Below are 115,343 nucleotides of genomic sequence, written 5' to 3'. Positions count from 1 at the left end.
CTGCCCCCAGGTCAAATGCCCGATCCGGGTGTGGCCGAGGGAAAACAGATACCGGGTTGCAAGGCAAGCCCCAAACTGGTTGCCCGGAGACACCGTGTCGACCCGCATGCTCGGGTCTTGCCCCGACAGTACGACGATCTCCGGCCCGAGTTCATGCAGCCTGTCAATCAGCACGGGACGATCGTCCTGCATGACGGCGATGCCATTCGGATTATGTTTGGCGATGGCCGTCGCCACATTTTCCGGGTCAATCTCCGAACCCGGTTCGATATGCGGAATGATCCGGATACCCCGTGCCCTGCATTCGTTGCGAAAAGCATTGATCATGGTCCACGCGACAAGATTGCGGTCGGACTTGGGCAAGGTCGCATCACAGGCAACGAGCAGAACGGTCGGCAGTAGTGAAATCGACGCCTTTCGCTTTCGCTTAGCCAGATATCCGGTGTCGCGCGCGACGGAGAGCACGCGTTCCTGAACACCCTCACTGATCGGTGCAGTTCCGTTCAGAACATGGGAAACCGTGCTGATGGAAACGTTGGCCCGTTCCGCAATAAGCTTGATACCAGACGACATGTAGGCCCTGACGGTTGCAAATCTCTCCAGAGCATACGCACCACGGCGGCAATCTTCCAAGACCATTCATGAAAATATTTTCATATATTCAAGCATCCAATTTTTCCAAATAGGTCTACCGTTCTCTCAATTCTTATTCCGGCCCGCCTCATCCGAACCTTCGATATCTGGCTCGAAGCGGCGGCTTGAGTGGCGTCGGAGATACGATCGGGAGAGACAGGATGCAGATTGACGTTCGCCATGCGATTGCACCGGACCATGCCGAGCGGATGAACACCGCAGAGTTACGAAATAATTTTCACGTGCCTGACATCTTCAGGCCAGGTCAGATTTCCATGACTTATTGTCACGACGATCGCTTGATCCTCGGCGGCATAGCCCCTGGCGTCGAACCTCTGACTTTTCCCTCCGACGTCGCTCAAATCACCGGCACTGAAACCTTTCTCCAGCGCCGGGAACTTGGCCTGATCAATGTCGGCGGGCCCGGGAAAGTGGTTGCTTCAGGCGAACGAATTGAGATTGCGCATCAAGAGGGGCTTTATGTCGGCATGGGCACCGCGGAGATTTCGTTTACGAGCGAGGACGCGTCGAACCCGGCCAAGTTCTATTTCTGCTCCGCGCCGGCCCATCAGGCCTATCCGAACAAAAAAGTCACGCTGGAAGAAGCTTCACCCCAACCCATGGGGGAAGCTTCCTCTTCCAACAAACGCGTAATCTACAAGTACGTGCACCCTGACGTGATGCCGACGTGCCAACTGCTGATGGGCCTGACACGTCTAGAGGAAGGCAGTGTCTGGAACACGATGCCGTGCCATACCCATGACCGGCGTATGGAAGCCTATTTCTATTTTGACATGGCACCGGAAAGCGCGGTGGTGCACCTGATGGGAAAACCGGATGAAACCCGCCACCTGATCGTGCGCAATGAAGAAGCGGTGATCTCACCCAGCTGGTCGATCCATTCCGGCGCCGGTATTGGCCGTTACGGTTTCATCTGGGCAATGGCCGGTGAAAACCAGTCATTCGCGGATATGGATTTCGTTCCGATGCCGGAGTTGAGATAGTCATGAGTGACTTGTTCGATCTCAATGGCAAATGGGCGCTTGTCACCGGGGCACGCACCGGCCTTGGCCGCGCTCTCGCATTGACGCTTGCAGAGGCAGGCGCAGACATTGTCGGGCTGGGCTCCACCGAGCTTGACGACGTCGGTGATACCATTCGGCAAAAGGGCCGGAAATTCCTCCCCCTCATTTGCGACCTGACTACGCGTCAGGACTTTGAAACGCTGCTGTACCCGGTTCAGCAAGAAACCGGCGGCCTTGACATTCTGGTCAACAACGCCGGCATCATTCGGCGCAACGACCTCATGTCCTTTCCGGACGAGGATTGGGACGAGGTGGTCGAGATCAACATGACCGCTGCCTTTCGCATGAGCCGAACGATAGCGCGCACCATGGCCGAAAGACAAATCAAGGGCCGCATCATCAATGTGGCTTCCCTGCTCTCGTTTCAGGGCGGCATTCGCGTCGCGTCATATACAGCAAGCAAACACGGGATCCTCGGCATCACCCGTGCCATGGCCAACGAACTGGCGCCACACGGCATAACGGTCAACGCCATTGCGCCCGGTTACATGGAAACGGACAATACCGAAGCGCTCAGAAATGATCCCGACCGAAGTCGGCAAATTCTGGAAAGGATTCCGGCAGGACGATGGGGCGAACCGGAAGACCTTGCCACTGCCGTGCTGTTTCTGGCCTCACAATCTTCAGGTTACATCACCGGAACTATGATCCCGGTCGATGGCGGCTGGTCCGCCCGTTAATCTTTGATTTTGCGTAGAAAAACTTGACCTCAACCCGCAAAAACACCTGAAGACTACTTATGCGGGAGCCGCAACAAGAACACATGAAGATCAAGCCGCAATAATGAAAATATTTTCATAGATGTCGCTTGTTTCCGACTGCCTCGCTTGTCACTGTCGAACTGCAAAACAAAGCACAGACCTTGCAAAATTGATCGAAACCACTGCGCGAAGGCATCTGCGAGATCAATTTAGTCGTGAAAAAAATTTAACGACGAAGGCCTGGAATGCTGCCCGGGAGGAATGGGAAACGGGCAGCGTAGATGGAGGAAAACATGCGCAAAGTCGCGTTTACATCATTAACTGCCCTGACTGCTTCGCTGATGGCGAGTGCGGCCCTGGCCTATACCGAAGCGCCGATGCTCGCCGAACAGGTGAAGGCAGGCACCTTGCCATCCGTTGATGAGCGGTTGCCGGAAAATCCTCGCGTGATCCCGGTCTACGGTGAAATCGGACAGTATGGCGGCACCTGGAGCCGCGCCTTCAAAGGGCCCAGCGACCGGTGGGGGCCGACCAAGCTCATGGAAGAGCGTGTGGTGGAAAGCTACATGGACGATGAGCAGCAAATCTCGCTCGTTCCGGGCTGGGTCGGCGACTATTCGGTCAGCGACGATGCCCGTGAGTTCACATTCAAGATCCGCAAGGGACTGAAATGGTCCGACGGAGCGCCGGTCACCACCCGCGACATCCGCTTCTGGTACGAGGACGTCTTTCTCAACGAGGAACTGACCCCGAGCATCAAGGCGCTTTACACATCGGACGGCAAACCGATGGAACTCAGCTTTGAAGACGACTACACATTCAAGGTAAGTTTCGCCAAGCCGTACCCGCTCTTCCTGACCATTCTGGCCAAGGAAAGCACAGGACGCCCAGGCCTTGACCGGCCGGGTTTCATCGAACCGTTTCACTACCTCAAGGACTATCATCCCAAATATGCCGAAGAAGCGAAGCTGAAGGCTGCGATCGAGGAACACGGTGCCAAGAGCTGGACCGATCTGTGGGACTCCAAAGGACAGATTCAGGCCTGGTGGTTCAACCCGGACATGCCCGTTCTGACGGCCTGGCGCGTGGTAACGCCGCCCCCGGCGGAAATCGTGGTGATGGAACGAAACCCCTACTATTATGGCGTCGACCCGGAAGGCAATCAGCTGCCCTATATCGACCGGATCGAGCATCGCCTGTTCCAGGACCCGGAAAGCCTGAACCTGATGGCGATCCAGGGTGAGATCGACCTGCAGAACCGGCACCTTAACGTCGCCGACTTCACGCTCTTCAAGGAAAACGAGGACAAGGGCGGCTATGTGCTCGACACATGGACCAAGGCACTGACCTGGACCTTGATGCCCAATCTCAACGTCAAGGACGATGTGCTCCGTGATCTCTACGAAGACAAGCGTTTCCGTGAAGCGCTGAACATTGCGGTCGACCGCGAGACCATCAATGAACTCGCGTTTTCCGGCCTGGGCGAGGCCCGTCAGGCAAGCCCGGTATCAGGCTCTCCCTTCTTCGACGAAGAAGCCGAAACGCGCTGGACGCAATACGATCCGGATCGCGCCAATGCGCTGCTGGACGAAATTGGCCTGGACAAGCGCGACGGCGATGGTTTCCGCCTGCGCCCTGACGGTGAACGGCTGAGCATCGTTGTTGAAACCCGCTGGGACACTCAATCGGAAACGCTCGAACTGGTGCGGACCTTCTGGGAAGACGTCGGCGTTGAGGCGATCATTCGTATCATTGACCGCACCCTCTTCACCCAGCATGTGGAGACTTCCGAATATGACATGGTGCTGGATACCTTTGACCGTGCATCGATGATCACGGCGGACCCGGCCAGGTTCCTCGGCCGCTATGGGTTTGCCCATGGCTACTACAATTGGTGGGACAGTCGAGGAGAAACCGGCTTCGAACCGCCGGAAGACCATCCGATCCGGGATTTGTGGAAAGCATGGGAAGCTGCGCAGGGCGCCTCTTCCCTGGAAGAAGCCAACAAGTTCGCACAGGAAATGGTTTCCATTCACAAGGAAAACGGCTGGCAAATCGGTCTGGTGGGTGAACCGCCTGCAATCTACGTACGCAACACCGACCTGAAGAACTTCCCGACCGGATTCATTCATGATGATGCGCTGCGCGGCATCGGGCTCGCCTATCCGCAGCAGCTCTACTTCTCCCAGGACTGACTTCGTCAGCCCTAAAGGAGCGGGGTGCCTGTCTGCAAAGGCATCCCGCTCCTGCAGCTAATTGCCGGATGCGGCGGGAGGATGAACAACGCACCTCCCTCCGCTTCGCCTCTTTCGGAAGGCATGGCCTTCCGTAACGAAAAAACGACGGAACCAGATCATGGTCGGCTACATTATAAATCGGGTCTTGTGGTCAATTCCCACATTGCTCGTGATCACGGTCGCGACCTTTGTCATTATCCAGTTGCCCCCCGGCGACTATGTCACTGCCTACATTGCGGAGCTGATCCAGACCGGTGAAACGGTGGATGATGCGACAGCGGCTCAGATCCGAAAGGAGTTCGGTCTCGACCGGCCCTATTACGAGCAGTTTTTCTCCTGGATCGGCGGCATTGTCCTTCACGGTGACTTCGGCCTGTCACTGGACTGGAAACTGCCAGTATCGGACTTGATCTGGGGCCGCCTCGGACTGACTCTCCTGATTTCCACATTGTCGCTGTTGCTGACCTGGGCCATCGCGATCCCCATCGGCGTTTACTCCGCAACCCGGCAGTATTCGATCTTCGATTACCTTTTCACCGTGCTTGGCTTTCTGGGCCGCGGCATCCCCGACTTCCTGCTGGCACTCATCCTGATGTGGATGGGATTTGTCTATTTCAACTTCCATGTTGGCGGACTGTTTTCACCCGAATACGTGACCGCTCCGTGGTCGATGGCCAAGTTCTGGGACATGCTTGCTCATTTGTGGGTACCGGTCGTCGTTCTGGCCACCGGTGGTGCTGCCGGTCTCCTGCGCATTATGCGCGCCAACATGCTGGAAGAACTCGGCAAGCCCTATGTCGAAACCGCCTATGCGCAAGGACTGAGCGAGCGTCGCGTCGTTTGGGGATACCCGGTGCGCGTTGCACTCAATCCTTTCATCAGCACCGTTGGCTGGGCGCTCCCTGCCCTCATTTCCGGTGACGTCATCACGGCTGTCGTCCTGAACCTGCCGACAACCGGCCCCCTTTTGCTGCGAGCCCTGCAGAACCAGGACATGTATCTTGCCGGTGGCTTCATCCTCATTCTCAGCGTCTTTACGATCATCGGCACGTTGCTGTCCGATATCCTTCTGGTGCTGACCGACCCACGCATTCGTTATTCGTGAGGCCTGCCATGTCAGAACAAACCATGGCCCAGACCGATACCACGGTCACAAAGTCAGAACCCGGCGACACGGTTTACACCGCATCTCCCGTCAAACTGATGTGGTGGCGCTTTCGCAGGCACAAGCTTGCCGTCTGGTCGCTGGCGATCATCATCGCGCTTTATCTGGTGGCGGCCTTTGCCGAGTTCATCGCGCCCTACGATCCGTTCAAGCACAACCGTCTCAATCCGTTCACGCCACCTCAGAGCATTCACCTGTTTCATGACGGCGAATTCGTTGGGCCTTTCGTTTACGGGCTGAAGCGCAAGCGCGATCCGGAAACGGCACGTCTCACCTTCACGGAGGACACGTCGAAGGTTCTTCCCGTTCGCTTCTTTGTCGAAGGCGATCCTTACAGGTTCTGGGGACTTTTCGAGGCAAAACGTCATCTGTTCGGGGTAGAAGGCAAGCGCAACAGGATCTATTTGCTCGGCACTGACAAGCTTGGTCGTGACCTGTTCTCCAGACTTGTCTATGGCGCGCGGGTGACGCTTTCCGTCGGTCTCATAGGTGTCTTCTTCAGTTTCATCATCGGCATTACCCTGGGCAGCCTTGCGGGCCTGATCGGAGGCACGATCGACACGGTGATCCAGCGCCTGGCCGAAATCGTGCGCTCGATCCCGACCATTCCGCTTTGGCTTGGCCTTGCCGCTGCCTTGCCGGTCAATTGGGATCCGATCCTCGTTTATCTTCTGATCACCGTCATTCTCGCTCTCATCGGCTGGACCAATCTTGCACGGGTGGTGCGCGGGCACTTCATGACAATTCGTCATCAGGATTTCGTGCTGGCGGCCCGTTTGTCGGGGGCTTCCAAAACGCGGATTGTGACACGGCACATGCTGCCTTCCATGACGTCTTACGTCATTGCCGCCATTACACTTGCGATCCCTGAAATGATCCTGGGGGAGACTGCCCTGAGCTTCCTCGGCCTGGGTCTGCGCCCACCGGTGATCAGCTGGGGTGTGTTGTTGCAGGACGCTCAGAACCTGCGATCAATCGCGCTGGCCCCCTGGCTGCTTTTCCCGGGCGTTGCCATCGTGGTCACGATCCTCGCCTTCAACTTTCTCGGCGATGGTCTTCGCGACGCCGCTGACCCCTATCAGAAATAAGGAGACGGGTCATGCAGACTGAAAACATTCTCGAAATCGAAGACCTCAAGATTTCCTTCAACTTGCGCGACGGCACCGTCAACGCCGTCAATGGCGTCTCATTTTCGGTCAGGCCGGGAGAGGTTCTGGGAGTTGTCGGAGAAAGCGGCTCGGGCAAGTCCCTGACGGCCCGCGCGATCATGAACCTGTTGCCAAGGGCGGCCGATGTCACGGGTGGGCGGGTTCGTTTTCGAAAGGGCGATGGTACCGTTCTCGACATTTTGAAGGAAAAACGGGAAAGCGCGACCATGCGCGCCCTGCGCGGTGGCTCCATCGGCATGATTTTTCAGGAACCGATGACCGCGCTCAGCCCGGTTCATTCCATCGGCAAGCAGATCATGACAACGCTCAATCTGCACACGGATCTGTCCAAGAAGGCCCAGGTAGACCGCGCTGCCGAGCTTCTGGACCTCGTCCAGATGCCGAAGCCGATGGAAATGCTGAAGAAATATCCGCACCAGCTTTCCGGCGGGATGCGCCAACGGGCGATGATTGCCATGGCGCTGTCCTGCAATCCCAGCCTGCTTCTGGCAGACGAGCCGACAACCGCTCTCGATGTCACAACGGAAGCGCAGATCCTCGACCTCATCATGTCCTTGCAGGACAAGATGAACATGGCGGTACTGTTCATCACTCACAATTTCGGTGTGGTGGCGGAAATCGCAGATCGCGTGACAGTCATGTATCTGGGCAACGATGTCGAAACCGCATCGGTTGACGACATCTTCTATGCCCCCAAGCACCCCTACACACGGGCACTCCTGAAGTCGATTCCAAGACTTGATGGCCAGAAAAAGCACCGGCTGCAAACGATTGAGGGCATGGTTCCCGATCCCTTCAATCTGCCTTCGGGTTGCGTCTTCCACACAAGATGTACCGAAGCGTTGAGCGGACGGTGCGAGATCTCAGCCCCGGAACCCACCCATTTCGACAACGCCCAGATGGCCCGTTGCCACCTGCATCAGGATCAGCCCGGACCGGTCGCATGAACACATATAACCTTCCCGACGACGCTCTTGTGAGCGTCGAGAACCTGCAAATGCACTTTCCGATCCACAAAGGCTGGCTCGGAGGAAAGACGGGCGCCGTCAAGGCGGTGGACGATGTCACGTTCCATATCCGCCAGGGTGAAACCCTTGGCATCGTGGGCGAAAGCGGATCAGGCAAGTCTACGACAGCCCGCGCCATCCTGCGCGCTCTTGAGCCGACAGGTGGCACCATTCGTTTCAAGGGGCCGGACGGCAACTGGAACGACATCACGCATAAGAGCGACGACGAGCTGCGTGAACTCCGCCGTTACATGCAGATGATCTTTCAGGACCCTTATTCCTCGCTCAATCCGCGCATGACGCTTGAACAGCTCGTCGGTGAGCCGATGGTCAATCACGGCATCACCAACAAGGCCGAGATCCGGGACCGGGTGGCCTATCTGCTGCGGCAGGTCGGATTGCGTCCCGAGACCATGAGCCGTTATCCGCATGCGTTTTCCGGTGGTCAGCGCCAGCGCATCGGCATCGCTCGCGCGCTCGCGCTCAATCCCACCTTCGTGGCCGCTGATGAATCCGTTTCAGCACTCGACGTGTCCGTCGCGGCTCAAACGATCAACCTGTTGCAGGATCTCCAGGACGAACTGGACCTGACCTATCTCTTCATCACCCACGACCTGTCCATGGTGGAACATATTAGCGACCGGATCGGGGTGATGTATGCGGGACGTCTGGTGGAACTCGCGGATACGGACAGCTTTTTCCAGCGGCCGCGCCACCCCTATTCCGAAGCCCTGTTGTCCGCCATTCCAATCCCGGACCCGCGCCGTGCCAGGGAAAAGAAACGTAACGTCGTAAAGGGGGAAGTGGCGGACCCGGCAAATCTGCCGAAGGGGTGCGCGTTTGCCGGCAGGTGCCCTTATGCGACCGCGCTTTGTACCGAGCAGCAACCGGAGCTTAGAAAAGTCGGAGAAGGACGTTTTGCCCGCTGCCATCACGCGGATGAACTGGAATTGAAAGGAACGACGGCATGACGATGACACCAGGCACCATTGCCGCGTTGCGCAGCACTGCCGGGCAAGATAACGGGATGCTCACCGCCCGCGTCCACGCCCCCGTTCTGAGACTGGACCGGCACGAACCGTGGCGGCCGACGGCCATCGGCTTTTCGATTTTTGACGAACCGTCCAGGTCGCCATCAAGCAAATTCGAGATCGTGCCGAAGTCTCACCGCGTCATCGAATATGCGATCTTCTGGGATTACGACATTCAGCATCTCTACGATCTGGAACATGTCTGGATTCACGTTGATGCGAATGACCGCGTTGAACACGTTGAAGCCAGCCAGCACGGTCGGCGTATCGAAATGGTCCGTGAAGGCGGACTTCCACTTGAAAACGGGCGGGTAACGCTTTGGGCTGAACCCGGCAAGCACGCACTGTTTCCCGGCCGCGACCAGATGATGTCGCGAGAAAGCGCAACACGGCACGAATGCAACCTGGGCGCGGGTCACACCGGCGTTCATCTTGGCAACCCCTTCTCCGGCCGGTTCGGCGAAATCGGAGCCTATGAACACCGACTGGCGCGGCTGCAGATGCGCCGCTTTGCCTTCCAACCCGCCTTTGGTGAAACGCAACGTTGGGATTGCAGAGAAGGCGATCTCCTGCCGTGGCCATCGGTGGAGCGCTGGATACCGGAGCGGGTTAACTACCTGATCGACGATCTGAAACAGAACCTGCCCCATCTGAAAGCAATCTTTCTGGATTGCGGCGATACGCTTGTCGATGAAGGAACCGAGGAAAAGGAACCGGGCACCGACGTTGCTGTGCGGGCTGAACTTCTGCCTTACGCCCGCGAGATGATGGATAATCTGCGCAAGGACGGATACCGGCTCGCCCTCGTCGCCGACGGTCCGCGCGCCACTTTCGAGAACCTTCTTGGACAGCACAGACTGTGGGACCATTTCGAGAGCCACACGATTTCAGGCGACGTGGGCGTCCTGAAACCGGATGCCCGTATGTTTGCCACCGCAATGAACTCGCTATGCCTGGAAAGCGCCGACTCCGGCCGGATCGTCATGGTCGGCAACAATCTCGAGCGCGATATCAAGGGTGCGAATTCTGCAGGACATATCAGCGTTTTCTTCAAATGGTCGGATCGACGCCCGGTTATTCCGATCGATGAAAGCGAAGAGCCTGATGTCACGATCTACTCGCTAAAAGATCTCGTTCCGGCAATTGAAAAAATTGAACTTTCACTGGTCTGACCCTACTGGCGACCGCCCCATTCGATGGAGCAGTTTTTTGCAAGTTACGAAGTTTCCGATCCGTGTCGCCCAGCATCAGGCACTGACCTTCTGGGATGTGGGCCCCTTGAAGGAAACATTGTTTGCCGGAGAGGCGGCGACGATGACCGACAGGGTGAATTACGTCTATATCAACGGTTTTACCGATGTTGGAGACCTGCCCTGCCGCACGGCCTTCCTGAACACGATGAAGGGACGGAAGCTCCCTTGTCCTGAACTTGACGAGATCGATGAAACGCTCTTCTTCAGCGATCAGACCAAGATTGATTTCAGTGGTTTCTGGCACCGCCCGACCCATCTGCAACGAGAACTGCAATGCCGGATAAGGGTTGAGCGGAAGGGATATTACCTATTCACGCTGACGACCTGCGGCGGCATTCGCATCTGGGTCAACGGAATGCAGGCCCATCAGTTTGAGCCGATGACGCGCAATGCGCCGGCAACCGACGAAGTCTGGCTGCCGCTTGAAGCGGGTGAAAACTCCATTGTCGTGCATGCCGAGGATCTGGCGGAGCGCGACACGCAGTTCTTTTTCGAATTGATCTATCGCGGAGAGCCTGAACTGCACGTGGGATTGTCGAGCGTCTATGATGCGGAAAGCCTCGGGGCTGCCGAAAAACTGCTGTCTTCGGTTCAACCTGACAAGCTCTACTATGACAATGGCCATGTGAGCCTGATCTTTTCCTCATCGTTCGAGGAGGACCTTGAATTCGATATCGCGGTGCAGGGCCTGTTCAATGGACTTTCGGAGAATTCAAGCCGCAAAGCTCTCCTTAGGTCCGGACAGAAGGTTCTCGAAGGACCACCCGTCACAGCGTTGTCTTCAGGCAGCAACCGCATCAGGACCACCCTTCACTATCAGGGCATGGCCTTCACTCGGGAAGTTGGCGTCGTGTCCCTGCAAGGCCTGAAAAAGGGCGCAGGCAGAACCTACCGGGACCGATGCCAGGAGCTGCTGTTGGCCGCCGCTCAAGACGGCAACAGCCATATTTCTCATGCGTTGGCCAAGCTCCATACCGGCCTGGAGCAAGCAGATGCCTTCGCCTTGATAGAGCGATACCTGACAAAGGTTTCAAACCGCGAAGATTGTTCTGATTTCGCCTTTCTGCCGCTTCTCTGGATCTGGCGCGATCACGCCTACAAGATCGGAGAGCCCCGGCTTTGGGATCGTTTGAAGTCGACCTTTCTCGGATACCGTTACTGGATCGATGAACCCGGCAACGATGCCATGTGGTTCTGGAGCGAAAACCACACCCTGTGTTTCCACGCATCGCAATACCTGGCCGGTTTTCTGTTCCCACGAGAAACCTTTATCGCTTCTGGCCGCGCTGGCCTCGAACAACGGCAACTTGGCCACCGGCGCCTGCTGAAATGGTTTGACGCCGTGGAGCGGGATGGTCTGGCAGAATGGAATTCCATTCCCTATTACCCCATCGACTTTATCGGCCTTGCGACCCTGTTCGCTCTTGCGCCAGACGAAGATATTCGCGAGCGCGCGCAAACCGTCATGAACCGTATTTTCGAGATGATGGCCCTGCACACGCTTGATGGACAGCCGGCAGGGACCATGGGGCGCGTCTACGACAAGGACAACTTCGCAGGCCCGGCGTGCGAACTCGCGACGCTCAGCTATTGCGCCTGGGGTCGGGGATATCTGACAGCCGGCGGATATGCGACAACCCTTGTTGCACTGTCAGGCTTTGAACCTTCTGATCGGAACGCAGGCCTTGCCGTTATCCCGGCCGGACAGGCAATCAGCGCCTGCTATACACAGGGTCATGGCCACGCCGGCAAACTGAAGCTGTTCAAGACCCGGGACGCGCAACTTTCCACCGTCGTGGATCACAAGAGCGGCCAACCCGGTCACCAGCAACACGTTCAGGACGTAAAGCTGTCCGGCAACCCTTACGCCCGCTTCTGGATCAACCATCCGGGAGAAGAGCGCGTCTGGGGCAATGGCCGTCCGTCCTATTGGTCCGGTCACGGTGTGCTCCCGCGAGCCGAACAGCATGGCGCCGTCGGTCTTTTGATGTTCGACACTCCAGAAGAGGAAAAGTTTTCAAGCTTCACTCATCTTTTCGTCCCCGCGCCCGCATGCGACGAGATCCTCCAGGATGGAAACTGGCTGTTTGTGCGCAACGGGTCGGGTCTTGCCGCCTTCCATGCGGTAAACGGGATGACACGACTTGAAACGGGCTGTTTTGCGGGTCTTGAGTACCGCAGTCCTGGGTGGCGAAACGCCTGGGTGTCCGTGATCGGATCTGCGCAAACCGAAAGCTTCGACGCGTTTTGTACCAGGCTTGGAAAGAGCGACATCTGTTTCGATCCTGATCGGTTGACGCTGGACGTGTCCATTCCTGACCAAGACCCGCTAAGCCTCCACTGGACCGGCGAGTTCCGCGTTTCCGGCCAGCAACAGGAATTCAGCAATCTCACGCCCGAACCCGATATCCGGCACCAGCGGCTGGCCGCTTTGCCCCAGGCACTGGAGGTCGCCCATGTTTGAAAAGACTGATGTTCTGTACGCACTTGAGCGAACCGCACTCGGATTTCGTACCCTCAAGGGTATCGACAGCGTTGTCATCGACCAGGCTCCCGCACAATCGATCGCCTATGAGGAATGGGACTGGGAAGTCGGGGTCGGGCTCTACGGGTTTTACAAGCAGGCCTGCCTGACCGGCGACCACGGCATGAAAGATGCCCTGACCGATTGGTACGACCGGCAGATCGCACAGGGTCTGCCAAGGCGGCAGATCAATTCGACCGCTCCATTGCTTTGCATGGCCCTGCTTGCGCGCGAAACCGGCAACGAGGCCTGGCGCAGCGTCATCGAAGACTGGGCGAAATGGCTGGTCAATGAAATGCCGAAGACCAAGGAAGGCGGCTTTCAGCACCTGGTCAAGGAACGTGACAATGATGGCCAGCTTTGGGACGACACGCTGTTCATGGCAGCCTTGTTTATCGGTGTTGCCGGCGACTGGCTGGAGCGGCCGGAATGGATAGAAGAGGCTTACTACCAGTTTCTCGTTCACGGCCGGTTTCTGGGCGATCCGAAGTCGGGCCTCTGGTATCACGGCTGGACATTTGAAGGGCACCACAATTACGCCAAGGCTTTCTGGGCCAGGGGCAATGCCTGGATTACAATCGCCATTCCCGAGCTCTTCGAACTTGTCGGCAGGCGATATGGTCCGGCTGCCCGGCACCTGAGCATGCTGTTCAAGCGGCAGGTGGAAGCGCTCATCCCTTGCCAGCTGGAAACAGGCATGTGGCCGACGCTTCTGGACCAGCCGGATTCTCCGCCCGAAACCTCGGCAACGGCGGGCATTGCCTACGGCCTGCTTTGCGGCATCCGAACCGGCCAGCTCTCCGAAAGCATCCGCCCGGTGGCCGTCAAGGCAGCGCAAGCCGTGATGGCGCGCATTGGCGAGGACGGCTTGGTCCGGGAAGTATCGGACGGAACCCCGATGGGTCACGATTTCGAGTTTTACCGCAACATTCCGAACGTCCCGACGCCTTACGGCCAGGCCTTGGCAAGCCTTCTTCTGATCGAGCTTCTTTCGCACGAGACCTCAATTCACAATGCAGCTTAATTCTTCCTACGTTTCCGCCCCGGATGTGGGTTCCGACATTACCGACCTGCTCCAGGCAGCCATCGACACCGTACATGCGTCCGGAGGCGGTCAGGTCATCGTTCCGCAGGGTCGATGGGTCTCGCGCGCCATCCGGTTGAAATCACGTGTCGATTTGCATCTGCCAAATGGTTGCGAACTGGCCTGCAGCCAGGACTATGACGACTTTGCCGACGGAACGGTTGCCGTGATTGCCGAAGATTCCGATCGCGCGTTTATTGTGGCCAGAGACGCAGACACGATCTCAATTTCCGGCTCCGGAACCATTCACGGAGGCGGTTCTGTCTGGTGTGCCCGCCCAGGCCTTTATGAAGGCACCTTGTGGCCGAAACAGAAGCGGCCACGCATGGTCGTTTTCGAGAACTGCACGAACGTTTCATTATCGGGGGTCACGTTTCGCGAAGCTCCCATGTGGACCGTGCATCTGGTCGCCTGCCGGCATGTCCGCATTGACAGTTTGAACATTCTCAACGACATGTCGATGCCCAACACGGACGGGATCAACCTCGACAGCTGTTCCGATGCCATGATCCGCAACACCACAATCGAGGCCGCAGATGATGCAATCTGCGTCAAAACCTGCCGCAAGGAAGATGACAGTCTCAACGCGCCGGCCGAGCGGATCCTCGTCAGCAACTGCATTCTGTCTTCACGCTCCTGCGCGCTGAAGATAGGCACGGAAACCTATCAGGACATTCGGGACGTCGTTTTCACCTCCTGCACCATCACCCGCACCAACAGGGCCTTCGGCATCTTTTCGCGCGATGGCGGGACTATAGAGCGGATCCGGTTTTCGAACTGCGTCGTTCATTGTCAGCAGACACCGGACGGCTTCTGGGGCTCGGGCGAACCGGTCACGATCAACGCCTTGCCCCGCCGCCCCGGTGAGGTTCCGGGGAAGGTTCGCGACATTGCAGCTGAAGGCATAACAGGCCGCGTCGAGGGGGCGATCAATATCGTCGGCTGTCCGGATCAGCCCATCGAAAACGTTCTTCTGGCCAATATCCAACTCGCTCTTGAAGAAGGCTCACGTCCTGAAGCCCTTTATCTCGACCTCCGGCCAACGGCTGCGGATGTCAACGGCCTGGACAGCCCGGAAGAAGGCCGCCGCAATGCCTGGGTCCGTCGTCCCGACGGAGGTATCGAGGGCCTCTTGGCCTATCCATACGGTTTCCCAGGTGTCTGGATCGAAGAGGCCACGGTCGTCTCCTGCTCCGGCGTCCAGATTTCCCGCCCGGACCCACTGCCCGAAACCTGGTCAGCGCAGACTATCGTTCGGGCATGCGAAGCGACCTGATCGTTTGCAAGTCCGTTTGCGACAGCCATTCGGCAGACAGAGATATGCAGGATTCGAGGGGGCTGACATTTAGGAATGCCGAAAAACCGTTGTCATTCAAGATAGGAAGGCCCCCGAGCCCGAAGACGGAAACCATCAGCGCGCTGAGAATGATCGATCTTACCGAATACGACACTTTTTTGGCGTTTCTGCAGATCGAGACTGCTCAACCTAGCGAGTACTCAAGCACTATTGTGAGTGGTTGAGCTATCTGTCTTGCAATGGAAACCATGACCATCGAATAGAGCCCATTTGACAATGACTTATCGAAACTTGTCTGGCACTAGCTTTACGCCGCAATTCGAGAATTCTCGCTAAACGTTGGTATTGAGAAGGCAGAAGAATCTCTCGCTTTCGAGAAACGGAGATTTGATCCGCGTTTCGGGGGTTCGAGTCGCCCCTCCGCTACCATCGATCCTCCCGATCCTTTTATTCCGTTTGGAAAGTGCCGCTCTCCAAGTAGTGCCCACGAGCGTCCTTTAACTTCGATTTCCACCGCGCCGGGTGGTGATGTGTCGCGGAGGACTGTGACTGTCTCAACAAGTTCACGCATGGCTTGTGCGCATTCGTTGTCGCCTGAACGGATCCCTGCCGCTAGAGCTTGTTGAAGCGTTTCGAGTTGCTGCTCATATCGTTTCAAAATCGCGGGATGCAAAGATACGACCTCGAAAACGGGAGATGCTTCGGAGAGCTGCACCAGAATGTCCTCGCGCTCATAGTGAAGCTCTGTGGACCGCGAACCGATCACTTGCGGGTCACCAACCCCATTGGCCAAGTGATCCACCAAGCGACCAGTTTCACGCTTTAGCTGAGCGGCGCGGCGTTCCAGCCGTTCTCCTGTTGCATCAGCTTCGGCTGACAAACGCTTGCGTTCCTCATGGTACGTTCTCACGTGTTCAGCAATAACCCTGGGCGCTCTCGTTTCGGCCCTTAGCCCCGCTAGTACCGCCTCTTCCACTGTGTCCAGACAGAAGGTCCTAGGTGCGGATTCCAAGAACAAGGGCGCTCCGGGAGCGCCCAGGGTTTCAACGCTGGAAGCCGGCCGGTTATTTTGAACCGCCCCAGGGTTCCGGGTAGCTCTCCATCTCTTCACATCCGCACATGGCGTAGTGCAGCGGCGGCATCGCCGGATTGATGTAGGCGTTGAGATTTGCCTTTGTGATTGCGGGCTGTGGAAGAACCCATTCCGGCCCAGGCACTGGTTCGCCGGCCAGGATTCGGGACGCCGCGATGATCGGGGTGCGCCATTGGTAAGTAGGATATGTTGGCGCAATCGCGGTCATTTCGAGGTCGTTCCAGATTTGCAGGAAATCCTGCTGATCTTCACCGACAAAAACAGGGATATCGTAACCGCCATCCTGGAATGCTTCGACAGCCGCAACCGCGGTCGCACCGGCATCCATCCAGACCGCATCGATCCGGCCACGCTGCAGATAGTCCTCGACTATCGACTTTGTTTTCGCGTTGTCGCCATCGGTGAATTCGGCACCAACGATGTTAAGGCCGGCTTCCTCGAGAACCCGGCGTCCGGCGGAGTAGCGGGTTTCCAGCACATCGACGCCTGGAAGAATACGCAACATCAATACGTTGGCGCCTTTTTCGACATTCTGGGCAATGAATTGAGCACCTTGAATACCAAACGCATATCCGCCGATCGGATGAATGAAGGTTACCGGGCACGTCGTCTCGACACCGCGGTCGAAGACAATGACCGGGAGTTGCTTGCATGCTTCCTCGACGGCCGGGGTCAGTGCAGCGGTGGTGTTCGGTGACACGATGAGAATGTCGCATTGCCCCCCTGCCAGAAGATCCTGGATGTCCGCGATTTGCTTGTCATCCGAACCTTCCGCATCCACATGAATGAATTCACCAATTTCCTCATGCAGGGCCACTTCCTCGGTCATGTTGGTGTAGCCGACAACACGCCAGGGATTGTTGACACCAGCATTCGAGAAACACACCGTATGCGGAGTCCCGGATTTGTACTGACCGGTATCCACCATCGACGCATCCAGATACTGCTCCCAGGGTTTTCCTTCGGGCCCTTCTGGCTCCAGCAAAACCTGCTCCCATTGACGGTCGAACTCTGCCGGATCGTTGAAGTTTTGCCCGTTGGCAATGACGGGACCAGTGAACACCATGGCTAGCGCCAAAGCATGACCTGAGATTTGCTTCATTTCATTTACCTCCCTTTCAATGATGATTTGCAGCGGGCTACTGCCCATTTCGATTGCGGCGGAACATGGTGAATGCCACCGCAAAGATTAGAATCGTGCCTTGCACCACCTGCCGCACCGGCTGCGGCAGTCCGAGAAAGTTGAGCAGTGTGAAAATAGCGGCGAGCGTCAGCGCACCGGCGATTGTCGCCGGAACCGAGCCACGCCCTCCCAGAAGCTGAGCGCCCCCCAGAACCGCTGCCGTAATTGCCTGCAGCTCGTAACCGCTGCCGACATCGGTCGAGACGCCGGCATATCCGCCGAGCAGAATTCCGGTCACAACAGCACTCAGCGACGAAATCACGAAGGCAATGATCCGCACGCGATTGATCGGGACGCCCGCGAGTTGCGCCGCACGCGGATTATCTCCAACCGCATGAATCATGCGTCCGAGATTGGTGCGGTGCATGAGCCAGTACAAAAGAAGGCCGACGACGACGAGGACGATCAACGCAATCGGCAGCATCCGGATGACCGGGATGTCCATAATGCTGACACGACCGAAAAACCGAAATGTATCGGGCAGGTATCCCCGCGGGGCGCCGCCCGACCACATGAAGACGAAACCGTTCAGCGTGATCATCATGCCCAGGGTCGCAATCAGCGAAGGTACCTTGAGATAGCAGACGACCAGTCCGTTGATGAGCCCGACCGCGATCCCGATGCCCAACATAACGGTGATGACCCACCAGGTCGAAGCCGGGTCGTTGTTGGAGAGCATCGAGGATCCCACCACCACCAGCGTAATGAGCGATCCAACCGACAGATCGAAGCCACCCGAAACGATCACGTAAAGCTGCCCCGCCGCCAGGATGGCCAGGGGTGCTGCGCGTTTCAGAAAGTTCATGTAACCCGTCGGCTCAACGAAGCTCGGGTTGTTGAGGATGATTGCCGCGATCAGCGCTGCAAGAATGAAGTAAACCGGAGAAATCTTCGGAAACTTACGCATACGCGGTTCCGATACAGCTTGAACACTCATGCGACGATCCTCCTTGAACGCGCTGCATAAAAGCCGACTGCCGCCACGATAATCATGCCGCGCAGGACCTGCTTGGCGAACGCGTCTACCCCGAGGACATTGAAGATCGAGTCGATAAGCGAGAAGATCACGACACCTCCGACGGTCCCCCAGATTCCCCCCCGGCCACCGGCAAGTATCGTGCCGCCGATGACGACGACGGCGATCGATTCCAGGTCGTAAACGCCGTCCGAACCGATCCAGGGGGCTCCTGACCGCAAACGGCTGGCGAGATAGAGTCCGGCAACCGTCGCGCACAATGAGCAGATGACGTGCGCTCCGACGATGACCCTGCTCGTGGAAATGCCCGCGAACCTGGCAGCATCGCGATTGCCGCCCACGGAATAGATATTCGAGCCGAATTTGGTGAAGCGCAGTGTGAGAAAGGCCAGCAGGGAAAGCGCAAGGAAGAACAGAACCGCAAACGGTAATCCTGCGACATTACCATACGCGAAGAATTGAAACTCTTCAGGAACGGAACCTGCAAAGTTTGAAACGAAGGCCGACAGGCATCCCTGAATGATCAGGCTCATTCCGAGCGTTGCAATGAGCGGATTGACATCGAGGCGTGTGATGATGACCCCGTTGACAAGTCCCACGATTGCCCCAAGCGTCAGTGCCGCTGCAATGGCGAGAGGGATCATCGCGGGATTGCCGTCCATCAATACCGATGCCAAGACCGCCGTGGCCGAAATCAGGCTGGCGACGGACAGGTCAATCGAGGCCACGAGGATGGCAAATGTCTGCCCGACGGCGGTTATTCCCAGTGCAATCGACCTGCCAAGAACGGCAAGCAGATTGCTCCATGTCAGGTACTGCGTTTGCCCGGTCAGGACACACGCTAACACATAAATGACCACGGCGCAGATCAATAGAAGCGCCGGTGCCCAATACTCAAATCGGAAGCCTGATGGGCGCGCCGGCGCGGGCTGTGCTGTCACCTCGCTCATGCCGCAGCCCCCGCTTCTCCGGTCGCATCAAGCATGATTTCCGTTTCACCCACACCACGGCGATGTTCGGCAACAATCCGGCCCTCCCGCATCACGAGAACGCGGTCGGCGGCACCGACAATTTCAGGCAGATCAGAAGAAATCATGATGATGCCAGTGCCCCGGCGCGCGAGATCACGCATCAGGTGGTAAATCGCGGCCTTGGCCTTCACATCGATTCCACGCGTCGGCTCAACGAAGATCAGAACCTTGGGCTTGAGCGCCAACCAGCGAGCCACAATGACTTTTTGCTGATTGCCTCCCGAAAGAAACCTGATGTCCTGCTCGTAGGAGGCAGACTTGACTTCCATTCCGTCCAGCAACCTGTCCATTTGCGACTGATTGGTGAATTTGTTCGAATTCCGGCTGGAAAACAGATCGGCAAACGCCCGGGGGCTGAGCATGCCATTGTCACGCACCGACTGCATGAGCACCAGGCCTTCCCCTTTCCGGTCGCCCGGCACCAGCCCAATTCCCGCCCGGATCGCTTCACGGGGATGCGTAACATGCACCTCTGCCCCCTGAAGGTTCACTGTGCCCGCGGTAAACGGCCGGTCCCCGAAGATCGCCATCGCCAATGCCACGCGGCCTGCCCCCTGAACACCGGCGATCCCGAGGATTTCGCCCGCGTGCAAGTCAAGATCGATATTGTGGAGGACATCATTTTCGCCCGCGCTAATGGAAAGCACCGGTGCACCGATTTCTTCCGGCGTGGCGGCCGGCGCATAGAAAGTCTCAATGTCGCGTCCCACCATCGCCTTAACGACCTCGCCCGGATCGGGCAAACTGTCGAAACTGGCAGCGACCTTGCCGTCCTTGAGCACCGTTATCCGGTCTGCCAATCGAGCAACCTCGCGCATGCGATGGGTTATGTAGATCACCGCCGTTCCATGATCGCGCAGCGCGTCAACTGTCTCAAAGAGTTCGTCGCATTCGGCATCATTGAGAGCCGCTGTCGGCTCATCCATCACCAGCACCTTGGCGCCGAGTGCGATGGCTTTGGCAATCTCGACCATCTGCTGAGAAGCAACATCGAGGTCCGCGACGAGTGAATCGGGATCAATCCGACGGCCCGCCTTGAACAAATCAAGCGCCCTGCGCGTTTCGCTGCGCATCGCCGCATTGTCGAGAAACCCTGCCCGGGTCATTTCACGGCCCAGAAAGATGTTCTGAGTAACCGTGCGATCCGGCAAAAGCGAGAATTCCTGATAGATAACGGATATGCCTGCTTTCAGCGCTTCAAGCGGATGCCGGAATTCCGCCGGTTCGCCATGCAGCAGGATTGTCCCGCTGTCTGGCCGGTAGACGCCCGCCAGGATCTTGATCAGCGTGGATTTACCCGCCCCGTTTTCCCCCACAAGCGCATGAACCTCACCGCCGCGGCAAGTAAAGCTGACGCCATCAAGCGCCGTCACCCCCGGAAAACGCTTACCTATGCTGCTCATTTCGATAATGGAATTTTCATTCACGCTGCTAACTCCCATTGGCCGCGAATGAACTCTATCGATTCTGAAAACAGCGTGTCGTAATCGGGAAACAGTGGACGCCAGACCCGTGTTGCGGCTGCCAGTTCGGGCACACCGCCCCCGAACGCTTCAAGAGTTACCCAGCCGTCAAATCCCGTTTTACGCACAGCCTCGAAGATTTCCCCGAAGGCAATATGGCCGCGGCCCGGAATCCCGCGATCATTCTCGGAGATGTGCAAAACACCCATGTGTCCGGCAATCGTGGCGATGGCATCGGCTTGCTTCTGTTCTTCAATATTTGCGTGAAACGTGTCGTACATGATCGCAAACGCCGGGTGATCGACTGCCGCGACATATGCTTTTGCCTGCTCCATCGTATTGAGGAAATGCGTCTCGAAACGATTGAGGTGCTCAAGGCTGAGATAGATGCCGTTTGCCTGGGCCTTTTCAGCCATTCGATTGTGAGCCTCGGCGCCGTACCGGATTTCGTCCTCGCTTGGACCCGTGCCTGTGAAGCAGCCAATCGGGGCATGGAACGGGCCTCCCACGCTCTCGGACCCCAGCGCCAGCGCGCAATCGATCACCCAATCCAGGTGATCGACGCCACTCTTGCGTATGTCTGGGTCGGAGCTCAGCGGATTGGCGTTTGGAGAGGGGACGATTGACGTGGATGTTCTGCGCAATCCTAGCGCGTCAAGTTCTTTTGCCAGCCATTCGTAATGCCTGGGATCGCCACTCAAAATAGGTACTTCGACACCTTGATAGTCGAGTTCCTTTATCCGTCGAATTAGTGGCAAATGCGCCTCGGTGATAAAACCAGCAAGACACAATAGATTGATGCCAATCTGCATATTCCTCCCTCAAACGGTGTTCCCGCCCGTCCCTTGAAAACGTATAAATATTTCTATCGGTTCTTGATTGTAGATTTTGAACAAAACCCACCGTCGAGCAACGGCAAACATCAAGTTGCCTTACCAGGCTTCGCCCCTTGTCTAAAACCTCTGTTTTCTTGACTCTTTTGATTAAGTCATTCTAGCAGTGTTAACCTGATGCCAACTTGTGAAATATCCAACATCGAGTTCACCTTTGCGTTCACATTCTACAACTGGTAAAAAATGAACATGACACATTCGGCATTGAACAGTCACGACAAGGCAAAAGCGATTGCGCGGCCAGCGGTATTCCGCGAACCGGGCGCGCTTCTCTACGCCGGGAACTGCAAGGACCTGCTCGACGCCTCGCTGGAAGGAGAAGTCACCCTGAGCGCCTGGGCTCGCCGCGGCTATCCGGGCCGCGATCTGGGCAACACCCTGCCCCAGGTCTGTTCAGTCGGCGGCTGGAACGCAACCCGCCCTCAAAACTGGGGTCTGAGGGAGCACTGCAACGAGGGTGTCAAGATTGCCTATCTTGCGCATGGCACGCTGACACTGACCCTCGATGGCGAAGTGTACAATCTGCAGGAAGGCCAGATGTTCGTTGTCCGGCCCTGGCAGCTTCATGCATTTGGCGACCCCAACGTCGCCCCGAGCCAGATCGTCTGGGTGCTGTTCGACATGGGTGTGCGCCGTCCGCATGAACAATGGCTGTGGCCCGACTGGATCGGCTGGCCCGAGCGAGACCAGAAGCGGCTGACCGAACTGTTGTCGAAAAACGAGCAACCCTGGTATTGCGCTTCCCGCGAAGTGGTCAACACATTCACGCAGATTGCCGAAGTCGTCGCCTCCAACGATATCGAAGGGGGAGAAACCCGGCTCAGGCTTCTGATTTCGTGGATGCTGCTGCAATTCAAGAACCAGCTTGAAGCCCAGCATCCAGCTCTAGACCACTCGCTCGCGGCGTCACGGCGGACAGTCGACATTTTCCTGCGCCGCCTCTGGCACGCTCTCGATGATGACTGGACGCTGGAGAACATGGCAGCCGAGTGCAATCTCTCGCGCACCCAGTTTTCCAAGCATTGCATCTCGATTACCAACATGACCCCGTCGCGCTATCTTCAGACACTCCGCCTGAAAGCCGCGTACAAGATGTTGCTGGAGGAAGACAAGCTATCGGTGACCGAAGTCGCGCTCGATTGCGGCTTCTCTTCAAGCCAGTATTTTGCAACCTGCTTTCGAAAGCTCTACGGCGTCTCTCCGAGCAATCTGCGCCAGATCACGGACGAGCCAACAGCTATCTTGGCTCGAACACCAGCAATGCGATAATGCTTTCACTTCAAGGTCAAACACCAAACCTAGATGATAACCCGGTCGCCGAACATTGATGCCGCTATGAATTTCAGAAGCTTTTTCCCCTGTGACGTTACAACATCAATAAGCGATTTATTCTCGATGGTTAGCAACGACTAAGTCCATAGCGTTTGCAGGTAAAGGTTGCAAAATACGACATTTTTCCTTCCCCGCCAACGAACCAGATTCCTCCCGGGTATTCACGTTGCGCTATTTCTTGCGGTTAATTCGCTCGAAGAGTAACCAGCCGCTCATCTAATTCCAGAGGCTTGAAGGAGTTCGTTCTGTAGTTGGGAATCAATCCCACCCATGCCGTAGTAGCGTAATGCCCTGGGTCAATTCGATCAGATTCATCGCACCCGTAGCCTCAGTTAAGACCCGTATGACCAATCGTTGAATATGTGGTCAGCTGACTGCCAGGTCCTTTGAGTTTTTTCGGATCGAAGTCTGCGATCAGAACTACTTCTGCTCGGCGCCTGGTAAGTTCAGTCGCAGTCGTTATTCAGCTATATTTCACCTTTCAAGATCAGGGTCTGAATTTTCTTCGATGGGCTTCCACTCACTCGGATGAATATTGAACGATGCCGTTCACGATTGACATCTGAACCTTGACCTCCAACAGCAGCGCGGGGTCAATATTCAGGATATTGTCGGATATCACAGTCAAGTCAGCCAGTTTGCCGGCTTCGATCGATCCGACCAGATGATCCTGAAAACCGGCCTCGGCAGCCCTGATGGTGTGGGCCTTCAGGGCTTCCTCGATTGTCAGAGCTTGGTCCGCATGCCAACCGCCTTGCGGCTCTCCCGCTTCATTTTTTCGCGTGACAGCACGATACATTGTCTCAAAAGGATTGATGGATTCGGTTGGGAAATCGGAGCTGATGATCAATTGCGCGCCTGTATCGATGAAATCCCGGAACCGGTAGGCATACTGAACCCGTTCCGGACCCACCCGGTCTTCCGTCCATGCCATATCCGAAATCGCCGAGCCGGGTTGGACACTGACGATGACACCAAGCTCCGCAAACCGGCCGATATCACCCTTGTCGATGATCTGGGCATGTTCGAGACGCAGCCGGTGATCGGTCTTCCCCGTGACCTCAAGTGCTCGTTCATAGGCGTTTAAAGTGGAATGGACCGCTTCGTCTCCGATCGCGTGGGTAATGACCTGCAGTCCCCCCTTCAGCGCGACTTTTGACACCGTCAGTACATGCTGTTCGGATGCAACGCTGAGACCCCGGTTGCCGGGATCATCGCTATAAGGCGCCATTAGCAAAGCGCTTCGCGAGCCCAACGTACCATCGCGAAACAATTTAATACCGTTGAGCGTAAAGAGACTGTCCGCGTCTCCGGGAACCACATTGTCTTCAAAGAAGCTCGCGTAATCGGCTTCCGTCTCCAGTTCCGGGTCATCGAAAAAGCCGACGACGCGAAAGTTCAGCTCACCGGCTATATCCATAGCCTTGTAGACATCCAGTTCCTGCGGCGACACACCGAGTTCATGTGAACTCGTCACTCCCTTGGCAAGCAGGGCATTCGCCGTCAGGCGGAACCGATCCCGGATCAGGTCGTCAGTCATGGGTTCATATTGCCGGATCAGGTCCTCGGCAAGCTCAACGAAAATACCCGTAGCGTGGCCCTGCGCATCGCGCACGATCCGGCCACCGATTGGATCGGGTGTCTCATCCCTGATTCCGGCCAGATCCATGGCACACCGGTTCACAAGAATGGCATGCCCGTCACTGCGATTGAGAATGACCGGATTGTCTGGCGCTACCGCGCTCAATGCATGGTGAGTCGGAAAGGTCTTGTCAGCCCAGTTGTTCTGGTCCCAGCCCTGTCCGATGATCCAATCACCAGGTCGGGTTGATCGCACTCGCTCCGCGACCAAGTCTACGATGTCTTGATAGCTTGTGGTGCGATTCAGGTCCAGGTTCTGCAAAAGACGCCCATAGGAATGGATGTGCCCATGAGGATCGATAATGCCGGGCAGCACGGTTTTGCCCGCTAGGTCAATCACCTGTGTCTCTTCATCCGCAAGAGCGCGGATATTGATATCCGTTCCCACTGCTATAATTCGCTTGCCGGCAACTGCCACGGCAGAATGGACGGAGAACGCGCCATCGACAGTAATCACATTTCCGCCGATCAGTACCAGATCGGCCGATTCGATATCTCTGGTGTGTCCAGTGCGATCGTTCTCTTTCTTTGCGACTGACATGTCTTCCTGCGAATGCGAGACTCTATCGATCATTGAACTTTTCCTCCCTTAGCTGGCGCATATAGGTGTGATCAGACGCCGTTTGCTCGCTCCGCCGGTTGAACCTGCGGATAGCAACTGAGCAGGCTGTTCACGGATGAAGTGGACCAGCGCTCGGAAAAGGGGATGTCAAACGAGACATAACGTTCCGCTTCACAGGGAAGGCCTTCCGAGACATACATGCGGGCCCTGCCCCGGACCACATGCAGAACATAGGAGAAAACCGTCCGCCTCCCCTCGAGATGGTTGCAGATGCCGGTTCCCCCAGCGTCGTGAGATTTCAGAAGACCGAAGACATCATCGAGACCGCGCGCTTGTGCGAGACGCGTCGTGGCGGATACAAGGCGGCCGCAGCTGCTTTCCGACGCAGGTTCGCTTTGGGTCGGAAACGTCTCGTGGTGGTTGGTCTTGACGGCGCAGAACTCCGAGTATTGCGCATGAATCAGTGCGCCTCTGGCCTCTACGCTGGCCACAACCCTTCCGTCAGTAAGCACCAGATTTCCGGCCCAGACCGGCGTCTGCCCGACAAAGGCTTCAAGGCTGGCGATTGCGGAGGGGACATCCTGCCCTTCATTTAGTGCGACTTCCACCAGACGGTCATAGTTCACCCCGTTTTCAGGTTGAAAGTCGACATGAGCATCGCAGCACAGAAGGCCGTGAGCATTCATGCCCAACGACAGGCCGGAATAGACGATTTCCTCGGCATCAAGACGGGCAAAAGTCTCAACACCCGCAATACCGAAAAGCTGTGGAGTCGAGGTGATTTTCTCTTCAAGCCCGAGCTGGCCGAAATCCTTGTTCTTGTATAGCAGGTATTCGTCCGGGCCAAGAATGATTGCGCCGATGGTACACATAGCGACCGTCCGTGAGAGTGAATGAAACGTTAAGATGAAGCACTAAAGGACCTCCTCTAGTGCGCGACAGCTTTGCTGAAATGACGCTCGAGGCGAGACTGAACCAACTCCAGCATGATAGACAGGATCCAGTAGATGAGCGCCGCGGTAATCAGCATTTCCAGAATCCGGAAATCGGCACGCCCCTGAGCGCGAGCGACATACATGAGATCCCAGACGCCGACGACGGAAACAAGCGAGCTGTCCTTGAGCATGGCGATGAAACTGTTGCCGGTCGGCGGGATGATGATCTTGAACGCCTGAGGCAGAACGACCTTTCGAAAGGCCAGAGCTTTTTGCAACCCGAGCGCTGCGGCCGCCTCCCATTGCCCTTTTTCGATGCTTTGCATGCCGGCGCGAAAGATCTCCGTCATATAAGCGCCGTAACACAGGCTCAGCGCGGCAATACCGGCTGGAACCGGATCAACGATGATGCCGATTTGTGGCAGACCGAGATAGATGAGAAACAGCTGGGCAAGCAGCGGCACTCCCCGAAAGAAGGAGGTGTAGAATGAGGCAATACCCATCGCGATGCCGTTATCGGATAATTTCGAGATTGAACCGATTAGCGCAAGTGTAAAGGCTACAACAATCGATATCAGAGAGACATAGAGCGTGGTTGTCACGCCTCTGGTCAGAAGAAACGGCAGTTTCTCCAGAATGAACGAAATCTCCAGGTCGAACGAATAGAAAAACAGCAGAAACAGAACCAGCAGCTCGGCCCAGACAATCATCATCTGGTGCTTCACCTTGCAACTGAGAAGCAGCAGAATGTTGCCCCCCACCAGCAGACCGAGCACGAGGGAGGGTATCAGACTATCCCGCAGTTCAGGGGATGATGATCCGGTTTCTGGGGCGCTGAACGCATCTGTCAGAAATTCTGCTGTAAAGCCTGCGAAATAGGCCATAAGGAAAACGAATATACCGATGATGAGCGCAGTCACGGCATTGCGACGCAACGACTTCGGAGCGGATGGATACGCAGAAAGTTTCATGAAAGGCCTGACCGCAGGATTGTGGAAGGCGTCTCGTGATCAGGCAGGTTCGACCACGAGACAATAGTTCTTACTTCGTTGAAGTATAGTCGACGCCGTACCACTTTTCGGACAGAGCCTTGAATGTTCCGTCCTCGCGCAACTCTTCGATGACCGATGCAATCTGCAGATTGAAATCATCGTCACCCTTGTCCACCGCAATGGCCAGCGGCTCATAGAAGACCGGCTCGCCGAGTTGGCGGATCGGCATGCCCTTCTCAATTGCCGAAAGGACGGTTGGGAGCGATTGCAGAATACCGTCGAGACGCTTGCCGTTTCCGAGCCGCAAGTCGTCGAACTCGCTGAGGCCGGCGCCATAAGTGCGGATTTCTGACGGTGTGACCTGATACTCGAACGACGGAACGCCCTTGGCGTCTATCTTCAGCTCATGCTGCAGGTAGAGGTGATATGTCGAGGAGGGCGTGACGCCGATCGTCTTGTCATTCAGATCGGTAACCTTGTCGCCGGTGAAATCGTTGTGAACCGCAAAGACTGCAGGCGTATAATAGTAGACACCGGGAAAATCGAGGACTTCCGCACGCTTCGCGGTCGGCGTCATCGAGCCGACAACAATATCCCATCGGCCGCTCCAGCGGCCGGCGGTCATGACTTCCCAGCCCGGAGTGACAAAGGTCACATCAACGCCGAGACGCTTGGCAATTGCGCGGGCGACATCGACATCAAATCCGTCCATCTCGTTTTCACTGTTCAGAAACGCCTGAGGCGCCCAGTCCGAATTGGTACCGACCGTCAGCACTCCCTTGTTTTTGATCCGGTCAAGCGTTTCCCCGGCCTGACTGATCGAGGCCGCTGAAATCGACAGGAAGCTGACAGCAGCGATTCCGAGTAATTTGCGTAGCATGTGGTTCCCCTTCTCTTTTCAAGTTGATAGCGCATTGGTGAGTATTGAATATTTTATAAAACCACCATCCGTAACGGAGTTTCCCAACAGTCGAAGAGTGCATTGTTTTCAATAAGGAAACTAAACTTGCCGATTTGTTGCAAATAGAAATCAGAATTTCTATTATAGAAAAATTAAATAGGAAAATTTGCCCCTATGCTGAACTATTCCATCGACTCTCTTGTCGCCTTTGAAGCGACATGCAGGTTGCAGTCGTTTTCCCATGCCGCATCCGAACTGGGGCTGACGCAGCCCACCATCTCCTATCGGGTCAAAAAGCTTGAAGAGGTGATGCAGACTGTCCTCTTTGAGCGCAAAGGCGGCAGCTGCGAGCCGTCACCGGCTGGAAGCCGCCTGCATGCCAAACTGTTACCTCTGTTGCAGTCTCTCAATCAGGCGATCGAAAGCGAAGCGAATATCGGCAGGAAGGACCGCATCACGATCACCACATCACCGGCTTTCGCATCAATCTGGCTACTTCCCAGGTTGAGCAGATTTCAGGATGAATATCCGAACATAGAAGTTGACGTTCTGGGGACGGACCGGGTTCTTGACCTCTCCCATGAAGCCGATCTCGCAATCAGGCCCAACACACACACCTCATTGCAGGCGACATCGAACCTGCTCGTCTTCGATCTGTTTGCCGACCAGCAATTTGCCGTGTGCAGCCCGTCATTGCTCAGCGACAATATGGACGTGCTCGACGGGGTGGACGCATTGAAGGCGGTCAAGCGGCCTATGCTGATTCATGATGAGAACGTCGCCTTCTGGGAGAATTATCTGAAGGCCACAGGATGCAGCAATGACGGGCTGCGCGACGGCCCTGTACTCAGCAATGCCGATCTGACATTGCGTGCCGCAATCTCGGGAATGGGCATCGCGCTGATGCGCACATCCTATGCCGCCAATTATCTGTCCACCCAGGTGCTGGTCAAACTCCCCCTCCCCGAAATGCCCGCCGAATTCAACAATGTCGCCGTGTGCAAACGCGCCTCTTATCAAAACAAGTCGCTACGACGTTTCATTGACTGGATCCAGGCCGAGGCCGAATTATCCGCGGGATAATGAGCCGACGGATGCGCCGTTCGGCTAAGGGACATCGGTTGCCTCTTAGGCAACTGGGTGGTTTCCAACAAACGTCTAAGTGAGGAAGCACAGAACGGAAGAAAAAAGGATCTTACTGGAGCAACTAAGACCGCAATTGATCCACGATTTCGAGTGCAATTTCACCCTGAAAAAGCAAGATAGCCGCGCAGAATACCTACAGACATACGCTGTTAGTATCTGGAGGATACGAAGCACCGATAAGCACCATTATCGAAAAGCGCGAGCAGCATTTTGCGCATATGCGGGATCCAAAGCCAGCAAAGAGGAAGAGCATATCCTGAGACTGAATTGTGTCCTCAAAACTCTGGAATGGGTTCAGGATCATCAGGAAAAATTGCGCAAGTTTGCCAGGGACATAAAGGTTCCGAACGGTCTAACGGCCGGTAACAGTTAGAGAACTGGAATACTGAACGACTGCCTTGCCCTGCAAATCTGGCAGCTCAAAGCTTGGCCAGAATCCAAGCTTCGGGCCGACAGAGCGATTGTAGGAAAGTCGGATGACGGCCGAAGAAAATCGCAGTCTCACACCGCTGATTAATGCACACGTCAATCCGTTGGTGACTGCTAAAAGCTCATGTTCAGCCTTGCATTGAAGCCGTGAACGGCCGTGTCGTCGCCGTACTGGCCGTTGTAGGACACGCCCATCGTCACATTGTCGGCCACTGCGCCTTCCAGCCCCAGTTCCGTCACCAGCGCATCCTCGGCAAGCGGCGCACCGGTCACCGTGAACGGGCTGCTGCCGGAAAGCGTGAAGGTCGCCGCCGGATCAGTGTCGCCGAAGGCATGCCGCCAGCCGAACATGGTGTTGATGCTGATCATGCTGGTGGCCGCAAAATCGTGCCGGACACCCAAAGTGGTGTAGGTCGCACTTTGCGTCTCCGCCGAGGCGCTCAGCGCCGCCGCGCCTCCTCTTTCGGTAAAGCCGTCCGTGTCGAGGCCGACATGGGAAATGCCGGCAAAGGGCGTGAATGTCCGCCCGGCAAGTTCGACATCGTAACCCGCCTCGCCGAAGAGCTGCCAGCTCCGAGCGTCATAGCTTGCTGTCAGCGTATCGGTGAACCCGGTGAAGCTGACGGTACGGCTCGACGATATGCTGTGCCAGTTGTAGAGACCGCCGAAATTGAAATGCGCCGCGCCTTCCTGTGTGCCGGCATAGACACCGAGCGACCAGGTGCTGGCATCGGCAGACGATAACAGCGCGTCCTGGCTGACATCGGTGCGGCCATAACCGGCGATGAGGCCGGCAAGCCAGTTGTTGCCGAACCGCCGGTCATAGCCGAGGATCACGCCGCCGAAATCGTTGTCCAGTTCCGCCGTGTTGCCGGTGGCATCGGTTCCGCCCCAGGAGCCGTAGCCGGTCTTCCAGAAGCCGCTCTTTCCGTCGGCGAGCGGCGACGGGTCGCCGAAGGTCGAAACGGACACAACCGTGCCGTCATCGGCAAAGCCACCGTTCAGGCGGTCGTTGATGGCATCGACGCGGCGCTGGCCATTGTCCATCAGCGCGCCCCTGAGCGAGGCGTGCACCTCGCCCGACAAGGCGTCGTAAGCGGTCTGCGCTTCAGCTGCCGTATTGAGAGCCAGAAGGGCCTGGACCACCTCATTGCCGACCGACAGGCTGTCGAGGCCGGTACAGGCCACGGCCATCTGATTGGAAGTTCCGGCAAATTCGCAGAAGGATTGGACGATGTTGCTTGTCAGATAGACATTGTTGGCGTCAGACTCGAGCACATTATCGACGAACAGGGTGTCGGCTACGTCGTCAAACATACCGATTACGCCGTTGTCGGCCGTCAGTATGGTATAGGTATTGCCGTATCCGAGAGAACCGGACACGGTAACGGTGCCACCATCCAGCGTGGCCATGCCGGTGATGTCGAGATGGTCGTTCGGCACGAGCGCGGACTCGTCGATGGTGAAGGTAAACGAGCCGTCGCCCGTATTGACAAAATCGCCGGTCAGCACGGTTGTCTCAACGCTCCCCGTACCACCGGGCGAGAAATCGCCCTCATTGGTAAAGAGATTGCCGTCTCCCAGATACACGGTGGAGCCGGAATTGAAGGTCGCGCCTTCCATATTGTTGAAGGCGTTCGAACCGTCCTCCAGATCGATGATGCCGAGGGCGGTCAAGGTGCCGTAATTGTTAATCGTTTCGTCGCCAGAGTCGCCAGCTATGTCGCCGAAGCCACCGGAAACCGTCACCGTGTTATGAACCGTCAGGGTGTTGGTGCCGCCGTCGGAAAACTCGATGCCGACCGAATATTCGCTGACGATGGTGCTGTTGCTCAACGTTATGCCCATGTCGGTCGTCGTAGTGTCATCATAGGCAAAAACGTGGATGCCACGGGCATTGGAACCATTCGTAGTGATGTTGCCCGAGTGCGTTACACTCACTTCACCGCCGTCATAGGAATAGGCATATATGCCGTGGCTGTCGTCACCGTGCGTGGTGATGGTGCCCGTTTGCGTTAGGTTCACATCGCCGCCGCCGCGGGAATAGGCATAAATGCCATGGCTGTCCTCATCCAACGTGGTGATGGTGCCCGTCTGATCGATGTCAATAGCGCCGTCGCCGAGGGAATAGCCATATATGCCGTGGCTTTCCTCACCCGACGTGGTGATGGTGCCTGTTTGCGTTACGTCCACATCGGCGCTGCCGGAAGAATAGCCATGTATGCCGTCGCTGTACGATCCCGACGTGGTGATGTTTCCCGTCTGATCGATGTCAACAGCGCCGTCTATCGACGATCCGAGAATGCCGTGGCTCTCATCGCCGTCGGTCTCGATGTCGCCAATCTGGGTGGCCGTGGCGGTGTTATAGAGAGATGACGCCTGGAGACCCCGGGCCCGATCTCCGCTCGTTTCGATGTTGCCCGTCTGCGTAACCGTAACAACGCCATCTTCGGAAAAACCCAAAACGCCGATGGCATCATTCCCGTGTGTCGTGACGGTGCCGGTCTGATCGACGTCCACGGAATTGTAGAAGGAATAGGCAATGATTCCATGACCTTCAACGTCCATGGTTTCGATATTGCCGGTCTGGGTGATCGTTATCTTGCCGCCCGAGCGTGCCCATATTCCCCTGGAATACAGTCCGGAGGCGGATATGTCGCCTTCCTGGATGACCGTCAGATCACCGTAGGTGGTCTGTGCGAAAATGCCGGTTGCCGCCTCTCCCGAAGTGGTTATGTCGCCGGTTTGCCTGACCGTCAAACTGCCATCATACCGCGCTGCCGCAATGATCCCGAAACCCTGTTCGCCGTTGGTTTTGATATTGCCGATCTGCGTAATTTCCACATCGCCGCCGAAGGAATCCACAAATATCCCTGCTGCCCTATACCCGGACGTTGAAATGTCCCCGGTCTGCATGATCGTCACATGACCGTCGCTATAAGACCGTGTTTCTATGGCGCGCCCATAGATGCCGGCGGTCGAAAGGTTGCCGGTCTGCGTTATGTTGATCGAACCAGCGGTCGAGGCCTGGATGGCACGGGCGTAGTTGCCGTCGACACCAATATCGCCTTCCTGGGTAATCTCCACGTCGCCAGTCGGGGAAAATGCGACGATGCCGTGGCCGCCCTGGCCGCTATTGTTGATGTTGCCCGTCTGATCGACCGTCACCTTGCCGGCGCCGTTGGAAAAGGCATAAATCCCCTGGGCATAAATGCCCATAGTGCCGTCGCTCGTCGTGGTGATGTTTCCGGTATGAGTGATCGTCACCGCATTGCCGTCAGAATAGGCGTGAACGCCGGAGGCCAAATCGGTTTCGATCTCGAAACTGCCGGTGTCGCTCGTAATGGTGACGTCACCAACGGAGATGAATTCGATGCCGTTCGTGCCGGAAGCCGGATCGATATTGGTTGTCAGCGTATTGACGTTGAGCGTGTCATAGGTGCCGGCGCCGCCATCGACCGCGACACCACCGGACAGATCGCCCGTACAGGTCACCGTCGCGCCGGTGATCGTGCATTGGGGCTGCGGCGACACCGATTGCGCCCGCACCGTGCGCCCGTAGCCGAGAAACATCGCCCCGGCGGCGGCCGACATCAGCAGCGCCTGGCGTAGCGGGCGGAATTGCGAAACCCTTGAAGAACCATCCTTCGTCTTGTTGTTGTTTTTAGACGCGCCGCTGGTTGCGCAAGTTCCTCGTTGCATGGCCGGTTAGTCCCCCGTAGTTGCCCCGCATGGCGACGGCCGGCGATGGCGTGCCGACCATGGTTCGGGTCGGTCTACCATCGCGTACATTGGAGATTTACTGCCAGCGATCAGAAATGCACACTGAGCGTCCTATTCGGTACGCGTTGTGACATTTCCCGTTCCTTGTTGCATGTCTTTCGGGCTAGAAGCGGCTTCTGCAGGGCAGATTGTTGTTCCTGCCTCCATTTCACCGGTAAGCGGCCACCGGCCGACTCAAATCTCTTCAGGAAAGAGCATCCATGTCAGACGTCGAGCACAAGGCCGAAACCGAGGCCAGCGGGCTTGTCGCAAATAATCGGGCAGATCGCGTTTATCCCGTGAGCGACAGCTTTTTCGAGCTGGATGTCCCGGAGCCTAACGCCGCGGGACCGGGATATGCTGGTGATGCGGGCATCCGATGCCCTTGACGGCTACGTGATTGCTCAACCCACCTCGCGGCTGCGAAAACCAAGTGATCGAAGCATTCGACAGCCGCGTCAGACTGGAATGCCTCAACACCACATGGTTCCTGTCGATGGTCGACGCCCGTCAACGAGCTTGGCCAAAAGTCAGCTTTCGGATTGACCTTCACCGTCAGTTTGATTGCCTCAAAGCGATCAAAGGTAGTCTTTTGCGAACGCGCGAAAAGACCTGGCCGGTTCGCTGCCAAAGGTTCGGTTTTCTACAAAAGTCATACCAGTTTTTTCCGCAACGCGGATGGATGCGAAATTTTCTGGGTGAATGTCTGCCACGACGTAATCCAGTTTCAGGCTGCAAAAGGCATGGTCGAGCACCGCCGAGGCAGCTTCCGTCGCGTATCCATGGCCCCAGCTCCGTCTACTAAATCTCCATCCGATTTCGATTTCGTCACTGACCGCCTCATAGGGCAGAAGCAGAATCCAGCCCAGAAAAATTTCCGGTTCGTCTTTCCTCACAACCGACCAATAACCGAGGCCGTCCGGGTACTGTTGGTCCATGCGGTTGAGCACAAAAGCTCGATGTTTGTCCGGCTCTGACCAGGGGCCGGGAATAAACTGTGTCACCAAGGGATCCCGGTCCATCGATAGGCACTGATCAAGGTCTGCGTGCGACCGTGGACGTACCCGAAGCCTGCGAGTATCGAATGTCGGGAGCATATATCCTCACTCTAAGTGCCGCCGATCGTTTTCCAGAGCGCATTCCGCCATGCCACCGCACTGATCGGGTCAAGATTGATTTCCTTGTTTCGTCGGTCGATCAGCCAATTGGCCCTGGTCGTACAATTGGTATCGCCCTCACCGACGCATCAAGGATAAAGCACTTCTCAGTCGCTTTGAATTATCTTCGGAAGGAATGTTGAAGCGCCCCTTTTAACCCACTTAAGTTGCGCAGGTAGCATTTCTATTCGACGGACTGACGGCTCTGCACCAGCAGAAACAGTCCGCTGGAGGCGATGATGACAAACCCGGGCAATACGACCGGATCCGGCCGTGCTTCGAAGAACACATAGCCGAACAGGACACCCCAGAATATCGAGGTGTATTGAAACGGAGACACCATCACGGCCGCAGCATCCTTGAACGCCTTTGCCATGAGCAGCTGGCCGATCCCGCCCAAAATTCCAAGTGTGATCAGGAGCGCGGTGCCGTATAAGTCTGGCGTGATCCAGACCCAGGGCAGAAACACCGACGATGCGATCGCTCCGATAACAGCAAAGTAGAATGCCGTTACGCCCTCCGTTTCCGTCCGGCCGAGTATCCGCACGACAATCATCGTGATCGAGAACAGGACGGTTCCGGCAAGTGCCAGAAACCCGCCCGCGTTAAACACTTCGCCGCTTGGCTGAAAGATGTAGAGAACGCCACCGAAGCCTGCCGCAACGGCCACGCCTTGCGACAAGTTGATTTTTTCCGCGAGCAGCACGGTTCCCATCAGGACGATCAGCAGTGGCGCCGAGTACGAGATCACATAGAACTCAGCCAATGAGATTCTCGGCAAAGCAAGAAAATTGCAAACCAGGAACGCCATCATGAGGAACGACCCCAGCACATGTATGGGCCAGTACCTGGTTTTCAGACGGCGGCTGCTGCCTTCGGCTCTGAGCGCGACAGCGGCAGGTAATATTGCAAACAGACTTCTGAAGAAAAAAATCTGCATCGCGCTGTATTGTTCGTCAAGCAGCTTAACGATCACGTCAACCATCGAAAAAATGAAGACCGACGCGATCATTGACGCCATTGCAAGTGTCGTTCGCGGCAAGCCTGTCCCGAGGCGCGCACCCGGATTTTTTGCTGGCGAATCCACTTAAGCAGTCTCAAGAACACCGGCATTCGTCAAAGCGACTGCGCGAGAGATGATCTCGGAAATCCTGGCCAGATGCCGGTCCCTTGCATCAAGCAGCTGATCAGCAATAATTGCATGGGGTGAAAGGCCAGCGCCGGGGTTCACAACGCCGGCGATTACGGCATATTCCATACCGACCTGCTTCGACATGGTGCATTCGGGAATGATCGTCATACCGATTATGTCACCACCGAGCTGAGCATACATGCGCACTTCCGCCGCGGTTTCGAATCTCGGCCCGTCCACGCCGACATAACAACCTCTGCGCCGTAACGAATGACCAAGCTCTTTCGCCGCCGAAGCGATGGTCCCGCGCAGGTAGTCCGAAAACGGATTGGTGAAATCAAAATCGCGGAATTTTTGATCTTCGAAGAAATCGACGGTTGTCCTCTTGGAGAAGTCGAGGAATTGATCCGCGAGAACGAGGTCGCTGCGGCCAAGACCGGTATGCAGCGAGCCAACCATGGCCGACCCTATGATATGCGTGACCCCGATTTGCTTCAGCGCAGCGATATTCGCCCTGTGGTTGATGGCGTGAGCCGCCAGGTTCGATTTTCCTCTAGAGATCTGGAAGAATTCCGAACCGGCAATCCGGCACTCGGCTACATCCACTTCACCATATTCAGTCTTCACTCGGTCTCGCGAAACTATGCGAGACGTGGTTTTGGACGCGTTTTGAAAACTGCCGATGAATGCAATCGTTGGCTTCACAATTTCCTCCGTCTGTTCGACATGCCGCAATCGATCAATCTATGATTGCAAAAAGGACTTGATCTTGTCGCCAAGTTTCACCACACTTCGCTACAGCTGTAACAAGTTGTGACGAGATGCCATATACCGGGTCGATTGAGCAGAAAACGCGTTTGACAGACGCGTTGCGTCAACTCAAGGAAAAGCGGATTTCCGACCGAAAAGTCGTCGAGTCGATCTCCCGGTGGAAGGCCTACCTGGCGGCGTCGACAGCGCGTCACGAAACCGGCGGGTTGAGCAGCGTTCCGCTTTCCGAATCCGCCTACAGCAGCTACCGGCGCGGGCAAAGAAGACCGGATTTTGATCGGGCAAAACTGATTTACGAGTTTCTGGAATCAGGTTTCGATCCCGATATCCGGATAGACACGATAAATCGCTTCGGTATCGATGTTTCGTCTGCCGGTGGCGCACTCGCCCAGAAGATCCTCGGCTTCATCGGTACGGATGACAGTCATTACCGCTACAAGGACATCGATAGCCTATGCGGCACATACAGCATGTATCGCCGCAACTGGATCAGGAGTTCGGAGGACTACATCCTCCGATCGATCTTTCATATTGGCAAGGTCGGCGGCGTCTACCAAATGTCCGAAACCCAGCAGTACAAGTTCCGCAACAAGACAATCGACGAACACGACCAAGGGTATGTCTTTCCTTATTCAACCAATTTTTTCGCGTTGTCGAATTCAAGCTCCTGTCTCAAGTTCTATACTTTTCACGAGATGTATCCTCCACTGAGACGCGGCACCTTGGTGGAAGAACTGATGGGAACGGTGACGGGAATGGCGACGACCGGGCCTCATCCGAGTTTCAAGTTCGTGTGCAAAAGATCGGCTGACCGCCCGAAAACGGGTGTCTTCAATCTGAATGACATGAAATCCAGCAGCGAGTTTGAGGATATTCTGACCTATTTGATGACCTGAAATTTACGCAGCGCCGTATTGCTTACGACACAATCAGCTGAAAACAGACATCACGTACATGCTGCGTTGTCGGCTTTGATAACTCCGACAACGGCCAAGATTGTAACTGCTTCACGATTACAAGTCCCTTGCCTCTCAATGCGGGCTATTTTCACAGTACTGATGCAAGTTTCTGATAAGCGGGAACGGATCAAATGCGAAGGCTTGATCCGAGTGCCGGCAATCGCCCGTGTTTTGCAAATGCCCTCCGCTTGTCAGGCCAGCCTGGCATCCATTTCGAACACATGCGTTGCATTCCTGTTGGCGGCCAGATGGACGGTCTCCCCGCTGCGCAAATCCAACCGTTCGGAAGACGTGATCGTGAAATCCTGCCCCGCTTTGCGAAGCACCACTTCGGTAATGCTTCCCGTCGGTTCGACAACGACGACTTCGGCGGAAATCGTATCGTCGGCCGATTGCGAAACCAGCTTCAGGTCTTCCGGGCGAATGCCTGCTTGAACACGGCCACGATGTGAAGCCGGGCGGGGCAAGGCAAAGCTGTCTCCGTCAGGCAGATGGACCGTTTGTGTGTCCTCGTCCTTGATGATCCCGTCAAACAAGTTCATCGACGGAGATCCCAAAAACGTCCCGACAAATGCGTTGGCGGGTTTGTCGTAAAGATCGAGCGGAGCCCCCATCTGTTCGACCACGCCATCGCGCAGGACAACGATCCTGTCCGCGAGGGTCATCGCCTCCACCTGATCATGGGTAACGTAGATCGTCGTTGTATTGAGTTTCTGATGCAGCTCTTTCAGCTCCGCGCGCATCTTGACGCGCAACTTTGCATCGAGATTGGAAAGCGGCTCATCGAACAGAAAGACCGAGGGTTCACGGACGATTGCCCGTCCCATGGCGACGCGCTGCCGCTGCCCTCCCGAGAGTTGTCTCGGCAACCGGTTCAGGTAGGTCGACAGACCCAGAATGCCTGCCGCGTGCTGCACTTTCTCCTTTCGCTCGGTTTCCGGGACACCGGAGATTTTCAGCGAAAACGAGATATTCGCCTCGCTTGTCATATGCGGATAGAGCGCATAGGACTGAAACACCATGGAAATGCCGCGCTCACGCGGCGGCGCTTCATTCATGCGTTTGCCATCGATCTGCAATTCGCCGGACGAGATGTCCTCCAGGCCGGCGATCATTCGCAGAAGTGTCGACTTTCCGCAGCCAGACGGCCCGATCAGGACAACAAACTCGCCTTCTTCGATATCGAGGCTGATATCCTTGATAACGTCGAGCTTGCCGAAGGATTTGTTGACGCCTCTAAGCGATACCGTTGCCATTGAGTGTTCCTTTGTCAGCCAGGGAGCCCTCCGTGGGGCCGGAAAAATCGATTTGCAGCCTTGTTGACCAAACACTTCCGGGCGCAAGTTTCATGCCCGGTCCGCTGGTGCCATCTGCATTGCGATCGCAATTTGCCGGTTCAATCGCCAGCACGTTTCGCCGTGGGCGGGGGTCGCGCCAGAACTGCAGGAAGGGAAGAGACGCAGCATCGCCGGAGATTGCGATGTTTATGCCCGGCCAGGGACCGGAAGGGTCCCTGCCAAGTTCAACTTCGAAACGCCCGCCTTCGCCGCCGGATTTTCTGCAATCCGGCTCCAGATCTTGGGAAGAGACGGGCGAAGCCGATGGTGCCTTGAAGGGGACCGGATTTTTGTTCAAGGCGACCTGTGTCCCGGAAGCGATCACCGGGAAGCCGAAATTCATGTGATAGAGGATCATGAGTTCGGCTTCCGCGGGCCCGATATTTTCCACCCAGTCGCTGATGATCAAACTTGATCCTGCAATCGGCGCCGCGATCCGCCGGCGCATCCGGAAGCAGGTCTTGCCGAGATGCGCGGAAACGATTTCGCCTTCGGCAACAAGGCTGGGGCTGGGCAAAGACCAGTCCTCGGTGCAGGTTATCAGCCGACCGGGCGTAAACGGCAACGACCCGTGGAGAGGATGCCCGGCCCGCGGCTGCCGGACATTGTCCAGGCCGCACGTCACCAGAAATCCACCCATTGCCCGCTGAATGCCACTGCCTGCATCGCTGTAGGGCGACCGTAGAGCCGGGTCCGAAAATCCGTCCGGATGCTGCCAGGCGACCGGCAATCCGCGCCAGCTGAGCAGTCCGATATCGAAACTGCGCTCCTGAAGCACCCAGAAATCGAGCCCGCCGCCGGTGGAGAAGACAAGAGCTCTCACGCCCCGCTCAGCGCCGTCACGAAGTTCAACCTGGCGCACGGACGCAAGCTGTCTTCTGTTGCCGACCAGAGCTTCCAGTCTGGTCCGTTCACAATTGGGCCAGCTCAAGGTCATTCGGCCGCGCTCTTCACACGGTTCAGCGACAATCGCTCAAAAGCTTCAGGTGGCGCATTGAATTCGGCCATCAGGTGCGCCATCGCCTCGGCAAGACGCGCTTCGACGGCCTTGTCCTCCAGCGGCGTTTCCTGCCCCGGGTCGGTCAGCAGATCGTAGAGGCGGGTATCGTCCTCGATAAAGCAGTCCGGACCGTAGGCACCGGACATCGCCGTGCCCGGTTTGACGGGCACACGCAGCAGGGGAGCTCCCTTGGTGAACACAAACGGCTCCGCCAGGGTCGCTTCTTGCAGTTCCTTGATTGCGAACGGCTCATAAATATGCGTCGGCATCAACGTGTACTGGTAGATTTCCTGCGTCTTCAGATCCGGCGGATACCGGTGATAGGTGTAGCGCCCGTCGGTGATGTTCACGGCGCCGCCGAAGTAGCCGTAAAGGATGGCGTCATAGGCAGACGGCGCTCCGTCCAGCATGGGCAGCAAGGATTGCGCGCAGACTTCCTCCGGGACACTTGCTCCGTAGGCATCCAGAAACGTTGCCGCGATATCACTGGTCTGAGTCAGGCCGTCGATCCGCGTTCCGTGACTTTCAGGCTTGCGCGGATCATGCACGAACAGCGGGATGTGGGCGATCTCTTCATAGATGTTCATGCGGTTCTTGGACCAGAAATCATGTTCGCCGAGCAGGAACCCGTGATCGGTCGTCACCACCAACAGCGTGTCTTCCCAGAGGTTGTCGCGGTCGAACCGGTCGAGAAGCCGGCCCAGCAGGGCGTCGCAGAGCGAGACTGTGGCGTAGTAGTTGGCGCGCAGCTCTTCACATTCTTCCGGTAATTCATCGACGCGGCCATACCGGGGCCAGTCGCGAATGGGCCCGCTCCAGCCGGTTTCGAACGGTTTCTTGTAGGCTTCCGGCGCATGGAAAGGCTCGTGAGGATCAAAGGTCTCGATCTGCAACAGCCAGTCATCGGCGTCCTTGTTCCGCTCGATGAAGTCCATTCCCGTTTCAAAGACCTGGACGGAGGGAAAGTCCTTCTCCTCACGGATGAATTCTCGGTTGATGATGTTCTGTGCCTTGTAACTGCGCCGGTTCGTCGAAAACTGCGCTTCGGCGTATTTTTCCCGCAGGCGCTCCCAATGAGGCTGCACCATTGCCTTCCAGCGGTCCCCTTCCTGACCGCGGACAAAATCGTAGCTGTCATATTTGGTGTGGTAGGTTGCGCCGCCGTCTTCAAAATAGTGGAAATGATCTGTCACCAGATGGCTGTAGACGCCCTTTTCGGCTGCCAGGATTTCCGGAAAGGAATTGTCGAACGGCTCCATCGGCCCCCAGCTTCTGTGGAGGAAACTGAGGCGGCCGGTGAGCAGGTCCCGCCGGGCGGGCATGCAGGGCATCGAGCCGACATAGTGCTTTTCAAAGGTCGCGGCCCGGGCAGCGAGACGGTCGAAATTCGGCGTCGGGATCCGGGTTCCGCCATAGGGCGACAGCAGGTGCCGGTTCAGGGAATCGAAGAGAACAAAAACCGTTTTCATGAGTATCACCTATTTCACGGCGCCGGACACAAGTCCGCGGACAATCAGTTTCTGGGCGAAGACCAGCAGGATCAGGGCCGGCACGATCGACAGGGTCGAAGCGGCCGCCATTTCGGTAAAGGCGATGGTGTTTTCCTGGGCGTATTTGCCGATACCGAGCGGTACCGTTGCGGTCTGCCGCTGGCTGAGCACGAGCGCCACGGGAAACTCGTTCCAGCTGAAGACAAAGGTCAGGATGCTTGTTGCCGCGATACCCGGACGCACGATCGGCAGGACCACATTCCAGAGGATGCCGGGGATGCTCGCGCCATCAATCTGCGCGGCTTCGACCAGCTCCTTCGGAACATCGCGGATGAAGACACCCATCATCCACAGAGCCATCGGCAGGTTCAGCGTGGCATGGGCAAGGATGAGACCGGTATAGGTGTTGTCCAGTCCGACGGACCGCATCATCGTGTACCAGGCCCCGGCCAGTGTGATAGGCGGTACCATGTGAAAGATGACCGACCAGCCGAGCAGCGAGTGCAGCACCCAGGTCGGCCACTGCAGACGGTACAGCGAGAACGCCGCGAGCGTTGCAACAACGAGCACAAGCACCGTGCTGCCGATACCGATCACCATCGAGTTCATGAAGTTTCTGGCAAAGTCCGATGTCTTGTCGAAAATGACGTCGATGAACCCGGAAACATTCGGCTGAAAGAAGATCCGCCCCATCAGCAGATCGATCTGCGTCTTGAAGGCCGCCATGACGATCCACGCGAACGGGAACAATACGATCAGGGCAAATACGAGCAGAACCGCATGGTGCAAGGTTGCGGAAGATTGCGTATGGCCGTTCATGCCTTGCCTCCCCTGCCCGCAGTTGCACGGGTTGCGAAGATGATCATTGCTGCGATGACCGCGATGACTGCTATGGACATGGCTGCGCCATAACCGGTCTGGTCCTCGGTGAAGAAACGACGGTAGATCGTGAAACTGATCACTTCGGTCGAGGTGCCCGGCCCGCCGCCGGTCAGCAGGTAAATCTCATCGAATACCTTGAAGGCCAGGATCATGCGGAAGACGAAGGTCACGATGATCGCGGGCATCATCAGGGGCAGCGTGATGTCACGGAGGATCTGCCAACCGGTCGCACCGTCGATGCGGGCGGCTTCAAATATGTCATCCGGCAGGGACTCCAGCCCGGCCAGCAAAAGCAGGAAGCAGAACGGTGTCCAGTGCCAGACATCGACGATGATGACCGAGAGCAGTGCAAGGTTCGGGTTGCCGAGCCAATCGACCGGACCCAGTCCAAATACATCCAGGACCTGGTTCAGCACACCGAAATCATAGGAATACATCAGCTTCCAGATTGCACCGATGATGATACCGGGAACCAGAATCGGCAGAATGAACACCGTGCGGTAGAAACTGCGGCCCCGGGTGACCTGAGAGCTGAGCAGAGCCAGAACAAATCCAATGAGCATCTGGAGCGCCACGGCGGCAACCGCGAAGATCACCGTATTCAGGAGCCCCGCCCGCAGCAGGTTGTCCTTGGGGAGTTTCAGGTAGTTTTCGATCCCGACCCATTCCCAGACTGCCTGTCTGTTCAGCCACTCCACGTCATTCAGACTGAGCACCAGAAGGTTTGCCAGCGGCAAGATCGTCAGTGCTACGAAAAGAAGGATGGCTGGCGACAGCGTCACGTAGCGCCATAGCCTGTCTGCACTCATGGTTCGATTCCAGCAATTTCGGGGATAAAAAAGGGCTGCCCGCAAGCAGACAGCCCCGCAAGTTGCGGAGGAACCGCAATCAGTTCAGATCATCGAGTTTCTGATATGTGTATTCCGCGCCCTCGAGAACCGTGGCGATTTCTTCTGCCGCGGCATTCAGGGCTTCGTTCAGGGGCATTTCGTCGCCGATCGCCTGATTGAAGCGCAGTTCCGTGACTGCCAGAACCTGGCTCGCCTCCGGAATGGTGAAAGTCAGGCGCGCATTCGGCAAAGCCGCCGCCAGGGCCTTCATCCAACGATACTCGTCGGTGTCCGCCATTTCCGATGTCAGCACGGCACGGCTGACCGGCGCTGAACCGGCTTCGGCATAGGCCCGCTGTGCTTCATCGGTCTGGAACCAGTCGAGGAATGCGAGCGCAGCCTTCTTCCTGCCGTCGGGGACATTTTTCGGAATACCACCAAGCCAATGGCCAAGAGGCGTCGCAAAGTCATGGTCGGCGGACCCGGGAGGCGGAGCGTAATCGATCATTCCGACCACCGCGGACTTGTGCGGGTCGTCGAACAGCCCGGGAGCAAGGACAGAATCGATATGCGCGGCCCGGCCAGTCGACATGTTCTGTATGACATTGGTCTGCGTCTGCCCCGCAGTGGACGGATGTCCGACTTCCTTCGCGAGCTTGAGATACATCTCCATGCCCGCCTTTGTTTCCGGGCTGTTTATGGAAATGCGGTAGCTACCGTCTTCCTGCTGGTCGAGAATGCCGCCACCATAGGCCCAGATATACGGGAAGACGTCATAGGTAACGTCGAATGCACCGCGCTGTCCGCGCTGTGATATGCCGTACATCTTCCTGCCGTTCAGGACCTTGGCATTTTCATAAAGGTCTTCCCAGGTCGCGGGCACGGAAAGATCGTGTTCCTTATAGAGATCTGAACGGTAATGCAGGATGAGGATATTCGGGTTGACCGGCACCGAAAGCAGGTCACCGGTCTGGCAGGTGATGCGGCTGGCTTCTGCGTCCCAGCAGACGCTGTCGTCGAATGTGTAGATGTCTTCGCCAAGCTTGAAGGCCGGGTCAATTGCCGTCAGCGGCTCCATGAAACCTCCGGTATAGAACTCGGTGAAAAACCCGGCATTCATGATGAGAATGTCATAAGGGCTTTCGTCCGATCTCACGGCAGTACGCTGTTTCTCCAGACTTCCGGCAAACGGGTTGACGTCGAGTTCAACCGTATTGCCGGTTTCCTCCTCGTACTTTTCGACAACAGCCTGGAAGCCTGCAAACCATGGAGACTGGTTGATCACGATCGTGATCGCCTCCTGATCGGCGGCCACGGACGGGGTCATGGCAAAACCGGTAAGAGCTGCAAGAGCGACGGTTGACTGCAAGACGCCCTTAGCGAACTTGTTGCGAACTAACATTCCTTGTTCCTCCCATGATCTGACCGGCATTGTCTCCGTCCAGATTGCTCTCAACACTAGCGCCTGAGTTTTCGATGAAAAAATGATAATATTGGCCAGCGCCATAGCCATTGGCTATGGCATGAACGGTCCATGTTGCTCTCGTTCTCATTCCCGGAGCTTGAACTCAATTGAAGGGATCTTGCCTGCAGGCTTCCCTCAGGCGCTCTGCAAGCAATGCTGCGGCAGGAGACAGAAGGCGGGGCTCGCGATAGATGATCCCCGCCTCACGGCTCGTGATTAGCTGCGGGACATCCAGCTCGACCAAGCCTTTGGCTTCCGGCGACTTGAGCTGCGTTCGCGTTGTGTAAAGCAGCAGGTCGGAGAGGTGAGCAACACTCATGAGAAAGGCCTGAGACGAGGATACAACCGCCGGCCTTGGCGGTGAGAGACCAAGAGTCGTCGCGCCGCCATCCAGCTTCCTGCGAGCAAGATTATTGGCGGGGGGAAGTGCCCAGTTGCATGACAGCGCTTCCGCGGCCGGGATATTGCTCTTGCCGACCAATGGATGTTCTGGCCGGCTGACGACGACGAGATTGTCTGACGTCAACTTGTCGACCCCCTTGCCTTCAACGCCGGCAAGCGGAAGTTCCGCAACGATGAAGTCCAGTTCTCCGGCTTCCAGGCGTTCTGTCAGAATGTCCTCAAATCCACCGACGATTTCCACGTTGATGTTGCGGCGCTCTTCGAGAAGCTCGGCAACGATCTCCGGAAGGAACCGCCTCACCCAGGAAGGCCCTGCGCCAACCCGAACTTCTCCCGAACCACCGGTTCGCAGCTGCTCGACTTCATCCAGCGCCTTGCCCACCTGCGCAAGGACAATGGTCGCATGCTGCTGCAGCCTCTCGCCGATCGGGGTCAGAGTGACGCCGTGAACGTGACGCGTCAGCACTTCAGTGCCGATTTGATGTTCCAGGAGTTTCAGGGCTTTGGACAGGGTCGGCTGGGCAATATTCAACTCATCGGCCGCCCGGGTAATATTGCCGCTCACAGCAACTGTGTGGAAATAGGTCAGAAGTCGAAGATCAATTCGCTTTTTTTTGAAGTTCATCGCCTCTCTCGAATCCAGTGAATTGTCAATCATAAGAGCGACGCACGGCTTCGCAAGGACCGATAAGCGGAAGGCCTAGCTGCTCCGCTTTGTTTGCACACCGTCAAGTTGATGTTAGGAAAGGCGGCATTGCCAACTTACTTTGATCAGATTGCAGGGCGCTCTTTTTGACAGAATTCAGGCCTTCGTTTCGGCGGCGCACTCAGCCCGCAGGCTGAATGCGACTGCTCTTGCACGCCGGCATGAGGGAGCCGAAAGCTTGTACCGGCGCGGCCGGAAGATGGTGTTGATCTGATCGTGAAAAGCGAAAGCCTTTCAGGCGGGCGAAATCGAGAGCGTGCATCATAGCCATGCTCTACAACTTTCACACCGAGCAACAAGTTAAGTTGGCAATGCCATTGCGGTTCTTTGGGAACCTGTTTGTCCTCCAGCGCGGGTTCCTTGGGGAGCGAGATTGGAGGTCTGACGAGCTTGCCCGATTACACGACTACCTGATCTGTGCCGTTCGCATATTCGTAGGAACGCTTGACGATGGTTTTCACCGTCTCCAGCTCCGCGTCGTCGCGCGGCGAGAACACCATCACAAGACCCTTTGGGTATTGTCCCAGAGTGACCATGTAATGATCTTCGCCCCAGCCTTTCTCAACGACTTCCGAGGCGTCTTCGGCACGCAGCTTCACATGCATGCTGCCATTGTCGGGATGCGGGTGAATATGCGCAAACTCCCGGCCAATCATGAAGGCTTCATGGTTGCAGGATGCGCTGTCGTGCATGACCAGGGCCCGGGCACCGGGGACAGAAATGCCGCTGTGCTGGTTTTCGACACTGGGCAACGAAAAGCACCATTCATGCAACTTGTAGATGACTTCATCAGGTCCGTGTTGTGTCAGCTGGGAATGCGGCAGTCTGCTGGTGGTCTTTGGTTTCGAGCCAGCGCGCTGTGCGAGATTCAATTTTTTGGTCATGGTGTGTCTCCAATTCATTGCTGGAACACAATATAGTTTGATGGTCTGCGCACTATCATTCGCCACAAGCGCAAATGAGGCTTGCACAAATGCACAGACAATTGACTGAAGCGAAGAGCCTTTGTGCGAGCCGTGTGTGAGACAGGCGGCAGGTCCAGCACCGCATACGTGCGGAGTCAAGACCGGGTGTCAGTCTGTTCGAGCGTTAAGTCATGGCTATGTCATGGTGCCCGACGCGGAGTATTTCTTATGAAACGGACTGCAGCTCCACAATGGCGCGAACAGCATCCAGCGTGAACTGGGCTGGAAGGATCTGCGCTTGCCGCAACCTCCCCCGGTGGCATTGGCCGTTCCGCGCTTTCGCGCGCTCAAGTGACAACATGGCCGAACTGGGTGCGGTTACAATTCCTGGATTTACGGCCATCTCCGGAACCTTCGATAAGAAGGGAGGCTGACATCCAAAGCCGCGGTCGGTACTGTTAAGGACCTGATTCACCACTTGGTTGCCGCTGCCTAAGCTCATACTGAACTGTCTCGCGATACGACTGCAGCGGACCCCGCCACATGAGAAGCGGCACAGTCCTCAGCCGGGACTGAAACGACGTTTCAGTTGACCGATGTGAGCTTCCACGTAATCGATGAAGCTGGTAACCTTGGGCGTAAGTTGGCGGCTTTGCGGATACACGGCGTATAATCCGGCATTGCTGTAAATCTGATTTTCAAGCACTGATACGAGCTTCTTGTTGTGCAGCTGCTCAAGAACAAAGAAACGTGGCAGAAGTGTCAATCCCAGACCGGAAACGGCCAGGTTCCGAGCTATGTCGCCTTTGTTTACAGTGGCGTTTCCCTTTACGGCGACCGACTGCCGCTTTGAACCAAATTTCATCGGCCAGCGATTTTTGTAAGAAGCAGCCGTATCCACGATACAGTTGTGATGTTTAAGGTCGGCCGGTGTTTCTGGCACTCCACGCTTGGAGAGATACTCCGGACTTGCGACGACAACCAAATCGATGTCCATCAGCTTTCTCGATACCAGGGACGAGCTTGAAATCTCACCAATTCTAAGGGCGAGATCGAAACCCTCCTCAACCAGGTCAACGAAGCGGTCGACCGCGTTGATCGTCACGTTAACTTCCGGGTAGGCGTGCAAATAGGCCGGCAACAAATCCTGAAGGCAGTCCCTGGCTAGAAACACAGGGGCAGTCAGCCTTAGATTACCTCTCGGCGCGGCAAGCGTTTCACTTGCCATGTTCCTGATACTCTCCACCTCATCAATAACGTTCTGGCACCGGTCCAGATATCGTTTGCCTTCATCCGTGAGCGAGAGCTTTCGAGTGGTACGCTGAAACAGCTCGACACCAAGCCATTGTTCCAACTCAATTACATGGCGGCTAACGGCAGACGTAGACAGCGACATGGATCGGGCAGCTGGTGCAAATCCACCCTGCTTTGCGACTTCCGAGAAAACGGTCATCGATCTGAACACGTTCATTTATTGTCCTGTTTTTCGGGATGGTAAGTGAAGTATTATACATATTATCAATTATTTTGGAATGAATTACTATTCCGGTTCCACCACGAGTTAGGAGGCACCAACGGGCTTGGTCATGGTGTTCCCGCCGCGTGGCGAGGCGGAATTGGAAACGGTCAAGAAGGTCGCCAGCTGGTCATGCGACCAGGTCACGGCCAAGCGCTTCGCCGCCAGATCCGGAGAACATTGCCGAATTGCACTCCATGACGTTTTCGCACTGCGGTCAATGGTCGCCCAGGCTGCCGCCTAAGTCCAGGAAAGACAGATCCACCGTTAAGGAGATGAAAAATGAAATACCTGAAAATTCTGGGCGTTGCCGCGCTTTGCGTCGCCATGGCAACCCCATCGTTCGCAGAAGGCACAGACCAGGGAGAAGACCGGAATGCAGCTATTGCCGCAGCCCTGATGGAACTTGCACGGCGTCAGGCTGAAGACGAACGAATTGATACAAACCTCGAGACCTTCCGGGCGCTGGATCTCGAGATCTTTTCGCACCAGGAATGGGATCGTATTCATGAAAGCCATACTGATGATGTGGTCGTCTACATGCCAGACGGGCGAGTGATCAAGGGGCTGGACGCGCACATAGACGACATGAAGTGGTTCTTCGTCTGGGCGCCGGATACCTATATCGAGCGGCACATCGTCCGATTTGGCCAGGGAGAGTGGTCAGGGGCGGTCGGTGTTCTGAAAGGAACCTTTACAGAGCCCATGCCCATGGCTGATGGAACAACCATCGAGCCGACCGGAAATGCCTACGAAATCACCTTCACAACAATCGCTCACTGGACCGATGAAGGTAAGATGGATGAAGAATACCTTTTCTGGGATAATGCTTTCTTCTTCAAGCAGCTCGGTTTGGGCGGATAGAAATCAGGAACCTTCAAAGGGCGCTAGCGCCCTTGAGGGGCTCCGATCATGGCCCCCTTCCATACCCACAACTACCTGTGCTTTCTGTTTGCGTCCGAAACCCATGATCCGATCTGACAAAGCAACCAGCTACGACGCTTTCGATATTCTGACTGCGCACCGCAATCGACACCAAACTGTGTTGCGCGAGCAAATCCTTCCATTGGACGTGAAACACGGCATCGGCCTCTGACGCCCATGAACGCACGGACTTACAATCGTTCACCGGAACAGATGATATCGATGGGAACTCGCTATGAACACACTTTATCTCTGGGATACTCCCAACGGTCATAAACCTGCAATAATGCTCGAGGAACTCGGCGAACCATGGAACCTGGTCCCCGTCGACATTTCAAAAGGAACCCAATTCAGCGCCGATTTTGTCAAGATCAATCCCAATAGCAAAATTCCCGCCTTTGTGGACGACGACGTCGTTTTGTTTGAATCGGGTGCCATTCTTCAATATCTGGCCGAGAAACATCGACGTTTTCTCGCGCCGAGTGGTCAGGAACGAGCAACGGCTTTGTCTTGGTGCTACTGGCAAGCGGGCGGCCTTGGACCAATGCTTGGCCAATGGGGGCATTTCGTGTTCATCGATGAAAGGCACCCTTACGCGATTGAACGTTATCTCACCGAGACCATCCGTCTTTACGAGGTACTGGAGCAACGGCTCAGTGAGGTGCCGTACCTGGCTGGCGATGAATACAGCATCGCGGACATGATGTCGTTCCCCTGGGTAAAAAGCGGCAATTCGTACCTTAAGAATGAAAAATACCAAGCAGCAGATCGTTTGCCGCATCTGCCGAACCTGGACCGCTGGATCGACAAGATAGATTCACGACCGGCCGTCAAAGCCGCCCTTGAACGCGTAACCAATGAAACAGGGTCTGCTTCCGGCGATGGTTGATCTGAAAACGGAACAACCGCGCGCCCCCGGACGCGTGCCGAATAATTTCCAGGCCAATTCCCTTCATGATTTTGGCTTCTTCAAGGTCTCTCGACGAGCAGACCAAGCCCCCCAAGATCACCGTGATCGAACCGCGGATGATCCTCATCATCATCCTTTGTGCAAAATCTCAGCAACCAGTGTTTGGTCAACATTGAGGTACCAACTTCCATCCGCATGCAAATGAGCGAACTCTTTATTGCCCTGCGGCGGCAATCCGCTATCGGATGGTTTGTGATCGTTTGGTACGCGGTGGATGACGCCGTTCGAGTGTCTCAGCGTGATGACTTCTGCCGGTCGAACGCAGGTGGTCGAGATAGGCCGGCAATTCCCCGCGGCAGTGATAGGGACCTCCTTCGCGCATAACCGTTGCGAACGGGTCGACATCACTGTCGCTTCTGGCCATGGTTTCGGACCGCCAGTCTTCCAGCAGGCGCGAAGCGAGACTTACAACGTCAGGCCGCCGGCTGGACAGGTCGGTCTGTTCATGCGGGTCTTCGGTCAGATTGAAGAGTGTGACCGGCTCGAAATCCTTGTAGCCGTCATGATAGGTGCGCAGCATCAACCAGTCCGAGCCGTCATGTTTGAACCGGACACCCCGCTGAACCGCCCAGGCACCCTGGCTCAGCACCAAGAAGTCGCGGCCGCCATCCTCACCCTGGTTAATGGCTTGCGAAATCGGGCGGCCGTCCCAGACGGAAGGTACATTGCCACCGAGCCGGTCGATCAAGGTCGCGGGCCAATCGAAATGATAGTGGAGACCATGGTTGACGCCCCGCATGGCACTGTCGCCGGGCCAGCGGATGATAAGGGGAACGTTGCAGGTGTATTCATCAGCAGTCTGGTGATCTCCCCAGACGTTCAGTTCCCCCAGGTTTTCCCCGTGATCGGCTCCGATCACAATGATGGTCTCGTCGTAAAGGCCCATGTTTTTCAGTGCTTCGACGAGTTTTCCGATATAGAAATCGGCGAAATTCACACCGGCATCGTAGCCGTTGAACCAGGCAGCCACCCGATCCATCGTGTCAATCGGCACCGGCGCCCGGTGGTAGGCGGCATGCGGGTTGTAAGCGGAATAACCGTTCGGCTCCAGGGGGCTGTGCGGGCCGAAGCCGGTCAGGCATTTTTGATGAACCTCTTCGCTCATCCATGACGGCAATGGCGTTCCTGCAAACGGATCGCCATAGGCGTCCGGTACACGGTATGGCGTATGCGGATCCCAGACGTTGACATGCAAAAAGAACGGTTGGTCGCGGCCCTTGCGTTCGATCCAGTCGATCGCCTGCGGGATGATCTCGTCAGCATTTTCCATACCGCCCTTGCCGCAGTTCATGACCTCGTTGAAACCTGCGTACCAGTGCCAGCAGCCGTGGCGTTCGCCGAAGCTTGAAATGGTCGCCGTGCGGTATCCCAGATCGCGCAGGCATTTCATCCAGCCTTCCTCGAAGAACGTGCCTGCCCAGGCCCGGTCAGCGCCTTCGCGGAACGGTTCACAGGCGGTGCCGCCGTGCCCCACGACACCAGTGCGAAGCCCATGCCTGCCGCTCCAAAGGGCCGTGCGGGAGGGATGGCAGGGAACATCGGAAACATAGACATTCTCGAACCGCATACCCTCGGCTGCAATCGCGTCGATATTGGGCGAGGTGTTGCGGTGATAGCCATAGCAACCCAGATGGTCGCGGCGCAGACTGTCGATGTCGATATAGAGGATGTTCATTGAAATTCTCGTCAGAAGCCGGAACGGATGAGGCCTCCACCCCGAGCTGGAGGAGCCTGAGGGTGGAGACATCGTGGAGGTGGGGGATGTGTCAGGAAGCGTTGAAGAGCTCGCCGAGATAATATTCCTTCGGATCGAGCGGTTCCTCGATCTTGCCGAAAGTGGCGTACATGTTGGCCAGATTGGCCAGCCACGCATCGACGAAGCCATCCTTGGTAAGCTGTTCAAGCTCGGCGCTGGTCAGCAGTTTTCCCTTGCCGGCTTCTACAGCGAGCGGGTCGACCGGTACTCCGAGGAACTTGGCCGTTATCTCCACGGCCTGGTCCGGATTGGCGTGACGGAAGTCGAGTGCTTCCTTGATCACCGCATTGACCTTCATGACCGTGTCTTCGTTGCCTGCAAATTCATTGCGGACCACGAAAACGCTGGGGAACGAGATTTCAGGGAAAAATTCATCGTTGCCGGCAAGTTCCACCAGATCAGGCACCTGCTTGCGAACGATCTCAACGAATGGGTACCAGATGCCCGCAGCATCGATCTGCTTCGACGCCATCGCTGCAACGACGGTGCTTGGGTCCATTTTGACTGCTTCGATGTCGTCGATGCTGAGCCCTGCCTTGTCAAGCGCGAGCCGAAGCAGCATGTCTCCGGATGTGCCTTCGGGCACACCGACTTTCTTTCCCTTCAATTCCGCCACAGAAGAAATGCCGCTTTGGCTGATTACCCGGTCCGACAGACCAAGAGCGTTGACGGCTATGACCTTTGCCTTGCCCGTGGCCGGAAGCCACAAGGCACCGGCGCCGAGATATGCAAAGTCCAGACTGCCCGCGCCAAGTGCCTGCACCTGGATGGGCCCATTGGTGAAGACCTTCAGTTCCGCATCGATACCGTGCTTCTCCCAGAGCCCGTTTTCAGTCGCAATGGCGGCAATGCTGGTACCGAAATAGTCCGCGATATAGCCCATGCGGATCTTGGCGTTTTCCGCCAGGCTCGATCCAGTCGCCGACACCACCATGGCGGCGGCGGTCGCAGCCACCATCGCTCGTCTTGTCATTGTCATTTCCGTTTCCTCCCAATTGAATTCAGCCCACCCTTGCGGCCGGCTCCTGGTGATAAACCGCGTGCCAGACACGGTTGCGAATGCTTGCGAATTCCGGAGACAGCCTGATGCTCTCAGTTCTGGGATAAGGCAGGTCGACGGGAATGATTTCCTTCAGACGGCCCGGTCTGGCGGCCATGACGATGACCCGGTTGGCCAGATAAACGGCTTCATCGACGTCATGGGTGATAAACATCACCGTGCGCCGTTCGCGGCCCCATGTATCCAGTAACTGGTCCTGCATCGTGACCCGCGTCAGCGCGTCGAGGGCTCCGAAGGGTTCGTCCATCAGCAGGATTTTCGGATTGACCGCGTAGGCCCGAGCAATGGCGCAGCGCTGTTTCATGCCACCGGAGAGCATCTTCGGAAGTGCTTCAGCGAAGTCCGACAGACCGACTAGATCCATGTAGTGCGCGGCAATTTCGCGACGTTCCCGTCTGGTCAGCTTCTGGATCTTCAAGCCGAACTCGACATTCTCGCGTACGGTGAGCCAGGGAAACAGCGCATATTGCTGAAAGATCATGCCTCGCTCGGGTCCAGGACCATCTACCGGGCTGCCGTCGACAAGAACCGTTCCGTCCGAAGGCTTAAGGAGACCAGCGGCAATGTTCATCGCGGTGGATTTGCCGCAGCCAGAGGGACCGACGACCGTTACGAACTCACCGTCCCCGATCTGAAGGTTCAGCCGGTCGAGCGCAAGGAAGGATCCGGAGCCGGCACCGAAATGACGGCTCACATTCTGAAAGTCGATCTTGGTGGTCATACGCGTTCCTGCCAGATGGTGAGCCGTTGCTCGAGCGCCATCACAACCCGGTCCATGGCAAGGCCCAGAAGGCCGATCGCCACGAGACTGACGAAAATGGTGGGAAGGTCGTAATAGAGCTGCGCCTGTTGCATTCTGAAGCCGAGGCCCGACTGCGCAGCGATCAGTTCCGCCGCGACAACGGTTGCCCATGCAGCTCCAAGACCGATCCTGAATCCCACGAGAATGAATGGCAGGGATGCCGGTACGATAACCTTCGCGAAAATGACACCGTCCCTTGCACCAAGAACCCTGGCGGCATTGACCAGTGTCTTGTCGACGCTGATAACGCCCTGGTAGGTGGCAACGACGGATGTCAGGAAAGCTGCGAGGAAGATCACGAAAATCTTCGGCGTTTCGTCAATCCCCATCGTAACGATGGCAAGCGGAATGATTGCCAGCGGCGGAACCATTCGGAAGAATTGCACATAAGGTTCGATGAGGTTCCGGGCTATCTTGTACCACCCCATCAGGAAACCGACCGGGATCGCAACGAACGTGCCGAGCAGAAAACCCGTCAGGACCCGGCGCACGCTGGTGGCAGTGTCACTTATCAGTTGACCGTTCAGCAGCAATTCCCAGGCGCGGCTTGCCACGTCCGCCGGACCGGGCAATCCGACCACGCCATAAGAGGTGACGAGTGCCCAGAGTCCGATACCGGCTGCAAAGGCCACCAAGTTCAATCCGATGCCGGAAAAGTCCCGGCTCTTGAATGCCAGGCTCATTCTGCGAGAGGCTCCTTCACTGAGCGTTTGTTGACTGCCTGTCATTGGAAGGCTCCGGAATAGAAAAACTGATCGAGCGCCACGCTTGCACCTCCGATCGCGCTTCCGCCGTAGCCCAGGCTGCTGCGTTCGATGCACAATGCTTCACGCATGTGAGGCAGAATTTGTCCCGGAACAGTCGATCGCAGATGTTCCAGAAAACTGTCGGGAGCCTCGGCAAAATGCCCACCGAGAACGATCCTGTCCGGGCTGAGCAGATTGATGGCGCTTGAGAGGGCGCCGGTAAAATGATGAAGCACGGTTTGCCAGGCTTCATTGTTCTTCTCGACCGCTGCCAGCAGGTTCGACGTATCTCCGTCTTCTCTTCCGGCGGCCTGCATCAGGGCACGCTCTGAGAGAAAGGTTTCGAGGCAACCGGTAGCGCCGCAGGAGCATGTTTCACCCTGCTCGACCACACGGATATGTCCGAGTTCCACCGCTCCGTGCCCGCCGGGACGAAAGGGAATGCCGTCGACGACCAGGCCGGCGCCCAGACCGCTGCGCAGATAGACATAGAGGAGCGCTGAGGACTTGCGGCCGATGCCGTAGCGCGCTTCGGCTAGCGCCATCGCACTCACGTTGTGCTCGATCGTGACCGGCAGGTTCAGGCGCCGCTCCAGTTCGTCGGCAAACGGGACATCGGTCCAATCGGCATTGATCGACAGAATGTTGCGACGCCCTGCCCTGTCGACGGGACCGGGCACGCCGACGCCGATGCCCAGGATCTGTGATCGAAACACATCGCTCAGTCCGATCAACTCTTCGGTTTTCGCCGCAATCCGATCGATCACATCGGTGACGCTCGTTTGCCCGGAGTCGAACCGGAAGGAGGTTCTGTGCAAGGGCTTGCCTGCCAGGTTGGTCAGGGCGATATGCACTTCGGCAGCACCCACGTGAATACCGATCACCTGGAACGCATCGAAGACAATCTCGATATTGGTCGGCGGTCTGCCGACCTGCGTGCTCGGCTCCAATTTGGTCTCCACCACACAACCCCGCTCCAGCATGACTGACGTCATCTTTGTAAGCGCGGTTGCAGAAAGCATGGTGCGACGCGCCAGCTCTGCCCGCGACAGCGGCCCCTCATCGCGCAACATGCTCAATATCTGACCGAGGTGAATCCCCATCAATCGCCTCCGAACTAATTATTTTCTCAAGTTTAGTAATTAATTATTGGATGTCAATATGTCGCGGAAAGCTTGCTTGGAAATGGCAAGGTCACCCCTCTACACATCTGTTTTTGTTATGTTTTTCGAAAGCAAGCACATCGCTTCCGACGTGCCAGTCTCGATCCGGCACACATCCAAGGCACCCTACAAAACGATCACAGCGTCATAAGATTCCGAGACGGAATCGCTGAAATCGCTTGATCCGAACCGCTTGTCGATGAATGCGCTGAAATGTTCCTAAATCCAGAAACTGAATTTAATCAATACGGCATCGAATATCGGCCCCACTTTCTGAAAACAGCGCCTGTTGCCAAAAATTGCATTCTGATTTCCTATTGATGAACAGTTTCGGCGTGGTTTGGGGGCAGCTGAAAAATTCGATGATTGATTGTCTTGCTGAGCTTTATTCAACAATAAATGCGCCAGATAGAATGACCGATGCTTTGGATCGCGCGGCAAGTATCACCAAAGCAAGAGGTGTTATTCAATTCAGCTACAACGAAACGGGATTTCAGTATCTCTCGCGAGACGGAAGTAGCCTCTACATCGACAAGGGGCCGTTTTTGGAACAATACGCCGAGAAACATGGAGCATATGATGCTGAAGCCAACAACAAGCTGATGCTGATGCCGAATTCAACCCCCTTGTTTGATTGCGACATCTGGCCTGATCATCCAAATCTTCTTGAAAGAGAGGACTATGCCAGCGCCTTTGAGGCACTGGGTATATTTAGGAAGGTAGGGTTCAATCTGTCTCCTGACGTGGGATGGAAGGCCGGGGTGATTTTTCAATACGGTATTGAGTGGGACTTCGCCCCGTCAGCAGGTGTCGCGATGGCGCAATCACTCACGCCACACTTGAGCAAGGTTATTGAATTGGGACGATTTGTGTCTCAACTTCACCAGAAGTACCAAGCGGTTCTTTCGGTTCTTGACCATCTGAACCTGGGAGTTTGCATTACCGACGAAACTGGAAATTTGCTCGTAAGCAATTTGGCGGCAACCCGGATTTTCAAGGAAAATGACGGTCTGAGACATGCGCAGGACCGCGTCAGGTTTTCCGATGGTGATCTGCAGGGTGAATACGACAAAGCGTTGAAAAATGTCGCTAGCACCGCGGCCGGCTCAGGACAGACGATCGAACATCACATGGTTGTCAAACGGCGGTCTCTGAGGCTCCCCTATCTGCTGACGATGTCTCCCATCGCGGACGGATCCCAGGAGTTGGAAAAAGGTTTTGCCGGAGCAGTTATCATGGTGTTCGATACCGAAGATCCGCCAAATATTGACGTAGGACCAATGGCTGCTCTTTCAGGCTTGACAGTGACCGAGAAGGAAATCGTGAAGTTACTGTTTGAAGGGTACAGCGATCGTCAGGTTGCCGATATTCGCTCCGTCAGCCTGGAGACGACCCGTGGCCAGATCAAGCAGATACTGCGCAAGGCAGGTGTCAATAACAGAGTTTCATTGCTCCGGCGCGCAGCACTTATTGCGCCGTCGATCTCCTAGCAGAACAGGCAAAGTTTAGTTTCAGAATTATGGGGACCTTTGCACACGTGTGGAGGTTCAGTGTCTTGGGTCATCTTCCCCCATTTTTAGGAGGGTGCGCAGGATCGGTTCACCCAACAGCTTTGTTTGGCGACCTTTTGGTTGTTGGTGAGATGCACGTTTCGATTTCTTGGACGAAACAATGTTATTGAAGCCGTGAAAACCACACCTCACCTCATCTTTTGCCTCGTCGCCGCATCTTGGGAAACTCCGATATTCGCCCAGTGCTTTATTGGCACGACCCTGGATAAAGACAGATCCATGGCGGTGGACCGTTGATCTCTGATGCTCTTGATCCTTTTTAAGGATACCGGCGCTGTTCAGTTTGATAGTTTTCCAGATGACGATGATGATTGCTTAAGACACCGACTTGCCAGAGAAGAAGCATTCAATCTTTCGGCCAATTAAACTGCTGAAATGAATGCCTGAAGTCTGTCAAAACGAGCACCCTTCAATCCAGTCAAGACAAGTTGGCAATGCCGGCCAGACGAGGCTTTCTGGAAAACGGCGATTAGGTCGAATGATGCTTCACAACACATTCAAGACCGTCGGCACTTCAGCAATTTGGATTACCTACCGCCAAGACCACTGTCCAAGAAACTCATTGTATCTTAGTCAAGGTTGACATTGGCCTTTGCTGCAGCGAGCACCGAAATCATCTGAGCAGTGTGATTTATTGTAAATTCCGAACCGTAAATCGTTTCATCCGGGGCTTCGGTGATGATCGTCACCGGAAACAGACCATGCGCGAATTCATTCGACACATAGGGAACATTGGAACGCACGAAGAAAGGCGGTGTTTCAGTGTATTGCCGATAACGCTGCAGCTGCTCGGAATTGAGGTCTATGATCGGCTGATAACCCGCCAGCTCGTCGATGATGGCATGAAGGATCCTTTCCCCCTGCTCCTTCCAGCCTTTCCAGTAACGCAGGATCAAAAAAAATCCTTTCGGGATCGTCCACATTTCCACCCCACGCGGCACATAGCCGGAATAGGGCCGGGTCCATTCATGTGACGGGTACCCGTGAAGGTTCAAATGCAGCCAGGACTTCGTTTTTTCCCGGCCAATGTGATGCGCTTCGTTCTCGAAGCCGCGACTGGTGTATTCCAGGTCGCATCCGGCAGCCGTGTATCGCGCCGCATGGTTCATATGTTCCGGATATGCACCACACAGTTCCCGGAACAAGGCAAATCCATCAGGATTGACGAGTGGAGAAACGAAGAAACCGTTCTTGCCGCTTTTCGCCATTTCCTGCGCCGCGCGAAGCGCCCCGACAGGCCCGGTTGTTTCATTGGCATGCTGGCCGGCTGTGATCACGACTTGCGGCCCCGGTCCGTCTACGTAAGAGCTCCAGATGGGACGGCCGCGGCGGGAATCCGTCTCGATAAACTCCCCGCCGACGCGCTCAAGATGCGCCTTGACGGCGGACGGTCTGAGCCAGTGTTCGACGTCCTCAAGCCGTTCAGGCACCGCCGGTTCTGCCGGAAATGCCGGCTCGCGGCCGGCCGCCGCCGACAAGCGCACGCGCAAGGGCCCCTCCTGCGGTACGATCTGGGGCACGAGCTGCCCCGGCGTCAGTGTGCGATCCTCAAGATCGAGCCCCTCGCATTTCCTGAAGACCTCGAGCGCGGAAAAATAGAGGTCTTCGTGCATTGCCTCGGCCGTACTGAGCCGCTCGTTGCCGTCATTCAATCTATCGTCGTAGAACGGCGCCTCGACGCGCATGTTGAGGCGGTCGAAATACGGCCCGCCACCCGACCAGTTCTGCCCGGACAGGGCATCCATGGCTGCCTTGAATGCGAATTCCTGATCGGTGCGGAAGGGTTCATCGCGGTCAAAGTGTTCGTCTCCGGGAAACCGGACCCGGATCCATCCGGCCGCCGAGTAAATACTGCATCCGATGTGATCGGCACGGAACACGTTCGGCGCTCCGACCTCCAGAAGCTCCCTGGATCCGTCCGAACGCACAACATCGAGCTGATAGTGAATGAGCTGATGCCCGTCGACCGGCTTCCTCGGCTCGAAATTCAACCGCACATCCTTGAACAGGATATCGACGGGATAACATTCAAGCAGAAACCGGGTCTTCGAAATGCCTTCGACCACCGGGTATCGGATGGTGACACTATCGATATCGCTGCGATCCAGCTCTTCGTTTACGGCATGAACCAGTGGTTTGTAGGCCGCATGGACCCTGGCCCGGACGCCGCGCGTGTTAAGGACCTCCGCGGCCCGACTGCGCCGCTCAAGACCGTCGAACACCCAAAGCTCAACGAATGCACCGCGAAAACCGGGCGATGAGAATGTCTCCACGAGTTTCTCAAGGCTGGTCTCTATTTGAACATCACACAGAACAGTTTCCGCTTGGAGCATTCAAAAATCTTCCTGATACGATCTTGCCGGGCAACAACACTTTCGCACATAGGGCGCGAAGATCCGGTACCCAAACCGATAAAGTCGGTGGAGTTGGAGCAAAGGTGGCAATTGGACGACCGCCAACGGATTGGCGGTCGCTGCTTCATATTTGTGCCTAGTCCACGGTTACGGACGTATAGCGCACACGAATGTCGGGTGCCGGGACGAAGCCTTTGACGCGTTTGTTCACACCGTAGAGTGTTGCAAAGTTAAAAAGCGGAACATCCAGCGCGTTTTCGTGCGCGAACTCGGCAACTTCACGCAACACCTTCTGACGGACCTGGCCGTCATAGGTTTGACGCTGACTTTCCAGAAGAGCGTCAAGCTTCTCGTCCTGAATATAGGGGTTCCAGCGCTCGCCTGAGTGGTAAAGCAGGTACGCCGTGTTGTCGAAATCGAACGTCCAGCCGCCCCAGCCGAACTGGAACAGTTCGCCGGTCGCCCCGTTCGGGATGATTTCACCGAAATATACGCCGGTTTCGTGCGACTTCAGCTTGACCTTCAGACCAACAGCACCAAGGTAGCTGCTGATGACCTGGGCAACTTCCCGGAAAGTGTCGTCATTGTTGCGGATATCCATGACGATTTCGGTGCCGTTCTTGACCCCGGCTTCTGCCAGCAGTGCCTTGGCTCCAGCCGGATCATAGGGATAGGCTTCCAGCTCGGGATCATAACCGAAAGACATGGCGCCCTGCAGGCTGGAGATTTCACTCCCGTGTCCTTTCAGCAAGGCGTCGATGATGGCCTTACGATCAATTGCCTTGATGATTGCCTGGCGCACGCGTTTGTCTTCGGTAACCGCGTCCGTGGTCTTGATGCGCAGGAACTCCACCCTGGGTCCCGGAACGGCCAGAAGATCGATGGCGTCGCTGTTTTCGACGGTGTCGACCGCCGTTGTCGGGATGTTCAGCGAGATATCAACGCCTCCCGACAGTAGCTCCGCCATACGTGTGGCCGGCTCTGGAATGATCCGGACAGTGACCTTGTCGAGCTCTGCTTTGCCGTTCCAGTAGCCGTCGAACTTTTCCAGTTCCACGCTGACAGCCGGCGTATAGTTGACAACTTTGAAAGGCCCGGTTCCGACCGGCTTCATGTCGAATGCCTTTTCGCCCACCTCTTCGATGTATTTTGGCGGAACGATCATCGCCCCGTAACCGGCGAGCTTCGTCAGCAACACCGGATCAGGCTGCTGCATGACAAAGTCAACCGTATAGTCGTCAACGACTTCAACGCTTTCGATCGACGTATAGTTCGAACGCTGGGGACCCTTCTTGCCCTCTTCTCCGAGCAGGCGGTCAAACGTGAATTTTACCGCATCCGCGTTGAACGGTTCGCCGTTGTGAAACTTGACGTTCTGCCGCAACGTGAAACGGATGCGCTTGTTGTCTTCCAGAAACTCCCAGCTTTCGGCAAGACCGGGCTGCAGCTCCAGATCTTCAGTCCGATGGATCAAGCCGTCGAAGATGTTGCTGGCGATCGATCCCCAGGCAAGACGGAACGTATCGATGGGATCGAGGTTCTGCGGATCCTGCTGCTGGGCGACAACCAGGGCCCCGCCAGCATGTGCACCTGGGATCAGGGCCAGCGGCGACACCGCCACACCCAAAGTCAGCGCCAGTGCACAGCGCCGCCAGGTGCGCTTCGCGCCACTCCGGTATTTTGTCATGAAGTTATGCAACATCGTCTCCTCCAATTGATATGCGTTGCAGGACGTGGCCAGAGGCCAAGTGTCGTTGACCGGCCGGCAAACCGGTTCTTCAAAGTTCCCCATCGGGGGCTACGACCGTGGATTGATGACCGGTCTCATCAGGCTGTCTTTCCCAGGGGATCGATTTGATCCCGCAGCCAGTCGCCGAGAAGATTGAGACCAAGGACCGTGAGCATGATTGCCAGACCCGGAAATACTGTGATCCACCAGGCGGTCTGCACGTAGTTCCGGCCTTCCGACAACATGCCCCCCCAACTCGGAACCTGCGGATCGACACCAAGACCAAGGAAGGTGAGGCTGCTTTCCAGCAGGATGTTGTTGGCGACATTCAGCGTCACGAGGATGATGAGCGGGCCGAGTGCGTTTGGCAGAATGTGGGAGAAGATGATTTTCCGATCCGGCAGGCCGTAGCTACGGGCAGCCTGCACGAACTCTCTTTCGCGCAGAGACAGAACAGAACTGCGCACCAGCCGGGCATACTGCACCCACTGAGAGACGATCATCAGGATAATGACACGATCCAGGCCAGGACCGATAATCGCGATGACGGTGATGGCCAGGAGAATGAAGGGCAGCGCCAGCTGGACATCGGCAAAGCGCATGATGAAGACATCCCATATCCCCCGGTAGTAACCCGCAAACAGACCGACAATGGTGCCGAGAAACACGGCGCCGGCGGCAGAAAAGATGCCCACTGTGAACGATACCCTGCCCCCCAGCGCTATGCGTTCAAGGATATCGCGTCCAAGCGGATCGGTTCCAAGGATGTGACCGGTACTGACGAAGGGAGGTGTAAGTCTTGCGGCCAAATCGATCGTTTCGCCGCCCCCCGGAAACAGAAGCCCGGAGAAAAGCACCAGAAGTCCCAGCGAGCCGGTAAGAAACACCCCGGCGACAAATTCGAAATGCAGTATCCGGGGCCGCCAGAAACGCGCGGACTTTGCTGCCGGTTGCTGTGAGGTTCTGCCAGTCATGTTATTCCACCCTGATGCGCGGATCGATGAGGCCGTAGACCAGATCGACAAAAAGATTCACGCCGACAATCATCACCGCGAGGATCGAGACCGTGGCCTGAAGCAGTGGATAGTCGCGCTGCGCGATCGCATCGACCGCAAGCGTGCCCATGCCAGGCCAGTTGAAGACCAGTTCGACGACCACGATCCCACCGATGAGATTTCCGAATTGCAGGCCGAGATAGGTGACAAGGGCGATCGCACTGTTTCTGAGCGCGTGCTTGTAGATGACGACCCGCTCGCGCAATCCCTTGGCCCGGGCAACCATGATGTATTGCGCCGATAGCGTCTCCAGCATCGTTGTGCGGACAAGGCGCACATTGGTTGCGGTGAGAATGAGGCCGATCGTCAGAGCCGGCAGGACGAGCGACAACGGCCCGGAAAACCCGCTGGCTGGAAAGACCGGAAAGGTAATCGAGAAAAGCAGGACGAACATCATGGCGAGCCAGAAATTCGGAAAGGACAGGCCGACCAGAGACATGACCCGGATGATCTGGTCGGAGATCCCTCCGCGACGGACCGCCGAATGGATACCCAGCGGGATCGAAACCAGAATGGATACGAACATCGAGGAAAGTGCCAGCAGCACCGTGGCAGGCAGGGCAATGCTGATCAGGTGAGAAACGGACCCCCGGAAAAAACTGTTGCCGAGATCGCCGGTCAGAAGCCCTCCGATGAAGTCGGCATATTGCACCAGAAACGGCTGATTGAGCCCCAGAGCTTCTCGAATGCGAACGAGATCCGCTTCGGTGACATTGCTTGCATTCTGCGTCAGCATGACCGCCGGATCTCCCGTCAATCGGATTGCAAACGCCACGAACAACGTCACGACGAGCATGACCAGCAAGGCTTGCAGAACACGGTGTATGACGAACTTGAGAACTGGCATGGATCAATTCGCTTTCCAGCTTGGAGATTCTTGGCTCCGGCGGACTTCACGGGTTCTGGTCAGGTACCGGTCGCCGTTCCTAGGCCTGTCCGGCTTTACAATCGGCGACGAAGTGGCCGTCTTCGACCTGGTTGAATGTGTGAATGCGCGGACTGTCACCGACCGGACGCATCGGGCTCGGGATTTCCCCTTCGAGCGGCGGCCGGTCCGGCCTGCGATGGGGATCGACAACGGGCACCGCATCCAGCAGTTTCCGGGTGTATGGATGCTGCGGGTTCTCGAAGATCTGCTGCCGGGTGCCGATTTCCACGAGCTGCCCGAGATACATCACCGCCACGCGGTGGCTGACCCGTTCGACGACAGCCATGTCATGTGTGATGAACAGATAGGACAGGTTCTGTTCGGCCTGCAATTTCATCAGCAGGTTTGCGACCTGTGCCTGCACCGAGACGTCGAGCGCCGAGACCGCTTCATCTGCTATGATCAGGCTGGGATTACAGGCAAGCGCCCTGGCAATGCAGATGCGCTGGCGCTGCCCCCCTGAAAACTGGTGCGGAAACCGATCGGCATGGCTCGGATCGAGACCGACCTTTTGCAGCAAATCCGATACCCGCGCGGCGATCGCGTCGTCGCCCTGAACAAGCCCGTGCGTAAGCGCCGGTTCGATGATGCTTGCGCCGACGGTTTTGCGCGGATTGAGGGAACCATAAGGGTCCTGGAAAACATACTGGATCTGTTGCCGGAACTTCCGTCGTTCCGTGCCAGGAAGCGAAAAGATATCGCGACCGCGGAACCGCACCTGTCCGGACAAGGGGGCCACCAATTGCTGGATGGTTTTGCCGACCGTTGATTTGCCGCTGCCAGATTCTCCGACCAGCGCAAGCGTCTCACCGGCATGAATCTTGAACGACACCTTTTCAACCGCGTGGACATGATGAGTGACCCGGTTGAGAAGGCCGCCGCGCACATTGTAACGTGTCGTCAGGTCCTCCACCTCGATGACCGGCTGATCGTAATCCACGGAATTGGCATAGGTCTCTTGCGAACGGTCAGCAGATTGTCCGGGCAGGTGGAAAAACTTGGGAGCAGGCTCGCCAGTCATGCTGCCGATCCGGGGCACCGCCGCGAGCAGGGCTTGCGTATAGTCGGCCTGCGGATGCTCGAGCACCTTCGCAGCCGGGCCGGCCTCGACCTTTTTGCTGGCCCGCATCACCAGGATCTCGTCGGCCATTTGCGAGACGACGCCCATATCGTGACTGATAAAAATGACCGCCGTGCCAAATTCGGCCTGCAGCTCCCGGATGATGTGAAGAATTTGCGCCTGGATCGTCACATCCAGTGCCGTCGTCGGTTCATCGGCGATCAGCACTTTGGGCTGACAGGACAATGCCATTGCAATCATCGCGCGCTGACGCATACCGCCGGAAAGCTGGTGCGGATAACTGTCCAGCAGGCGAGCCGCATTGGGCAGGCGGACAAGATCAAGCAGTTCCCGCGCTTTCCTGCGTGCCTCCCGGTTGCTGACGCCCCTGTGTAGCATGAGGGTTTCGGCGATTTGCGATCCCACCGTAAAGACCGGATTGAGCGAGGTCATCGGTTCCTGGAAGATCATTGCGATCTCGTCGCCACGGATTACCCGCAGATCCCGCTCATCAAGCGCTGCCAGGTCGACCGGTCCACCGAGGATATTGCTTTGTAGCGTGATACTGCCGCTGGTTATTCGGCCGCCGATATGTCTGACAAGACCGAGCAGAGCCAGCGAGGAAATGGATTTGCCTGATCCGGACTCGCCAACAATGGCTAATGTCCGGTTGGCCTGGAGGTCGAAGGAGAGACCGTCGACGGCACGGACCGTATAGTCGCCGTGTCCGAATTCGACACTCAGGTCGCGGACCGAGAGCAGCGCCCGCGATGTCGAGGAATTTGTATGCACGTGTTCGGGATGCATCATGCCGGGCTCCCTATTCGCCAGTATCCGACATCAGCAGCCGGCTGGCAGCGTATTCGATGCACTGCGCGACGGCCTCCGTCATCAGACCAAGGCTCATTGAGGCCGGCAGGTCTCTACCGGTTTCGAAACCTGCAACGTTTTCCGTGCTTTGTGGCACGTGCAGGAAACCGCTGCGAGTCGGCAGGCCGTTCCGGTCAATCACATGGCGCGCGGTGTAGAGCATTTGGTTGCACAAATGTGTGCCGGCCGAGAAGGAGAGCGTTGCCGGGATGCCCTGCTCTTTCAACAGGGAGACGAAATCTTCGTTGGGCAGGTCGGAGTTGTAGGCAGCCGGACCGTTCTTGATCACTGGCAGCATCCGGGCTGTCGCTCCGGTCGCATCCGGGATTGAAAAGTGTCGCCAGTTCACCCCGACGATCTCAGGGGTGATTGCAGCGGCGCTGGAGGATACGCCGAGACCGATCCATATGTCAGGCCGATTGCCGACAAGCGCTGCTTCCACGCGCTCGTACAACTCGTCTGTGACAACCGGAACCTCGAGAGTCGTCACACTGCAATCTGACCAGTTTCGGGTTTCAAGCCCCTTGAGGATCATTGCAGCCGGATTGACGGGTGCAGTTACCCAGCTTCCGAAACCGGCAACGAGTATCGTCGGATTTTCAGCCATTTCCTGATCCTTCGAGGTCTTTTCAGGTCGTCTTGATCAGGGAGCATGGCGAGGCAAGTTGATAATATCAAATGGTTTTCTAATATAGATCTATGTGTGAATATTATACACTATAAGGACAGGATACATGCGTTATCGTCAGATAGAAGCGTTTCGATATGTGATGGTCACAGGCACGACAATCGGTGCCGCAGATACGATGGCGATAACGCAGCCAGCCGTCAGCCGGCTCATCGCCGACCTCGAAGCGGGCCTGAAGCTCAAACTCTTTGATCGCGTGAGGGGACGTCTCCTGCCGACACCGGAGGCCATTCGTTTCTACCAGGGGGTCGAAAAGTTTTTCACCGGTATAGACCAGCTCGAACATGTCGCGGAACAGATCCGGACCGAGCAACCTGCCGAGCTCAAGCTGTGCGCGACACAGGCTCTTTCCACGTTTTTCTTTCCACCGGCGATTAAGCGCTTTCGTGAAAGTTATCCATCTGTGGACCTTGTTGTCGAAAGTTACTCCTCGTCGGAAATCGTCAGCCGTCTGCAAACCTATCTCACCCATCTCGGCATCACACCTGCATTTCCCGAAGTTCCCGGGATCGTCCAGGAACACTTGTTGGAACAGCCCCATGTCTGTGCCGTCCACGAATCCCATCCCCTTGCGAAAAAAGACGTCGTGACGGCAGAGGATTTCGTCGGCGAGCGCATGCTGAGCATTCTGCCCACCGGTCTGGTCAACTGGAACCGTCTGACCAAGGTGCTGGAAGGCGCCGGTGTCGATTACAAGGGGAGTATCGGCATTCAGAACTCGCACACCGGCTACAGTCTGGTGGCCGAAAACCTGGCGGTCGCGCTTATCGAACCCTTCGCTGCGCCGACCTGGCGCAACAACGGCGTGGTGACGAGACCGTTTGAGCCAAAAGTCGCGTTTGAATATGTCATCGCCTATTCCTCCTCTCAACGGCCACCGACCCCATTGAAAACTTTCGTTGAAATTGTCCGCAAAATCAGCCGTGACGCTCAAGTTAAAACTGATTGAATGCCTGTCCGCATTCATGGTCCGACCTCCAACTGGAAGGCAGCCAAAAGAAGTTGACACGGCTTTGAAGATACAAGGCGGAGGATCAGTTCAGACCATCACCGAGAATTTCCATGTCTTTGCGTTGTTGCCCAATCAGCAACCGTGCAACAAGGCGCATCCGGTCTGCAGGAAAAGCTTGTCCTGTCTGATGAAAACCGGTGTTACCGCATCCTGCCTTCTTTCAGTCCGGTGGATGCGGCCATCGGGCTGGTGGCAGAAGGCATAGAAAGAAATTTTCTGGCTCCATGCGACGACCTTTGAATGGATTCATAAATTCACCGAAGTAAAAATGGTGCAGAAAAACAAACTCACTGCAAAGTTCAGAGAAAACTTGCAACAACCCGTCATTTTCTGCGGTACGCCCGCAAATCCTGGCTCACGGTCCACCGACAGCGCGATCACGCCAATTTCTCAAAGTGTGATTGAAATCACATAGCTGACTGATAAAGTTGCGTATGAAAACAATGGTTTCCTGATCTGTCCGACTGTAAATCTTACAATGGAAAACAAGTAGAAATATTAAGACTTTTGCCGCAATCTCGCCCGAGCAAATCGGGAAGCAAGACCCAGCGATCTGGAGAAAAAATGTCTCTGTCAGCCAGCAACCCAAGCCCTTTAAGTCCTGACTACATAAATCCAAGTCCAGACCATGTAAGACGCAACGTATTTTATGTCGTGCCGTCGTCCAGCAACTCTGAGACAACCGACAATATCGGCACGCTGTTCCGTCTTGGCGAATACTCCGACGTGGAACAGCGGTCGTTTGAGAACGACCACCATGATGAATTGTTCCCGGCAAAGCATATCGAAGTCGAGGAAGACGACACGTCGGTCTACACGAACGCTGCCGGTGGCTCGCAAGGTATCCTGATGTCATGTGACGGCCGCATCCTGATCAAGGCTGCCGAACGCATGTTTCTGGAGACCGGTCAGTATCATCAGAAAACGAATGGTGACTATGAACTGGACGTCGATGGCAGCCTGACCGCGGTTGTAAGAGACCATATCAACATCAGCACCGAAACCGGTGACGTGAACCTGACCAGTGCCAGCAAGCTGAAGGTTACGGCGCAAAAAGAGGAACGAACCCTCAACGACACGTCGGAACATACATACAAGAAATCCCACACCGTCAAATACAAGGATTCCTATTTCAGCGAAAAGTACGGCCTGGATTTCCAGAGCATCTTCGGCCTAAACGCGACCACGTACTACGGCGGGATCATGGAATCGGTCTACGGTGTCAGGATGCAGTTCGACAAGTTCAACTTCATGAGCGACTGGGTCTGCCTGAACTGGAAGGGAACCCAGATCGATTTGAAGGGCATCGTCATGAAGAAAGTGACCGCCAAATTCGGATCGACAAACTGCAAGGCCGAATGGGACGAGATAATGGTCGGCCTGCAGGGCATGAAGGCAGAAGCCACCCGCCTCGAGGCCAAGCGCAAAGAACTCGCCATCAAGAGCGGTCAAGTCGACCTGCAGAACAACCAGTGCGGCGCAAGGCTCGTCGGCATCGAATGTGTTGTCTGATCCGCTTAGTCTGACCGAACTACTCCGCAGATCCACCAAGTTGCAACTTCGGGTTCGCTTTGTTGAAAGCGCGGCCCCGACGAGGAAACCGGCCCTTGCCCGCAATTATCAAACCATCCCGGATTTCAGTCTCACATCAGACTGAGCCCACTCGGGATGGCGCTCTGACGACAGTGTCTGCCTATATCCTGTTCGATTTTTCGGAGCCGGATCGGCTTTTGACGGAACAGGCACTGTGGCCGATGGTAACGGAGCAGATGCCGCAGGGCACTATATTCGACAAGTGTCAGCTGAAGCCCAAGGGCGAACTGATTATCGCAGGCAGTGCCCTTTCACCGACCGACGCCCCGATCGAAGGCATACGGGTGTCTGCGCAGTTCGGAAACTTTCAAAAGCAACTGACGGTGTTTGGCGACCGGTACTGGAGGTTGACCGACGAAGGCGTGCAAATGAGCCGACCGGTTCCGTTCCTGGAAATGCCGATCTGCGATGCCAGGGCTTTTGGTGGGGACGGTTTCACACCGAACGCAAAAGGAAAAGGCTTTGGCGCCAGGCGCCTTCTCGAGGCCGGATTCGATGCGGCGCTTCCAAACGTTGAGCACTCTGCGCAGCTGATCAAATCCCCCGACGACCGGCCCGTGCCCGCCCATTTCGGTCCGATCCCTCCTGATGATGCCACCCGATTGCGGTATCTCGGCACATACGACCAGCATTGGATCGATCACGTATCGCCACTCAAGCCCGATGATTTCAATCCGTTATACCATTGCGAGGCTCCACCGGATCAACGCTTCGATACATTCTTTGAGGGGGGTGAAACCTTCACGATCACGGGAATGTCACGGGGCGAGACAACGGTCGGCGGTCGGCTTCCAAGGCTGACCGCCAGATGCTTTTACAAGCTTGCACAGCATGATGCTCTCATGGAGACCACCATGCGCTGCGATACAGTCACGCTTTTCCCGAATGTTCAAAAGGCAACCCTGACCTTTCGGGGGCTCGTAAGGGGCAGTGACCGGTTCGCCGAAGATATCGCATCTCTCATGGTGGCGTTGGAACAGTCCGACGCGGAAGCGCGCGAGCGCGAATACTATGCCGACGTCTTCAAGAAGCGCACGTCGAAAGATGACGCGCACAAATACGCTCTTTCAGACTACCAGTTGATGCCGCAGGTCAACCCCGCAATCATCAGTGCAAGGCGGCAGGCCAAACTCGAAAAGGCGGCGGCCGACCGCCAGAAATACATCGACAATCAGAACTGGGCCATGAGCAAGCTGCTCGAGGATGAGGGCCTGCCCGGCGATCTGTTTCCGCCTTCCACCACTGACGTCACCGACGACATTCCGCTGATCGCGCAGCCCACGCAGGAGGAAATGGAAAACGGCGATCTGGATCTTGCAGCGCTGCTCGATGACGTCAAGGCGGTGGAAGATGCACTTCTGGAAAGACGCGAACGGGAAATGGTTCGGGCTGAACTGCAACGCAGGGCGTTCGTAGCTGCAATATCACCGGACCAGCTGACGCCCAGTATGAAAAAACCGATCGTTGAAGAGGAAACCGTCGAAAAATTCCCGGACCTGGAGCTGGATCCGGATCTTGAGGAAGGACTGCGACAGATAAAGGGTCAATTGTCTTCGACAAGTGGCCGGAACCAGATCGGCCTGACCGCCAATGCCGAAGACGGCAACCATGAGACTGATGCTCAGCCGGCCGACCTCATCCAGCTGTTTGACGAACCGGAAAGCCTCTCCCAGGAAGAAGTCGAAACGGCTTTCCAGCAAGCTGTCGCGCGCGCGCTCAAGTTACCCGAGGGCGGCATTCTGTCAGACTTGAGAAAGGCGATCGAGGACATGGACCTGTCCGCGCTTGACGGCTTCGCTGACGATATCCCCCCTGCGGCGGAAGTTTCCGCAGATCAGTTCGACGCCATGCTGGCCGAATTGTCGGCCCCATCGGTGGCAGCGACACCTGTTGGCGCTTCTGCTGGCGGACCACCCAACAGTGGCATCAACGGGCAGACAAACGACAATCAAGACCCGCAAGGCGCGCAACCCCTTGCCGATATCAAGCAGGTCGAATTGCTGGAAACCTTGATGGAGCATGCCAGGGGTCTCGAGCCGGAAGACTCCTCTCCGCCAGCCGGCCAGTCCCCCGGCGAGAGCGCTCTTTCTTCCAGGTCATTGGCCATGGAACAGCTTAAGGAAGCCGAGGAAACGGTTGACGAAAACATGGCGATGGCCCGCCGGAACTCTCCAACCCCCCTGTTCCCTCCTGAACCCCTGCCGGAAGGCGTACCGGTTCGTATCGGTGCGTTTGTTGCCGAGAAATTGAGAGAAGGACATGACTTCAAGGGTGCGGACCTTGCGGGCGCGGACCTACGTGGTGCCGATTTCAGCGGGATGGACCTGGCCGGCACCTTCTTTGAGCAGGCCGACCTGACCGGGGCGCGGTTTTGCCAATCAAACCTCGCAGGTGCCGTTTTTGCGGGCGCCAAACTCGACAATGCGGACTTTTCCGGAGCAGACCTTACTCAGGCCAATCTCAACAAAGTCAGCGCCAGAAACCTGTGCCTCGACCGGGCCAGGTTGCACGACCTCCAGATCTTTCAATCCGACCTGTCAGGATCAACCGGAACAGGAGCCGATCTGGAAACAATACGTTTTATCGAATCGACCCTCGATAATGTCCGGCTCCAACAGAGCCGAATAACGGATTGTCAACTTCTCACCGGCTCCGCCGAAGGCTTTGCCGCCATCGGATCAAAGCTCCTCAGAACCATGTTCGTGGTGTTGCCGATGTCTCGAATGAACCTGTCGGACAGTGAACTGGAGCGTGTCGGGTTCATGGAAGTCCAGGCAGCGGGTGCCAATTGCAGAAACGGCAAATGGAAGTCGGTCGGCGTCATGGGAGGATCTGATCTGACGGGATCAAGATTTGACAATCTCGACGCAGTTGAAAGTTCTTTCAACACGGCCAAAATGGCTGAATGCTGTTTCCTCAGGGCCAAGGGAAATGCCTGCTTCTTCAACGCCTGCGATCTTGAAGCCAACGATTTCCGGCTCGCGTCCTTCCACAACTCGCTTTTCGGTCGCTCGAATTTCGAAGGCAGCGATTTCTTCGGCGCCAATCTCTTCATGGCAGCCCTGACGGGCGTCAATCTCGAACGTTGCTCAATGCGTGCGGCAAATCTTTATGCGGCCAATCTTCTGGAAGCCAGACTGAAAGGCTGTGATCTGACCGGCGCAAACCTGGGCAAGACCCTTATGGAGCAACCCGCTCATGCCTGAGATCCCCGACAAAAAGCCGGTCTCGCTGGCAGACGTCCTCGCGTTACATGAGCATGAACAGCCGGTGATGCAGCGGACATTGACCGGACTATCATTGGCCGGAAGGGATCTTTCCGGGATCCGCTTCATCGATTGCGACCTGGCCGGATGCGACTTTTCCGGAGCGACCCTGACCGACGCGCAGATCGTGTCCTGTACGTTGAAAAACGCGAAATTCAATGGCTGCAATCTGAATAATACCCAGATCGTCAGCTGCGATCTGAGCGGGGCCCAGATATTGGAAACACATGTCGAGCGACTTCAGATCGTTGCCGGAGATGCCAGTAACTGCGACTTCGGCGGCAGCACGTTTGACCAGGTTTCGCTGGTGCAGTCATCGCTCGCAAACGCCGATTTCTCGCAATGCGGTTTCTACCGATCTGTAGTCCTTGCCTCGGACATCAAGGGCGCGAGCTTTGCACAGGCAGCGCTCTCCAATTTCATGATGACGGACGCCGACCTCAGGCCCGTCGATCTTTCAGGCACCTATATCGATGTTGCACTCTTCGCAGATGCCGATCTTTCGGGTCTCAATCTTGCAGGACAGAGCTGGCAGCATTGCACGTTCCACAAAGCGACGTTCAAAGGCACGAAACTGGACGGTGCGGACCTGAGGGCCTCCGTTTTCGCCGAGTGCGACTTCGAAGGCGCCAGCCTTCGGGAGGTCACTGCGGATACGACCTGCTTTACCAATAGCAGACTGGATGGTGTCGATTTGTCCGGTGGTCAGTTCTCCATGGCCAACTTCGCCGGTGCCGGTCTGACGGGTGCGCGCTTCAACAATTCAAAGATGTTTTCTGCAGTGTTTCAGGACGCCGATTGCCGGGCTGTCCTTCTCGAGCAATGCGAGTTGAACCAGGCGGAATTCTCTCACGCCGATCTGTCCGGTGCATCGCTATCCTCCAGCAGTTTTCAAAATGCAAAATTTCACGCTGCCAAAACCGAGCAGACTGTGATGCTCGGCACATCCGGACGCTGGATTGGCACTGATAACGAGCGAATGGTCGCGGAACTCTACCAAACAGAAAAAGTCGCTCTCGACGGCGACGTCCCGGCACGAAAGGGAACACGCTGATGCCGTTTGTCAATTCACAGGGGCCGATCCCGGGCATGGATTTTTCGGCACCCGATATGTACTACCAGACGACACCGGCCGGACCGGTACCGTTCCCGCTGTTCTCCATGGGATTCCGAGCGACGGAAATTCCAACCAACTTCCGATCGCTTGTCATGTGCATGCCCACGCATAACATGACGAATCTTGCACCCGTCACATTGAGCGGCCCCGGCCCCGGCGTGGCATCCGGAATGGTTTGTTCCAACAGCCGGAACGTCAAGGGTTCTTCCAAACTGTTCATACAGTTCATGCCGGCGACACGCGCCCTGATGGACCCGACCGTGCAAAACGGCTTGTCGCCGAATTCCGGGGGTACAACCCTTGTGCCGTCTCAAATACGTCTGTTGAATCCGACCTGATCCGAGATCCGGGTCTCTCCCGTGCCAACACAGTGTCCGATGGTGGCTTCAATACGCTCCCCCTAGTGTTCTCAGGCGAAGCAAAAGTTTTCCGAACCGGATCGGGACAACACGTCAAAGTCTGGATACGGAACCTGTTTACGAAAGCAACGAGCTGCTCATGACCAAGAAAAAACACGTTCAAGCGGAAACAATGACCAACCGCATGAACGAACCAGAGGCGGCCGGCACCGGGCTGGAAACCGGTACCGTCAAAGCTCTTTTGACCGAACGGGAGGCCATGGTGACGCTTTCGGATGGCGAACAGATCCATGCCACGCAGGCCAGCAGCTGTCTGCTTGCACCGGTTATCGGCGACATCGTTCTTGTTTACCGCGGGCAGGAACAGGCATTCATGCTGTCGGTTCTGACCAGGGAGGCCGATGTCGTTGCGGAGATCAGCGTGCCGGGCGCAAAGGATGTCGCAGTCAAGACACATGGCCGGCTCGCACTATCTGCACCGGACATCCAGGTCAGTGCTCGTCGCCTGAGCGTTCTTGCCGAAACTCTCGTGCAGACCGGCAAACAGCTCGTCAGCAAATTCAACCGGTCGTTGGAAACATATGTAGACAAGATCCTGAACGCCCGTAGCGTCACCACGACAGCGCAAAGCCGAAGCAGTTCCATCAAGGAAACCGAAACACTCAAGGCAGGCATTCTGGTACAGAATATCGACAGCGTCGCCACCCAGAACAGCGACATTTCGATGATCACCGCGGAAGAAGATGTCCGCCTGGATGCAAAACGCGTCAGCGTCGGCTGATCCGCCGCTCGGCCAAACCTAATCTCGGTATCGAAATGCTGTTGGTGGATGACAGACTGAAAGCGGCAAGAGAACATGCGGCGGCGGGCCGGCATGACAATGCGGCACTTCTCTTTGAGAGCATACTGGATGTTTCCCCCGGACACGGGGAAGCGCTTTGCGGACTGATCGAGGCACAGCTCGCAAAAGGTCAACTTGAAACGGCACAGGCGCTGTTGAAAAAAGCAACCGCGGCCAGCGGGCGGGACCCCGGTTTCCTGACGCTTGCTGCAAAGATCGCTCTTTTGAGCGAAAATGGCTCCGAGGCGGAACGCCTTACAGAACGCGCGCTGGCAATCGACCCCTATTTTGTGGAAGCCGCTTTGCTCAAGGCTGACTTCCTGGCTTCAAGCGGGGCCTTGTCCGACCTGGAAGACTTGCTGAATTCAGTGCGTGTTCGAAATCCCGACCCGCATATCCTTCTGGGGATTTCAAAACTCTACTATTCCCACGGCCTCCTCGGCCCGGCGCTGACGGTTGCCCAGGAGGCACTCTCCCTGAAGCCGGAAAGTGCGGATCTCAATATCCTGGTCGGTCAGATTCTCTCAGCGCTCGGAGATCATGGCAAGGCTGAGCCGTTTCTTGAAACCGCGCACTTGCAAGATCCCGCCAATCCCGAAATTCTGCTGGCACTGGCGAACAACGCGGCAGCGACCGGGCAACTGACTGAGGCAGTCCGCTTTGCCGACCGAGCCAAAATCCTGTTTCCGGATTTGATGCCTGCCTGGCTGAGCTACATCAGGATCAAGGCAAATCGAGGCGAGGCAATCGAAGCACTCAGGGAATTTGCACCGGTCGCCAAGGCAGCAAAGAACCGGATGGACGCGACCCTGACCTTGGGTGCTGCTTACCGGCTGGCTGGAGAACCGGAAAAAACCCTGCAACTTCTGGAACCCTTGCTCGCCAGCGCACCCCAACTGGACGAACCGGTCAGACTGCAGCTCTTCAGTATTTTGCGAGACGCCTTCCTGTCGACAGGACAACTTGAGAAGGTGGCCACGATTCCGGACACCTTCCTGACGACGAACCTGCAACTTTCTGAAGACGCGATGGCCGACCATGAAGCCCTTGCGAACCGGCTTCGGTCGGCCGCATTGGTCATTGATCCGAAGCTGAGCAATCTTGAGTTCATGGTCATGGCGCGGTTCTTTGGTGAACTGGGCCGCGGCTTTGACACTCCGGTGGTGGGAACATCCGCCCTATCCCAGTTGGCACAACTCTTCGGTTATGAGAACTACCTGCCGAATGACGCACATGAAACCAGCGGAAAACCGTTCGAATTCTCACACGCGTTCCCTGTTTCTCAGGTCCTGGCTGTGCCAGCCACTCTCCGGGGAGGCTTGACCGGTAAGGTCCCGTATCTGCCGATACGCGAAGATCTGCATCAACGCTGGCACGACGCACTGTCAGAGTTTCCAAGACCCTGGATCGGCCTTGCCTGGAACGAATCTCCTCCCGGTCTGACGCTTGACACGTTGCTGCCGTCACTGCCACCGATGCCGGGGACGCTGATCAGCACGATCTGGGATCACAGCCGGGAGCAGCTCGCCGGACATAAGGGCATTATCGACGCCGGACGTCACATCCGGCGTCTTGATGATCTTGCCGCTCTGTTGCATGCCCTTGACTTCGTTATCGGCCCTGACGGTATCGTGCTTCACGCCGCCGGCGCTGCCAACACGCCCGGTCTTGCGCTCGTCTCCCATATGACGCCCTGGTACTGGCATGCCCGTGACGGCCGGAGCCTGTGGTATCCGGACATGGACGTGGTTCGTGCACCCCGTTTCGGACACTGGGCAACGCTCATGCCGGAGCTGGCAGAAGAGATTGAGGGCCGGATCAACGACCGGTTTTGAACTCATCCGCTGCCATGCAGCTTGTTCAAAGCCTGCCAAAAGCAGGTCTTCCCAAAAACCGTTCTTCGTTGAATCGGTATGGGAGATGAGCCACGCCTCGTTCAATTCGCCGCAATTCGCACTACCTGGCTTTTTTGGCCGGTCGGTGGCCAAGAGCTACAGTGCCAACTTTTCCGGCACATGGTGTTTCAACCTAATCGATTATCGCTTCGCAGCGTTCTTTCGCCGCCGCGATATCGCCGCCTTCGTCCTGGGCCTCGATCAGCAGGATCTTGCCTTCCGCCGACGTGAGAATGGCCAGATTGCAAGTGTTGCTGGCGGAGCCGGGAAGTTTGGAAATGGATTTCCGATTGATTGAAGACCAGTAATAAACCAACTCTTTCGGATCCGTCTGGTTGATGAGACGTCCGGTGGAGTCGGTTTTAAGCTCCTGCTTCATGCCGATTACGTGGTTTGGTGGACCATATTCACCAAAAAACTCAGCTGTCGGCTTACCCAAATACTCACTTTTGATGCGCGGGTTCTGAGAGCCTGCCGATTGGCATGCGGCGACCAGAAAAGCCATGAGAAGGCTGCAGAAGGTCCTTAATTGACGCCCCGCCGGCATGCTAGTGGAGTGCGCCATCAGCCTCTTCCAGATGAATACTCCCGACCGGTCCGCGATCCGGAAGATGGTCGATATCAGCTGATCGTCAGCTCGAGAGCGGGATGCAGCCGTTGCAGATTGCGCAGGGACTTAGATTGCCACGGGATCGATTTCGAACCGAGAACACGCGCCCCGACTTCCGGCTGCTTTCTGATCTCAATCGTAAACTTTGCAAACAAGTTGATTCCGGAACTGTTGAGAAATTCCAGTCCGGTCAGATCAAGCGTGATGACATCCGGCTTGGACGACAGGACGGAGTTCATGATTTCCAGAATTGGCGCATAGGCGTCGGTTCCCGACAGCCGCATCGTCCCTTCGTAGTGAATTGTCGAAGCTTCAGTCCAAACGCGGTAGTCGTTCGTGCTGATTTCCATGTTGATTTCTTCCTTCGGAAATGTCGGCGATCAGGAAAGTCGCAAAGAGGCATAAGTCGTTAATTCTACGCCTTCACTTACATGCTCAGACGCGAAAGACCAGCCCAATTTCGCACCGTAGTCGCTCATAAGCGTGAGAAGGCCCAGACCGGATCCTGTAGAGTCCGGATTGAGCGCATTTTCTTCAATGCGCTCCAGCAGGAGTTCACCCGGTTCACGTTCCAGCAATCTTGTCAGATGTCCCTGAAACTTTTCAGCGGTCGATTGGTCGACCTGGTTCACAATCTGGATTTCGAATGTTTCCGCTTCCAGACTCGTGGCGAGGTCCACATCGCCGCCGTACCGGAACTTGATTGCGTTCTCCAGAATCTCATTGATCATGTAACTGATGCTGTGACGCGCATCGACAGGATCGATCCCCTTGTCGCAGGCCCTGCTGAAATACTCCCCGATGAAATCGGAGGTGACACCGCAGTGATGCCAGCTCAATTCAAGCGGCTCAGCCCGTAACTTGAGGCTGAAACGAATGGCATCGTCGCCATTTGAAGCCGCCGTATTGCCAAAACCCTGAACCATTCCCTACCTATGCTTCAAGACAACAAGCGTTATGTCGTCATAAACCTTGTGATCACCGATATGCGCCTTGACGTCGCTGATGACCGCTTCCGCGATACCCTTCGCCGATTTGTCGCGATTTTGGTGCACGCTTTGACTTAGTCGCTCGAGGCCGTACAGTTCGCCGTTCATGCTTTCCGCTTCGGTGATACCATCTGTGTGCAGAACCAGAATGTCTCCCGGTCCGAAGGCAAGATCCTTGGTGGCGACAAAGGGCGAAATATCTTCCTCAAGCCCGACCGGGAAGCCCAGATCAATGGTATCGATCCACTCAATGTCACCGGTTGTCCGAATGATCAGAACCTCTTCATGCTGCCCCGATAGCGTGACGTTTCCGTCTTCGTAATCGACAAAGGCGAGGGTCAGATGCTTGTCGGACCTGGTCCGGGCAATATTCTTGTAAACCGCCCGGTTCAGCACATCGAGAAATGCAATTGGATCCTTGTCACCCTTTTCCTGCAACGCCCTGGCGACCGATTGGACCATCAGCATCAGGACACCGCTTTCAAGGCCGTGTCCGGTGACATCGCCAATACCGATTTTGACGCGGTTCTCGTCGAAGAGCACATCGTAATAGTCTCCACCGACCTCATCGGCAGGCTCCATGAACGCGGCAATTTCGATCTGTGGGATCGCTTCGAGCTCACTGCTGCGGGGAAGCACCATTTCCTGAATACGTTTGGCAACATCCAGCTCGGCGCCAAGTCTCAGATTTTCCGACTTCAAGCGCTTGTTCAGCTCGACAATCTCGTGGTTCGCGGTTTCCAGCTTCTTGGTGCGTTCCTCTACGAGATTTTCAAGGTTTTCGGTGTGATAGCTGATTTCTTCGGCCATACGGTTGAAGGCCAGCCCCACCGCTGCCACCTCGTCTTTCGTGGGAATTGCCACGCGGACGGAATAGTCCTTGTTCTGCAGCGCCCGCGCAGCACCGGCAAGCTGGGACAAGCCTTTGGTGATGCGTCCGGAAATCGCGTAGACGGCAAGAATGACAATCATGAGACTGACAAGAAGCGCGGCAACCTGCCAGGAGACAATGCGCTGCGTCGCTTCGCTGAGTTCCTGCCGGACGGCCGTGAGGGGTGCGTAGATTTCGTCATTGGCGACCATGAAACCAAGTGTCAGGTTCTCCGCTACGATCTTTTCGCCGTCCCAAAGATTGATCGGCGCCAATTCCTTCAGAACGACGATATAACCTTCGTCAGCCTTGCCATTCTCTCCACCAAGATTGATGTTGTCGATCACGGTGCCGGTGTTGTGCGGCAGAACGAGATTGGCGACTTCGGGATAACGGCTTTGAGACAGGAACCTGTTGATTCCGGTCACGCCCTGACCTTCACCGCCAACGGAAACCAGTCCGAGGGCAGACGCACCTGCATCACTGACCGCAAGCACGTTTCCGGCCGAAGACGTCAAAAAGCCGAAGCCGGTTTCGGCGATTTTCACGTTCTCGACCAGGCTCGACAACTGATCGAGAGTGATGTCGACCGCCGTCATCCCGGCGACATCGGAACGGTCCTGGGTCCAGAGCGGGAAGAAGAAACTGACGATCTTGGCTCCGGTAATGGCGTCGATATAAGGGGCAGTCCCCACAATGTCGCGCGGTACCGGACGAAGCTTGGGATCACCGATCCAGCTTTGCCAGCCTTCGTAGACGCCGGGGAAGAAAAAGTCCCAGAAATTGTCTTCGTTGTGCCCCGGATAGAGCTCGTCGAACGTCTGCGCCTGATCGGTGTAGGGTGTTGTGCGCATGATCGGCCTGTCCTTCGGGCCGACATAATACATCTGCAGCTTTGGGGAACCGGTCTTCATCATGCCTGGAGCGACAAGATTGAATGCGGAGCTGTCTGAAATCTGCGCCGCCACCTCAGGCAGAGGATTGCCACCCTCGCCCAGAAGATATCCCCAGACGCTGACAACCGATTCACCGGGTTCGTTCTGAGCCCAGTCCGCCGCTTCGTTGAAAACCAGTTTGTCACCAAGCCTGGGGTCCGTTTCAACCGATTGACCGACCCGGGTACCGGTTCCGGGATTGTCGATCAGGGTCTGCATGGAGGCGCCCAGCGCCTCCACTTCCGAAAAAACCTGATCTAGAAGCAATTCCGTCCGTAGCGCCGTCGTGTCGATGTAGGTGCGAAGATATTCTTCGGTTGCGGTGGTCAGCCCGTAGGCGACCTTTTCTGTCGCGTCCCTGGAGAGTCTTTGCACGTTCCAGATGGCGACACCGCCAGCCAGCATCAGATCGAACAGAACAGCGGCGCTCACCACCAGGATGAATTTGGCCCGGAAACTGTGCCTCGACAGTTTTCCGATGCGCTCTGGTTCCCGTTTTCCAGAAGTGTCAGCAGTCACGTTGGCCAAGCTCATTTCGGTTTGCGTCCGGAGGCGACCCAGATCGGCCAGCCTGCATATCCCTTCGGATGCAGCGCAGCGAAAACATGATCCTGGAATCCCTTTCGGAACACCTCGATCTCTTCCGCGCTGTCACCGCGCTCCACAGCCATCTGACCCGCATAGACATTCTCCCATGATCGGATGATGTCGGCGAAGTCCTGCGGGTTTCCGTCCTGGTTGGTCACCATGAACGACTCCATGCGGATATCTTCAAGTCCGGCATCGATGAGATACCGGCGGCTTTTCGGTCCGAGTTCGATGTCCATGTTGAAGTGCGCCCACAACCGGGCGACTTCCGTGTAAGTGCGCTGAATGGAGTCGGATCGAGGTTCACCGAGACAATGGGAGTTTTTCTCGTTGGTGATGTAAACCCGCCCACCCGGCTTGCAGATCCGGAACAACTCCTGAAGGATCAGTTCGGGTCGATCAAAGACCTGTAACGAATGGCGGCAGGTCACGAAATCGAACTGATCGCTCTCCAGAAGCATCTCCGACGCGTCGCCAAACACATAATCAATCCCGCTGACGCCGAAATCGGCTGCCACCTTGCGCGCATATTCCAGGCTGGAGCGGCTGTGATCGAGTGCGACAAGGCGTGAAGGACGATACTCCTTCTGCATGAGAACAGCGAAGTCGCCGATGCCGCAGCAAATGTCGGCGACCTGCATGCCCGGCTCAAGACCATGCTTGCCGAGAATCGTCTGCTCGTGATGCCAGGTCAGCTTTGTCTGAGTGCGCAGGATCGGAATAAAGCCACCTTCTTCCAGGAAGGTCTGGCCCGGGTAGAATTCGCTGTCGTACTCGCTGACCGTGATTCGATCGGACATGGTTTCCAGGGCAGCGAACTTACGTGTCGACCAGCCAACGACACTCGACGTCGTCACATGGACACTCAGATCGGACCGCCCCCGAACCAGATCCAGGATCTTGCAGGCAAATGTCTGAAAGGCGACATTGTTCATTCTGACCAGGCGGCGAACATTGACATAGAATTTGCCGCTGACGTTTCTTACGGATTGCTCCAGAGCGGATATGCAGCCGGCAAGCTCACCGGCGCATTGCGGGCGCAAACTTCCATGCAACGAGAATTCCTGGTCATTCTCGTTGTAGGTCCAGTCAAACACTTGAGTCATGTTCCCTGCATTCATACGATTTCGTCCTCAAGCATCAGATCGGCGGTCAGCCTCATCCTGCCGTCCTCCAACCGGTCGACGGACAAGGCGGCGTCGTAATCGACACCCAACTCCAAAAGGCCCAGGCTTGCGTCAGGTTCGGTATCGGCAAACAGCGCATCCAGATAGATTTTTTCCGCGTTTTCGCCGCTCGCCTTACCGATTGCCTCCCGATAGATGCGAAACGTTTCGTCATCTACAGGGAAAGTAAGCTCTATCCTGTCAACGTTGCCCTGGCGTTGAACTGAGAAATGAAGCTTTCCGGTCGCGCTGTGCATACGGAAAACAGTTTCCAGCAGCTCGTTTACCGCAGAAGAGTAGAGATTTGAAAACAGGAGAGAATCCAGCCGATTGTGGCTTACCATTCTCGCAAGATAGGCCGACATCAGGTCGCAGTGCGACCAGTCGGAGCAAAAGTCACCAATGTTCAGATCCATCTGAAGCATTTGCGGCATATCATTTCCTGATAACTGCCCCTCAAAAGGTGACGGCATTTCTATTCCCCCGCTGGCAAATTTCGTCGCACCCGATCATGGCGCGCCACTGTCTCACAATGTTTGGAAATCACCGCCGATATGACTCGTGTCATCTATGATTCATTTGATGAACCATACGGTGTCGCTGGTTGCCAAAGATATAACGAAATCTGCCAATGTGTGAATTCCTCCCAGATAATGCGCCGATTTGCTCACCTAAGGCTTTTCTCACTGCGTCTTTTTGGGCACCATGAGCGAACCATGACAAGTATCGATAGAATAGACGCCGTCTCCAATTCCTTAAATCAAGAAGAAGAACTTGAACGCTTACAGGGGGAACTGGCGGAACTCAGAGCTGAGCATGCCGATCTGAAGCTGCTCTATGAAGCCACGATCGAGCATGGCGAGGCCGTGGAGGACCAGCTCGCCGAATACAATATCCTGCTCACGAAGACCCAGGAGCGCCTGGAAGCGGAACTTCGTGATGCCGGAAACTATGTGTATTCCATCTTGCCCGAGAAACGTCCGGCAAACCCGCAAGCGGACTGGCTACTGGTTCCATCGACGGAATTGGGCGGTGACTCATTCGGATATCACGACCTCGATAACGATCACTTTGCGATTTACCTGATCGACGTTTGCGGCCATGGCGTGAGCGCTGCTCTTCTGTCCGTTGCAATCATAAACGTGCTGAGGGCCAATGCCCTGGCCGAGACCGATTTCCGGCATCCGCCGGACGTCCTTGCAAAGCTCAACAATGCCTTTCCGATGGAACGGCAGAACAACATGTTTTTTACGATCTGGTACGGCGTCTATCAGCGGTCGACCGGATGTCTTTCCTATGCCTCCGGCGGCCATCCGGCGGCGATCTTGCTCAGGCCGGCCACCGAGGGGCTCCAGATCACGAGCCTCGGGACACCCGACGGCATGGTGATCGGCGCTCTGCCGGACATGCCGTTTGAGGGCGGCACCTTTCAGATGCATTCCGGCGACAAGCTTCTGGTCATCAGTGACGGAACCTATGAGATCGAGGATGAAAAGGGGGTAACGCTTACCTGGGATCAACTTGCAGACAGGGCAAGAGCGACCGAGACAGGCATTCCCCAGGCAATTTACGACTGGCTGGCCACTTTTCAGGAAAATGCACCGCTGCCGGACGATTTCTCCATGATGGAATTCACATTCTGAGCGAACGGCCGATTACCGGCAACCTCAGTCGGCGGTATTCGCCAGCAGAACCGTCGTGTGGTTTCTGTCGCCAACGCGTTCGGTCGTGACCTGATCTGCGAGCTGGTGCACGAGAAAAAGCCCGAGGCCGCCGACTTCCAGGGCCTCAATGTTAACCGACCCGCTCGGCTCTGACGGCGTGGCGCTGTTGTCGAACGCGATCGCACCGTCCGACAGGGTCAATTCCACCTGATTTGCACGGAGGCTTGCAGAGACGGCTATCTCATCTGGTTCGCCATCGGGATAGCCATAGGAAACGGTATTGTTGAAGAGTTCTTCAACTATCAGCATCAGTGAGCGCCGAACCGAATCCGAAAGACCTGCTTCGGTCGAAAAGGCTTCCAAGGCCGCATACACGGCCGGAAGGTCCGAAAGGTCGTTACCCACAGTTACGATCTGGACTTCTGTTGCCATTGCCTGCCCTGCCGGTCATTGCGTTCGAAAAAACGCCACCATTGTTCAGGCAGCATTGCCTGCCGGCGCCAATGCTTCGTCCTGTGTATCCACAACCTTGAGAATTTTCAGGAACCCGGAAATCTTCAAGACATCGAGCACCGAAGGGTTCACCTGGAACAGGACCAGTTTGTCGCCTGAAGGCGCCAATAGCTTGGCGATGATCAACAAAGAGCGCAGTCCAAAACTCGTCACATAGTCCACTTTCGACATGTCGACGAGAAGCGTACCGGACACTTCGTTCACAAGGTCCTTCAGGTAGGCCTCGAAAGTCTTGGCGCTTAACGTATCCAGCTTGCCAGCGGGGCGTACGATGGCGAATCCGTCGGATTGCTCATGCTCGATCTTGATATCTGCGGCGTCAGAGCTCATTGCCATTTCCCATTTGCGCACTTTGCCGTGGCAGGCCGTGCAATTCGAATCGTTGTCCAGCGCGTGAAATTTTCTATCCGGGGAATTTCAATTCCAAACTTGTAAATTTTATTAAGGTGTCGCCGGTAAATCACCATGGACCCGAGAAATCAGTTTAACTAACAACTGGTGATTCGCATTTCTCCTTTTTCCGGAGCGCCCAAATGGCCGAAGAAGATCCCTTGGCAATCCTTGACGATCCGAGATCGGAAGTCGGCCGTGCGCAACTGGAGATGCCGGATGCTCAGAGCGAGTTTCGAGATTCGCCGGAATTCGAGACACTGGAATCCGAATTTCGGAAAATGGAAACCGATGGCCCTACCGCCGTCAACTGGAAGCAGTTGAACGAGGAGACGATCAGCGTTCTGCAGACGAAGTCAAAGGATCTGGTCCTTGCGACGCGTCTCGCCTACGGCCTGTTCACCGAGGAAGGCTATCGTGGCATTGCAGTCGGATTGGTGGTTCTGAAGGACTTGGTGGAAATCCACTGGGACACGATGATCCCACCGGTACGCAGAGAACGTGGCCGCGCCGGTGCCTTTGACTGGCTTGCCGAGAAACTTGCACCGATGGTCGAGGCGAAACCCCCTGAAGGGCAATTCAACGCGGAAATTTACGTTGCAAACGAAGCTCTTCTGGAACTCGACAACGCCCTTGAACAGAAACTGACCAAGACGCAGGTAGCTCTGGGTCCGCTTGTGCGGGCACTGCGGCCGCTCGCGAAAGACGCCAAGGCAACTCTTGAGGAGGCCAAGAAAGCAGCCGAAGCCATGGAAACGGCTGCTCAGGCACCCGCCGAAGCGGAAGAAGAAGCAACTCCGGCAACCGAACTTCAGGCGGCTGCAGTCAGCGAACCGGCGCCTGCTCCAACACAAGCAGAAGCTCCAGCAACAGCAACTCCGCCGCCACCGCCTCCACCGAAACCAGCCCCCGCTCCGGTTGCGGAGATCGCCGTCGACACATCGAACGCCACCTCTGCCTTGCAGGCAGTGTTTAATGCAGCCACCAAGGCTGCGACGACTGTCCGGCAACAGGCGCCAACTGACGCGCGCGGCTATTTTGCCTCCCGCTTCGCGCTGTGGGGAAGAATTGAAGCGCTTCCCCCAAACAAGGATGGCAAAACCGCGCTGCCCCCGCCGCAAAAAACAAAGACGTCCGAGCTGGCGGCACTGAAGGGGGCAGGAAACAACGAAGGCCTCATCCAATCCGCTGAATCCGCATTCATCGCCTCCCCTTTCTGGTTGGATGCGCAATACATGCTTGCGTCGGCCATGGACGAACTGGGCGCGCCATATGACGCCGCCAAACGCATGGTGACCGGCGAACTCGCGAGTTTTCTGAAGCGGTTTCCGGAAATCACGACGCTCACTTTCAGCGACGGAACCGCATTTGCCAGCATCGAAACGCGAGATTGGATCGCGCAGGAAATCCAGTCCGGTGGCGATGCAACGGCTGCAACGGGGTCAGATCTTGACAGAGCGTTTTCCGAAGCAGTGCAGCTCGGCGTTGCAGGCAAGACTGTTGACGGCCTAAATGCACTCAAAGCCAACGTCACCGCCAGCCAGGCTGGTCGCGACCAGTTCAAAGCGCACCTCAAGATCGGCGAATATTGCCTCCGGTTTGAACTGATCCAGCAACTTTTTGCACTGCTCAGTTCCTTGCGTGCAATCGCAACCGAGCGCGATCTTGCAAATTGGGAACCAGAACTTGCAATTGCGCTTGCACGGTTGTCCTGGCAAAGCCTCGGACACAAGAATGCAAGACAATTCATACCCGACGTTGATGCGGTCCAATTGCGAGCCAACGCAATGGAAACACTCGCACTTCTCGATGTCGGCGCAGCAGTGGAGCTGACAAACCGGAAGTAAATTAAGACTCCTTTAAAGCTGAAAGGTCAAATTTCTCAGCCATCAAAATAGAGTTGAAACGCACTCAGAGTAGAAATGTTTTCATCTTGAGGTTTTGGGCTCGCGGTATTTCGGCCACCGCCTAATAACCTGTCTGACCACGGGAGACGTAATGTCCAAAGAAGCTTCGGTAGCCCCCAAAGAGCGGGTGAACATCAAATACAAGCCAGCCACCGGTGACGCAAAAGAGGAAGTCGAACTGCCTCTGAAAATGGTCATGCTCGGGGACTATACCTTGCGGTCGGACGACACGCCGATCGAAGACCGGACCCTTATCAACATCAACAAGGACAATTTCAACGAGGTCATGAAGAGCCATGAGCTTTCCCTTGACCTTTCGACAGAGAACAAGCTGGCCGACACGCCGGAAGGCGAAGAACCGAGCAATCTGTCGGTTTCGTTGAAGTTCAACAACCTGAACGATTTTACGCCGGAGTCGATCGTCCGCCAGACACCTGAACTCAACAGCCTGCTCGAGCTGCGTGAAGCCCTGGTCGCACTGAAAGGTCCGCTCGGCAACGTGCCTGCGTTCCGCAAGGCCATCCAGAACGTACTCGGCGATGAGGCTGCCCGTGACAAGCTTCTGGCCGAACTGACCAACGCAACCGAAGAGTCCGGCGGCGCTTCGGAATAACCCCCTGTCCGACATTCCAAATGACGAGATTTAAAGCATGACCGACACTGACGTACAGGGTGGAGCGGCCCACACGGAAGAGCTCGACGCCTCCCTCCTGGATCAAATCCTTCAGGAAACAAAGCTCGCGCCGACCGATGACGGCTATGACGTGGCGCGCAAGGGCGTGGCCGCGTTCATTTCCGAGCTTCTCAGGCCGACGGCAGGAGAAAGCCAGGTCAATGGCGCAGCCGTTGACATGATGATTGCGGAAATCGACCAGAAGCTGTCGAAGCAAGTCGACCAGGTGCTGCACAACGAAGATTTCAAGACGCTTGAATCCGCATGGCGCAGCCTGAAGTTCGTCATCGACCGCACTGATTTCCGCCAGAACATCAAAGTTGAAATGATGAGCGTCTCCAAGGACGAGCTGCTCGAAGACTTTGAGGACAGCCCGGAAGTCGTCAAGTCCGGCCTTTACAAGCACATCTATACGGCTGAGTACGGCCAGTTCGGTGGCCAGCCGGTCGGCGCAATCGTGTCCAACTACAACTTTGGCCCGAATGCCCCTGACATCAAGCTCGCACAGTACTGCGCAAGCGTCGGCTCCATGTCTCATGCACCGTTCATCGCAGCGGCAGCACCTTCCATGTTCGGTGTCGACAGCTTCGAGGAAATTCCGAACCTGAAGGATATGGAATCCATCTTCGAAGGTCCAAAATACGCGAAATGGAATTCCTTCCGCGAGTCGGAAGATTCGCGCTACTTCGCGCTTGCCATGCCACGCTTCATGCTGCGCACGCCATACGGCCCGGAAACCTCCCCGGTCAAGGCTTTCAACTACGAAGAGGAAGCCGAAGGCAAGAGCGACAACTATCTGTGGGGCAACGCTTCCTTCGCTCTGGCAACCAAGCTGACGGACAGCTTTGCGAAATTCCGCTGGTGCCCGAACATCATCGGCCCGCAATCAGGCGGTTCGGTCGAAGACCTTCCCGTTCACACCTTCGAAGCAATGGGCCAGCTCCAGAGCAAGATCCCGACGGAAGTGCTGGTGTCGGACCGCAAGGAATACGAGCTTGCCGAACAGGGCTTCATTTCCCTGACCATGCGCAAAGGCAGCGACAACGCAGCCTTCTTCTCGGCGAACTCGGTCCAGAAACCGAAATTCTTCGGCAATACTCCGGAAGGCAAGGACGCGGAGCTGAACTACAAGCTCGGCACGCAGTTGCCCTACATGATGATCATCAATCGCCTGGCACACTACATCAAGGTGCTGCAGCGTGAGAACATCGGCAGCTGGAAGGACCGCGGTGAACTTCAGTCCGAGCTGAACAACTGGATCCGGCAGTATGTCTCCGATCAGGACAACCCATCGGCCGATGTCCGCTCGCGGCGCCCGCTTCGCAAGGCCGAAATCACCGTCTCCGATGTTGAAGGTGAACCCGGCTGGTACAGCGTTTCCATGGCGGTTCAGCCGCACTTCAAGTACATGGGTGCTGATTTCACATTGTCCTTGAAAGGCAAACTGGACAAGTCGTAACACCGGTCTGAAAGACAGATCCCACAAAACGGGTGCCGGCCAGTGGCCGGCGCCTTTGCTGCTTCCAAGGAGTGTTTTCCCGAATGGCCGTCAGTCTGTTTCAGCGACTTGAAAACGATGTGACCGATACTGCGTACAGGAACGCTGATGAATTTGAAGCCGCCACTCTGGAAAGTGTTCTCGAAGATTTGCGCATCTTGTTGAACAGCTCTGCGGGATGTTGTGAAACATGCCCCGATTTCGGCCTGACCGACTTCAACTCGATCTCAAGGTCCCATCAGGATACGGCCTCGGAAATCTGCCGCGATATCGAACGCCAGATTCGTGACTTCGAGCCGCGCTTGCGCAATCCGATCGTCCGTGCAGTTGACGATCCGGACAAGCCGCTCGATTTCATTTTCAATGTGGAAGCGGAGCTGGCCCTTGGAGACAGTTCCAAACGTGTGCGGTTCAACTCCGTTCTGGACAATAGCGGGCAAATCAGGGTCAGTGCCTGACGGCATCAAGAGCAGTCTTCGAACATGGCAATCAATTCCTACTATCGCGATGAACTGAACTACCTGAAGGAAATGGGCCGGGTTTTCGCCAAGGCGAATCCGCGTCTTTCCAGATATCTTGCAGACGATCCGCTTGATCCGGACGTTGAACGCCTCATGGAGGGCTTTGCCTTCCTGGTCGGGCGGCTCCGCCAACGGCTGGACGCGGAAATGCCCGAGGTCGCACTCAATCTGCTGAAACTCGTGTGGCCGCACTACTTGCGACCCGTTCCGCCGATCACGCATATCCAATTCAATCCGACAGCAGATTCCTCCGATCTTTCCACGCATGTCCCGCGTGGAACGTTCGTGCAGACAAAACCGCTGGACGGCACGGCAGTGCGGTTTCAGACCCGGTGCAACCTTGACGTCCTTCCGATCAATCTGACATCCACAGAACTGGAGAATCGCCGGGACAGCTCGAAACTGACACTTGGTTTCCACAAGACGAGCGGCGGAAACCTGTTGGCTCTGGCCCAGGCTCCGCTCCAGATGTTTCTGGGAGCAAGCAACGACAACGGCACTTCCCGCGAACTTTACCTTCAACTCCTAGAACGGCTGACATCTGTTGAATTCGTGCCCGGCAAGGGGTCTGCCAGACCCTCGCGCATTACCGTCGAGGCAATTGGCATGAAGCGCGAAGAGGCAACGCTTCCCTACCCGGAAGGTGCCTTTGACGGCTTTCGTATCATGCAGGAGTACTTCGCCTGCCCGGACAAGTTCATGTATGTGCGCCTGCATGGACTGGAAGAATTCGCCAATGAGACTGTTGAAGACTTCAAACTGGTTTTCCACTTTTCACAACGTTTCAACAACCAGGACCGGATTAGCAGCGACGCGATTTCGCTCAACACGGTCCCGGCCATAAATCTTTTCGAAACAGAAGGACAAGCCCTCCAGGTTGCTCACGACCGGACGGAATATCCGGTGCGGGCATCCGGGGACAGATCGGCCTATAGCGTCCATCACGTAACAGGCGTTACCGGTTGGGTTCAGGGCAGCAACAAACGTGTGAACTACCAGGCCTTCGAGTCGTTTACACATGGCGGAACAGGCACCGATGAAGGTTCGCTTTATTACCGCGTCGGCATAAGACCATCCGTGCTGGGTAACGGCGTCGATCATTACATCTCCTTTGTCACGCAGCTGGATGAAAATGGGCTGCCGCCGACAGAGACGATTTCGATGCAGCTTCTTTGCTCCAACGGCGAACATGCCACCAGGTTCGGGCTTGGGACAGTTAATCAGCCGACCTCCTCCACGCCGGCCAAACTTCAATTCCGCAACATCACGCCGATCCAGTCCGAAGTTCCCCCACCGCTGGACAGTCAGGTACTTTGGACACTGGTTGCAAACCTGTCTCGCAACTATGCCTCCCTGATCGATGTCGAAGCCCTGAAGACTGTCGTCGGCGCTTACGATTTTCGGGCATATATCGACCGCCAGGCAGCGCTCCAGCGGGAGCTCCTGTTGCAGAATTTCCAGAAGTTCGAGCGAAAATCCATCGACATCTTTCGTCAGGGACGCCCGACGCGGGCTTATGAGATTGTGCTTTCAATGTCCGAGACAGCAATGGGGGGCGAATCGGAGCTTTATCTTTTCGGCACGGTGCTTGACCGGTTCCTGAAGTCCTATGCAAGCATCAACAGCCTGCACCAGCTTTGCGTCGTGGGAACGGACACAAACGTCATTCATCGATGGGCGTCGTCTTTTGGAGATGCTGATCTGGTATGACCGCGGACCCGACACCGGAGACTGACGAGCGCAAGCTGGACGCAGCTCTCGCCGATCGGCTTGAAGGGACACAGTTCTTTCAGGCGCTGTATCTCATTGGCCTGCTTCACCCGGACATGCGTAATATGGGGCCGGGTCACGACCCGGAGGAAGAAATCCTTCGCTTTAGGGCGAGCCGGTCGCTCAGCTTCGGTCCGAGCGATGTCTCAAGCATCGAGTATGACGACCAGGACGACCACTTCGACATCAGGGTAAATTTTTTCGGGCTTTATGGCCCGGCGTCACCTTTGCCTCCCTACGTAACCGAACGGATCATCGAACGGGATGAACACCCCTCCCCGGTCGAAGATCTGTTGGACCTGTTCAACCACCGGTTCATTACCCTGCTCCACGACATGTGGCGAAAATCCAGACACTTCGTACGCTTCGAAGGTCACGGGCTGGATGCAACGTCGCAATGTTTGCTGGCACTATGCGGTTTCCCTGTGGATGACAGGGACAAGCTCGGTGGCGTCGAACGCACGGCAATCCTGCCTCATGTTGGCCTTATGGCTCACTATGCCAATTCACCCGACGCGATTTCGTCGATGCTGACAAGCTTTTTCGGCATGCCGTTCGAAATCATCGAGTTTGTCTCCAGACTCGTGGACATTCCCGCCAACTCTCGCATGGAACTCGGGATCGCGAATTCGGTCCTCGGAGGTGACATGATATTGGGAGAGGAAGTCGAGGACGATCTCGGCAAATTCCGCCTCAGGCTGGGTCCGGCACCCTATGACGTGCTCAAGGAGTTCCTGCCACACGGAGAGCAGCACAAGACCCTTGTGGAACTACTTGCCATGATCGTTCGCGATCCCATCGATTGGGATCTGGAGTTCCAGTACGAGCCGGACAGCATGCAGGCAGGACAGTTGGGACTGTCGCGTCTCGGCAACAATATCTGGTTATCCGACGGCGAAAGCGGTCTGCTGGAGAATAATGTACATCTTGCACCAGCTTCTTAAGACAGTTCCGTTTCCGATAAGATTCAGGTCGTGCTAGATAATGCGGGAAATGGGGCGCATTTCGGCGAATCACCTACATCTGACAATTCGTCCTAGGGCAGGATGCAAGTTTAGACATGAGTGCAACTCTCATACTCGTTTGCGACAAAATCGGATCCCGTCATGAATTCGGTCCGAATGGTGGAGCTTTCGGGCGCTCCCGCAAATGCGACTGGGTTCTGCCGGATCAAGAGCGGCATCTGTCATCGGTGCATGCAAGGATCATCTTTCAAAACGATACCTTTGTGCTTGTGGACGAGAGCACGAACGGCACGTTCCTGGAAGGACACAAGGCTGCGATCGGCCGCGGCAGGGCAACAAGTCTATCTGCCGGAATGAAACTTCAGGCCGGACCTTACGTGATACGCGTTGAGAACATTCAGGCCGAACAGTCGACGCAAACCGGGATGCTCGCCGGCGCTGCGGCATCGCCCGCATCGCGATCCCAACTTGATGCCCCCCAGGTGAGGATCGACACTCTGGGCGCAAGCCTGCCGGGAAGCACGTCGCTGGACCCGTTGGATCATCTCGGCGGACCACCGGAGACACTTGCTCCTGTCGCTTCGGTTCAGACATCAGCGCAGACGATCCCTGAACCGGTGCCGTTTTCGATGCCGACCACCCAACCGCAGCCACACGAGGCGACCCGCTATCAGCCCGCCCGTCCTGTACCACAGGAAGCAATACCTGCGACGCCGAAACCGATCGCCGTTTCGCTGACACCGCCAGCGCAGAACGGCAACGCTTCCCTACCTTTGGCTACCGGCAGAACCGACCCGATAAGCCCATCCCCGGCGGGCATATTGCCTGGTTCGCCTACAGACGCAAACGGACCCTCGGAGCCGGTGACGCCGCCAGCGGCCTCCCCGGTCCTGCAGCCGGTTCCCTCATCTCCCGTTCAAGACCCGCAGTCGTCTGCTGACATTATTCCGGAAGATTTCCTGGCCGTGTTGACCAACTCTGCGCCGTTGCCGGCTGAGCCGGTTTCTACTCAGCCGGCGACGATGCGCACACCCGCCCGGCAACCTGCGGCAAAAGAAGTAAACGGTATCGCATCACAGGCGCCGGGAGTTACAGCTGGCGAAGCATCTAAACTCCCGCCGGAGGCACTGGTCTCGGTCATTCCGGACGGAGCAGACTTCGGCTTCGGGCCGACTCCGTCAGAGCAGGCGCCTGTCAAACCCGCATTGCCACTTCCCCCGGAGACGAGCAACGCTCCCCAGCAGGCAACTGCGCCAGCTCAGGGCGAACAGGTGCAACCCGCTGCGATCCCCCCGCTGGAGGCCCTCAAGAAACGCAGGGCCCAACGCGAGGCCGAACTCGCCGAAAAGGCGAAGTTACGCGCCACTTCGCCGGCCGCCCCCTCCCCTGGCACCGCGTTCGGGGAAAAACCGTCACCCGTTTCGCCGAGCCCGGCATCCGCAGCGCCGAAGCTGCCCTCGGCGTCTGATGCGGATTCAGACGTCTTTCAGGCACTCCTGTCAGGTCTCGGATTTGCGGATGCTTCGGTATCGGAGGAAAACCAGGCAACGGTCGCAAAAGAGACTGGGGAAATGGTGCGGGAACTCGCAAAAGGCCTGATCGCATTACTCAGTGCGAGAAAGTCGTTGAAAAGCGAATTCAGGATGTATGAAACACGCATCCAGCCGGAAGAAAATAACCCCTTCAAACATTTTAACGTTGGCGAACTCGCCATCGACGAAATGTTGTTTTCGCGCAAGGGCGGTTTCCAGGAGCCGGCTGCGGCGGCAAAGGAAGCGTTCAAGGATCTGCAAAGCCAGAACATGATCACAATTGCCGCGACACAGCGCGCGATGCGGTTGCTGTTTGAAAGCCTGTCTCCGGAGATCCTCGCCGGCGAGGAAGATGACGGCGGACTGCGTCTGAAAGGCTTGGGGTCGCGCCGTGGCAAATGGGAAGCCGCCAAGGAAAGGCATGACCGCCTTCGCACCGATTTCGATGCGATCGTTCGCCAGACGATTGCCGAAGCGTTTGTCCAGATTGAAGAGGAACAGGCCCGGCAGCAGGCCAAGGGCTTTTGGGGGAATAGAAAATAATGATAACTTCCCGTCGGAGGTTCATGAAATACTCCGGAATGGTTGCGCTTACGGCATTGGCAGCCTGTTCTCGTGTCCCGCCACCAACTCCCATGAAGATCGGCCTGCACGCTGACGACTTTATCAATCCGAACGAGGCTGGAGATCCGGCACCGGTCGTGGTTCGCGTTTACCAGCTCAAGGAAGTGACCGCTTTCGAGGGCGCCGAGTATTTCGATCTTGCCGACAACGACAAGAAGGTTCTGGGCGGCGACCTGATCGGCGTACAGGAATTCGAACTGATCCCCGGCGAAACCAAAGATTACAATCGGGAAGTCTCGTCGGAAGCAACGCATGTAGGTGTCATCGCGAGCTTCCGGGATATTGAGTCCGCGCAATGGCGCGACACCATTGAGTTGCAGCAGGAGAAGAAGAACGAGTTTGTCATTTACCTGACAAGTCTCGCCGTACGAATACAAAAACTGCGAAACCGCCGGCTTGGAGTCTTCTAAAGCGTTGAAACGACCTTGCCGCCAGACCATTGAACTTCTTGCTTCCGACTGTCGTGCGGTGGACACCCCCGAGGCTGTCGCCGGATCTGTTCTGACTAACCCCTGCGGAGATGGGCATTGAATGAAAGCCTGAAACCACTTTGGCTTGAGGGAATGTTTCTTCGGCCTCAACACTTGCAACAGCATGACCGCTGGCTTGAGACCACGCTCGAGCAACGAGTGCAGGATCTCCAGCCTTATGGCTGGGGGCTCCGGGAGTTGGAAATCGATGCAGACGCCCTGGAGCTCGGCCAGTTCCAGATTTCGTCTGTCGAAATTGTTTTTCCTGACGGAACGACATTTTCGACCAGGAGCAACGGTGCGATATCGAGCGCGCGTAAAGTCACGGTCGATGACCAGGGAAAACGTGTCTATCTTGCACTTCCACTGAAATCCGCGGGCCAGGTCGAACTTGGCGATTCCGATCAGGAAATCCGGCGTTACTCACGCAGGACTAGCGAAGTGCGCAACACCAACGAAGCCGACAAGGCGCAGGCGGCGATCGCCGTTGGCGCTCTGGCAGGCAGACTGGTGCTGGAAGGCGAGAGCCTGGACGAAACCGTGCACATCCCCATTGCCGAGATTGAAACGGTCTCGACACAGGGTGAAATCAAGCTGTCGAAGTCGTTCATCCCGCCTGTACTGCATGCAGCGGCCAGCCCGCACCTGATCTCCCAGATAGACCAGGTCAGGAGTCTCCTGCGCAAGCGCGGTGACATGCTGGCGTCCAACACCTCGGGCCAGGGCGATACCACACGCTCCGGCATCATGGATATGATGGCGCTCAGCATCACAAATCAATACGAAGTGTTGTTCGAACATATTGCCACTTCCGGCCGGCACTCACCTGAACTGGTGTATCGTGAGTTCATCAGCCTGATCGGCGCATTTGCGGCATTTGGCGCGGACAACCGCCGCCCGCCTGAACTGCCGGCCTACAATCATCTGGATCTTCGGCTCACCTTCCAGAAGCTTGTTGCCATACTTGAAGGACTGCTGAGTTTCGTAGTCGAACAAAACGCGGTCAATATCCCGTTGTCCAAACGCGACTATGGCGTCTGGCTCGGCGAAACGACGAACAAGATGATCTACTCCGAAGCACGGAAGTTCGTTTTGATCGCTCATGCGAATGTCAGTCTTGAAGTATTGCGGACGCAAATGCCGATTCACATCAAGATCGGTCCAGTTGAAAAAATCCGGGAACTGGTAAATCTGCAACTCCCCGGCGTGCCGATTACGCCAATGTCCGTAGCTCCCAGGCAGCTTCCATACATGCAAAACGCTGTTTATTTTGCAGTTGATGTTGATAACGAGCTTTGGCCGCAGTTGCAGTCGTCTGCAGCCTTTGCGTTGCATCTCAGCGGAGACTATCCTGGATTAGGTCTTGAACTCTGGGCCGTTCAGGAGGGGCAGTAACCCAAAACATGACTGATGACGATCTGGATCAGCCAACCGTCGCTCAAAGACTGAGCCCCAGAGCCCGAACTTCCATGGCTGAAGCACAATTGGCGTCTGTTCCCGATGAAGACGAACCGACAATCGCGTTTGTCTCACCGACGAACGGCGTGCCGATGACCAGTGCCCCGACACCGACATTTCAGGACGGCATTGGTAATCTTCAGTCAGCCGCCAGTATTGTCCGGAAACTGGATCCTGATCCTGAGCGCATCATCGTTCGGGCAGCAGCTCCGCTGTTGCTGATCATTTCCCAGATCCGGAATTCCATCGAACAGGCTGATGTACACGCCTTACGGCAGGAATCGGTCGATGAAATCGACCGCTTCGAACAGTTTGCCCAGCGAAATGACGTGGCCGCAGGCGACATTATTGCCGCACGCTACATTTTGTGCGCCACGCTCGACGAGACAGTTCTGATGACCCCCTGGGGCAGCCGGAGCGAGTGGAGCTCGAACAGTCTCCTCAATCAGTTCCACAATGAAACGTGGGGAGGCGAAAAAGTCTTCAGTATTCTGGATCGCATTCGTGGCGACGCCAAGGCGAAACTCCCTCTGCTCATCCTGGTACATACCTGCCTGATGCTCGGTTTCGAAGGCCGTTACCGCGTGCTTGAAGGCGGGCGCAACCAACTTGAAGACCTGCGCAATGAACTGTCCCGACTGATCCGGCGCAACAGCAATCTCAAGGTAGACGAACCCTTGTCGAGAAATGCCAAGGGAACGCAGCAGGGCAAGAGCGTCAACACGCTGCCGCCATTCTGGATTCTGCTTGCCATCGGATTGCTGCTGCTGATTGTTGTGCGAGGTTACAGTGATTTCATCCTGGATGGAGAGCTTGTGAAAGCGCTTGGCGCCATCAACTCGCTCAACAGGTTTTAGGAGGGGGTCATGTTCCGAACGTACCTCGCCTCCCGGCTGCGCCCTGCAAGCCTGCTCATCCTGCTCATCCTGATTGTCATTGCGGCACTTGTTCTCACCTTGGGCGGATTGATCACGGTCGGCGGCATCACGCCGTTCGCCAACTTCGCCCCACGCCTGATCTTCGCCGTCTTTCTGATCCTCGGCTTCTTCCTGATCACCTTCGTCCGGCATCTCATGGTCCGGCGTGCCAATGCGAAGCTCATCAATTCGATGATCGCGAACGACGAGCTCATCTCGATGGGCGGCGACATGTCGGCCGATGAGGTCGAATTGATCCGCGAACGCTTCGAAGGTGCCCTGAAGACCCTGCGCGAAAATCCCGTAGCCGGATCCAGTTCGCGCAACTACCTGTTCGAACTGCCGTGGTACATAATCATAGGTCCTCCCGGAACAGGCAAGACGACCATATTACGCAATTCCGGTCTCGATTTTCCGCTGGCTGAGGGTGGCCATGAAGCCATTCAGGGGATCGGCGGCACCCGGAACTGCGACTGGTGGATTTCCAATGAATCCGTGCTGATCGATACAGCCGGGCGGTACACGACCCAGGACGTCAACCAGGGCATCGACGCCGCCGCCTGGAACGGCTTTCTCGACCTGCTTTTGAAGCATCGCCAACGCCGCCCGATCAACGGAGTTCTGCTGGCTGTCAGCATCGAGGACGTTGCTCTCGCATCGGAAGCAAGCCGCAAGCAACAGGCCGAAATTCTGCGCCAGAGGCTGCGCGAACTTCACCGTGCATTCGGCATGCGCCTGCCTGTCTACCTGATGTTCACCAAATGCGATCTGATCGCCGGGTTCGATGAGTATTTCGATGCCTTGCGGGAAGCTGACCGCCAACAGGTTTGGGGTGTGACGTTTCCCTACGATGAACAGCAGATCTCCGTCGGTCCGTCCTTCGAAACCGGATGCGTGGACCTTGTCGGCCGTCTGGAACGGCATCTGCCGGAAAAGCTGGCAGAGGAACGCAACAACGGCCGCCGCTGCCGCATCTACGGATTTCCGCACGAATTTGGCAGCCTGAACAACGTGTTGCGGGACTTCGTCAGCGACGTGTTTCGCCCGACACGTTACGAAGCACAACCGCTCCTGCGCGGCGTCTATTTTACGTCCGGAACGCAGGAAGGCACCCCGTTCGACCGCTTGCTGGGCGCGATGGGGCGAAGCTTCTCGCTGGCAGCAAGCCAGCAGCCTGCGTTGAGTGGTCAGTCGAAGGCTTTCTTCATCAAGAAACTTCTGACGGACATTGTATTCCCGGAACAGAACCTTGTCGGCAAGAACCGCAAGCTGGAACGGCGGATCAAGGCACTTTACGGCGGAGCCGCAGCGGCCTTTGCCGCGCTTGTCGTCTGCCTGTCGCTCTATTGGGTCGCGGGACTGAACGAAGCGATCAAAGTCGCGGAAAACTCGGAAACCGACGCGGACAGGGTACGCTTGCTCAAGGCAGAAGCCGACCGCAACCGGTCCCTGATCAACCTGTTGCCGACACTGAACGCGGCACGCGAAATGCGCGACCGTATCCAGCAAGAAGAAAACTGGCTGTCGGCGACGCCAGTCAGCATTGAAGCGCAATCCGTACTCTATCCGGCGGCGGACCGCACCTATAACGATCTTCTGACCGAATACCTGCTCCCATCCATCAGCTCTCGCCTCGAAGCCCAGATCCAGCTTTTGTCCACGGCCTCCGACAGCAACAACTCCCTGCTGAGAGAGCAGCTTGAGACCTATCTCATGCTGACCACCGGGCAAAACTACAATGCTTCGAAGGTTCAGGCCGCGCTCAGGGCGCAAAACGAGGCAACATTCCTGCTCAACCCGGTGGACCGTGCTGAAATGCAGGCCCACATGGACGGCCTGGAGAGTCTGCTGCCGATTTCAGGGGTTGCCGCGTCAACGCAGCTTCCAGTTCTGGACGCCGCTCGCAGTCGAATTCAGCAGGCTCCCCAGGCTTCCGGCATTTACAGCCGCATGGTGGCGGATGCCGCGCAACGCTACAGGTTGCCGCCCATCAACATCGTGCGCACACTCGGATCCAGCACGCTTTACGTCGATACCGCGACAGCCGGCGGACGCACCATCATTCCCGGTATTTACACGAAGAACGGTTTCTACAATTTCTTTCTTGCGCGCCTGCCGGAATACATTCGCGGTTCCATGGGCAGCGATTGGGTGATGGGCAACAGCGTAAACGCAACGACCTACAACCAGGTCGCCGACGAAATCGTCAAGCTCTACACCGCTGACTACATCAAGGCCTGGCGTGAAGGCATTTCCTACATCCGCGTTGTCGAAATCGGCGACCTCGGCCGTGCGCAGATTGTTCTTGAACAACTATCCAGCCCGGACTCTCCCCTTCAGACAATTCTGGCAGTTCTTCGGGACAACACTCAATTGCCTCTCCCGGGAGACAAAGAGGGATCACAGGTCGCCAATCAGGTTGCCGAAAAGACCGGCGGCGCTGGCGGGCTTGTCGCCTCAGCATCACAGGCCACCCAGAAAGCTGCCATTCAGACCGCCTTCGGCGATGCGCCTTGGCCTGGGCTTGCCATTGAAGACGCCTTCAGGCCATTGAACAATCTTGTCGATCCGAATTCGAATGCGTCTCTTGACAGAGTGCTCCAACTGTTCGGCGATCTTTACGGAAACGTCTCGGGTGTGGTGACTGCTCCGGACCCCAACAAAGCGGCCTTCGATGTCGTCAAAGGTCGTGCTCAAAACCCGCAAAGCGATTCCTTCACATCGCTGAGAGCGGAGGCTGCAACCAAACCTGAACCAGTCCGCTCCCTTGTTCTATCGATCGTGAACCGGACATGGGGATTGCTCAATCAGGCCACTTACGTCTACGTGAACCGAACGTGGCAAAGCGAAGTGGTTCCGGTCTGTTCGAACATCATGGCTGGAAGGTATCCGTTCTTCCAGGATGCGGAAGACGACATTTCCCTGCAGGACTTCGCCGACCTTCTCGGTCCTGCCGGCGTCGTGGATTCCTATTTCAAGGACTACATCTCTCCTTTCGTGAATGTCCGGGGCCGCCAGCTTGTTGAAATCGAAACACAAGGAGCCAATCTCGGCCTGTCAAACGAAGCTCTGGCGCAATTGGCAACCGCGCAGACGATCCGGGACGCGTTTTTCCCGAAAGGGGCTTCAAACCCAACTGCAAAGTTTACAATCAGACCGACTTTTCTCGATCCAGGCGCGCTCAAGTCGACGCTGAAAATCGACGATGAAACGATCACCTATCGCCACGGTCCGGTGCGGGCGACAGACTTCACCTGGCCGAGCCAGGCTGACGCAAGTACAGCCGAGATCTCCGTGACGCTGCTAAGCAATGCCACCACAACACTTCGGAAATCCGGGACCTGGGCCATTTTCCGCCTTTTGACGGGATCCGGTCTGTCTTCGGTTCGCGGACGTGACCAGTTCGAGTTTTCGATCAGCAAGGACAACGTCCGTGCAAGCTTTGCTCTAAGTGCCGGGAGCGTGACGAATCCGTTTAACCTGGGAATGTACGCCTTCAGGTGCCCGCCATCGCTCTAATCGGGCAGAAAATCCTGCGAAAACTGGGCAGGACCAATCCCGGGGAGTGTTGCCCGGACAGGAATTACGGAGCCGGGAATGGAACAATGCGGTTATTTCGGCAAACGGCCCCTGGAACGAGACTTCGTGTATGAAGGGCTGACCGCAGGTATGGCGGACGCTTGGGCCGGAATCATGTCCGACTGGCTGATCAGCGTCCAGAACGCACTGCCGCAAACCTGGCAACAGGAGTATTTTGACGCGCCTGCCTGGCGATTTGCCATCAGCCCGGGTCTGTTGGGCGCGTCCGCGTGGTGCGGCCTCTTGTGCGCATCCGCCGACACATTCGGCAGGGCATTTCCCCTCAGTCTCCTCATGCCGACACGCGGACCGCTCTTCCAGCTTGTTTTCGATCGTTCTGTCGAACACACGTTGGACACGCTCGAAGTCCATGTGATGACATTCATCGAAGGTCAAACAGACCGCAGGCAATTTCTTGATCGCATCAAATCCGGGTCGGAGCCATTGGTTTCGCCTTCCGGTCCGTCCCAATCGCGCAAAAGCATCGAATTGCGGAAGAACGACCATGCACTGCGGATGGAATTCGCACGGAATGACGGCGGGACAATGATTGCAGAAAACGCCTACTCCCTACCCGCAATACAGATTTCCCAGGCGGATGTGCCCTTGTCCTACTGGTGGCAGGACGGGACCACGACGCGACCGCCGGAACTCTGTGTCTGGAAGGGATTGCCGCGCGGCTCTGCTACCGGCGGATTTTTCGGCGGTCACTGGGAACAATTCGGCTGGCAACGCGGACAGGTTGACCCTGGTAGTATCTTGCGGTCTTAGGAGTGCAGCATTTGGAAATGAGCTTTAGATCGTCAGCTTCTCCGACCTTGCGAACCGAGACGGCGACGCGGTGCGGTCCGACTCATGCCGTGAACGAGGACACGTATTTTGCCGACGCGGCAAGCGGTCTGTTCGCAGTTTCGGATGGCATGGGCGGGCATCGGGACGGCGATCTTGCCAGCCAGGCAACCGTTCAAGCCGTCGCGCATCTCGTCGACCTGCCGCCGAGTTCGCACGAAAAGCAACTCATCGCCCTGGAAGCAGCCCTGTCTTCCGTCAACAACAGTCTTTATTCAGACTATCTCGCGGCTCCGGATCACGATGTTTCGGGTGCAACCAGCCTGAACCTTGTGATCAGCGGCTCTTACGCAAGCTGCATTTGGGCCGGGGATTCCCGCCTCTATCTGTTGCGCGACCATCATCTGTTTCTGATATCAGAGGATCACGCAGACGAAGCTGGCCGGCTGACAAGCGGTATCGGTATTTCCGAAGCTGTCGACTTTGGCCGCCGCACGGTCGAACTGATGCCCGGAGATATCTTCTTGTTGTGCACCGACGGGCTTTTGAAGGGAATGGATGAAACCATGCTCGCGAACATGACAGCTGAAGGAACCCATGGACTTGCCGACCGATTGATCGCGCGATCCGTAACCGGAGGCTCAATGGACGACATCACAGTCATTGTGGTCTGGACCGATTCCCATGTCTGAAAACATGAATTTCGTCACAGAAGCACCGGTTGAAACCACTGGAGAGGCCGAAAAACAGCCGGATCAGGACAAATCTTTGCAAAAGCCTGCCGAAGACAAGGCCATCGTCAACACCGCTGACGATGGCACAGTCGAAAGTGGCGGCAGTTTGAAAATCAGGCCGGGAACGATTCTCAAGGATCGCTTCTTGCTTCTGAGGGAAATCGGCAAAGGCGGGCTTTCAGTCGTCTACAAAGCGCGCGACATGGTGGCCGCCAAGGCCGGTCTTGCCGATCCTGATGTGGCCATCAAGATCATTCGTGCGGATGCTCGTGTCGACCCGGACATTGTTTCGTTGATGCATCGGGAAGCGCGTAGATTGAGGGACCTCGTTCACCCGAATATTGTCCGCGTCTACGATATGGACCGGCAAGATGATATTCACTTCATGGTCATGGAGCTGCTGGAAGGAAAGACGCTGTCTCAGCTGCTGCGGGAAGCTCCCGACAACTCACTGCAAAGAAGCCAGCTCAACAGGCTCATAGAAGACCTCGCCGCCGCGATCGCGTATGCGCACAAGAATGGAATCATTCATGCCGATCTGAAGCCCGGAAACGTCTTCATCCAGAATTCCGGCAGTGCCAAGCTGATTGATTTCAACATCGCCCACCCTATCGCACGGCCCTTCAAGACGCGGGAAGAAGACACGATCGTCATCCTCGCGCGCCTAGGCGCGGTCACGCCCGCCTATGCTTCACCGCAACGCCTGAACGGTGCAGAGCCTTGCGAGGCCGATGACGTCTTCTCTCTTGCGGTAATTGCGTATCTCGCGCTGTGCGGCAAACGTCCTTTCGGCAAGAAAAATGCACAAGATGCAATCGATCAGGGTCTGACGCTTGAACGACCCAAACACCTGTCCTCGCTCCGCTGGAAAGCGCTGAGTGCGGGGCTCGCGCTTGACGATGCGGACCGCACACCGACGATCCATCAGTTCGCCCAGGGATTCTGCAAGCCGAACATATTCGCTTCCGCCCGGGCGTCACTGAAAAAGTTGATAATCGGTGATCCCCATCAACCGCCAGCCGCCGGCAAATAGAACGAGTGGGCCTGGCCGGAGGCCCACCCCTCCATGATCGACGCGGTGACGCTGATCAGGTCCTGATCCTCGATCTCCTTCCGCTGAACCTGGAACCTGACCTGCCCTCCCAGCGAAGCACTCATCTTGTCCAGATTGGCATCGACTGCCACGACGCGTTCTTCTGCCGTCTGGTTCGGAGGCAAGGCACCTCCGAGAGCTTCCTGGAACAGTGAGAACAGACGCGACACGAGGAGAGCCTGATCGAGCGACCCGCGACCTTCCTTGCCCGGTCGTGCCGTGACGCCACGGCGGAAAACCAGGCTCGTCCGGTTGGCGACACCTTCAAGCACATTGATACCGCTTTGTGCGAGCGACGGCGCAATGCCGGGACCGGCAAGGTATCTGGCCGCGGTTGCAACGGCGCGGCCCCGGGACAGGCTTTCCTCAACTTCCAATGCATCGAAATCGGCAGGCACGCCGACCGGCAAATGCGGAAACACTTCACGCTCAAGCTGCGCCAGCACGCGCGCGAGCGCAATCCAGACGCCCGGCGAAAAAATGGCAGGATGGGCGGATTTCTTCGAAGAAAGCCGTGCGTCGTTCCAGAAAAGGGCGATATGGGACGCTGCTTCAGTTTCCAGCAAGCCCTGGAAACTTTCGTATCCGGGTTCTTCCAGCAATTGATGAGGTGCTTCCATGGACGCAAGCTGTTCACCCGCCACACCACTGAAATCCGGATCAAGTGCAAGAAACGCGACCGTATCTGCGTCAGCGCAGGCCCGCGCGATCACCTTTACGATTTCAGCATCCCGGCCGCAAACGCCTGTCCTGTTGGCAAACAGAGCCGCATCGTAGAGCTCGTCCAGCAGCGCACCGTCTGCCCCCCCGATGCGATCTGCAAGATCTTCCGCAGAAAGATCATGATCGAGCTGAAGCAAGTGAAGTTCCAACGGCAGCGATGCCGGCAGCTCCGTCAGAAGAAGCTTCAGGCTGTGCCAGTTTTCAAGAACCGTCCGCAATTTCGGCGCGGCAAAGAATGTCCGGGACTGAAGATCAGCGAGCTTCGAAGCAGGTGAAGTGTTTTTTGAAGGGCCGTCTTTGTCAGGAGCTTGCTTTTCCCCGCGCATCGTTTTTTGAACGAACGCATCGACAGCTGCTTTCGCAAGATTGCTGTTGTCGGTTTGTGTTTCTGTTCTGGTCGGCAGATCCACCATGGAAAACAGGGCATCCAGACCATCCGCCTCCCCGCCATCCGTAGGGGTTTCGCCAGTTGACTGCGCCGTTCCGGCCCGGGTCTCATCATGGCTTCCGGCCCGTTTCTCGAGAGTGCTGCTGGACTGCAGGTTCTTCAGAACGAGATCATAGCGCTGACCATGTTCGGCAAGTCGCCCCGGGTCCTGTCCGGCAGCCTCCAGGTCACGAGCAAATCTGAAATTCTCTGAGATGACTGCCGGACGAAGGTCTTTCAGCGATGCGAACGTGAATTCCTCTTCCAGCTCCGAGGGATGTGAACCGAGGCCGTTTGCCGCGCGAACAGAAAAAGCGATCCTGTTGGCTTCCAGGATTTCAGCGACATCAAGACCGGTGACATTGACAGCTGATTGTTGGCTGGCCAGGCCGAAATCGCCTGCTATCAGAACACGAAATGGCGGTGGAGGCGTAATGGGCGCAGCCATTGGCGTGTCGCTGCCAAGACCGATCGAAAAACTGCTGATACCACCTTTTTTCTCGTCCTGCCCCGTCATCGCTTTACCCTCGGTTGATCACAGTTAGATTGGCCTCGATCGAGAGAAAGGCCAGGGACTGCGTGTCAATCACAACCTTTCCGTCAACCTGATATCCCTGACGTGTATCGGCGGCATGACCACCGACGCTGAAAACCAACGCTGAACGCGAATTCACAGACATCATTCCGACCGGCGTAAGAGTGAGATCCACATTGAGCGGTTCGCCGCTGCACATTGTTTCCTGCGACCGGCCAAGCGGTATCGGCGCATTGCCGCCTTCCTGGTAAACTTGCGGCGAACGCGTGCGCAGATAGTCATATATGCAAGAGTGCAACGCATCGGGTTCTTTGTTCGCAGGCTTCCAGTTTGACATTGCACGCCTCGTAAATCTTCCGGCCAGTTGCGGGTTCTATCGCTGTTATCGGCAAGTCATGCCAGCCTGTTTTCTACCAGCAGGACCGGCACGCGCTCATGCAGTTCTCGTCAGACCGCCCCGTCGCTGATCTGGAAAACGATCCCCGAGGCCGTTTTCGTGCGATGCGCGACATTCTGGTTTTCCGACGTAATCGGGTTGGTTCGTTCGCCATTGGACACCGCGCCAAGGATAACCGGACGGTCAGGATCGCCCTGCAGGAACCCTAGCAGGACCTCGGTGTCTTTGAGCAGGGTAGAGTGCGAGCCGTAGCCGTCACCACCGCCATAAGGTTCCATCTTTCTGACGTAGTGGCTGGCAAGGCCGTTCAGCAGGCCACTTTCCTCATCGATAATTCTGACCTTGTAACGGCCATCATCATCCAGTTCGGCCCGCTCACCTTCTCCCTCGCCATCGATGAACGCAACCATGTAGCCGTTTACCAGCGGTTTCGGCGTTCTGACCGGCGGACGATATCCCTGGTCGAACGGAACGCAGACAAACCTGTTTTGATAGGGTTGTGGCTGCTTGTCGGAGGAACTGAATCCAATCGGTGTTGCAATCGTGCAGGAATGTTCGACCGAAACGACAATATAAAGACCATCCAGATCGCTGATCGGATGATCCTTCAGGCGGAAGAACAGGCCGGGGCGCAGGTTGGGAATGTTGCTTTCCCCCCGGAACTGCAAACGCTGGTTTTCAAGCTGGTCCGCACGGCGCTTCGCGATGAACTGGCCATCGGCAGCAACTTGATAATTCTCGCCGTAAAGCGTTTTCACACCCTGACCGGTATAGGAAGCGTTTTCAAATACCGACAGGGAAACCTTCGGCGTTTCCTCGTTGTATTCCCTGAGTGCAACCGTTCCGCTTTGAGTTTCATATCTTGCATTGAAGGACCAGATACCGAAGCGATCAGTTCCCAGAACCTGATGCTTGCTGCGATACTCAAGTTCTTCTGAAACGTGTTCGCCGCTCAGTTTTCTGAAGTGTTCCTTCTTGTCGCCGAAAATTACCGTCTCACGGTCACCTGAATGGTCGAAAGCAATGTAGATGCCGAAACGCTCGCACATCCGGCTTATGAAGTTCAGATCGCTTTCCCGATACTGAAAGACAAAATCGAGCTTGGGATAGTCTGCTGCCGAAATAAGGAGGTCCGACTTGATCTGGCGGGCGATCCTGTTGGAAGCCGTGCTCGACGAGGCCTTGTTGGCGTCTTCAAGTTCGCCCTTGATGATGTCAACGACAGTAACATCCTTTTCCGTGCCATAGACCTGGTTCTGGGTGCTGTGGCGCAGCATGGCCAGTTCCGGTTCCAGCTCCAATCCGTAGCAGAATTCCCGGTTCGGTGTCGGATCAAGCGTCCAGGCTGAACCGACGACCCCGACGAAGGATACTTTTTCACGTGCCTGGCGGACTTCGAGCTGCGCGGATTTTCCCAGGAGGTCTTCCAGATTGATCGGCTTCTTGGAAATGAAAGAAACTTCGAAGCGATAAGTCTGCCCAAGCTCCTCGTAGCCGTTCAGACTTTCAACGTAAACTTCTTCACCCGCATCACCCGGCAGCTTGATTGTCATCTGGCTGTGGAACGTTTCAGCGCTCATCGAGAATTCCTCCTGGGGCTGCTTTGACCGGTCCGCATACTTTTACGCATCGGTTCTGCTGCAAAATCGTGAAGTTTCGGCAAAATTTTGAACTTGACCGTCTTACTGATCTCAACTTGTGCGACACGAGGCACCGGGTCAATTATCAGGATTCTGCACAGTGCCCCCCGTTAACGTTACTAAATCGGTAAAATTCGGGCCATTCGAGTGTCATATTCACCGCTTCGGGAGGCAGTTCAGTTTCGAATCGGACAAGTTTTGTGATCTGGATCACACGTCAAACGTGGGAACTTTCGCGCACTCTCAGCAAAAGTGTGAAGAATTCTGCACAGTGTCACAAATGCGTGAAATCGCGAAAAACCAACTAAGCTATTGATTTTTATTATCTTTATTTTTTTCATTCAAATTGGCACGGCTCTTGCGATTTCGTTTTCAGTCGGCGGCGCATCGCTCCGGCGGGTCGAATTTAATCGCATTTAGAAAAGAGGCCATTATGTCCAACATCGCATACATCACCATCAAAGGTGCAACTCAAGGCGACATTACTGCCGACGCAACAACGGCGGACAGCATCGGCAACCTGTGGCAGGAAGGCCACGAAGGTCAGTCCCTCGTCTACATGTTTGAACAGAACGCCGTGGTGCCGCGTGACCCGCAGTCCGGTTCCATCATCGCAACCCGCCGCCACATGCCGTCCACCTTCATGAAGCCGGTCGACAAGGCAACCCCGCTGCTGTGGCAGGCTCTGGCCCGAGGTGAATCTCTGGAGATTGAAATCAACTTCTGGCGTACGTCTACCGCCGGCGTGCAAGAGCACTACTACACGATCAAGTTCGAAGACGCTGTACTGGTTGAAGGCAAGACCATCCTGGCCGACGTCAACGACGAAGCCAACGCAACCCGTGGCGATCTCGACCAGTGGTCCTTCACCTACCGCAAGGCAGATTGGACCCACGAAATCGCCGGCACGAGCGCTTCCGACGACTACCGCGCGCCAGCCACCTAACAGATTGAAATTTTTCAGAAAAATGAACCGCCCCGGCATTTCGGGGCGGTTTTTTGTTGGTTTTACGGTTTTTGTTAACGTAAGTCGCAGTACCTATTCGGATGATACGAACGTTATGAATTCGTACCAAGCATCTCATAACAACCATAATGACTTGCTGATGGGGCTGTTTCTTGATTGATCTTGATCTTCGTCGACTAATTGGACGTCTCAACACCTACTGCCGACGTTCTCTCGAGGGAGCCGCTGGACTTGCAGTCACACGCGGCCACTATGAAGTAACCATCGAGCATCTGTTGCATGTCTTCGTTGACGACAGTCAGCATGACCTGCAAAGCGCCTGCCGGCATTTTGAGATTGATCTGGCTCCGCTCAAAAAGGCGCTGGATTCGACCCTTGAAAGCCTCAAGCGAGGCAATCAGGGCAGACCGGCTTTCTCTCCATTGCTGATCGAATGGATTTCCGATGCCTGGCTCGTCAGCTCGGTTGAACTCGATCTGGACCAGGTGCGCTCCGGCAGCCTGCTGGCGACGATTTTCGCAAAACCGAACCGTTTCGGCGACGATCGGTGGCTCAGCCGTATCGATGCCATGTCGTTCGTTGAGCTGAAAAAGAACTTTCCCGACATCATCAGTCAGTCCGAGGAAACCACTGCCGGTCTCAAGGCCTCCGCCTCCGGAGACGAGCAGTCCGGCGACAGGTCCGTGGCGCCCGGCATGGACCCGGATAGCGCCCTGGCACGGTTCTGCACGAACTTCACCCAGTTGGCGCGCGACGGCAAAATCGACCAGGTCTTCTGCCGCGACCGTGAAATCCAGCAGATGATCGACGTGCTTGGCCGTCGTCGCAAGAACAATCCGATCTGCGTCGGCGAACCCGGAGTCGGCAAAACTGCCGTTGTCGAAGGCCTTGCCCGCAAGATCGCTGAAAACGATGTCCCGGACATGCTGAAGAATGTCGAGCTGATCGGCCTCGACCTTGGAATGTTGCAGGCAGGCGCTGGTGTCAAGGGCGAGTTCGAGAACCGCCTGAAAAGCATCATCGATGAGGTCAAATCTTCGCCCAAACCGGTGATCCTGTTCATTGACGAAGCGCACATGCTCATCGGCGCCGGTGGCTCGGCAGGCGGAGCGGATGCGGCCAACCTTTTGAAACCGGCCCTTGCCCGCGGTGAACTGCGCACGATCGCTGCGACCACCTGGAGCGAGTACAAGAAATACATCGAGAAGGACCCGGCGCTCGAACGTCGCTTCCAGCTGATCAAGCTGGATGAGCCTAGCCCCGATCAGGCGATTACCATCATGCGCGGCCTGCGCGGCGCCTATGAAAAGAACCACGGGGTCTACATCCGCGATGATGCTGTTGCTGCCGCGGCAAAGCTTGCGGCCCGGTATATTTCCGGTCGTCAGCTGCCGGACAAGGCGGTCGATGTGCTCGATACGGCCTGTGCCCGCGTGAAGCTGTCGCTCTCTTCCAAGCCCTTCGTCATAGAACTGAAGGAAAAGCGGTTGGGTGAACTGCAACGGGAACTTGATTCCCTGAAGCGTGACCACCAGGCCGACTTCGCCTCGCACGACCTTGAAGTCTCCGAAATCGAGAAAGAAGTCGCCGACGCAGAAGGCACCATCGAGAACCTCACGGATCGCTGGAACCGGGAAAAGGAACTTGTCGGGCAATTGCTAAAGTTCCGTCACGAACTTGGCCTGAGCCTTGAGGGCGATGTTGCACCTGAGGATGCGGGGCAACAAACATCGGCAGACGATGCCACTGCAGAAGACGGAGGGCAGGCTGGCACCGAGGCGGAGACGATATCCGAACCAGATGTTGGCACCGCGGCCATCAGCCCGGAAGATTATGCAAGGATTGCTGCCGAGTTGAAGGAAGTCCAAGCAGGCGACCCGCTGATCTCATTCGAAGTCACCGAAGAAGCCGTCGGGCAGGTCATTTCAGACTGGACGGGCGTCCCTCTCGGCAGGATGGTGCAGGACGACGCAGAGTCCATTCTGGCACTCGGCAACAATCTGAAGGGCCGGGTCATCGGTCAGGACCATGCCATCGACGCTGTCGATCAGGCGTTGCGGACCGCCAAGGCCGGCGTTCAGAACCCGGATGCACCGATGGGTGTCTTCCTTTTCGTCGGCCCCTCCGGCGTCGGCAAGACCGAGCTGGCAACCGCAATCGCGGACCAGCTCTTCGGCGGTGAACGTTTCCTGATCTCGATCAACATGTCCGAGTTTCAGGAAAAACACACTGTTTCCAAACTGGTTGGCTCTCCTCCCGGATATGTCGGCTACGGTGAAGGCGGCGTTCTGACGGAAGCTGTGCGCCAACGTCCTTATTCCGTGGTTCTGCTTGACGAGGTGGAAAAGGCCGACCTGGAGGTGATGAACCTGTTCTACCAGGTGTTCGACAAAGGCGTCCTTTCCGATGGGGAAGGCCGGCAGATCGATTTCAAGAACACGATTGTCGTTCTGACGAGCAACCTTGCCACCGATGTTCTGACGGAGATGGGAAGCCTGCCGTCAAAGCCGACCGCAGACGAACTGGTCGCAGGCTGCCGTCCGACCCTGAGCGCACATTTCAAGCCTGCCTTGCTCGCACGCATGCAGATCGTTCCGTTCTATCCGCTGATCGGCGAGCCGCTTGAAAAGATCGTTCGCCTGAAGCTGAACAAGATTGGTAAGCGGCTGCTTGAAAACCAGAAGCTCGAACTCGTCTATTCCAGCGAAGTGGTCCAGTCGATCGCCAACCGTTGTACCGAAGTGGAAACCGGTGCACGCAACATCGACCACATCATAAATCGAACCATTCTGCCTGAACTGTCGACCGAGCTCCTGACAAGAATGGGGGCCGCCGACGCGGACTTTACCAAAGTTGAAATCGGTCTGGGAGATGGTGGTACGTTCAGCTACGCGCTTTCCTAAGCAGCTCTTCGCCTCACCTCGGAGGCGGTAGCCGTCAGTGCTGCCGTCTTTCGCAAAACTGTCCAACAGAAACGGTTTCCAAGAGCATGATACTAAGGGACCTCATTGAACTGACGGCCGTCATGACGGCGGGCGTTAAGGTCGAGGCTGTCATGGATCAGGTAATAGAGTCCGCTCTTGACCTGACCGCAGCCGAAGAGGCGTCTATCTTCATGCTGGACACGTTCGGCCAAACCCTGCACAGGGCCTGTTCCCGGCACCGCGGCTATATCAAGGCCATGCCTACCGGCAAGCAGGTTACCCTTTACGGTTCGGACAAGCTTCCAAATCTGAAGGAACCTGCTGCCTTTGTCGTTTCCACCGGCACATCTCTCAACCTGGGCGATATCGACAGGGTCATCGGCTACGATTTTGACCGCATCCGGGAAGACGACAAGTTCGGTGGACTGAAGACACAAGCGCTCGTTATCCTGCCGCTAACCATCCAGGCCAACCGGACGATCGGCATTCTGCAGATCATAAATCCGGGCGCGTCCAACAAGGCAGTTGGTGCGCTCCCGGAAGAAATCATGACCGAACTCAACAGCCTGGCAGGGCTGGCCGCGCTTTACATCTGGAATGCCCGGCTCGTGGAGGACAATACGCGGCTGAAGAAACAGTTCGACAGGCACTTGGCGGAACTGCCGAAACAACAACGCAAAAAAGATGTGAAACCGGTTCCCCGTCCCCACCGTCCAAAAGGCCTGATCGGGGAAAGTCCGCCAATCGAACATGCGATCAAGCTGGTCGGCAAGGCGGCCAGATCAGATGTTCCTATCCTTGTGCGCGGAGAGACCGGCACGGGCAAGGAGATGATGGCCGCCTTCATCCATATGTCCAGCGACCGAGCCGACAAGCCTTTCATCGTTCAGAACTGCGCCGCGTTGCCGGAGGCCCTTCTGGAAAGTGAACTGTTCGGTCACGTGAAAGGCGCGTTCACCGGAGCCAATACCACCAAGGAAGGGCTCGCGCACGAGGCGAACAGCGGGACACTGTTTCTGGATGAAATCGGCGACATGCCGCTAGCTCTGCAGGCCAAGGTTCTTCGCCTTCTGCAGGAAGGGGAGGTTCGCCGGGTCGGATCAACCAAAACCGAAAAGGTTGACGTCCGCGTCGTGGGGGCAACCAACATCAATCTGGAAGAGAAAATCGAAGCGGGCGAGTTCCGCCAGGATCTTTTCTATCGGCTGAACGTCTTTCCGATCAACCTTCCGCCTTTGCGGGAAAGACCTTCCGATATTCCGTTCCTGATCGATCATTTTCTGAGATCAGCCGCCGAAAAGTCGGGCGTACAGGTCCCCGTACTTGCTTCCGAGGCGCTGGAGGCCCTCATGTGCTGGGGTTATCCGGGGAACGTGCGCGAACTGAAGAACATTCTGGATCGGGCCCGCCTGATGGCGGAAGATGGGTTTCCGATTGAACTTTCACATCTTCCACCGGAGTTGGTGGGCGCGCAGCATACTCTTGACAACAGGGTTCCGGTCCTTATCCCGGATGGTGATCTGAAAACGATCGTCGGCCAGTATGAAGCCATGGTGATAGAAGCAAAAATGCGCGAAGCGAACTGGAACAAAACGAGCGCAGCGCGCATATTGAATGTCAGCCGCCGGACAATCATCGACAAGCTGAACCGGTACAACATTTCGCGTCCAGACGGTTTCGAACGCCCTTGAGCCGATAGAACCATCGTCTCGAAAAAAAGGCACAGACCTATTGCCGACAGACAGTTCCTCAACCTCGAATGCATTGCTCAGCGGTTTCGTTTCCGGCCGTCTGTCTTACGACAAACTGACCAAACAGTTACGGACCGAAGCAACTCGTTCGAATGAGGCCCTGGCCGAGGTTCATCAGACCATCGCTACCTTTGTCGAGGAAGGCCGCCTGCCACGCGATCTTGGACAAATACTGCTACACCAACTCCCCGGTTTGGATCTCGGGAGCGCTGCAAATGCAGCTCCGAAAGCTGTCCTGGTTCAAGACAATTCGGCAGATGAAGATGATTTCGACGAACCGACGCTGCCACAGGCAGTCGGGGTGTCCGCCACACCAACCAGCCTGACTTCAGGTGCGGAAGTGAAGCAGGCAACAGCACAGGGCGCGCATGTTCAGGCGGTCATGCCGCCGATGCCACCTTCAGCGCAGACGCCCCAGGACGCCGGTGAAGAGATGCGGGACAAGGTGGATGACGCCGTGCTGTCATCGCTGGTTTCCGGCTACACGGGATTTCGCGAGAAAAGAACCGCCACCGAGCAACCTTCCGCCAATCAGCCTGACAGTGGCAAACTCGACAAGTTCCTGACCGATTTCAAAAGTGCCCGGTTCCGCTCCGATGCAAGGCGCGCGTCCTCCGGAGCACGGGTGGGCGGTTTTGATCTCAACAAGATGGCAGAACCTCAGATCAAACGCGCCGGGATCGGATCGATCCTGCGCGATCGTTTTATTCTCGATTCGGAAATCGGCCGGGGTGGAATGGGTTATGTCTATTCGGCAGTCGACCGCCGCCGCCTGGAGGCCGGTCACGACCAGCCCTATGTCGCGGTCAAATTGTTGAACGAGAGTTTCCACAACGATTCAGAAGCCCTCCGGCTGCTGGAAGCCGAAGCCCGCAAATCACAGACACTCGCCCATCCCAACATCACCACCGTCTACGACTTCGACCGCGACAAGGCGGACGTCTTCATCGTGATGGAACTTCTTGACGGGATTGGGGTCGACCGGCGTCTGGGCCAGTCGATGGGAATGCCACTTTCGCCCGGTGAATGCGCACGAATCCTGAAAGGCACCTGTGCCGGTCTCAGTTACGCCCACAGCCGGGGTGTGGTGCATTCGGACCTGAAACCGGGAAATATCTTTTTGCTGAAGGACGGAACGATCAAACTTCTGGACTTCGGGCTGGCGGCGGCAGCAAGCGCCAGCGACGATCACCCGATCCAGGACAGCCTGACGGTTTCCTACGCAAGTCCGGAACAGTTTGAGCGCGCACCCCGGGATCCGCGAGACGACGTGTTCGCTCTCGGCTGTGTCGCCTATCAGGTCCTGTCCGGCCGCCACCCGTTCGGATCGCGCCCGATTGATGAAGCAGCCCGCGAAGGACTGGTGCCGGAAACGATCGAGGGGCTGGATCCGCAGGCTTGGGAAACGATCCGCAGGGCGCTGGCTTACGAACGCGAGCAGCGCCTTGAAGATGTTGACAGTTTCCTCAACGGGCTCTTCGAAGAGATACCGGACTAGGGCTATTCGATCGAGTCGACAATCGTTTCGATTGCCCGCGTGAAAGCGTGTTCAGGCTGCAATGTTCGAATGAGTCCTGTGCTGCCGATCTGGATCAGATCGGTGGAGAGCGGCAGGACCGCGGCAACCGGCGTGCGGTAATTCGAAAATATCCGCTGGGACAGATCATTGAAGTCGAATGTCTCCAGGGCCTTGTTGACCACAAGGAAGAGCTGCGGAACCTCCAGCTTTCGTGCCAGTTCCAAGGTAACTGCCGTCCCCTGATAGTCCTGGATGTCCGGGCGAAGGATGAGAAGCAGCGTATCGGAGATCGCGATCGATAGCAGTGTTTCCTCATTGACACCCGGATGGGTATCGATCAGCAGATAATCGAGCTCCAGTCCCTCGCAGAGTTCAACAAACCCCCGGTTAAGGTCTTCAACGTCGTATTTTTCCTTCAGAATACGGGCGATTTCTCCCGTCTTGATGGATGAGGGAACGAGAAAGACACGCCCGCTTTCCGGTACCTGGTTAACCCCTTGCGCGTCGATGACGTTCGCCGTGACGTCCAGCGCCGTATCGGTGACCCCGCAATGCCCCCAAAGGTAATTGTTGAGGGTATGGGCCACGCCATTCAGGTCGACCTTGAAGAGTGTGTGAATTCCCGGCGACTGGATATCGGTGTCGACGATGCCGACGCGATGGCCACGCAGCGCCAGAGCCGATGCAATATTCGCGGTGACATTCGATTTTCCGGTCCCGCCGCGGTAAGAATGGGTAGAGATTATCTTGGTCAAGGTTCAGTCTCGGATAAGCGGTTTTTCTTGTTTTCAGTTGGACTGCGATTTGTATCTCGATCTCAGATCCTTGGCACGGGATTGCAGCGACCGGAAATAGTCGGTGTCACTCACTTGCTGGATTTCCATTTCGGCCTGTTCCTCATCATAGGAGACCTCGAACTTGTCGAGCCGCGTTTTCAATTCCGCGTTCTCTTTCCGGAGCTTCGCCTCGGCTGCCTCAAGCTGGCGCTTGGTTTCCCGTAGCTCGTCGATCAACTGACTGGAATGAAACTCGCGCGCTTCCACCTGCACAACCATGCCGGAAAACGTCTCCGCAAGCGCCCGGATGTCGACGTCAACCGCCTCATCCGTAATCACCTGATAGAGTTCTTCGACATCATCAAAGCGGCCGTTCGCGATGGCTTCGCACGTTTTCGCCAAGCTGGCCAAGGCCGGGTTCATCGACTTCGACGATGCCATCAGAAACCTCCGAAATTCATTGCAACTGCATAAGTCAGTATTTGATCGGGTTAAAGCATGCCTTACCAGGCAACCCAAGGTGTTTGTTGGGCGTAGCCTCAAAATCAAGCTTCCAACTGTCGATTGTCACCGTCAATTCGAAGCGGTCAATGCAAGTGGATTGGTTGAGGTTAGGTATCTGCTCGAAATCCAGCCCTGGCGCCCGGAATCGGTGACCCTGACCTGGACCCAGTTGCCTTGGACGTCAGTCTGACGCACGGAGCGCCCCTTGTTGAAACGTTCGAGCACGTCGGCCTGCAAACCTGGCTCTCCCCTCAATGCGACCCTGTTGCCGTCGACGTAAAGCAATGGACCCTGAGGTTCTTGGGAGGGCGGCAGAATGACCCTTGAAACCGGTGGAGGCGGATAGGCGGCTCGGGCAACGTCTTCAAGATAGGAACGGTCGCGGAACTGAAGGTATAGCAGCGCAACCGCAAAAATTCCGATCACAACGACATAGGGAACGAATCTTGGCATTTTGCGCCTTTTTTGGCTTTCGACAAACCAGAATACCCGACAATTGCAAGCGCCCGACCGAAGCATCTGCGGCGGCTGATTTCTCTTTGTAACCGTTTCCTTCCAACGCATCCATAACAGACGATTGAAAGACAACTATCTAAGACCACTGCCCTCTCCTTGGTCGTAGAGAGCTTCCTGTTATCTAACAGCCGAATGTTCAACAAAGAGTGAGGGAGACGAGAACATTTTTCGGTACTGTCGCATTGTTTGCAGCAAGGCGGCGTGAAGGCATCGCCACGCGTTACAGGCGGACAATGCGCTCACGGCCTTCCATTCGGCCTTGGCCTGACGTCGAAAATCATGAACGATATTTGGTTCGATGCTGGCGAACTTGAGGCGGCAAAGGATGCATTGGCGGTAGTTGAACGAAAAGCAACGATAGATAACCTGGCTCAGTTCATTCGAGAAAACACAAGTGTCTGGAATTCTCATGATTGAGGCATCGACAGGCAGGAATGTTCAAATCTAGCAAATACTGAAGCCTTATTCGACGGCAGCCTTCAATTCGGGCAGCACCTCGAACAGATCGGCGACGAGACCGTAGTCTGCCACCTGGAAGATCGGGGCTTCTTCGTCCTTGTTGATCGCGACGA

General features: G+C 56.3%; 94 protein-coding genes and 2 pseudogenes (1 of these 96 running past the window's edge). 45 read left to right on the top strand and 51 right to left on the bottom strand.

The window, feature by feature from the left end; translation table 11 throughout:
• Positions 1-639: the 5' portion of a LacI family DNA-binding transcriptional regulator gene (locus ABLQ08_RS28110; protein ID WP_352949496.1), read on the bottom strand. Its footprint begins 465 nt before the window's first position; the window shows 639 of its 1,104 coding nt (coding positions 1-639); the start codon lies at positions 637-639; its stop codon lies off the left edge, out of view.
• 155 nt (positions 640-794) lie between these two features.
• Between ABLQ08_RS28110 and kduI the strand changes: the two genes are divergently transcribed.
• The 11 genes from kduI to ABLQ08_RS28055 all read left to right on the top strand — a co-directional run bounded on the left by kduI (position 795) and on the right by ABLQ08_RS28055 (position 15,165).
• The gene (kduI, locus tag ABLQ08_RS28105) at positions 795-1,637 is read left to right on the top strand and encodes a 5-dehydro-4-deoxy-D-glucuronate isomerase (RefSeq protein WP_352949494.1); all 843 of its coding nucleotides are present in this window, start codon (positions 795-797) and stop codon (positions 1,635-1,637) included.
• Positions 1,638-1,639: 2 nt separating this feature from the next.
• The gene (gene kduD / locus ABLQ08_RS28100) at positions 1,640-2,398 is read left to right on the top strand and encodes a 2-dehydro-3-deoxy-D-gluconate 5-dehydrogenase KduD (protein WP_352949492.1); all 759 of its coding nucleotides are present in this window, start codon (positions 1,640-1,642) and stop codon (positions 2,396-2,398) included.
• Between the two features lie 314 nt (positions 2,399-2,712).
• Complete coding sequence (locus ABLQ08_RS28095) at positions 2,713-4,614, top strand: ABC transporter substrate-binding protein (protein WP_352949490.1); 1,902 nt, start codon at positions 2,713-2,715, stop codon at positions 4,612-4,614.
• Positions 4,615-4,774: 160 nt separating this feature from the next.
• Positions 4,775-5,761 carry an ABC transporter permease gene (locus ABLQ08_RS28090; RefSeq protein ID WP_352949488.1) on the top strand — a complete coding sequence of 329 codons (987 nt, stop codon included), beginning with the start codon at positions 4,775-4,777 and terminating at the stop codon, positions 5,759-5,761.
• A gap of 8 nt (positions 5,762-5,769) precedes the next feature.
• Positions 5,770-6,909 carry an ABC transporter permease gene (locus ABLQ08_RS28085; RefSeq protein ID WP_352949486.1) on the top strand — a complete coding sequence of 380 codons (1,140 nt, stop codon included), beginning with the start codon at positions 5,770-5,772 and terminating at the stop codon, positions 6,907-6,909.
• 11 nt (positions 6,910-6,920) lie between these two features.
• Positions 6,921-7,937 carry an ABC transporter ATP-binding protein gene (locus ABLQ08_RS28080; RefSeq protein ID WP_352949484.1) on the top strand — a complete coding sequence of 339 codons (1,017 nt, stop codon included), beginning with the start codon at positions 6,921-6,923 and terminating at the stop codon, positions 7,935-7,937.
• On the top strand, positions 7,934-8,968 hold the full coding sequence (locus ABLQ08_RS28075) for an ABC transporter ATP-binding protein (RefSeq protein ID WP_352949482.1): 1,035 nt from the start codon (positions 7,934-7,936) through the stop codon (positions 8,966-8,968). The genes ABLQ08_RS28080 and ABLQ08_RS28075 overlap by 4 nt, the downstream gene beginning before the upstream one ends.
• Positions 8,965-10,200 carry an HAD family hydrolase gene (locus tag ABLQ08_RS28070; RefSeq protein WP_352949480.1) on the top strand — a complete coding sequence of 412 codons (1,236 nt, stop codon included), beginning with the start codon at positions 8,965-8,967 and terminating at the stop codon, positions 10,198-10,200. The genes ABLQ08_RS28075 and ABLQ08_RS28070 overlap by 4 nt, the downstream gene beginning before the upstream one ends.
• A 37-nt stretch (positions 10,201-10,237) precedes the next feature.
• Positions 10,238-12,745, top strand: coding sequence for a hypothetical protein (locus tag ABLQ08_RS28065; protein ID WP_352949478.1), 2,508 nt, complete (start codon positions 10,238-10,240; stop codon positions 12,743-12,745).
• A complete protein-coding gene (locus ABLQ08_RS28060; RefSeq protein WP_352949476.1) occupies positions 12,738-13,829 on the top strand; it encodes a glycoside hydrolase family 88/105 protein in 1,092 nt (363 codons plus the stop codon). The genes ABLQ08_RS28065 and ABLQ08_RS28060 overlap by 8 nt, the downstream gene beginning before the upstream one ends.
• On the top strand, positions 13,819-15,165 hold the full coding sequence (locus ABLQ08_RS28055) for a glycoside hydrolase family 28 protein (protein WP_352949474.1): 1,347 nt from the start codon (positions 13,819-13,821) through the stop codon (positions 15,163-15,165). Before ABLQ08_RS28060 ends, ABLQ08_RS28055 begins: the two co-directional genes overlap by 11 nt.
• 328 nt (positions 15,166-15,493) lie before the next feature.
• Here the strand turns inward: ABLQ08_RS28055 and ABLQ08_RS28050 are convergent, their stop codons facing one another.
• The 6 genes from ABLQ08_RS28050 to ABLQ08_RS28025 all read right to left on the bottom strand — a co-directional run bounded on the left by ABLQ08_RS28050 (position 15,494) and on the right by ABLQ08_RS28025 (position 21,744).
• On the bottom strand, positions 15,494-16,066 hold the full coding sequence (locus ABLQ08_RS28050; RefSeq protein ID WP_352949473.1) for a hypothetical protein: 573 nt from the start codon (positions 16,064-16,066) through the stop codon (positions 15,494-15,496).
• A gap of 184 nt (positions 16,067-16,250) precedes the next feature.
• Positions 16,251-17,381, bottom strand: coding sequence for a substrate-binding domain-containing protein (locus tag ABLQ08_RS28045; RefSeq protein WP_352949472.1), 1,131 nt, complete (start codon positions 17,379-17,381; stop codon positions 16,251-16,253).
• Positions 17,382-17,418: 37 nt separating this feature from the next.
• A complete protein-coding gene (locus tag ABLQ08_RS28040) occupies positions 17,419-18,399 on the bottom strand; it encodes an ABC transporter permease (protein WP_352949470.1) in 981 nt (326 codons plus the stop codon).
• Positions 18,396-19,388, bottom strand: coding sequence for an ABC transporter permease (locus ABLQ08_RS28035; RefSeq protein WP_352949468.1), 993 nt, complete (start codon positions 19,386-19,388; stop codon positions 18,396-18,398). Before ABLQ08_RS28035 ends, ABLQ08_RS28040 begins: the two co-directional genes overlap by 4 nt.
• Entirely contained in the window at positions 19,385-20,896 is a 1,512-nt protein-coding gene (locus tag ABLQ08_RS28030; RefSeq protein ID WP_352949466.1) for a sugar ABC transporter ATP-binding protein, read from the bottom strand. The genes ABLQ08_RS28035 and ABLQ08_RS28030 overlap by 4 nt, the downstream gene beginning before the upstream one ends.
• A complete protein-coding gene (locus tag ABLQ08_RS28025) occupies positions 20,893-21,744 on the bottom strand; it encodes a sugar phosphate isomerase/epimerase family protein (protein WP_352949464.1) in 852 nt (283 codons plus the stop codon). The genes ABLQ08_RS28030 and ABLQ08_RS28025 overlap by 4 nt, the downstream gene beginning before the upstream one ends.
• A 270-nt stretch (positions 21,745-22,014) precedes the next feature.
• Here ABLQ08_RS28025 and ABLQ08_RS28020 point away from each other — a divergent pair, with 270 nt between their 5' ends.
• Positions 22,015-23,094: an AraC family transcriptional regulator gene (locus ABLQ08_RS28020; protein ID WP_352949463.1), complete on the top strand. Its 1,080-nt coding sequence runs from the start codon at positions 22,015-22,017 to the stop codon at positions 23,092-23,094.
• A gap of 583 nt (positions 23,095-23,677) precedes the next feature.
• Here the strand turns inward: ABLQ08_RS28020 and ABLQ08_RS28015 are convergent.
• The 4 genes from ABLQ08_RS28015 to ABLQ08_RS28000 form a co-directional block, all read right to left on the bottom strand.
• On the bottom strand, positions 23,678-25,372 hold the full coding sequence (locus ABLQ08_RS28015) for an amidohydrolase (RefSeq protein WP_352949461.1): 1,695 nt from the start codon (positions 25,370-25,372) through the stop codon (positions 23,678-23,680).
• Positions 25,373-25,410: 38 nt separating this feature from the next.
• Positions 25,411-26,232 (bottom strand): hypothetical protein, encoded by an 822-nt coding sequence (locus tag ABLQ08_RS28010; RefSeq protein ID WP_352949459.1) that lies wholly within the window; start codon positions 26,230-26,232, stop codon positions 25,411-25,413.
• A 56-nt stretch (positions 26,233-26,288) separates the two neighbouring features.
• Positions 26,289-27,266: an amino acid ABC transporter permease gene (locus ABLQ08_RS28005; RefSeq protein ID WP_352949457.1), complete on the bottom strand. Its 978-nt coding sequence runs from the start codon at positions 27,264-27,266 to the stop codon at positions 26,289-26,291.
• 70 nt (positions 27,267-27,336) lie between these two features.
• Entirely contained in the window at positions 27,337-28,167 is an 831-nt protein-coding gene (locus ABLQ08_RS28000) for a transporter substrate-binding domain-containing protein (RefSeq protein ID WP_352949456.1), read from the bottom strand.
• A gap of 195 nt (positions 28,168-28,362) precedes the next feature.
• Here ABLQ08_RS28000 and ABLQ08_RS27995 point away from each other — a divergent pair, with 195 nt between their 5' ends.
• Entirely contained in the window at positions 28,363-29,271 is a 909-nt protein-coding gene (locus tag ABLQ08_RS27995) for a LysR substrate-binding domain-containing protein (RefSeq protein WP_352949454.1), read from the top strand.
• A 606-nt stretch (positions 29,272-29,877) separates the two neighbouring features.
• Here the strand turns inward: ABLQ08_RS27995 and ABLQ08_RS27990 are convergent.
• Positions 29,878-33,465 (bottom strand): autotransporter domain-containing protein, encoded by a 3,588-nt coding sequence (locus ABLQ08_RS27990; RefSeq protein WP_352949452.1) that lies wholly within the window; start codon positions 33,463-33,465, stop codon positions 29,878-29,880.
• A 281-nt stretch (positions 33,466-33,746) separates the two neighbouring features.
• Here ABLQ08_RS27990 and ABLQ08_RS27985 point away from each other — a divergent pair, with 281 nt between their 5' ends.
• The gene (locus ABLQ08_RS27985; protein WP_352949450.1) at positions 33,747-33,914 is read left to right on the top strand and encodes a hypothetical protein; all 168 of its coding nucleotides are present in this window, start codon (positions 33,747-33,749) and stop codon (positions 33,912-33,914) included.
• Between the two features lie 189 nt (positions 33,915-34,103).
• On the opposite strand, the gene ABLQ08_RS27980 is transcribed toward ABLQ08_RS27985, so the two are convergent.
• The 3 genes from ABLQ08_RS27980 to ABLQ08_RS27970 form a co-directional block, all read right to left on the bottom strand.
• A complete protein-coding gene (locus tag ABLQ08_RS27980; RefSeq protein WP_352949448.1) occupies positions 34,104-34,622 on the bottom strand; it encodes a GNAT family N-acetyltransferase in 519 nt (172 codons plus the stop codon).
• Between the two features lie 244 nt (positions 34,623-34,866).
• Complete coding sequence (locus tag ABLQ08_RS27975) at positions 34,867-35,703, bottom strand: DMT family transporter (RefSeq protein WP_352949446.1); 837 nt, start codon at positions 35,701-35,703, stop codon at positions 34,867-34,869.
• Between the two features lie 66 nt (positions 35,704-35,769).
• Entirely contained in the window at positions 35,770-36,441 is a 672-nt protein-coding gene (locus ABLQ08_RS27970; RefSeq protein ID WP_352949444.1) for an MTAP family purine nucleoside phosphorylase, read from the bottom strand.
• A 230-nt stretch (positions 36,442-36,671) separates the two neighbouring features.
• Between ABLQ08_RS27970 and ABLQ08_RS27965 the strand changes: the two genes are divergently transcribed.
• A complete protein-coding gene (locus ABLQ08_RS27965; protein WP_352949442.1) occupies positions 36,672-37,481 on the top strand; it encodes a hypothetical protein in 810 nt (269 codons plus the stop codon).
• Positions 37,482-37,735: 254 nt separating this feature from the next.
• On the opposite strand, the gene ABLQ08_RS27960 is transcribed toward ABLQ08_RS27965, so the two are convergent.
• From ABLQ08_RS27960 to ABLQ08_RS27915, 10 genes and pseudogenes are all read right to left on the bottom strand, one after another.
• Positions 37,736-38,800, bottom strand: a complete 1,065-nt coding sequence (locus tag ABLQ08_RS27960) for an ABC transporter ATP-binding protein (RefSeq protein ID WP_352949440.1) — start codon at positions 38,798-38,800, stop codon at positions 37,736-37,738.
• Positions 38,781-39,818 carry a DUF4432 family protein gene (locus tag ABLQ08_RS27955; protein WP_352949438.1) on the bottom strand — a complete coding sequence of 346 codons (1,038 nt, stop codon included), beginning with the start codon at positions 39,816-39,818 and terminating at the stop codon, positions 38,781-38,783. Before ABLQ08_RS27955 ends, ABLQ08_RS27960 begins: the two co-directional genes overlap by 20 nt.
• Positions 39,815-41,350, bottom strand: a complete 1,536-nt coding sequence (locus ABLQ08_RS27950) for a sulfatase (protein ID WP_352949436.1) — start codon at positions 41,348-41,350, stop codon at positions 39,815-39,817. The genes ABLQ08_RS27955 and ABLQ08_RS27950 overlap by 4 nt, the downstream gene beginning before the upstream one ends.
• A gap of 9 nt (positions 41,351-41,359) precedes the next feature.
• A complete protein-coding gene (locus ABLQ08_RS27945; RefSeq protein WP_352949434.1) occupies positions 41,360-42,190 on the bottom strand; it encodes a carbohydrate ABC transporter permease in 831 nt (276 codons plus the stop codon).
• A complete protein-coding gene (locus ABLQ08_RS27940) occupies positions 42,187-43,062 on the bottom strand; it encodes a carbohydrate ABC transporter permease (protein WP_352949432.1) in 876 nt (291 codons plus the stop codon). The genes ABLQ08_RS27945 and ABLQ08_RS27940 overlap by 4 nt, the downstream gene beginning before the upstream one ends.
• Positions 43,063-43,141: 79 nt before the next feature.
• Positions 43,142-44,485, bottom strand: coding sequence for an extracellular solute-binding protein (locus ABLQ08_RS27935; RefSeq protein WP_352949430.1), 1,344 nt, complete (start codon positions 44,483-44,485; stop codon positions 43,142-43,144).
• 166 nt (positions 44,486-44,651) lie between these two features.
• On the bottom strand, positions 44,652-45,575 hold the full coding sequence (locus ABLQ08_RS27930; protein ID WP_352949428.1) for a LysR family transcriptional regulator: 924 nt from the start codon (positions 45,573-45,575) through the stop codon (positions 44,652-44,654).
• A gap of 177 nt (positions 45,576-45,752) precedes the next feature.
• A pseudogene (locus ABLQ08_RS27925) lies at positions 45,753-45,881 on the bottom strand (IS6 family transposase); the annotation flags it as partial.
• Between the two features lie 173 nt (positions 45,882-46,054).
• Positions 46,055-46,540, bottom strand: a complete 486-nt coding sequence (locus ABLQ08_RS27920; protein WP_352949426.1) for a phospholipase — start codon at positions 46,538-46,540, stop codon at positions 46,055-46,057.
• Positions 46,541-47,123: 583 nt separating this feature from the next.
• On the bottom strand, positions 47,124-48,032 hold the full coding sequence (locus ABLQ08_RS27915; RefSeq protein ID WP_352949424.1) for a LysR family transcriptional regulator: 909 nt from the start codon (positions 48,030-48,032) through the stop codon (positions 47,124-47,126).
• 109 nt (positions 48,033-48,141) lie between these two features.
• Here ABLQ08_RS27915 and ABLQ08_RS27910 point away from each other — a divergent pair, with 109 nt between their 5' ends.
• The 3 genes from ABLQ08_RS27910 to ABLQ08_RS27900 all read left to right on the top strand — a co-directional run bounded on the left by ABLQ08_RS27910 (position 48,142) and on the right by ABLQ08_RS27900 (position 49,890).
• Complete coding sequence (locus ABLQ08_RS27910) at positions 48,142-48,321, top strand: hypothetical protein (RefSeq protein WP_352949422.1); 180 nt, start codon at positions 48,142-48,144, stop codon at positions 48,319-48,321.
• 38 nt (positions 48,322-48,359) lie between these two features.
• Positions 48,360-48,941 carry an ester cyclase gene (locus tag ABLQ08_RS27905; protein ID WP_352949420.1) on the top strand — a complete coding sequence of 194 codons (582 nt, stop codon included), beginning with the start codon at positions 48,360-48,362 and terminating at the stop codon, positions 48,939-48,941.
• Positions 48,942-49,236: 295 nt separating this feature from the next.
• A complete protein-coding gene (locus ABLQ08_RS27900) occupies positions 49,237-49,890 on the top strand; it encodes a glutathione S-transferase family protein (RefSeq protein ID WP_352949418.1) in 654 nt (217 codons plus the stop codon).
• Positions 49,891-50,149: 259 nt separating this feature from the next.
• On the opposite strand, the gene ABLQ08_RS27895 is transcribed toward ABLQ08_RS27900, so the two are convergent.
• From ABLQ08_RS27895 to ABLQ08_RS27875, 5 genes are all read right to left on the bottom strand, one after another.
• Positions 50,150-51,646, bottom strand: a complete 1,497-nt coding sequence (locus ABLQ08_RS27895; RefSeq protein WP_352949416.1) for a sulfatase family protein — start codon at positions 51,644-51,646, stop codon at positions 50,150-50,152.
• Positions 51,647-51,737: 91 nt separating this feature from the next.
• Positions 51,738-52,700: an aliphatic sulfonate ABC transporter substrate-binding protein gene (locus ABLQ08_RS27890; protein WP_352949663.1), complete on the bottom strand. Its 963-nt coding sequence runs from the start codon at positions 52,698-52,700 to the stop codon at positions 51,738-51,740.
• 28 nt (positions 52,701-52,728) lie between these two features.
• Positions 52,729-53,508 (bottom strand): ABC transporter ATP-binding protein, encoded by a 780-nt coding sequence (locus tag ABLQ08_RS27885; protein ID WP_352949414.1) that lies wholly within the window; start codon positions 53,506-53,508, stop codon positions 52,729-52,731.
• Entirely contained in the window at positions 53,505-54,272 is a 768-nt protein-coding gene (locus tag ABLQ08_RS27880; protein ID WP_352949413.1) for an ABC transporter permease, read from the bottom strand. The genes ABLQ08_RS27885 and ABLQ08_RS27880 overlap by 4 nt, the downstream gene beginning before the upstream one ends.
• 41 nt (positions 54,273-54,313) lie before the next feature.
• The gene (locus ABLQ08_RS27875) at positions 54,314-55,438 is read right to left on the bottom strand and encodes an ROK family transcriptional regulator (protein WP_352949412.1); all 1,125 of its coding nucleotides are present in this window, start codon (positions 55,436-55,438) and stop codon (positions 54,314-54,316) included.
• Between the two features lie 380 nt (positions 55,439-55,818).
• On the opposite strand from ABLQ08_RS27875, the gene ABLQ08_RS27870 reads away from it, so the two are divergent.
• Positions 55,819-56,988, top strand: a complete 1,170-nt coding sequence (locus ABLQ08_RS27870) for a helix-turn-helix transcriptional regulator (RefSeq protein ID WP_352949410.1) — start codon at positions 55,819-55,821, stop codon at positions 56,986-56,988.
• A 650-nt stretch (positions 56,989-57,638) separates the two neighbouring features.
• On the opposite strand, the gene ABLQ08_RS27865 is transcribed toward ABLQ08_RS27870, so the two are convergent.
• The 6 genes from ABLQ08_RS27865 to ABLQ08_RS27840 form a co-directional block, all read right to left on the bottom strand.
• Positions 57,639-59,402 (bottom strand): M14 family zinc carboxypeptidase, encoded by a 1,764-nt coding sequence (locus ABLQ08_RS27865; protein ID WP_352949408.1) that lies wholly within the window; start codon positions 59,400-59,402, stop codon positions 57,639-57,641.
• 157 nt (positions 59,403-59,559) lie between these two features.
• On the bottom strand, positions 59,560-61,110 hold the full coding sequence (locus tag ABLQ08_RS27860) for an ABC transporter substrate-binding protein (RefSeq protein ID WP_417714962.1): 1,551 nt from the start codon (positions 61,108-61,110) through the stop codon (positions 59,560-59,562).
• 140 nt (positions 61,111-61,250) lie between these two features.
• Complete coding sequence (locus ABLQ08_RS27855; protein WP_352949404.1) at positions 61,251-62,126, bottom strand: ABC transporter permease; 876 nt, start codon at positions 62,124-62,126, stop codon at positions 61,251-61,253.
• Between the two features lies 1 nt (position 62,127).
• Positions 62,128-63,054 (bottom strand): ABC transporter permease, encoded by a 927-nt coding sequence (locus ABLQ08_RS27850; protein WP_352949402.1) that lies wholly within the window; start codon positions 63,052-63,054, stop codon positions 62,128-62,130.
• A gap of 79 nt (positions 63,055-63,133) precedes the next feature.
• Complete coding sequence (locus tag ABLQ08_RS27845) at positions 63,134-65,005, bottom strand: ABC transporter ATP-binding protein (protein WP_352949400.1); 1,872 nt, start codon at positions 65,003-65,005, stop codon at positions 63,134-63,136.
• Positions 65,006-65,015: 10 nt separating this feature from the next.
• Entirely contained in the window at positions 65,016-65,672 is a 657-nt protein-coding gene (locus ABLQ08_RS27840; RefSeq protein WP_352949398.1) for a hypothetical protein, read from the bottom strand.
• Positions 65,673-65,799: 127 nt separating this feature from the next.
• Between ABLQ08_RS27840 and ABLQ08_RS27835 the strand changes: the two genes are divergently transcribed.
• From ABLQ08_RS27835 to ABLQ08_RS27805, 7 genes are all read left to right on the top strand, one after another.
• Positions 65,800-66,702 (top strand): LysR family transcriptional regulator, encoded by a 903-nt coding sequence (locus tag ABLQ08_RS27835; RefSeq protein WP_352949396.1) that lies wholly within the window; start codon positions 65,800-65,802, stop codon positions 66,700-66,702.
• A gap of 627 nt (positions 66,703-67,329) precedes the next feature.
• On the top strand, positions 67,330-68,277 hold the full coding sequence (locus ABLQ08_RS27830; protein WP_352949394.1) for a hypothetical protein: 948 nt from the start codon (positions 67,330-67,332) through the stop codon (positions 68,275-68,277).
• Between the two features lie 95 nt (positions 68,278-68,372).
• Entirely contained in the window at positions 68,373-71,564 is a 3,192-nt protein-coding gene (locus ABLQ08_RS27825; RefSeq protein ID WP_352949392.1) for a DUF2169 family type VI secretion system accessory protein, read from the top strand.
• Positions 71,557-72,678 carry a pentapeptide repeat-containing protein gene (locus ABLQ08_RS27820; RefSeq protein ID WP_352949390.1) on the top strand — a complete coding sequence of 374 codons (1,122 nt, stop codon included), beginning with the start codon at positions 71,557-71,559 and terminating at the stop codon, positions 72,676-72,678. The genes ABLQ08_RS27825 and ABLQ08_RS27820 overlap by 8 nt, the downstream gene beginning before the upstream one ends.
• Entirely contained in the window at positions 72,678-73,079 is a 402-nt protein-coding gene (locus ABLQ08_RS27815) for a PAAR-like domain-containing protein (RefSeq protein ID WP_352949388.1), read from the top strand. Before ABLQ08_RS27820 ends, ABLQ08_RS27815 begins: the two co-directional genes overlap by 1 nt.
• A 160-nt stretch (positions 73,080-73,239) precedes the next feature.
• The gene (locus ABLQ08_RS27810) at positions 73,240-73,881 is read left to right on the top strand and encodes a DUF3540 domain-containing protein (protein ID WP_352949386.1); all 642 of its coding nucleotides are present in this window, start codon (positions 73,240-73,242) and stop codon (positions 73,879-73,881) included.
• A 35-nt stretch (positions 73,882-73,916) separates the two neighbouring features.
• Entirely contained in the window at positions 73,917-75,776 is a 1,860-nt protein-coding gene (locus ABLQ08_RS27805; protein WP_352949384.1) for a tetratricopeptide repeat protein, read from the top strand.
• Positions 75,777-75,969: 193 nt separating this feature from the next.
• Here the strand turns inward: ABLQ08_RS27805 and ABLQ08_RS27800 are convergent, their stop codons facing one another.
• The 6 genes from ABLQ08_RS27800 to ABLQ08_RS27775 all read right to left on the bottom strand — a co-directional run bounded on the left by ABLQ08_RS27800 (position 75,970) and on the right by ABLQ08_RS27775 (position 81,429).
• Positions 75,970-76,341, bottom strand: a complete 372-nt coding sequence (locus tag ABLQ08_RS27800; protein WP_352949382.1) for a hypothetical protein — start codon at positions 76,339-76,341, stop codon at positions 75,970-75,972.
• A 116-nt stretch (positions 76,342-76,457) separates the two neighbouring features.
• On the bottom strand, positions 76,458-76,796 hold the full coding sequence (locus tag ABLQ08_RS27795; RefSeq protein WP_352949380.1) for a slr1659 superfamily regulator: 339 nt from the start codon (positions 76,794-76,796) through the stop codon (positions 76,458-76,460).
• A 30-nt stretch (positions 76,797-76,826) separates the two neighbouring features.
• Complete coding sequence (locus ABLQ08_RS27790; protein ID WP_352949378.1) at positions 76,827-77,372, bottom strand: slr1658 superfamily regulator; 546 nt, start codon at positions 77,370-77,372, stop codon at positions 76,827-76,829.
• Positions 77,373-77,375: 3 nt separating this feature from the next.
• Positions 77,376-79,775, bottom strand: a complete 2,400-nt coding sequence (locus tag ABLQ08_RS27785; RefSeq protein WP_352949376.1) for a SpoIIE family protein phosphatase — start codon at positions 79,773-79,775, stop codon at positions 77,376-77,378.
• A complete protein-coding gene (locus ABLQ08_RS27780; protein WP_417714960.1) occupies positions 79,772-80,950 on the bottom strand; it encodes a methyltransferase domain-containing protein in 1,179 nt (392 codons plus the stop codon). The genes ABLQ08_RS27785 and ABLQ08_RS27780 overlap by 4 nt, the downstream gene beginning before the upstream one ends.
• Positions 80,947-81,429, bottom strand: coding sequence for a ubiquinone biosynthesis methyltransferase UbiE (locus tag ABLQ08_RS27775; protein ID WP_352949372.1), 483 nt, complete (start codon positions 81,427-81,429; stop codon positions 80,947-80,949). The genes ABLQ08_RS27780 and ABLQ08_RS27775 overlap by 4 nt, the downstream gene beginning before the upstream one ends.
• Positions 81,430-81,711: 282 nt before the next feature.
• Here ABLQ08_RS27775 and ABLQ08_RS27770 point away from each other — a divergent pair, with 282 nt between their 5' ends.
• Positions 81,712-82,638 (top strand): PP2C family protein-serine/threonine phosphatase, encoded by a 927-nt coding sequence (locus tag ABLQ08_RS27770; protein ID WP_352949370.1) that lies wholly within the window; start codon positions 81,712-81,714, stop codon positions 82,636-82,638.
• A gap of 24 nt (positions 82,639-82,662) precedes the next feature.
• Here ABLQ08_RS27770 and ABLQ08_RS27765 read toward each other — a convergent pair whose 3' ends face one another.
• Positions 82,663-83,091, bottom strand: a complete 429-nt coding sequence (locus ABLQ08_RS27765) for an ATP-binding protein (protein ID WP_352949368.1) — start codon at positions 83,089-83,091, stop codon at positions 82,663-82,665.
• A gap of 45 nt (positions 83,092-83,136) precedes the next feature.
• Entirely contained in the window at positions 83,137-83,502 is a 366-nt protein-coding gene (locus ABLQ08_RS27760; protein ID WP_352949366.1) for an STAS domain-containing protein, read from the bottom strand.
• Between the two features lie 203 nt (positions 83,503-83,705).
• On the opposite strand from ABLQ08_RS27760, the gene tssA reads away from it, so the two are divergent.
• The 14 genes from tssA to ABLQ08_RS27690 all read left to right on the top strand — a co-directional run bounded on the left by tssA (position 83,706) and on the right by ABLQ08_RS27690 (position 102,032).
• On the top strand, positions 83,706-85,409 hold the full coding sequence (gene tssA / locus ABLQ08_RS27755) for a type VI secretion system protein TssA (protein ID WP_352949364.1): 1,704 nt from the start codon (positions 83,706-83,708) through the stop codon (positions 85,407-85,409).
• A 151-nt stretch (positions 85,410-85,560) separates the two neighbouring features.
• A complete protein-coding gene (tssB, locus tag ABLQ08_RS27750; RefSeq protein ID WP_352949362.1) occupies positions 85,561-86,082 on the top strand; it encodes a type VI secretion system contractile sheath small subunit in 522 nt (173 codons plus the stop codon).
• A 37-nt stretch (positions 86,083-86,119) separates the two neighbouring features.
• A complete protein-coding gene (tssC, locus tag ABLQ08_RS27745) occupies positions 86,120-87,601 on the top strand; it encodes a type VI secretion system contractile sheath large subunit (protein WP_352949360.1) in 1,482 nt (493 codons plus the stop codon).
• Positions 87,602-87,684: 83 nt separating this feature from the next.
• Positions 87,685-88,098: a type VI secretion system baseplate subunit TssE gene (gene tssE, locus ABLQ08_RS27740; protein ID WP_352949358.1), complete on the top strand. Its 414-nt coding sequence runs from the start codon at positions 87,685-87,687 to the stop codon at positions 88,096-88,098.
• 24 nt (positions 88,099-88,122) lie between these two features.
• Positions 88,123-89,871 (top strand): type VI secretion system baseplate subunit TssF, encoded by a 1,749-nt coding sequence (gene tssF / locus ABLQ08_RS27735; protein WP_352949356.1) that lies wholly within the window; start codon positions 88,123-88,125, stop codon positions 89,869-89,871.
• A complete protein-coding gene (gene tssG / locus ABLQ08_RS27730; protein ID WP_352949354.1) occupies positions 89,868-90,875 on the top strand; it encodes a type VI secretion system baseplate subunit TssG in 1,008 nt (335 codons plus the stop codon). The genes tssF and tssG overlap by 4 nt, the downstream gene beginning before the upstream one ends.
• A gap of 116 nt (positions 90,876-90,991) precedes the next feature.
• Positions 90,992-92,971, top strand: coding sequence for a type VI secretion system-associated FHA domain protein (locus tag ABLQ08_RS27725; protein ID WP_352949353.1), 1,980 nt, complete (start codon positions 90,992-90,994; stop codon positions 92,969-92,971).
• Positions 92,971-93,462, top strand: a complete 492-nt coding sequence (gene tssJ / locus ABLQ08_RS27720) for a type VI secretion system lipoprotein TssJ (RefSeq protein ID WP_352949351.1) — start codon at positions 92,971-92,973, stop codon at positions 93,460-93,462. Before ABLQ08_RS27725 ends, tssJ begins: the two co-directional genes overlap by 1 nt.
• Positions 93,463-93,579: 117 nt before the next feature.
• Positions 93,580-94,917, top strand: coding sequence for a type VI secretion system baseplate subunit TssK (tssK, locus tag ABLQ08_RS27715; RefSeq protein ID WP_352949349.1), 1,338 nt, complete (start codon positions 93,580-93,582; stop codon positions 94,915-94,917).
• 8 nt (positions 94,918-94,925) lie between these two features.
• Positions 94,926-95,837, top strand: a complete 912-nt coding sequence (icmH, locus tag ABLQ08_RS27710; protein ID WP_352949348.1) for a type IVB secretion system protein IcmH/DotU — start codon at positions 94,926-94,928, stop codon at positions 95,835-95,837.
• A 9-nt stretch (positions 95,838-95,846) separates the two neighbouring features.
• A complete protein-coding gene (gene tssM, locus ABLQ08_RS27705) occupies positions 95,847-99,416 on the top strand; it encodes a type VI secretion system membrane subunit TssM (RefSeq protein ID WP_352949346.1) in 3,570 nt (1,189 codons plus the stop codon).
• Between the two features lie 78 nt (positions 99,417-99,494).
• The gene (gene tagF / locus ABLQ08_RS27700) at positions 99,495-100,247 is read left to right on the top strand and encodes a type VI secretion system-associated protein TagF (protein WP_352949345.1); all 753 of its coding nucleotides are present in this window, start codon (positions 99,495-99,497) and stop codon (positions 100,245-100,247) included.
• Positions 100,248-100,264: 17 nt separating this feature from the next.
• Entirely contained in the window at positions 100,265-100,957 is a 693-nt protein-coding gene (locus ABLQ08_RS27695) for a PP2C family protein-serine/threonine phosphatase (protein WP_352949343.1), read from the top strand.
• Positions 100,950-102,032: a serine/threonine-protein kinase gene (locus ABLQ08_RS27690; RefSeq protein ID WP_352949341.1), complete on the top strand. Its 1,083-nt coding sequence runs from the start codon at positions 100,950-100,952 to the stop codon at positions 102,030-102,032. Before ABLQ08_RS27695 ends, ABLQ08_RS27690 begins: the two co-directional genes overlap by 8 nt.
• Here ABLQ08_RS27690 and ABLQ08_RS27685 read toward each other — a convergent pair.
• From ABLQ08_RS27685 to ABLQ08_RS27675, 3 genes are all read right to left on the bottom strand, one after another.
• Entirely contained in the window at positions 102,008-103,759 is a 1,752-nt protein-coding gene (locus ABLQ08_RS27685; protein ID WP_352949339.1) for a hypothetical protein, read from the bottom strand. The genes ABLQ08_RS27690 and ABLQ08_RS27685 overlap by 25 nt on opposite strands.
• A gap of 4 nt (positions 103,760-103,763) precedes the next feature.
• Positions 103,764-104,114 carry a hypothetical protein gene (locus tag ABLQ08_RS27680; RefSeq protein ID WP_352949337.1) on the bottom strand — a complete coding sequence of 117 codons (351 nt, stop codon included), beginning with the start codon at positions 104,112-104,114 and terminating at the stop codon, positions 103,764-103,766.
• 110 nt (positions 104,115-104,224) lie between these two features.
• Positions 104,225-105,754 (bottom strand): type VI secretion system Vgr family protein, encoded by a 1,530-nt coding sequence (locus ABLQ08_RS27675; RefSeq protein WP_352949335.1) that lies wholly within the window; start codon positions 105,752-105,754, stop codon positions 104,225-104,227.
• Positions 105,755-106,247: 493 nt separating this feature from the next.
• On the opposite strand from ABLQ08_RS27675, the gene ABLQ08_RS27670 reads away from it, so the two are divergent.
• The 4 genes from ABLQ08_RS27670 (at position 106,248) to ABLQ08_RS27655 (ending at position 112,954) form a co-directional block, all read left to right on the top strand.
• Entirely contained in the window at positions 106,248-106,760 is a 513-nt protein-coding gene (locus ABLQ08_RS27670) for an Hcp family type VI secretion system effector (RefSeq protein ID WP_352949333.1), read from the top strand.
• A gap of 173 nt (positions 106,761-106,933) precedes the next feature.
• Complete coding sequence (gene tssH / locus ABLQ08_RS27665) at positions 106,934-109,684, top strand: type VI secretion system ATPase TssH (RefSeq protein WP_352949331.1); 2,751 nt, start codon at positions 106,934-106,936, stop codon at positions 109,682-109,684.
• A gap of 122 nt (positions 109,685-109,806) precedes the next feature.
• Positions 109,807-111,396 (top strand): sigma 54-interacting transcriptional regulator, encoded by a 1,590-nt coding sequence (locus tag ABLQ08_RS27660; protein WP_352949329.1) that lies wholly within the window; start codon positions 109,807-109,809, stop codon positions 111,394-111,396.
• A 40-nt stretch (positions 111,397-111,436) separates the two neighbouring features.
• The gene (locus tag ABLQ08_RS27655; protein WP_352949326.1) at positions 111,437-112,954 is read left to right on the top strand and encodes a serine/threonine-protein kinase; all 1,518 of its coding nucleotides are present in this window, start codon (positions 111,437-111,439) and stop codon (positions 112,952-112,954) included.
• Positions 112,955-112,956: 2 nt separating this feature from the next.
• Here the strand turns inward: ABLQ08_RS27655 and ABLQ08_RS27650 are convergent, their stop codons facing one another.
• From ABLQ08_RS27650 to ABLQ08_RS27635, 4 genes and pseudogenes are all read right to left on the bottom strand, one after another.
• Positions 112,957-113,730 carry a MinD/ParA family ATP-binding protein gene (locus ABLQ08_RS27650; protein WP_352949323.1) on the bottom strand — a complete coding sequence of 258 codons (774 nt, stop codon included), beginning with the start codon at positions 113,728-113,730 and terminating at the stop codon, positions 112,957-112,959.
• A 33-nt stretch (positions 113,731-113,763) separates the two neighbouring features.
• Positions 113,764-114,192 carry a hypothetical protein gene (locus tag ABLQ08_RS27645; protein ID WP_352949320.1) on the bottom strand — a complete coding sequence of 143 codons (429 nt, stop codon included), beginning with the start codon at positions 114,190-114,192 and terminating at the stop codon, positions 113,764-113,766.
• A gap of 132 nt (positions 114,193-114,324) precedes the next feature.
• Positions 114,325-114,708, bottom strand: a complete 384-nt coding sequence (locus ABLQ08_RS27640) for an SH3 domain-containing protein (RefSeq protein WP_352949317.1) — start codon at positions 114,706-114,708, stop codon at positions 114,325-114,327.
• A 525-nt stretch (positions 114,709-115,233) separates the two neighbouring features.
• A pseudogene (locus tag ABLQ08_RS27635) lies at positions 115,234-115,343 on the bottom strand (electron transfer flavoprotein subunit alpha/FixB family protein); the annotation flags it as partial.

Origin of the sequence: Roseibium sp. SCP14 (genome assembly GCF_040329475.1) — a bacterium.
Classification (GTDB): domain Bacteria; phylum Pseudomonadota; class Alphaproteobacteria; order Rhizobiales; family Stappiaceae; genus Roseibium.
Note: the sequence above shows the minus strand (reverse complement) of the source record. Positions and strands in the feature narration are given on the sequence as shown.

Bases quoted from the DNA above. Each gene is read 5' to 3' on its own strand.
- kduI (WP_352949494.1), top strand. From the start codon at position 795: ATGCAGATTGACGTTCGCCATGCGATTGCACCGGACCATGCCGAGCGG.
- kduD (WP_352949492.1), top strand. From the start codon at position 1,640: ATGAGTGACTTGTTCGATCTCAATGGCAAATGGGCGCTTGTCACCGGG.
- ABLQ08_RS28095 (WP_352949490.1), top strand. From the start codon at position 2,713: ATGCGCAAAGTCGCGTTTACATCATTAACTGCCCTGACTGCTTCGCTG.
- ABLQ08_RS28090 (WP_352949488.1), top strand. From the start codon at position 4,775: ATGGTCGGCTACATTATAAATCGGGTCTTGTGGTCAATTCCCACATTG.
- ABLQ08_RS28085 (WP_352949486.1), top strand. From the start codon at position 5,770: ATGTCAGAACAAACCATGGCCCAGACCGATACCACGGTCACAAAGTCA.
- ABLQ08_RS28080 (WP_352949484.1), top strand. From the start codon at position 6,921: ATGCAGACTGAAAACATTCTCGAAATCGAAGACCTCAAGATTTCCTTC.
- ABLQ08_RS28075 (WP_352949482.1), top strand. From the start codon at position 7,934: ATGAACACATATAACCTTCCCGACGACGCTCTTGTGAGCGTCGAGAAC.
- ABLQ08_RS28070 (WP_352949480.1), top strand. From the start codon at position 8,965: ATGACGATGACACCAGGCACCATTGCCGCGTTGCGCAGCACTGCCGGG.
- ABLQ08_RS28060 (WP_352949476.1), top strand. From the start codon at position 12,738: ATGTTTGAAAAGACTGATGTTCTGTACGCACTTGAGCGAACCGCACTC.
- ABLQ08_RS28055 (WP_352949474.1), top strand. From the start codon at position 13,819: ATGCAGCTTAATTCTTCCTACGTTTCCGCCCCGGATGTGGGTTCCGAC.
- ABLQ08_RS28045 (WP_352949472.1), bottom strand. From the start codon at position 17,381: ATGAAGCAAATCTCAGGTCATGCTTTGGCGCTAGCCATGGTGTTCACT.
- ABLQ08_RS28040 (WP_352949470.1), bottom strand. From the start codon at position 18,399: ATGAGTGTTCAAGCTGTATCGGAACCGCGTATGCGTAAGTTTCCGAAG.
- ABLQ08_RS28035 (WP_352949468.1), bottom strand. From the start codon at position 19,388: ATGAGCGAGGTGACAGCACAGCCCGCGCCGGCGCGCCCATCAGGCTTC.
- ABLQ08_RS28025 (WP_352949464.1), bottom strand. From the start codon at position 21,744: ATGCAGATTGGCATCAATCTATTGTGTCTTGCTGGTTTTATCACCGAG.
- ABLQ08_RS28020 (WP_352949463.1), top strand. From the start codon at position 22,015: ATGACACATTCGGCATTGAACAGTCACGACAAGGCAAAAGCGATTGCG.
- ABLQ08_RS28015 (WP_352949461.1), bottom strand. From the start codon at position 25,372: ATGATCGATAGAGTCTCGCATTCGCAGGAAGACATGTCAGTCGCAAAG.
- ABLQ08_RS28010 (WP_352949459.1), bottom strand. From the start codon at position 26,232: ATGTGTACCATCGGCGCAATCATTCTTGGCCCGGACGAATACCTGCTA.
- ABLQ08_RS28005 (WP_352949457.1), bottom strand. From the start codon at position 27,266: ATGAAACTTTCTGCGTATCCATCCGCTCCGAAGTCGTTGCGTCGCAAT.
- ABLQ08_RS28000 (WP_352949456.1), bottom strand. From the start codon at position 28,167: ATGCTACGCAAATTACTCGGAATCGCTGCTGTCAGCTTCCTGTCGATT.
- ABLQ08_RS27995 (WP_352949454.1), top strand. From the start codon at position 28,363: ATGCTGAACTATTCCATCGACTCTCTTGTCGCCTTTGAAGCGACATGC.
- ABLQ08_RS27990 (WP_352949452.1), bottom strand. From the start codon at position 33,465: ATGCAACGAGGAACTTGCGCAACCAGCGGCGCGTCTAAAAACAACAAC.
- ABLQ08_RS27985 (WP_352949450.1), top strand. From the start codon at position 33,747: ATGTCAGACGTCGAGCACAAGGCCGAAACCGAGGCCAGCGGGCTTGTC.
- ABLQ08_RS27980 (WP_352949448.1), bottom strand. From the start codon at position 34,622: ATGCTCCCGACATTCGATACTCGCAGGCTTCGGGTACGTCCACGGTCG.
- ABLQ08_RS27975 (WP_352949446.1), bottom strand. From the start codon at position 35,703: ATGGCGTCAATGATCGCGTCGGTCTTCATTTTTTCGATGGTTGACGTG.
- ABLQ08_RS27960 (WP_352949440.1), bottom strand. From the start codon at position 38,800: ATGGCAACGGTATCGCTTAGAGGCGTCAACAAATCCTTCGGCAAGCTC.
- ABLQ08_RS27955 (WP_352949438.1), bottom strand. From the start codon at position 39,818: ATGACCTTGAGCTGGCCCAATTGTGAACGGACCAGACTGGAAGCTCTG.
- ABLQ08_RS27950 (WP_352949436.1), bottom strand. From the start codon at position 41,350: ATGAAAACGGTTTTTGTTCTCTTCGATTCCCTGAACCGGCACCTGCTG.
- ABLQ08_RS27945 (WP_352949434.1), bottom strand. From the start codon at position 42,190: ATGAACGGCCATACGCAATCTTCCGCAACCTTGCACCATGCGGTTCTG.
- ABLQ08_RS27940 (WP_352949432.1), bottom strand. From the start codon at position 43,062: ATGAGTGCAGACAGGCTATGGCGCTACGTGACGCTGTCGCCAGCCATC.
- ABLQ08_RS27935 (WP_352949430.1), bottom strand. From the start codon at position 44,485: ATGTTAGTTCGCAACAAGTTCGCTAAGGGCGTCTTGCAGTCAACCGTC.
- ABLQ08_RS27930 (WP_352949428.1), bottom strand. From the start codon at position 45,575: ATGAACTTCAAAAAAAAGCGAATTGATCTTCGACTTCTGACCTATTTC.
- ABLQ08_RS27920 (WP_352949426.1), bottom strand. From the start codon at position 46,540: ATGACCAAAAAATTGAATCTCGCACAGCGCGCTGGCTCGAAACCAAAG.
- ABLQ08_RS27915 (WP_352949424.1), bottom strand. From the start codon at position 48,032: ATGAACGTGTTCAGATCGATGACCGTTTTCTCGGAAGTCGCAAAGCAG.
- ABLQ08_RS27905 (WP_352949420.1), top strand. From the start codon at position 48,360: ATGAAATACCTGAAAATTCTGGGCGTTGCCGCGCTTTGCGTCGCCATG.
- ABLQ08_RS27900 (WP_352949418.1), top strand. From the start codon at position 49,237: ATGAACACACTTTATCTCTGGGATACTCCCAACGGTCATAAACCTGCA.
- ABLQ08_RS27895 (WP_352949416.1), bottom strand. From the start codon at position 51,646: ATGAACATCCTCTATATCGACATCGACAGTCTGCGCCGCGACCATCTG.
- ABLQ08_RS27890 (WP_352949663.1), bottom strand. From the start codon at position 52,700: ATGACAAGACGAGCGATGGTGGCTGCGACCGCCGCCGCCATGGTGGTG.
- ABLQ08_RS27885 (WP_352949414.1), bottom strand. From the start codon at position 53,508: ATGACCACCAAGATCGACTTTCAGAATGTGAGCCGTCATTTCGGTGCC.
- ABLQ08_RS27880 (WP_352949413.1), bottom strand. From the start codon at position 54,272: ATGAGCCTGGCATTCAAGAGCCGGGACTTTTCCGGCATCGGATTGAAC.
- ABLQ08_RS27875 (WP_352949412.1), bottom strand. From the start codon at position 55,438: ATGGGGATTCACCTCGGTCAGATATTGAGCATGTTGCGCGATGAGGGG.
- ABLQ08_RS27870 (WP_352949410.1), top strand. From the start codon at position 55,819: ATGAACAGTTTCGGCGTGGTTTGGGGGCAGCTGAAAAATTCGATGATT.
- ABLQ08_RS27865 (WP_352949408.1), bottom strand. From the start codon at position 59,402: ATGCTCCAAGCGGAAACTGTTCTGTGTGATGTTCAAATAGAGACCAGC.
- ABLQ08_RS27860 (WP_417714962.1), bottom strand. From the start codon at position 61,110: ATGACAAAATACCGGAGTGGCGCGAAGCGCACCTGGCGGCGCTGTGCA.
- ABLQ08_RS27855 (WP_352949404.1), bottom strand. From the start codon at position 62,126: ATGACTGGCAGAACCTCACAGCAACCGGCAGCAAAGTCCGCGCGTTTC.
- ABLQ08_RS27850 (WP_352949402.1), bottom strand. From the start codon at position 63,054: ATGCCAGTTCTCAAGTTCGTCATACACCGTGTTCTGCAAGCCTTGCTG.
- ABLQ08_RS27845 (WP_352949400.1), bottom strand. From the start codon at position 65,005: ATGATGCATCCCGAACACGTGCATACAAATTCCTCGACATCGCGGGCG.
- ABLQ08_RS27840 (WP_352949398.1), bottom strand. From the start codon at position 65,672: ATGGCTGAAAATCCGACGATACTCGTTGCCGGTTTCGGAAGCTGGGTA.
- ABLQ08_RS27835 (WP_352949396.1), top strand. From the start codon at position 65,800: ATGCGTTATCGTCAGATAGAAGCGTTTCGATATGTGATGGTCACAGGC.
- ABLQ08_RS27830 (WP_352949394.1), top strand. From the start codon at position 67,330: ATGTCTCTGTCAGCCAGCAACCCAAGCCCTTTAAGTCCTGACTACATA.
- ABLQ08_RS27820 (WP_352949390.1), top strand. From the start codon at position 71,557: ATGCCTGAGATCCCCGACAAAAAGCCGGTCTCGCTGGCAGACGTCCTC.
- ABLQ08_RS27815 (WP_352949388.1), top strand. From the start codon at position 72,678: ATGCCGTTTGTCAATTCACAGGGGCCGATCCCGGGCATGGATTTTTCG.
- ABLQ08_RS27810 (WP_352949386.1), top strand. From the start codon at position 73,240: ATGACCAAGAAAAAACACGTTCAAGCGGAAACAATGACCAACCGCATG.
- ABLQ08_RS27805 (WP_352949384.1), top strand. From the start codon at position 73,917: ATGCTGTTGGTGGATGACAGACTGAAAGCGGCAAGAGAACATGCGGCG.
- ABLQ08_RS27800 (WP_352949382.1), bottom strand. From the start codon at position 76,341: ATGGCTTTTCTGGTCGCCGCATGCCAATCGGCAGGCTCTCAGAACCCG.
- ABLQ08_RS27795 (WP_352949380.1), bottom strand. From the start codon at position 76,796: ATGGAAATCAGCACGAACGACTACCGCGTTTGGACTGAAGCTTCGACA.
- ABLQ08_RS27790 (WP_352949378.1), bottom strand. From the start codon at position 77,372: ATGGTTCAGGGTTTTGGCAATACGGCGGCTTCAAATGGCGACGATGCC.
- ABLQ08_RS27785 (WP_352949376.1), bottom strand. From the start codon at position 79,775: ATGAGCTTGGCCAACGTGACTGCTGACACTTCTGGAAAACGGGAACCA.
- ABLQ08_RS27780 (WP_417714960.1), bottom strand. From the start codon at position 80,950: ATGAATGCAGGGAACATGACTCAAGTGTTTGACTGGACCTACAACGAG.
- ABLQ08_RS27775 (WP_352949372.1), bottom strand. From the start codon at position 81,429: ATGCCGCAAATGCTTCAGATGGATCTGAACATTGGTGACTTTTGCTCC.
- ABLQ08_RS27770 (WP_352949370.1), top strand. From the start codon at position 81,712: ATGACAAGTATCGATAGAATAGACGCCGTCTCCAATTCCTTAAATCAA.
- ABLQ08_RS27765 (WP_352949368.1), bottom strand. From the start codon at position 83,091: ATGGCAACAGAAGTCCAGATCGTAACTGTGGGTAACGACCTTTCGGAC.
- ABLQ08_RS27760 (WP_352949366.1), bottom strand. From the start codon at position 83,502: ATGAGCTCTGACGCCGCAGATATCAAGATCGAGCATGAGCAATCCGAC.
- tssA (WP_352949364.1), top strand. From the start codon at position 83,706: ATGGCCGAAGAAGATCCCTTGGCAATCCTTGACGATCCGAGATCGGAA.
- tssB (WP_352949362.1), top strand. From the start codon at position 85,561: ATGTCCAAAGAAGCTTCGGTAGCCCCCAAAGAGCGGGTGAACATCAAA.
- tssC (WP_352949360.1), top strand. From the start codon at position 86,120: ATGACCGACACTGACGTACAGGGTGGAGCGGCCCACACGGAAGAGCTC.
- tssE (WP_352949358.1), top strand. From the start codon at position 87,685: ATGGCCGTCAGTCTGTTTCAGCGACTTGAAAACGATGTGACCGATACT.
- tssF (WP_352949356.1), top strand. From the start codon at position 88,123: ATGGCAATCAATTCCTACTATCGCGATGAACTGAACTACCTGAAGGAA.
- tssG (WP_352949354.1), top strand. From the start codon at position 89,868: ATGACCGCGGACCCGACACCGGAGACTGACGAGCGCAAGCTGGACGCA.
- ABLQ08_RS27725 (WP_352949353.1), top strand. From the start codon at position 90,992: ATGAGTGCAACTCTCATACTCGTTTGCGACAAAATCGGATCCCGTCAT.
- tssJ (WP_352949351.1), top strand. From the start codon at position 92,971: ATGATAACTTCCCGTCGGAGGTTCATGAAATACTCCGGAATGGTTGCG.
- icmH (WP_352949348.1), top strand. From the start codon at position 94,926: ATGACTGATGACGATCTGGATCAGCCAACCGTCGCTCAAAGACTGAGC.
- tssM (WP_352949346.1), top strand. From the start codon at position 95,847: ATGTTCCGAACGTACCTCGCCTCCCGGCTGCGCCCTGCAAGCCTGCTC.
- tagF (WP_352949345.1), top strand. From the start codon at position 99,495: ATGGAACAATGCGGTTATTTCGGCAAACGGCCCCTGGAACGAGACTTC.
- ABLQ08_RS27695 (WP_352949343.1), top strand. From the start codon at position 100,265: ATGAGCTTTAGATCGTCAGCTTCTCCGACCTTGCGAACCGAGACGGCG.
- ABLQ08_RS27690 (WP_352949341.1), top strand. From the start codon at position 100,950: ATGTCTGAAAACATGAATTTCGTCACAGAAGCACCGGTTGAAACCACT.
- ABLQ08_RS27685 (WP_352949339.1), bottom strand. From the start codon at position 103,759: ATGACGGGGCAGGACGAGAAAAAAGGTGGTATCAGCAGTTTTTCGATC.
- ABLQ08_RS27680 (WP_352949337.1), bottom strand. From the start codon at position 104,114: ATGTCAAACTGGAAGCCTGCGAACAAAGAACCCGATGCGTTGCACTCT.
- ABLQ08_RS27675 (WP_352949335.1), bottom strand. From the start codon at position 105,754: ATGAGCGCTGAAACGTTCCACAGCCAGATGACAATCAAGCTGCCGGGT.
- ABLQ08_RS27670 (WP_352949333.1), top strand. From the start codon at position 106,248: ATGTCCAACATCGCATACATCACCATCAAAGGTGCAACTCAAGGCGAC.
- ABLQ08_RS27660 (WP_352949329.1), top strand. From the start codon at position 109,807: ATGACGGCGGGCGTTAAGGTCGAGGCTGTCATGGATCAGGTAATAGAG.
- ABLQ08_RS27645 (WP_352949320.1), bottom strand. From the start codon at position 114,192: ATGGCATCGTCGAAGTCGATGAACCCGGCCTTGGCCAGCTTGGCGAAA.
- ABLQ08_RS27640 (WP_352949317.1), bottom strand. From the start codon at position 114,708: ATGCCAAGATTCGTTCCCTATGTCGTTGTGATCGGAATTTTTGCGGTT.